At 47.9% G+C, this 115343-nt stretch carries 97 protein-coding genes and 1 riboswitch (1 of these 98 running past the window's edge); of the genes, 47 read left to right on the top strand and 50 right to left on the bottom strand.

The genetic code is table 11. From position 1 onward, the window contains the following. On the top strand, positions 1-63 hold the final stretch of the coding sequence (locus KBW69_RS05600; RefSeq protein ID WP_257280244.1) for an F-box/WD40 repeat-containing protein. It extends 1740 nt beyond the left edge of the window; the window shows 63 of its 1803 coding nt (coding positions 1741-1803); its start codon lies off the left edge, out of view; it ends in the stop codon at positions 61-63. 176 nt (positions 64-239) lie between these two features. On the opposite strand, the gene KBW69_RS05595 is transcribed toward KBW69_RS05600, so the two are convergent. After that, the gene (locus KBW69_RS05595; protein WP_257280243.1) at positions 240-1493 is read right to left on the bottom strand and encodes an RING finger protein; all 1254 of its coding nucleotides are present in this window, start codon (positions 1491-1493) and stop codon (positions 240-242) included. A 346-nt stretch (positions 1494-1839) separates the two neighbouring features. Then, the gene (locus KBW69_RS05590) at positions 1840-3006 is read right to left on the bottom strand and encodes a cupin domain-containing protein (RefSeq protein ID WP_257280242.1); all 1167 of its coding nucleotides are present in this window, start codon (positions 3004-3006) and stop codon (positions 1840-1842) included. Between the two features lie 159 nt (positions 3007-3165). On the opposite strand from KBW69_RS05590, the gene KBW69_RS05585 reads away from it, so the two are divergent. Both KBW69_RS05585 and KBW69_RS05580 read left to right on the top strand, forming a co-directional pair. Further along, on the top strand, positions 3166-3801 hold the full coding sequence (locus tag KBW69_RS05585) for a glutathione S-transferase family protein (RefSeq protein ID WP_257280240.1): 636 nt from the start codon (positions 3166-3168) through the stop codon (positions 3799-3801). A gap of 382 nt (positions 3802-4183) precedes the next feature. Continuing rightward, complete coding sequence (locus KBW69_RS05580; protein WP_257280239.1) at positions 4184-5992, top strand: F-box/WD40 repeat-containing protein; 1809 nt, start codon at positions 4184-4186, stop codon at positions 5990-5992. A 64-nt stretch (positions 5993-6056) separates the two neighbouring features. On the opposite strand, the gene KBW69_RS05575 is transcribed toward KBW69_RS05580, so the two are convergent. Then, positions 6057-6284, bottom strand: coding sequence for a JmjC domain-containing protein (locus tag KBW69_RS05575; protein WP_306670852.1), 228 nt, complete (start codon positions 6282-6284; stop codon positions 6057-6059). A gap of 99 nt (positions 6285-6383) precedes the next feature. On the opposite strand from KBW69_RS05575, the gene KBW69_RS05570 reads away from it, so the two are divergent. The 3 genes from KBW69_RS05570 to KBW69_RS05560 all read left to right on the top strand — a co-directional run bounded on the left by KBW69_RS05570 (position 6384) and on the right by KBW69_RS05560 (position 10639). Further along, positions 6384-6599, top strand: coding sequence for a hypothetical protein (locus KBW69_RS05570; protein ID WP_257253390.1), 216 nt, complete (start codon positions 6384-6386; stop codon positions 6597-6599). A gap of 230 nt (positions 6600-6829) precedes the next feature. After that, positions 6830-8623, top strand: coding sequence for an F-box/WD repeat-containing protein (locus tag KBW69_RS05565; RefSeq protein ID WP_257280238.1), 1794 nt, complete (start codon positions 6830-6832; stop codon positions 8621-8623). A gap of 213 nt (positions 8624-8836) precedes the next feature. Continuing rightward, positions 8837-10639: an F-box/WD repeat-containing protein gene (locus KBW69_RS05560; RefSeq protein ID WP_373690673.1), complete on the top strand. Its 1803-nt coding sequence runs from the start codon at positions 8837-8839 to the stop codon at positions 10637-10639. A gap of 44 nt (positions 10640-10683) precedes the next feature. Here KBW69_RS05560 and KBW69_RS05555 read toward each other — a convergent pair whose 3' ends face one another. The 8 genes from KBW69_RS05555 to KBW69_RS05520 form a co-directional block, all read right to left on the bottom strand. Beyond that, positions 10684-11241 carry a DUF4136 domain-containing protein gene (locus KBW69_RS05555; RefSeq protein ID WP_257280236.1) on the bottom strand — a complete coding sequence of 186 codons (558 nt, stop codon included), beginning with the start codon at positions 11239-11241 and terminating at the stop codon, positions 10684-10686. Positions 11242-11307: 66 nt separating this feature from the next. Then, positions 11308-12669 carry an N-succinylarginine dihydrolase gene (gene astB / locus KBW69_RS05550; RefSeq protein WP_257280235.1) on the bottom strand — a complete coding sequence of 454 codons (1362 nt, stop codon included), beginning with the start codon at positions 12667-12669 and terminating at the stop codon, positions 11308-11310. Positions 12670-12720: 51 nt separating this feature from the next. After that, entirely contained in the window at positions 12721-14187 is a 1467-nt protein-coding gene (gene astD, locus KBW69_RS05545) for a succinylglutamate-semialdehyde dehydrogenase (protein ID WP_257280234.1), read from the bottom strand. A gap of 35 nt (positions 14188-14222) precedes the next feature. Then, positions 14223-15263 carry an arginine N-succinyltransferase gene (gene astA / locus KBW69_RS05540; RefSeq protein WP_257254756.1) on the bottom strand — a complete coding sequence of 347 codons (1041 nt, stop codon included), beginning with the start codon at positions 15261-15263 and terminating at the stop codon, positions 14223-14225. A gap of 115 nt (positions 15264-15378) precedes the next feature. Further along, on the bottom strand, positions 15379-16203 hold the full coding sequence (locus KBW69_RS05535) for a DUF1338 domain-containing protein (protein ID WP_257280233.1): 825 nt from the start codon (positions 16201-16203) through the stop codon (positions 15379-15381). Between the two features lie 35 nt (positions 16204-16238). Continuing rightward, positions 16239-17270, bottom strand: coding sequence for an arginine N-succinyltransferase (locus tag KBW69_RS05530; protein WP_257280232.1), 1032 nt, complete (start codon positions 17268-17270; stop codon positions 16239-16241). Then, a complete protein-coding gene (locus KBW69_RS05525; protein ID WP_257280231.1) occupies positions 17267-18529 on the bottom strand; it encodes a hydrolase in 1263 nt (420 codons plus the stop codon). The genes KBW69_RS05530 and KBW69_RS05525 overlap by 4 nt, the downstream gene beginning before the upstream one ends. Before the next feature lie 241 nt (positions 18530-18770). Then, positions 18771-19985: an aspartate aminotransferase family protein gene (locus tag KBW69_RS05520; protein ID WP_257254578.1), complete on the bottom strand. Its 1215-nt coding sequence runs from the start codon at positions 19983-19985 to the stop codon at positions 18771-18773. 333 nt (positions 19986-20318) lie between these two features. Here KBW69_RS05520 and KBW69_RS05515 point away from each other — a divergent pair, with 333 nt between their 5' ends. Continuing rightward, positions 20319-20924 carry a class I SAM-dependent methyltransferase gene (locus KBW69_RS05515; protein WP_257280230.1) on the top strand — a complete coding sequence of 202 codons (606 nt, stop codon included), beginning with the start codon at positions 20319-20321 and terminating at the stop codon, positions 20922-20924. A 194-nt stretch (positions 20925-21118) separates the two neighbouring features. Beyond that, on the top strand, positions 21119-22018 hold the full coding sequence (locus KBW69_RS05510; RefSeq protein WP_257280229.1) for a helix-turn-helix domain-containing protein: 900 nt from the start codon (positions 21119-21121) through the stop codon (positions 22016-22018). 34 nt (positions 22019-22052) lie between these two features. Here the strand turns inward: KBW69_RS05510 and nagA are convergent, their stop codons facing one another. From nagA to KBW69_RS05495, 3 genes are all read right to left on the bottom strand, one after another. Beyond that, entirely contained in the window at positions 22053-23207 is a 1155-nt protein-coding gene (nagA, locus tag KBW69_RS05505) for an N-acetylglucosamine-6-phosphate deacetylase (protein ID WP_257280228.1), read from the bottom strand. A 125-nt stretch (positions 23208-23332) separates the two neighbouring features. Then, the gene (locus tag KBW69_RS05500) at positions 23333-23989 is read right to left on the bottom strand and encodes a hypothetical protein (RefSeq protein WP_257280227.1); all 657 of its coding nucleotides are present in this window, start codon (positions 23987-23989) and stop codon (positions 23333-23335) included. Positions 23990-24096: 107 nt separating this feature from the next. After that, positions 24097-24951, bottom strand: coding sequence for a 6-carboxytetrahydropterin synthase (locus KBW69_RS05495; protein WP_257280226.1), 855 nt, complete (start codon positions 24949-24951; stop codon positions 24097-24099). A 206-nt stretch (positions 24952-25157) separates the two neighbouring features. Between KBW69_RS05495 and bioA the strand changes: the two genes are divergently transcribed. The 4 genes from bioA (at position 25158) to KBW69_RS05475 (ending at position 28359) form a co-directional block, all read left to right on the top strand. Next, a complete protein-coding gene (gene bioA / locus KBW69_RS05490; protein WP_257280225.1) occupies positions 25158-26444 on the top strand; it encodes an adenosylmethionine--8-amino-7-oxononanoate transaminase in 1287 nt (428 codons plus the stop codon). A gap of 231 nt (positions 26445-26675) precedes the next feature. Next, positions 26676-26924 carry a hypothetical protein gene (locus tag KBW69_RS05485; RefSeq protein WP_257280224.1) on the top strand — a complete coding sequence of 83 codons (249 nt, stop codon included), beginning with the start codon at positions 26676-26678 and terminating at the stop codon, positions 26922-26924. Between the two features lie 116 nt (positions 26925-27040). After that, positions 27041-27685 carry an MBL fold metallo-hydrolase gene (locus KBW69_RS05480; protein WP_257280223.1) on the top strand — a complete coding sequence of 215 codons (645 nt, stop codon included), beginning with the start codon at positions 27041-27043 and terminating at the stop codon, positions 27683-27685. Positions 27686-27696: 11 nt separating this feature from the next. Beyond that, positions 27697-28359 carry an OmpA family protein gene (locus KBW69_RS05475; RefSeq protein ID WP_306674496.1) on the top strand — a complete coding sequence of 221 codons (663 nt, stop codon included), beginning with the start codon at positions 27697-27699 and terminating at the stop codon, positions 28357-28359. Between the two features lie 80 nt (positions 28360-28439). On the opposite strand, the gene KBW69_RS05470 is transcribed toward KBW69_RS05475, so the two are convergent. From KBW69_RS05470 to hemJ, 5 genes are all read right to left on the bottom strand, one after another. Further along, positions 28440-28781 carry a GDCCVxC domain-containing (seleno)protein gene (locus KBW69_RS05470; protein ID WP_257280222.1) on the bottom strand — a complete coding sequence of 114 codons (342 nt, stop codon included), beginning with the start codon at positions 28779-28781 and terminating at the stop codon, positions 28440-28442. A gap of 205 nt (positions 28782-28986) precedes the next feature. Then, on the bottom strand, positions 28987-31083 hold the full coding sequence (gene pta / locus KBW69_RS05465; protein WP_257280221.1) for a phosphate acetyltransferase: 2097 nt from the start codon (positions 31081-31083) through the stop codon (positions 28987-28989). Positions 31084-31149: 66 nt separating this feature from the next. Then, positions 31150-32337: an acetate kinase gene (locus tag KBW69_RS05460; RefSeq protein ID WP_257253474.1), complete on the bottom strand. Its 1188-nt coding sequence runs from the start codon at positions 32335-32337 to the stop codon at positions 31150-31152. 408 nt (positions 32338-32745) lie between these two features. Next, a complete protein-coding gene (locus KBW69_RS05455) occupies positions 32746-33573 on the bottom strand; it encodes a DUF805 domain-containing protein (protein WP_257253475.1) in 828 nt (275 codons plus the stop codon). 96 nt (positions 33574-33669) lie between these two features. Then, positions 33670-34092: a protoporphyrinogen oxidase HemJ gene (hemJ, locus tag KBW69_RS05450; RefSeq protein WP_257253476.1), complete on the bottom strand. Its 423-nt coding sequence runs from the start codon at positions 34090-34092 to the stop codon at positions 33670-33672. Between the two features lie 352 nt (positions 34093-34444). On the opposite strand from hemJ, the gene argC reads away from it, so the two are divergent. Next, on the top strand, positions 34445-35488 hold the full coding sequence (gene argC / locus KBW69_RS05445; RefSeq protein ID WP_257280291.1) for an N-acetyl-gamma-glutamyl-phosphate reductase: 1044 nt from the start codon (positions 34445-34447) through the stop codon (positions 35486-35488). Here argC and KBW69_RS23655 read toward each other — a convergent pair. Together KBW69_RS23655 and KBW69_RS05440 are read right to left on the bottom strand one after the other, a co-directional pair. Beyond that, positions 35433-35672 (bottom strand): cysteine-rich CWC family protein, encoded by a 240-nt coding sequence (locus KBW69_RS23655; RefSeq protein WP_368736489.1) that lies wholly within the window; start codon positions 35670-35672, stop codon positions 35433-35435. The genes argC and KBW69_RS23655 overlap by 56 nt on opposite strands. 28 nt (positions 35673-35700) lie before the next feature. Next, positions 35701-36213 carry a GNAT family N-acetyltransferase gene (locus KBW69_RS05440; protein ID WP_257253477.1) on the bottom strand — a complete coding sequence of 171 codons (513 nt, stop codon included), beginning with the start codon at positions 36211-36213 and terminating at the stop codon, positions 35701-35703. 434 nt (positions 36214-36647) lie between these two features. Here KBW69_RS05440 and KBW69_RS05435 point away from each other — a divergent pair, with 434 nt between their 5' ends. Then, positions 36648-36857, top strand: coding sequence for a cold-shock protein (locus KBW69_RS05435; protein ID WP_034832746.1), 210 nt, complete (start codon positions 36648-36650; stop codon positions 36855-36857). A gap of 65 nt (positions 36858-36922) precedes the next feature. On the opposite strand, the gene KBW69_RS05430 is transcribed toward KBW69_RS05435, so the two are convergent. Both KBW69_RS05430 and KBW69_RS05425 read right to left on the bottom strand, forming a co-directional pair. Continuing rightward, on the bottom strand, positions 36923-37096 hold the full coding sequence (locus KBW69_RS05430) for a hypothetical protein (RefSeq protein WP_257253479.1): 174 nt from the start codon (positions 37094-37096) through the stop codon (positions 36923-36925). Beyond that, complete coding sequence (locus tag KBW69_RS05425) at positions 37084-37776, bottom strand: CDP-alcohol phosphatidyltransferase family protein (protein WP_306670857.1); 693 nt, start codon at positions 37774-37776, stop codon at positions 37084-37086. Before KBW69_RS05425 ends, KBW69_RS05430 begins: the two co-directional genes overlap by 13 nt. 196 nt (positions 37777-37972) lie before the next feature. On the opposite strand from KBW69_RS05425, the gene KBW69_RS05420 reads away from it, so the two are divergent. From KBW69_RS05420 to KBW69_RS05410, 3 genes are all read left to right on the top strand, one after another. Beyond that, positions 37973-38770 (top strand): DUF6776 family protein, encoded by a 798-nt coding sequence (locus tag KBW69_RS05420; RefSeq protein ID WP_257280220.1) that lies wholly within the window; start codon positions 37973-37975, stop codon positions 38768-38770. A 155-nt stretch (positions 38771-38925) separates the two neighbouring features. After that, positions 38926-39282 carry an iron-sulfur cluster insertion protein ErpA gene (gene erpA / locus KBW69_RS05415; protein WP_257253483.1) on the top strand — a complete coding sequence of 119 codons (357 nt, stop codon included), beginning with the start codon at positions 38926-38928 and terminating at the stop codon, positions 39280-39282. A gap of 189 nt (positions 39283-39471) precedes the next feature. Further along, on the top strand, positions 39472-40827 hold the full coding sequence (locus KBW69_RS05410; protein WP_257280219.1) for a hypothetical protein: 1356 nt from the start codon (positions 39472-39474) through the stop codon (positions 40825-40827). Positions 40828-40892: 65 nt separating this feature from the next. Here KBW69_RS05410 and KBW69_RS05405 read toward each other — a convergent pair whose 3' ends face one another. Together KBW69_RS05405 and KBW69_RS05400 are read right to left on the bottom strand one after the other, a co-directional pair. Beyond that, on the bottom strand, positions 40893-42023 hold the full coding sequence (locus tag KBW69_RS05405) for an anhydro-N-acetylmuramic acid kinase (RefSeq protein ID WP_257280218.1): 1131 nt from the start codon (positions 42021-42023) through the stop codon (positions 40893-40895). Between the two features lie 36 nt (positions 42024-42059). Next, positions 42060-43493, bottom strand: a complete 1434-nt coding sequence (locus tag KBW69_RS05400; RefSeq protein WP_257280217.1) for an OapA family protein — start codon at positions 43491-43493, stop codon at positions 42060-42062. Positions 43494-43997: 504 nt separating this feature from the next. Between KBW69_RS05400 and tyrS the strand changes: the two genes are divergently transcribed. The 3 genes from tyrS to KBW69_RS05385 all read left to right on the top strand — a co-directional run bounded on the left by tyrS (position 43998) and on the right by KBW69_RS05385 (position 49330). Beyond that, a complete protein-coding gene (gene tyrS, locus KBW69_RS05395; RefSeq protein WP_257280216.1) occupies positions 43998-45305 on the top strand; it encodes a tyrosine--tRNA ligase in 1308 nt (435 codons plus the stop codon). Between the two features lie 223 nt (positions 45306-45528). Further along, positions 45529-47166, top strand: coding sequence for a phosphoglucomutase (alpha-D-glucose-1,6-bisphosphate-dependent) (pgm, locus tag KBW69_RS05390; RefSeq protein WP_257280215.1), 1638 nt, complete (start codon positions 45529-45531; stop codon positions 47164-47166). Between the two features lie 511 nt (positions 47167-47677). Continuing rightward, complete coding sequence (locus tag KBW69_RS05385) at positions 47678-49330, top strand: GMC family oxidoreductase (protein WP_257280214.1); 1653 nt, start codon at positions 47678-47680, stop codon at positions 49328-49330. A 295-nt stretch (positions 49331-49625) separates the two neighbouring features. Here KBW69_RS05385 and KBW69_RS05380 read toward each other — a convergent pair whose 3' ends face one another. The 7 genes from KBW69_RS05380 to KBW69_RS05350 form a co-directional block, all read right to left on the bottom strand. Then, positions 49626-49922 (bottom strand): cold shock domain-containing protein, encoded by a 297-nt coding sequence (locus tag KBW69_RS05380; RefSeq protein WP_306671300.1) that lies wholly within the window; start codon positions 49920-49922, stop codon positions 49626-49628. A 293-nt stretch (positions 49923-50215) separates the two neighbouring features. After that, the gene (locus KBW69_RS05375) at positions 50216-51133 is read right to left on the bottom strand and encodes a sulfurtransferase (protein ID WP_257280213.1); all 918 of its coding nucleotides are present in this window, start codon (positions 51131-51133) and stop codon (positions 50216-50218) included. Between the two features lie 17 nt (positions 51134-51150). Then, positions 51151-52302, bottom strand: coding sequence for an FAD-dependent oxidoreductase (locus KBW69_RS05370; protein ID WP_257280212.1), 1152 nt, complete (start codon positions 52300-52302; stop codon positions 51151-51153). A gap of 130 nt (positions 52303-52432) precedes the next feature. Further along, positions 52433-54043 carry a SpoVR family protein gene (locus KBW69_RS05365; RefSeq protein WP_257280211.1) on the bottom strand — a complete coding sequence of 537 codons (1611 nt, stop codon included), beginning with the start codon at positions 54041-54043 and terminating at the stop codon, positions 52433-52435. After that, positions 54036-55319: a YeaH/YhbH family protein gene (locus KBW69_RS05360; RefSeq protein WP_257280210.1), complete on the bottom strand. Its 1284-nt coding sequence runs from the start codon at positions 55317-55319 to the stop codon at positions 54036-54038. Before KBW69_RS05360 ends, KBW69_RS05365 begins: the two co-directional genes overlap by 8 nt. Positions 55320-55553: 234 nt before the next feature. Continuing rightward, on the bottom strand, positions 55554-57476 hold the full coding sequence (locus tag KBW69_RS05355) for a PrkA family serine protein kinase (RefSeq protein WP_257280209.1): 1923 nt from the start codon (positions 57474-57476) through the stop codon (positions 55554-55556). Positions 57477-57924: 448 nt separating this feature from the next. Then, positions 57925-58752: a hypothetical protein gene (locus tag KBW69_RS05350; protein ID WP_257280208.1), complete on the bottom strand. Its 828-nt coding sequence runs from the start codon at positions 58750-58752 to the stop codon at positions 57925-57927. 395 nt (positions 58753-59147) lie between these two features. Here KBW69_RS05350 and KBW69_RS05345 point away from each other — a divergent pair, with 395 nt between their 5' ends. The 3 genes from KBW69_RS05345 (at position 59148) to KBW69_RS05335 (ending at position 61834) form a co-directional block, all read left to right on the top strand. Then, a complete protein-coding gene (locus KBW69_RS05345; RefSeq protein ID WP_306671302.1) occupies positions 59148-59951 on the top strand; it encodes a sulfite exporter TauE/SafE family protein in 804 nt (267 codons plus the stop codon). Positions 59952-60076: 125 nt separating this feature from the next. Continuing rightward, positions 60077-60967 (top strand): prolipoprotein diacylglyceryl transferase, encoded by an 891-nt coding sequence (gene lgt / locus KBW69_RS05340; RefSeq protein ID WP_257254349.1) that lies wholly within the window; start codon positions 60077-60079, stop codon positions 60965-60967. Between the two features lie 33 nt (positions 60968-61000). Beyond that, complete coding sequence (locus KBW69_RS05335) at positions 61001-61834, top strand: thymidylate synthase (protein ID WP_257254350.1); 834 nt, start codon at positions 61001-61003, stop codon at positions 61832-61834. 69 nt (positions 61835-61903) lie between these two features. On the opposite strand, the gene KBW69_RS05330 is transcribed toward KBW69_RS05335, so the two are convergent. Continuing rightward, positions 61904-62782: a hypothetical protein gene (locus KBW69_RS05330; protein WP_257280207.1), complete on the bottom strand. Its 879-nt coding sequence runs from the start codon at positions 62780-62782 to the stop codon at positions 61904-61906. Between the two features lie 217 nt (positions 62783-62999). Here KBW69_RS05330 and KBW69_RS05325 point away from each other — a divergent pair, with 217 nt between their 5' ends. Continuing rightward, the gene (locus tag KBW69_RS05325; RefSeq protein WP_257280206.1) at positions 63000-63767 is read left to right on the top strand and encodes an alpha/beta fold hydrolase; all 768 of its coding nucleotides are present in this window, start codon (positions 63000-63002) and stop codon (positions 63765-63767) included. Between the two features lie 47 nt (positions 63768-63814). On the opposite strand, the gene KBW69_RS05320 is transcribed toward KBW69_RS05325, so the two are convergent. From KBW69_RS05320 to KBW69_RS05310, 3 genes are all read right to left on the bottom strand, one after another. Continuing rightward, positions 63815-64069, bottom strand: a complete 255-nt coding sequence (locus KBW69_RS05320; protein ID WP_257280205.1) for a hypothetical protein — start codon at positions 64067-64069, stop codon at positions 63815-63817. Positions 64070-64160: 91 nt separating this feature from the next. Then, positions 64161-64943, bottom strand: coding sequence for a 3',5'-cyclic-AMP phosphodiesterase (gene cpdA / locus KBW69_RS05315; RefSeq protein WP_257280204.1), 783 nt, complete (start codon positions 64941-64943; stop codon positions 64161-64163). Positions 64944-65046: 103 nt separating this feature from the next. Continuing rightward, a complete protein-coding gene (locus KBW69_RS05310; RefSeq protein WP_257280203.1) occupies positions 65047-65487 on the bottom strand; it encodes a DUF1249 domain-containing protein in 441 nt (146 codons plus the stop codon). 289 nt (positions 65488-65776) lie between these two features. Here KBW69_RS05310 and KBW69_RS05305 point away from each other — a divergent pair, with 289 nt between their 5' ends. Continuing rightward, the gene (locus KBW69_RS05305; RefSeq protein WP_257280202.1) at positions 65777-67177 is read left to right on the top strand and encodes a TolC family outer membrane protein; all 1401 of its coding nucleotides are present in this window, start codon (positions 65777-65779) and stop codon (positions 67175-67177) included. Between the two features lie 165 nt (positions 67178-67342). Continuing rightward, a complete protein-coding gene (locus tag KBW69_RS05300; RefSeq protein ID WP_257280201.1) occupies positions 67343-67975 on the top strand; it encodes a hypothetical protein in 633 nt (210 codons plus the stop codon). Between the two features lie 160 nt (positions 67976-68135). Here the strand turns inward: KBW69_RS05300 and waaA are convergent, their stop codons facing one another. Continuing rightward, positions 68136-69425 carry a lipid IV(A) 3-deoxy-D-manno-octulosonic acid transferase gene (gene waaA, locus KBW69_RS05295; RefSeq protein WP_257280200.1) on the bottom strand — a complete coding sequence of 430 codons (1290 nt, stop codon included), beginning with the start codon at positions 69423-69425 and terminating at the stop codon, positions 68136-68138. Positions 69426-69691: 266 nt separating this feature from the next. Between waaA and KBW69_RS05290 the strand changes: the two genes are divergently transcribed. The 12 genes from KBW69_RS05290 (at position 69692) to KBW69_RS05235 (ending at position 81938) form a co-directional block, all read left to right on the top strand. Next, positions 69692-71137: a cobyric acid synthase gene (locus tag KBW69_RS05290; protein ID WP_306674493.1), complete on the top strand. Its 1446-nt coding sequence runs from the start codon at positions 69692-69694 to the stop codon at positions 71135-71137. Positions 71138-71184: 47 nt separating this feature from the next. After that, positions 71185-71778 (top strand): cob(I)yrinic acid a,c-diamide adenosyltransferase, encoded by a 594-nt coding sequence (locus KBW69_RS05285; protein WP_257280198.1) that lies wholly within the window; start codon positions 71185-71187, stop codon positions 71776-71778. Between the two features lie 119 nt (positions 71779-71897). Next, a riboswitch (cobalamin riboswitch) is annotated at positions 71898-72107 on the top strand. 181 nt (positions 72108-72288) lie between these two features. Continuing rightward, positions 72289-73305 carry a cobalamin-binding protein gene (locus KBW69_RS05280; protein WP_257280197.1) on the top strand — a complete coding sequence of 339 codons (1017 nt, stop codon included), beginning with the start codon at positions 72289-72291 and terminating at the stop codon, positions 73303-73305. Positions 73306-73311: 6 nt separating this feature from the next. Next, on the top strand, positions 73312-75141 hold the full coding sequence (locus tag KBW69_RS05275; RefSeq protein ID WP_257280196.1) for a TonB-dependent receptor domain-containing protein: 1830 nt from the start codon (positions 73312-73314) through the stop codon (positions 75139-75141). Between the two features lie 91 nt (positions 75142-75232). Next, complete coding sequence (locus KBW69_RS05270) at positions 75233-75817, top strand: cobalamin adenosyltransferase (RefSeq protein WP_257280195.1); 585 nt, start codon at positions 75233-75235, stop codon at positions 75815-75817. A gap of 266 nt (positions 75818-76083) precedes the next feature. Continuing rightward, on the top strand, positions 76084-77028 hold the full coding sequence (locus tag KBW69_RS05265) for a CNNM domain-containing protein (RefSeq protein WP_257280194.1): 945 nt from the start codon (positions 76084-76086) through the stop codon (positions 77026-77028). A 182-nt stretch (positions 77029-77210) separates the two neighbouring features. Beyond that, positions 77211-77684, top strand: a complete 474-nt coding sequence (locus tag KBW69_RS05260) for a YHS domain-containing (seleno)protein (protein WP_257280193.1) — start codon at positions 77211-77213, stop codon at positions 77682-77684. A gap of 147 nt (positions 77685-77831) precedes the next feature. Beyond that, complete coding sequence (locus tag KBW69_RS05255; protein WP_257280192.1) at positions 77832-78350, top strand: hypothetical protein; 519 nt, start codon at positions 77832-77834, stop codon at positions 78348-78350. Positions 78351-78384: 34 nt separating this feature from the next. Further along, the gene (locus KBW69_RS05250; protein WP_257280191.1) at positions 78385-79239 is read left to right on the top strand and encodes a hypothetical protein; all 855 of its coding nucleotides are present in this window, start codon (positions 78385-78387) and stop codon (positions 79237-79239) included. Beyond that, entirely contained in the window at positions 79236-80144 is a 909-nt protein-coding gene (locus KBW69_RS05245) for a cyanophycin synthetase (RefSeq protein WP_257280190.1), read from the top strand. Before KBW69_RS05250 ends, KBW69_RS05245 begins: the two co-directional genes overlap by 4 nt. A gap of 16 nt (positions 80145-80160) precedes the next feature. Further along, positions 80161-81366: a hypothetical protein gene (locus tag KBW69_RS05240; protein ID WP_257280189.1), complete on the top strand. Its 1206-nt coding sequence runs from the start codon at positions 80161-80163 to the stop codon at positions 81364-81366. A 41-nt stretch (positions 81367-81407) separates the two neighbouring features. Continuing rightward, complete coding sequence (locus KBW69_RS05235) at positions 81408-81938, top strand: DinB family protein (RefSeq protein WP_257280188.1); 531 nt, start codon at positions 81408-81410, stop codon at positions 81936-81938. Here KBW69_RS05235 and rsuA read toward each other — a convergent pair. After that, positions 81920-82636, bottom strand: coding sequence for a 16S rRNA pseudouridine(516) synthase RsuA (rsuA, locus tag KBW69_RS05230; protein ID WP_257280187.1), 717 nt, complete (start codon positions 82634-82636; stop codon positions 81920-81922). The genes KBW69_RS05235 and rsuA overlap by 19 nt on opposite strands. Continuing rightward, a complete protein-coding gene (locus KBW69_RS05225) occupies positions 82633-83310 on the bottom strand; it encodes a DUF2057 domain-containing protein (RefSeq protein WP_257280186.1) in 678 nt (225 codons plus the stop codon). The genes rsuA and KBW69_RS05225 overlap by 4 nt, the downstream gene beginning before the upstream one ends. A gap of 430 nt (positions 83311-83740) precedes the next feature. Here KBW69_RS05225 and KBW69_RS05220 point away from each other — a divergent pair, with 430 nt between their 5' ends. Next, complete coding sequence (locus KBW69_RS05220) at positions 83741-87163, top strand: hypothetical protein (RefSeq protein ID WP_257280185.1); 3423 nt, start codon at positions 83741-83743, stop codon at positions 87161-87163. Positions 87164-87518: 355 nt separating this feature from the next. Continuing rightward, positions 87519-89288, top strand: coding sequence for a hypothetical protein (locus KBW69_RS05215; RefSeq protein WP_257280184.1), 1770 nt, complete (start codon positions 87519-87521; stop codon positions 89286-89288). Positions 89289-89729: 441 nt separating this feature from the next. Here KBW69_RS05215 and KBW69_RS05210 read toward each other — a convergent pair whose 3' ends face one another. The 3 genes from KBW69_RS05210 to pxpB are packed head-to-tail and all read right to left on the bottom strand — an operon-like array spanning position 89730 to position 92183. Then, the gene (locus tag KBW69_RS05210; protein ID WP_257280182.1) at positions 89730-90509 is read right to left on the bottom strand and encodes a LamB/YcsF family protein; all 780 of its coding nucleotides are present in this window, start codon (positions 90507-90509) and stop codon (positions 89730-89732) included. Next, entirely contained in the window at positions 90499-91485 is a 987-nt protein-coding gene (locus KBW69_RS05205) for a biotin-dependent carboxyltransferase family protein (protein WP_257280181.1), read from the bottom strand. The genes KBW69_RS05210 and KBW69_RS05205 overlap by 11 nt, the downstream gene beginning before the upstream one ends. Next, positions 91482-92183 carry a 5-oxoprolinase subunit PxpB gene (pxpB, locus tag KBW69_RS05200; protein ID WP_257280180.1) on the bottom strand — a complete coding sequence of 234 codons (702 nt, stop codon included), beginning with the start codon at positions 92181-92183 and terminating at the stop codon, positions 91482-91484. The genes KBW69_RS05205 and pxpB overlap by 4 nt, the downstream gene beginning before the upstream one ends. A gap of 218 nt (positions 92184-92401) precedes the next feature. On the opposite strand from pxpB, the gene KBW69_RS05195 reads away from it, so the two are divergent. Both KBW69_RS05195 and KBW69_RS05190 read left to right on the top strand, forming a co-directional pair. Continuing rightward, positions 92402-93616, top strand: a complete 1215-nt coding sequence (locus KBW69_RS05195; RefSeq protein WP_257280179.1) for an FAD-dependent oxidoreductase — start codon at positions 92402-92404, stop codon at positions 93614-93616. Beyond that, entirely contained in the window at positions 93609-94427 is an 819-nt protein-coding gene (locus KBW69_RS05190) for an aldo/keto reductase (RefSeq protein WP_257280289.1), read from the top strand. Before KBW69_RS05195 ends, KBW69_RS05190 begins: the two co-directional genes overlap by 8 nt. Positions 94428-94455: 28 nt before the next feature. Here the strand turns inward: KBW69_RS05190 and KBW69_RS05185 are convergent, their stop codons facing one another. From KBW69_RS05185 to msbA, 3 genes are all read right to left on the bottom strand, one after another. Beyond that, positions 94456-95787, bottom strand: a complete 1332-nt coding sequence (locus tag KBW69_RS05185) for a hypothetical protein (protein ID WP_257280178.1) — start codon at positions 95785-95787, stop codon at positions 94456-94458. A 155-nt stretch (positions 95788-95942) separates the two neighbouring features. Next, a complete protein-coding gene (hldE, locus tag KBW69_RS05180) occupies positions 95943-97388 on the bottom strand; it encodes a bifunctional D-glycero-beta-D-manno-heptose-7-phosphate kinase/D-glycero-beta-D-manno-heptose 1-phosphate adenylyltransferase HldE (RefSeq protein WP_257280177.1) in 1446 nt (481 codons plus the stop codon). Positions 97389-97516: 128 nt separating this feature from the next. Further along, positions 97517-99352 (bottom strand): lipid A export permease/ATP-binding protein MsbA, encoded by a 1836-nt coding sequence (gene msbA / locus KBW69_RS05175; protein WP_257280176.1) that lies wholly within the window; start codon positions 99350-99352, stop codon positions 97517-97519. A 386-nt stretch (positions 99353-99738) separates the two neighbouring features. On the opposite strand from msbA, the gene KBW69_RS05170 reads away from it, so the two are divergent. Continuing rightward, complete coding sequence (locus tag KBW69_RS05170) at positions 99739-100389, top strand: hypothetical protein (protein WP_257280175.1); 651 nt, start codon at positions 99739-99741, stop codon at positions 100387-100389. Positions 100390-100411: 22 nt separating this feature from the next. Further along, positions 100412-102226 carry a translational GTPase TypA gene (gene typA / locus KBW69_RS05165; protein WP_257280174.1) on the top strand — a complete coding sequence of 605 codons (1815 nt, stop codon included), beginning with the start codon at positions 100412-100414 and terminating at the stop codon, positions 102224-102226. A gap of 42 nt (positions 102227-102268) precedes the next feature. Here the strand turns inward: typA and KBW69_RS05160 are convergent, their stop codons facing one another. Continuing rightward, entirely contained in the window at positions 102269-103996 is a 1728-nt protein-coding gene (locus KBW69_RS05160) for a CAP domain-containing protein (protein ID WP_257280173.1), read from the bottom strand. 232 nt (positions 103997-104228) lie between these two features. On the opposite strand from KBW69_RS05160, the gene pip reads away from it, so the two are divergent. Further along, on the top strand, positions 104229-105182 hold the full coding sequence (gene pip, locus KBW69_RS05155) for a prolyl aminopeptidase (protein WP_257254673.1): 954 nt from the start codon (positions 104229-104231) through the stop codon (positions 105180-105182). Positions 105183-105265: 83 nt separating this feature from the next. Further along, positions 105266-105703 carry a D-aminoacyl-tRNA deacylase gene (gene dtd, locus KBW69_RS05150; protein WP_257280172.1) on the top strand — a complete coding sequence of 146 codons (438 nt, stop codon included), beginning with the start codon at positions 105266-105268 and terminating at the stop codon, positions 105701-105703. A gap of 29 nt (positions 105704-105732) precedes the next feature. Here dtd and KBW69_RS05145 read toward each other — a convergent pair whose 3' ends face one another. Next, the gene (locus KBW69_RS05145) at positions 105733-106266 is read right to left on the bottom strand and encodes a hypothetical protein (RefSeq protein WP_257280171.1); all 534 of its coding nucleotides are present in this window, start codon (positions 106264-106266) and stop codon (positions 105733-105735) included. Positions 106267-106718: 452 nt separating this feature from the next. Here KBW69_RS05145 and KBW69_RS05140 point away from each other — a divergent pair, with 452 nt between their 5' ends. Continuing rightward, positions 106719-108311: an FMN-binding glutamate synthase family protein gene (locus KBW69_RS05140; protein ID WP_257280170.1), complete on the top strand. Its 1593-nt coding sequence runs from the start codon at positions 106719-106721 to the stop codon at positions 108309-108311. A 43-nt stretch (positions 108312-108354) separates the two neighbouring features. Here the strand turns inward: KBW69_RS05140 and argS are convergent, their stop codons facing one another. The 3 genes from argS to KBW69_RS05125 all read right to left on the bottom strand — a co-directional run bounded on the left by argS (position 108355) and on the right by KBW69_RS05125 (position 114801). Continuing rightward, complete coding sequence (gene argS / locus KBW69_RS05135; protein ID WP_257280169.1) at positions 108355-110097, bottom strand: arginine--tRNA ligase; 1743 nt, start codon at positions 110095-110097, stop codon at positions 108355-108357. Positions 110098-110482: 385 nt separating this feature from the next. Next, a complete protein-coding gene (locus KBW69_RS05130) occupies positions 110483-112294 on the bottom strand; it encodes an F-box/WD repeat-containing protein (RefSeq protein ID WP_257280168.1) in 1812 nt (603 codons plus the stop codon). Positions 112295-112311: 17 nt separating this feature from the next. Further along, the gene (locus KBW69_RS05125; RefSeq protein WP_257280167.1) at positions 112312-114801 is read right to left on the bottom strand and encodes an ATP-binding cassette domain-containing protein; all 2490 of its coding nucleotides are present in this window, start codon (positions 114799-114801) and stop codon (positions 112312-112314) included. Positions 114802-115343 lie beyond the last annotated feature (542 nt).

Genomic DNA, 115343 nt, shown 5'->3' with positions numbered 1-115343 from the left:
CATCTGGTTACCACCGGTTCTGATCGCAGGGTGAACATCATTAAACTGTTGATGAATGATTGATTGTTTGCTTTCACTCTTGTTCATCAACAAACCTTTCGTGAGACTTTTTGGTCAGTAAAGCTTTAAGGCAATAAAATGGCGGGTCAATTTGTCAAAGAAGCACAATATCAGTATCTGGCTGGGAAGGATCTCAGAACCGCTGGAAGTATAAAGGAGAAGCAGAGCTTCCCTTCTATCTATTCCTTTAAAATGTTCTCAATACAGACCTCACAATAACCAAGGTGCCTGCAGTTTATGAATATAGTTTTATCTTCCAATGGTCCTGAACAAATCAAACATTCCTGACTCTCTCTGGTGGCACCTCCAACTGCTCCTGATTTCTGTGCTATTTCCTCGTCGGAATCTTCACTGTCTAAACTCCAGTCAGAAGCGGTAACCCGGGGAGAACTGGAATTCTGTGGAGAATGGTCCGATAGATTGCGGCAGACTCCTGACTGTGAACATGCTTCTTCATCTAATTCAGCCGGGGGTGTGGGATCAATACCCAGAATATTGTATGTAAAATCTCGCATACCTTCGTAGCTAAACATGACCTCAGGCCTGGAACGTGATTCTCTCTGGCAAAGGCTATTCATATTTTCGTAGCTACTGCACAGAAGCTCATAGGGCAAAAATCTTTGTAACAGTTCTTCCAGTGTCTCTGGCCACGCCATTCCTGTAGCCATGTGGTGGTGAGAAGCGCTTGCCATTGCATGTAAACCGATGAGAAGAGCTGTTTCAGTGTCCAGGTTTGCTTCTTTGAGCCGATTGGCAAATCTTTTCGGAGATTGATAATCGCTGGTATTGCCAGACAGCAGTGAATTGGATAATGCTTCATGGTAGCTTTTTCGGGTAAAGCGATTGAGCAGCACAGAAAAGTGATCATAAAAGGCATTGGTGGAAAGAACATGAGGACCAAGAAAAGCAAAAAACATCAGGACTAAACCGTTATGAACAGTGGCATAATCAGGCAGATTTTTCTCTGAATGTGAATTGAAAATAGTGTAATAAGGGTTAATTTCAGCATCGATGGCTGGAGAAAAAAACAACTTATCAAAGAGGCTTCTGGCCATTGCGTTTATTTTCTGTTTACCTGCCGGGCTATTTTCCATGGTCACATTCATAGTGAATATACGAAATATCAGTCTCAGTATTTTCTGAATGCGCGCATGCCGATATTGAGGGCTCCCTATGTTCACGTAGTAAAAGTAAAAGTTTGAAAGATATTCAAAATTTTGCTCATCAAGCAAGAAGTTATTGTAGATTTCCAGTCGGTCATCTCCGGATACATCATCAGCCGCTAAATTCAGCCCGAAAAAGCCAATACGAATAATTTTAAACGGGTTCATGATGGAATCACCCGAGCCCTTTTGCCTTCTTTTTGGGGAAGGGTCCCAGATTTTTTTATAATACTGGCGAAATTCTTCAAGATCATAGGTGTCGTTTGCCATCCCCTGCTGACAAAACAAAAAAAAGACTGAAAATAAAAGCACCTTAAAGTCACATTGTAAGGCCATAGCTTTACCTGTATTTGTTAAAAACAACTTCACCAGAATAGTTATAATCAAGCCTTACGTGCGGCCGTTTGGTCAGTAAAGCTTTAAAGCCAAAAATGACGGGTTAATCTGTAAAAGAAGCAGAACTACAGCACCCGAAGAGATGTTCTTACCAGAGATATCAGTTTTAACTTTTCTGAAGGTGAAAAGTGGCAAATGAAAGCGCTAAGGCTATCATTTGCCACGCTGGTTGGTTGTTATTTTTGGTTTAAGCGTTCGACCAATAACAGAATATTATTCATCAGTCCTCTGTCTCTGCCTCAAAGAGCGGGTAGATACAGCCCGCGTTAATCAAGCGGAGTAGCAACTCACGAGCTTCATTGTCCACGACAAAGTGCCATTGATCGGATGCCAGTTGCGAGTGCTGACACATCTGTTGAGCCAGATTCGCTGCGTCTGCAGACTGGCATTCGTAGGCCTCACCATCAGCAAACAGTGTCAGGTGATTTTTCTCTTGCCTGAAAGCGAGCCTTGAGCCCTCATTGAGCACCAGATCAATCCCTTCAGCCTCTTCCTTAAGCGCTTCCCAACTTTGCCAGTGTTCTTCCAATGGCTGCTCATGTTTGGGTTGGGTCATCATCTCTCCAAACCATTCTGCCAGCATTGAGCGATCTTCAATATGCGTTTTCAGAATTTTCTGTAGACGATCCAGGGCTTTTTCATCAATCTCGCCTTTTTGCTCGGGCAAAGTCTGGTCGGGGTCTGAATAGCGAAGGCTCTCTGGTAACCGGTCGGCGATAAAGTCAGTAAATTGCATCAGAATCTCGCGATGGCTGGGAGCCCGAAAGCCTACTGAAATAGTCATGCATTCACCTTCGGCTGCGCCATGATGACCGATACCAGGTGGCAGGTAGAGCATGTCGCCGGGTTCAAGGACATAATCTTGCAGAACTTCAAACTCTGACAAGATGTGAAGGTCAGTGTCTTCCAGTTTCGGTGAGGTAGCATCATAGACCGGGCCGACTTGCCAGCGTCTTTGACCTTCGGCCTGAATCAGGAAAACATCAAAATGATCATAGTGAGGGCCCACTGAACCACCGTCGGTTGCATAGCTGATCATGATGTCTTCAAGCCGCCAGGAGGGAAGAAAGTCAAAGTAATCCAGCAATGAGTGAACACCGGGTACCCAGTGGTCCACAGCCTGAACCAGAAGTGTCCAGTGACTGGGCGGCAGACAGGCAAAGTCAGCTTCACTGAACGGTCCCCGTCTCAGCTCCCACGGAGTTTCCCCTTTCTCAAGCACAATACGGGACTCAACGTCCTCTTCCAACGCCAGACCTGCCAGCTCATCGGCCGAGAGAGGTGACAGAAAATCCGGGATGGCCTGACGAATCAGCAGAGGTTTCTTTTGCCAATAGCTTTGCAGGAAAGCCTCTGGAGGAAGGGAACCCAGAATAAATTGTTTCATTGAATTTCATCGGAATGTAAATAAACGACGCAAGGTTAGCATAAAGTGGCCTTATTAATAGGCTTGGCTGTAGGATAGATAGTTCTGAGCCGCCATAGCGATAGAATAATTTTCTTGCCCCTAAGGAATGAAAATTATTCATTGAACAGGAGAATTAGAATGAAAGTTTTTGGAGCAACCCTTTCCCCCATGGTTCGAAAGGTTTTAGTGGCCCTGGAAATGAAAGGGCTGAATTTTGAGTTGGACCCCGTTATTCCTTTTAATACCCCTGAAGGTTTTGAAAAAATCAGTCCCCTGAAAAAAGTTCCTGCCTTGCAGGATGGTGAAGTGACCCTGGCAGACTCCTCCATCATCTGTGAGTATCTGGAAGATCGCTACCCGGAAATTGCGTTGTATCCCGCCGATCTGGTCCTGAAGGCCAAAGCCCGCTGGTTCGAGGAGTACGCTGATACGGTTTTAATGAAAGTGACTGCTGAAAGTTTGTTCTTCGAACGGGTAGTGAAGCCGATGATGGGGATGGAAACGGACGAAGACAAAGTACAGCAAAACCTTAAAGACAACATGCCCAAGACATTGGCTTATCTGGAAAGTGTAGTTCCGGAACAAGGTTTTCTCTTGGGTGAATCATTGATGATGGCTGATATTGGCATCGGTTCCTGTTTTATCAATGCCGGTTATGCCGAATTTGAACCTGACCCGTCAGAATATCCGGTTTTTGCCGCCTATCTCCATAGGGTCAAGGCGCATCCGGCTTTGCAGAAAAGAATTAAGGAAGATGCCAGATTCTTGAATTAATTAATCAAAAAAACGGGAAATAATTTTGGATACTGGAAAACAGTTGTCATCAATTTTTGTTTAGAGAATCCAAACTCAGTAGGCTAGTGGCGAAAATTGTTGCTGCCGGTGGTAAAAAAGTAAGGCTGAGCTGCGTTATTATTAACCGGGTGAAAAGCCTTACTCTAATCACCCCGAAGATGAGCGCGCGATCCGGGTTTATCAATTCAAGGGGTTTCCTCTAATTGACGCTATTCTTCTTGTGCTGAAAGACAGAAACTATTGTCAGTTTCACTTGACAACCCGTAATGAACTTTTATTTCAACTCCGAGTCTAACCCGTGGCATCAATTTTGAATGTCTTTTTTAATTGAGAGTAAATAGTAACCATTGAGTAACAGAGCATGAATGGAATGAATAACGATTCCAATATTGTCGGTTCACTTTCACCAACACCAGATCAATCTCTATCGAGGTCAGAGGTTGTGGGTGATAGTGCAGGCAGGAAAATTACTGTATGTGACAAGGGTGAACTTTCACTACTCAATTTGCCCAGCCTGACACAATTGAAAATTATTGGCTGTTTGAGGCTTAAAGATATTGCTCGTTTAAAGCAGGTTTGTACCTACTTTCGAGAGGTTATTAAAGAAGAAGATATCCTGGCAAAGGCTTGGTATCGCCGCTTTTCTTCTGCACACCAGTCTCTACTAAAGACAGTCATTACTGCAAAAAGTGATGAGCAACTCAGCCGTTGGGTTGGGCAGTTTACAAATAACCAAGTGTTAACCAAGTCACTTACAGAGCGTCGAAACAATGTTGATTTTCCTGCTCTGGTTTTTTTCAACAACACAGATTTAATGTCGCAACGTAAAACATTTAATTTAGAGGCTAAAGTTACTATTTCCCATAGAGGCGACGTCAGATCAGCCACTTTCAGCACCGATGGCCTCCACGTGGTAACTGCCAGTAATGATGGCACGGCGAGAATCTATGACCAGGAGGACAATGGATCATGGAAAGAAAAAGCCATCATTTCCCATGATGACAGGGTCAGATCAGCCACCTTCAGCGACGATGGCCGCCAAGTGGTGACCATCTGTGACAATGAAACCGCAAAAATCATCGTTTGCGAGGCTAATGGAAGATGGGAAGAAAAAGCCATCCTTGATCATAATGACGACATCAACTCGGCTAACTTCAGCCCTGATGGCCGCCATCTGATGACCACCAGTAGCGACTACATAGCAAAAATCTATGGTCATGATGACGATGGATTATGGGAAGAGAAAGTCATCATTGCCCATGGTGACGATATCAATTCAGCCTCCTTCAGCGCCGATGGACACCATGTGGTGACTGCCAGCCACGATAACACAGCGAAGATCTATAGTCTGGAGTCCGATGGATTATGGATAGAAAAAGTCAGAATTACTCATGATGACTGTGTCATCTCAGCTAATTTAAGCGCCGATTGTCGCCATGTTCTGACCGCCAGTTGGGATGGCACTGCGAAAATATACGGCCAGGAGGCGGGTGGAACATGGCAAGAACAAGCCACCATTTACCATGAAGTCGGTGTCGATTTAGCTGCCATTAGTGCCGATGGATACCATGTGGCTACCGTCAGTGGTGATTACAGTGTGAAAATCCATGGCTATGAGGACGATGGAACATGGAAAGAAAAAATCACTATTTTCCATAGTAACGTGGTCAAAACAGCGTCTTTCAGCCCCGATGGCTGCCATCTGGTGACCACCGGTGAAGATGGCGTGGCAATAATCTGTGGCCAGAAGGCCGGTAAGGGTGGATTATGGGAAGAAAAAGCCACCATCGACCATGGTGGTTATGACCACGTCAATTCAGCCACCTTCAGTGCCGATAGCCGTCATATGGTTTCTGCCAGTCACGATGGCAGAGTGATAATTTATGGCCATGACGACGATGGATTGTGGAAAATAAAATCCGAAATTGAACATGGTGGTCCGGTCAGCTCAGCCACCTTCAGTGCCGATGGCCGCCATGTGGTGACTGCCAGTGAAGATTATACGGCGATAATTATTGGCCAGGAAACTGATGAATCATGGGTAGAAAAAGCCTCTGTTTACCATTGGGAACCGGTCATATCAGCCGCCTTCAGCAACGACGTCAGCCATGTGGTTACCGTCGGCTTCGATGACAGGGTGAAAATCAATGAACTATTCATGGGCGATTGATTGTTTGCTTGCTTTCACTTTTCCGGAAGCCTACTGAAATAGTCATTCCGACAGGATATGAAGGTCAGTGTTTTTCAGTTTTGGTGAGCTGGCATCGTAGACCGGGCCGACTTGCCAATGCCTTTTGCCTTCGGCCTTCGGCCTGAATCAGGAAAACATCAAAATGATCGTAGTGAGGACCCACTGAACCCCCATCGATTGCATAGCTGATCATAATGTCTTCAAGTTGCCAGGAGGGCAGAAAGTCAAAGTAATCCAGCAGCGAGTGAACATCGGGAACCCAGTGATCCATAGCCTGAACCAGAAGTGTCCACTGACCGGGAGGCAGACAGGAAAAGTCAGACTCTCTAAAAGGTCCTCGTCTCAGCTCCCATGGAGTTTCTCCCTTTTCTTGGCGCTGTACCCCAGAGATCCGGCTTTAAAAGCCAAAGCCCGCTGGTTGGAGGAGTACGCTGATACCGTTTTGATGAAAGTGACCAATGCCGGTTGTGCCGGATTCGAACCTGACCCGTCAGAATATTCGGGCTTTGCCGCCTATCTCCAGAGGGTCAAGGCGCACCCGGCTTTTCAGAAAAGAATGGAGGGAGATGCCAGGTTTTTGAATTAATTAATCACAAAACCCCGAAAAACAATATTGAATACAGGTGTCATCCATTTCTGTGTAGAAGATCGAAACTCAGAAGGTTAGTGGAGAAAATGGTTGCTGTCGGTGGTAAATGTTAGTTTCACTTAACAATTTGTCAGGAACTTTTATGTTAAAACCGAATCCTATTATTAACATCAATTTTGAATATACCTTCTAATTGAGGATAAGCGCTAACCATGGAGTGACCAGATATGCGACAAATAAATAACCATTCAAACGTTTTGTCATTTTCTGCTCAACCTATATCAAAGCGAGCACGTACAGGTGTCAATGCAAATAGAGAAATCACTGTTTTTGAGGGTACTAAGCCTCCATTACTGAGTTTGTCTCGCCCAACACACTTAAATATTATTGAACGTTTGGGGCTTAAAGATATTACCCGTTTGAAACAGGTATGTACCTACTTTCGAAAGCTTATTAAAGAAGAAGGTTCTCTGGCAAAGGAATGGTATCGCCGTTTTTCCTCTGCGCACCAGTTTCTACTAAAGACAGTCGTCACCGCAAAAAGTGATCAGCAACTCAGTGCTTGGTTGGGGCAATTTACGAATAATCAGGCATTGATCGATTCAGTTTTAAAACGCCGGGACGATAATGGTCTATCTCCTGCTCTGCTCTTTTTCAACAACACCAATCTAATGTCGCAGTGCGAAACATTTAATGTCGATAAAAAAGTCACTATTTCCCATAAAGGCTTCATCAATTCGGCGACTTTCAGTAAAGATGGTCTCCACGTGGTGACTGCCAGTGACGATGGCACGGCGAAAATCTATGACAAGGAGCTCGACGGATCATGGACAAAAAAAGCCACCATTGCTCATGATAAATCGGTGGCATCAGCCACTTTTAGCGCCGATGGCCGCCATGCGGTGACCATCGGTGAAGATCACAAAGTGAAACTCTATGGCCGGAATGACGATGGATCATGGCAAGCAAAGGCCACAATATCCCATGATTCCTTTGTCAAGTCAGCCACCTTCAGTGCCGATGGCCGCTATTTGGTCACTGCCAGTGACGATGGCACGGCGAGAATTTACGGCTATGAGGACGATGGAACATGGAAAGCAAAAGCTACCATTTTCCACAATGGATATATCAGTTCAGCCACTTTCAGTGCCGATGGCCGCTATGTGTTGACTGCCAGCGGCGATCACACAGTGAAAATCCATAGTAAGGAGCACGATGGATCATGGCTGGAATCAGGCATCATTTATCACAATGATTTGATCAGCTCAGCGACCTTCAACGCCGATGCTAGCCGTGTAATGACCACGAGTTATGATGGCGGGGCGAAAATTTACGGTCAGGAGGAAGGTGGAACATGGGAAGAAAATTCCGCGTACTATGCTACCCATGCCGATTCAGTTGCCTTCAGCGCAAATGGCAACTATTTGGTGACCGTCAGTGACGATTACACGGTGAGAATCTATGGTCATGAGGGCGACGGATTATTGGGATTAAAAACCACTATTTTCCATAAAAATAAGGTCAACTCAGCCGCCTTCAGTCCCGATGGCAGCCATGTGGTGACCGCCAGTAATGATGGTAAGGCGAAAATCTATGGCCAGAATAAAGATGGATCATGGGAAGAAAAAGCCACCATTCACCATGCCGGTGATGTTAATTCAGCCACTTTCAGCGCCGATGGCCGCTACGTGGTGACCGCCGGTGACGATGGCAAGGTGAAAATTTACGGCCGTGAGAGCGATGGATCATGGAAGAAAAAAACCACTATTTATCATAATGGTCGAGTCTATTCAGCCACCTTCAGTACCGATGGCCGCCATATAGTGACCGCCAGTAAAGATAAAACGTCGAAAATTATTGGCCTGACGGCTGAAGAATCATGGGTAGAAAAAGCCACTATCTCCCATCGGGGGCTGGTCTCATCAGCCACCTTCAGTGGCGACTGCAGCCATGTGCTTACCACTGCCGCAGACAATGGCTATCACAAGGCGAAAATCACTGAGCTGCGAATGAATGAATAATTGATTGTTTGCCTTCACTTTTATTCAATTTAAGAGGTTTCTTCTGAGTGACGCTATTTAGCGTGTGCTGAAAGACAGAAACTTTTGTTAGTTTCACTTAACAACATGTCATGAACTTTTACTTTAAGACAGAATCCAACCCTTAGTTTCAATTTTGGATGTTCTTCCTGATTGAAGATAAATAAAAACTATCAAACAAAGGATTGACAAAACATGGAATCGATAAATAACAACTCAAAAGCTGCTTTCTCATATTTACCAAAACCGCCTCAATCTATATCAGAGCATGCACCAACGGGTGTCAGTGGGGGTAGGGAAATCAGTGTATCTGAGAGCAGTGAGTCTCCGCTACTCAATTTGCCCCGCCTCACACAATTAAATATTATTGGCCATTTGGGGCTTAAAGATGTTGCCTGTTTGAAACAGGTATCTAGCCACTTTCAAGAGCTTATTAAACAAGAAGATATTCCGGCAAAGGCATGGTATCGCCGTTTTTCTTCAGCACACCAGTCTCTACTGAAGACAGCCATCACTGCAAGAAGTGATGAGCAACTTAGTGCCTGGCTGGGGCAATTTACGAATAATCAGGCGCTAATCAAGTCACTTGTTAAAAGTCGAGAAGAGGTTCGTCCTGCTCTGCTCTTTTTCAACAATGCCGATCTAATGTCGCAGTGCGAAACATTCAATGTCGATAAAAAAGTCACTATTTCCCATGGAGACTTAATCAATTCAGCGACTTTCAGTAAAGACGGTCTCCACGTCGTGACTGCCAGTAACGATGGTAAGGTGAAAATCTATGACAAGGAGGACGACGGATCATGGAAGAAAAAAGCCACCATTTCCCATGATGAAGAAGTTAATTCAGCTTCCTTCAGCGCCGATGGTCACCACGTGGTGACCATCGGTGAAGATAACAAGGTGAAAATCTGTAGCCGCAATGACGATGGTTTATGGGAAGAAAAGACCACCATTACCCATGATCGCTTCGTTGAGTCAGCCACCTTCAGTGCCGATAGCCGCTATTTGGTAACTGCCAGTGACGACGGCACAGCGAAAATCTATGGCTATGAAGACGATGGATCATGGAAAGCAAAAGGGACCATTTTTCATGATGAAGGCGTTAATACAGCCACCTTCAGCGCCGATAGCTCTCATTTAGTGACCGCAAGTGACGATCACACAGTGAAGATCTATAGCAAGGTGGGCGATGGGCTATGGGTGGAAAAAGCCACAATTGAACATGATGACACTGTCAGCTCAGCTACCTTCAGTGCCGATAGCCGCTATTTGGTCACTGCCAGTGAAGATTGCACGGCGAAAATCTATGGCCAGGAAGAGGGTGGGACATGGGAAGAAAAAGCCAAAATTTATCATGTTGATTATGTCGATTCAGCTACCTTCAGCGCTGACAGCAGCCATCTGGTGACCGTTAACAATTGCACGGTGAAAATCTATGGTCATGAAGATGATGGGCCATGGAAAGAAAAAACCATTATTTTACATAAGGAAGAGGTCAACTCAGCCACCTTCAGCGATGATGGCAGTCATTTGGTGACCGCCAGTATTGATGGCAAGGCGAAAATCTACGCCCAGGAGTACGGAGAATGGAAAAAACAGACCACCATTCATCATGAGGACGAAGTTTATTCAGCCAACTTCAGCGCCGATGGCCGTTACATGGTGACCGCCAGTGGCGATGGAAAGGTGAAAATTTATGGCCATGACGACGATGGATTATGGAGAGAAATAGCCATCTTTTCCCATAATGGAGAGGTCTTCTCGGCCACCTTCGGTCCCGATGGCCGCCATGTGGTCACCGCCAGTGGAGATTTAACGTCGAAAATTATTGGTCTGGTGGCTGATGGATCATGGGTAGAAAAAGCCACAATTTCCCATGGGAGGAAGGTCAAATCAGCCACCTTCAGTGCCGACTGCGGCCATGTGCTTACCATCTCCGACGGCTATGACAGTGGCTATCACAAGGTGAAAATCACGGAGCTACGAATGAATAATTGATTGTTTGCTTTAACTCTCCAACATCTTTGATAAGGCAGGGAGCGTCATTTCAAACTGCTCAACATTCTGGCAATCGCCGCTTCGGCTCTGGCCAGTCGCGTCTCATTGCTTAGTCCGGGAACTATTGTGCCCTGGGCAACCCCTTTCCATAGGGCATCTCCGGTATTGGCTCTAATCAGGGCAATGGCTATGGTCAGTTTTTCCTGGCCCGGCTCAGTGACCAGTCCCGGCGTTGTGCCAAAAAAGTGAACCAGTTCTGCGTCGGAGACGATGGAATCAGAAGCAATGCCGTAGCGGACAATCAATGAATTCTGGGGTATTTGGTCAGGATCAATCTTCATTTTCGCTGACAGCTGTTTGGCTATCTCGAATTCTATTGTTTGATAAGCATTCTCCCGGTTAGGGAACATCGGGTCCTTTTCTTCAGGGGTGATGGATTCGAACATCAAGCCATCAAAATCGGCTAAAGAGAATCGATGCAGGGGAGAAGCGGTAATCGATAATGGGGCGACCTTAGGGTTTTCCTGAGGAACGGTAACGCTTACGCAGCCTGCAAGTACTATGGAAACAAGCGCCAGCATAGCAATGGATATTATTCTCATTCTTTTCTCCCATGAAGTGGATGAGCTGATTCTATCATTCGCAGAGATAAAATCAGCTCAAGCCCTTCACACCTGTTGGAACTGATAGACTGAGCCCAGTTGCAGAATGTCGGTTAACTCATCCAGTGCTGTACGGGATTCAATCAGAAGTTCAGGATCAGCAAGATCGGCTTCAGTCAGCCTGTCACGGTAATGTTTTTCTACCCATTGGCAGAGTGTTGTATACAAAGTGTCGTTCATCAGGCAGGCCTGATTGGTGGCAGCCAGTTCTTCTGGAGTCAGGACTACTCTCAGACGCAAACAGGCAGGTCCGCCGCCATTATTCATGCTCTGACGCAAGTCGAACACTTTGATGTCATTAATGGGGTTCTCGCGCGCAACCAGACCTTCGAGGTAAGAAGAAACCTGTCGATCACTCTGGCACTCAGAGGGCACAACAATAGTCATATCATGATCGGAAGTGCTGAGCAGCTGACTGTTGAACAGGTAACTTTTCACCGCAGTTTCCACTCTTATCTGACTTTCAGGCACCTCAATAATGCAGAAGTCATTCCGGCTGTTTTTTAGCTCAAGGCTATAAGCACTTCTCAGGTCGTTGTAAACCTGCGCCTGATTCAGGAAGGCTTTCTCGTGACAGAACAGTACATTGCGGTTACCCACAGCAATGACATCGTTATGAAAAACTCCCTGATCAATGACTTCCGGATTTTGCTGTGCAAAGACAGTTCGATGGCTATTCAGTTGATGGTTACGGGCAATGGCCTGGGAGGCCTCCAGGGTTTGGCGAGCCGGAAATTTTGTCGGCGCTGGCTGAGCATCATCAAAGCTGTAACGGCCATAAACAAAAAACTCAACACCTTCGTCTCCATAGTTCTGACAGAAACGGGTGTGATTGGCCGCGCCCTCATCGCCGAAGTGAGAGGTGCTAATCAGGGCTGGATGATGAGTGAAATGCTCCTCGCTGGAGAAAACGGCTTTCAGGATTTTGCCTGTTATTTCATGCTCAATGGATCGGTGAAACTTACTGCACAGGTTTGCCGGTGTGAAATGTACGGTGCCAGACGTTGTGTCGGCGCTGGGTGATACTGTAGCGGCATTAGCGGTCCACATGGTGGATGCAGAACTGCATGCTGCAAGAATTTTGGGTGCCTGTCTTGAGGCCCCGGCAAGAACCTGTCTATCACTGCCGCTAAAACCTAGCTTGCGCAGGGTATAAACGTCGGGTCTTTCATGGGGTGCCAGCACTCCTTGTACTAAACCCATGTCGTGCAGTGCCTTCATTTTAGCCAGACCTTGCAGAGCAGCCTGTTTCGGGTTGGAAGACGCCGACTGGCTTCGGGTTGAGGCTATATTGCCCAGAGAAAGGCCTGCATAATTATGGGTTGGGCCTACCAGGCCGTCAAAATTGGCTTCAACAGTACTATTCATATTTTTTCTGTTCCGATCTCGGTCAGCTTCCTGATGGCATGCATCTGTTCATTAAAGCTTTAAACCCGGCGCCAGTTTTTCCGGTAGTGACAGGCTCTCAGCTTCTACACTGGCAACGGGGTAAGCGCAGTAGTCAGCAGCAAAGTAGGCACTGGGGCGGTGGTTACCGCTGTCACCAATACCACCAAATGGCGCAGCGCTGCTGGCTCCGGTGATGGGCTTGTTCCAGTTGACGATTCCGGCTCGACTCAGGTGCAGGAACTGTTCATAGTCTTCTCGGTTGTCAGCGAAAATACCGGCGGACAGTCCATAACGAGTGTTATTGGCTTGTTCGATGGCTTCGTTGAGTTGGTTGTAACGAAGCACCTGTAGCAAGGGGCCGAAGTACTCTTCATCGGGTAGTTCTTTAATGGAGGTAACATCAATAATGCCGGGAGACAGTAAACCGGTACCTTCCTTCAATTTTCTGCTCGTCAGTAATGATTGACCGCCCAGCTGTTGCAGGCGTGCCTGTGCCTGCAAAATACTGTTCGCAGCCGCTTCTGAGATAACGGCTCCCATGAAGGGCTGGTCTTCATCATTCCATTGGCCTATTTTGATGTTGCCTGTGGCTTCAACCAGTTGATCAATGAAAGTATCACCCCATTCTGAGGCAGGCACGAACAAGCGTCTGGAGCAGGTACACCGCTGACCCGCAGTAATAAACGCTGACTGTATAGTGTCGTGTATCGCCGCTTTTCGATCTTTGACTTCAGTAATGATCAGCGGGTTATTGCCACCCATCTCCAGAGCCAGAATCTTGCCTGGCTGACCCCCAAACTGCTGGTGGATGAGCCTTCCTGTATTCGAGCTGCCGGTGAAGAACAGGCCGTCAATGCCTTTGTGCCCAGCCAGAGCCATACCGGTCTCTCTCTCGCCCTGAACCATGTTCAATACGCCTTCCGGTAGTCCGGCCTGCTCCCAGAGTTTGATGGTTTCTTCAGCTGTAGCCGGGGTCAGTTCACTGGGTTTGAAGACAACCGTATTGCCCGCCAGCAGGGCCGGAACAATGTGTCCATTGGGCAGGTGTCCCGGAAAATTGTAGGGGCCAAAAACAGCGACGACACCGTGAGGTTTATGTCGTATAAAAGCACGGCCTCCCGGCATGATGTTTTCTGTCGTTCCGGTGCGCTCACTGTAGGCTTTGATAGAAATTTCAATCTTGCCTTTCATGGCCGCAGCTTCGGTTTTGGATTCCCACAAGGGTTTACCCGTCTCTAAGGCAATGATCTCGGCCAGCAGGTGAGCGTTTTGTTCAACCTGCCCGGCAAACTTACGCACCAGACTAATGCGGTCTTCCAGAGAGCGTGCAGCCCATCCCGGCTGGGCTTTCCGGGCTGATGAAATGGCCTGGTCAACCTGTGAAGGCTGGGCGGCAGATCCACTCCAGACGGTTTCACCACTGGCCGGATTCAGAGAATGGAATGTCTGACCTTCACCCTGAAGCCATTGTCCCTTAATAAATAGAGAACCTTTCATAATGTCACTCCTAATGTATTAGTGTTCAGGGCTGTTTATTGATAATTGTTCCGTTGTGGATTAAAGAGTGGCACGACTCTGAGTTCGTCTCCGTCTCGCACCTTCAAGGCTTCAGCCTGTTTCTGACTGATGTTGACGGATTCCAGTCCTTCAAACGACAGTTGTCCTGCCATGCAACGAAAGTTGCGGAAATGGCTGTTGGCCATTAGCCAGACCGTTTCATCCGTATCCACAAAGTCATGAACCCTGACCCGGTAGCGGCGGGAATCCCTGATTGCCCGGATATCTCTAAGCCGGGTTTCCAGCACCGGACCGCCATCAAAAATGTCGATATAGCCGGTGTATCGGAACCCTTCGCTCTCCAGTAGTTTTCTTGCGGGCACAGTATCCTGATGAGTCTGACCGATGACACTTTGGGCTTTTGCGGGTAACAGGTTGCTGTAGATGGGGTTGCGTGGCATCAACTCGGCGATAAAAGACTTACCCCGGGAGACCTGCTGGTCAGCTTCGACAAAGTCCACGGCAAAGAAATGTCTGCCCAAAGCTTCCCAGAAGGGAGATTCGCCATCTTCATCAGAGAAGCCACGAAGCTCGGCAATGATGTTATCGTCAAAGCGAGGCTCATGAGCAGCCATGAAAAGAAAACGACACTTGGACAACAGGTGTCCATTGCTGGATTTACGGTATTCCGGTGTCAGGAACAGAGTGCAGAGTTCTGAATGACCGGTGTAATCACTGCAAAGCGTCAGGGTCTTGATGCGGGTATAGACATCCAGTTCTCTGGAGGCATGTACCTGAGTGTTCACCTTGTAGTTGTACCAGGGGTCTTTCAGGCCTAGTGCGGACTCAATGCCGCAGACACCAACTACTTTTTCCGTTTTCGTGTCTTCCATGACGAACAGGTAGTAAGCTTCTTCCAGAGGCTTTTCAGCCCTGAAGGAGTTGACTGCCCAGTCGAGTTTTTTTTGCACCATGTCGGGATCAGGTTGCAGGGAAGAGAAACCCACGCCGGTCATCCGGGCAATCTGCCAGAGTGCGTCGTGGTCCTGTTCGGTAATGGGTCTGATTAACATCATAAGAAAATGTCAGGCCTCAGTGGTCGTTTTTTATGATTATCGTGATAGAAAAGAGCAGCTTGTGAAAAAACTGTTCTGTCACTTTTGCCTTCCTCAATGACTGAACAAAGTCAGATCATTGGGTTGACCTGGTATCGGTACTTTCAAAAATCTTGTCAGCAGAAACCGCTACGAACCCCTGGTAGAGCTTACCATTGGGCAGTGAGTAGCGCTTGGCAAACTCATAGAAACAGCCGGGGATCGCCCGGTCACCATCGGAGAAGCTGACGCTGACTTTGCCGGCCATGGTGGATGACTGTTCCAGAAGGACTTCGGGAGAACCTTTCACCAGACCTCCGCTTTCATTCAGTATGAAACCATTATCCTGCAGCATACGGTTCAGGACATGGATGTCATCATGAGATTGCAGGTGATTGATGGAGACAGTGAAGTGGTTGGGGCGGTAACCGAGGGCTGCCACCCAGGCAGCGTACTCACTTTCCTGTAATAGCAGGTCATAGTCTTGCAGGCTGACTGTCCAGGGACGCCCTGAAAAGCAGAAGTTATCCAGAAGAACAGATCCTTCAGTCACCTGGTCGACGAGGCTGTGGATAATTTTCTGAGCTTTACCTGATAGTGCCTCAACCAGCAGCTCACTAATAAATACTTTAGGCAGAGTGTCGTCTGGATGCTGGAAATGTTTAGCCACCAGTTTTCTGCCTGGAAATGCATAGTCGCCGCCGACAACATAGCCTGCATCGAGAAAGGGGCGGGCTACTGTTTCGAGATTGACCTTGTCCAGATTATAGGTGCGCAGGGCAATGTGGTCGTTGATCACCATGCCATTATTCTGACTGGCAAAGAGGTCATGGATTGTCCGGGCATCGGGGGTCAGTTCCAGATAATTCTGCCACATGGCTTCCAGAAGGGTTTTGATTTTGTTTGTTTTGGCTTCTGTCATTGCCGTTTCCTCTGGCTTTATGAGCCCATAGTCTTTTAATAGCTGGCTGCCACTCTGACGGGGTCTCCGCCACCCAGTTGCAGCAGATCCGTTTCTTTCTGTGTCAGAGCCGGGGCTTGCGGGTTGAAAGCTGTGCTGATGCATCGAAAAGATCGGGTCGATGTATTGGCTACAAGATAATCGTTGTTTTGTGTATAAGCTGTTTCAGGCTCTGGAGAGTTTATGTGTAGATCAGGTTGATAGATCTGACTGTCACGCAGAGTGGTTAGCCGGTCGGTTCCAGCTTCAAGAGTGGGGCCGGCATCAAAAATATCTACATACCCCTGATAGTTGAATCCCTCCCGTTCAAGGATGTGGAACACTGGTTCCCGGTCAGGTCTGGGTTCACCTATCACCGCTCTTGCCTGTTTGGCGAGCAGGCGTGTGTAAATCGGATATCGGGGCATCAGGTCAGCAATAAAGTTCTTTTCCTGAAGACCGGTCAGATAATTGGCTTTGGACATGGCCATTGGCAGAAAGTGACTGCCCAGACTGTCCCAGAATGCCGAGCGATTGTTTTCATCAACAACGCCCTGAATCTCTGCCAGAATACGGTCAGCAAACCGATCACGATGTTCCGCCATGAACAGCAGTCTCGCCCGGCTCAGCAACTGAAGGTTAGACCAGCTGTCGTGTTTTTGAGAGATGAAGAGAGTGCAGAGGCTGGAGTAGCCTGTGTAATCCTGACAGAGCTTTAAGACGGTCATCCGGTTAATGGTATTTAAGGTTTCGGATGCATGAACGTCTTCATCAACACGAAAGTTATAGAAAGGAACAGAAAGGCCCACTGTGGCAATAATGCCGGATATGCCAAGAATCTCACCACTGTCCAGATCTTCCAGTACAAAGTGGTAGCTCTCTTCTCGGGCACTCTCGACGTTTTGACTGAGTGAGTCGTGGGTTTTGCAAATCAGTTCTGCCAGATGATCACGGTTTGCAGGCAGGGTCGTCATTGAGTCTCGGGCACTGCTGGCGAGTGCTTCCAGGGCACTAAGGTCTCGATATTCTATAGGTCTGACGACTTTCATTGCCGCGCCTCTTTGCTCTTCAGCCAGGCGTTTCCGCTACCCAGAGCTTCATTGCGGGCCAGTGTAAGCAGTAGGGCCGCACTCAATTTGGCCCTGGGCACCAGACTGCTGATTTTCAGGTACTCCTGTTCACTGTGAATATGTCCACCCTGAACGCCCAGAGTATCGATATTGGGAATGCCTGCTGAGGCCAGGTTATTGCCATCACAGCAGCCGCCGGTGGGTTTTACATCAATGGTCAGTCCCAGTGCATGACCACACTGTCTGGCCAGCTCTAACAGTTGCTGGTTGGCAGGGGAGAGTAGTTTGGGTTTTCTGCTGAAGCCGCCGTGGAGCTCCAGACGGATGCCATTGCGACTGCTGATCTCATTCACGATCATTTGCAGTTCCCGCAGGCACCAGTCTTCATCTTCCGGTTTCTCAAGGCGAATATTGAAACGGCTTATGCATTTGTCCGGAACAATATTGGTTGGGCCGCCACCGTGAATATAGCCGGGATTAAACGTGACACCTTCACGTTTGCCATTCAGGTCGTCCATGGCAGAGACAAAGTCGCACAGAGCACGTATAGCATTTCTTCCCAGATGATGTTCCCTGCCAGCATGAGCCGCTTTGCCATAACAGACGGCGGTAAAGTTTCCGCTGCCCTTGCGTTGACCAGCGAAGCTGCCATCAGGGAAGCAAGGCTCGTAAATCATGCCAAGGTCTACACGGCTGGCGGCGTCTTTTATCAAGGCGGCAGAACCCGGTGAGCCAATTTCTTCATCGGGGTTGAACAGGATTTCCCAGCCGATTTGATCTGCCCAGGGGCTTGCTTCCAGTATTTTAAGCGCATTCAGCATCACAATGATGCCGCCTTTCAAGTCGGTGACACCCGGACCATTGATGGTATCTTCATCAAGTTGGACAACCTTTTGGAAAGAGCTGTCTTTGGGGAATACAGTGTCCATATGGCCGCACAGGAAAACCTTAAGCGGAGCCTCGGGGCGTTTGCAGACTCTCAGAGCCTTGCCTAACTCGTGTTGAACCACTTCCCCCTGATCGTTAATTACTTCATAAGGTGCCAGATCAATGACTTCTTGCTCTCCACCCAGGGATGCGGTCATCCGTCTGAGCCGCTCCATGACCTGGTTAACCCCTGTGGCATTGAGACTACCGGAGTTGATTTCAGCCAGTTCAATGGTGTGCTCAAGCATTTCGGCCTGAAGGTTGTCCAGACGGGTTAACTGGGATTGGAGCGGGGCAAGAAGGTCGGACATGAAACACCATTTTTTCAAAGATGGTTTTTGTTGGAACGCACTATAAACCGGCATTCCCTTCTGATATTTGTTTTGGTTTGGCTATTTTTTCTGAGCTCAAGGCTGTTTCTGAGCCTGCAGCTATTTCAGTATACGAACTGACGAGCATGATCGCTCTTGATTTTGCGACAGGAAGTATTCTGATACGGACAGTTTGGGGTTGTGACACCGGCCAGTAACACGAGGCCGGTGCAGTCATTCATTATGGATTGACTACCTTGGCCACTGCCCGTTCCAGAGCTGCCATACCCTCACGGATATCTTCGTCCGGAATGATCAGTGACGGTGCCATTCTGAGAACATTGGGGCCAGCTACCAGCATCATCAGACCTTCTTCTGCAGCGGCCGCGAGAAAATCCTTGCCTTTACCGTGCCAGTCTTCGATCAGCTCGGCACCAATCAGCATGCCTTTGCCACGAACTTCCTTAAAGATGCCAAAAGTTTGGTTAATGCGTTCCAGCTCACTTCGGAACAGTTCATGCTTACTGCTGACATTGGCCAGAACCTGATCGTTGTGGATCAGGTTGATGGCTTCGAGAGCCACTGCGCAGGCCAGTGGGTTCCCCCCATAGGTGCTGCCGTGGCTGCCAAAGCCAAAGCTTTTGGCGACTTCGTCGGTGGTTAGCATGGCGCCCACCGGGAAGCCGCCGCCGAGGGATTTGGCTGTGGTCAGAATGTCTGGGATGACGCCGGTGGACATGTAGGCATAAAACTCACCGGTACGGCCTACACCGGTTTGCACTTCATCCAAAACCATCAGGGCTTTGTATTCATCACACAGTGCCCTAACGCCCTTCAGGAACTCAGGATCTGCCGGAATCACGCCACCTTCACCCTGGATGGGTTCCAGAACGACTGCACAGGTCTTCCCGGAAATTGCCGCTTTCAGGGCATCCAGGTCATTGTAAGGCAGGTGAGTCACACCGCCCGGAACTGGTGCGTAACCTTCACAGTAACTCGGCTGACCACCCACTGTTACGGCAAACAGACTGCGACCGTGGAAGGAGCTTTTGAAGGATATGATCTCATGTTTTTCGGGGCCAACATGATCAAAAGAATACTTCCTGGCCAGTTTGAAAGCAGCTTCGTTGGCTTCTGTACCTGAGTTACAGAAGAAGACTTTATCGGCAAAGGAGATCTCGGTCAGGCGTTGGGCCAGAGCCAGAGCAGGCTCGTTGGTATAGACATTACTCAGATGCCAGAGTTTGTCACTCTGTGCCTTGAGGGCCCTGACCAGTTGAGGGTGGCAGTGGCCGAGGGCATTAACAGCAATACCTCCTGCGAAATCGACGTATTCACGGCCTTCCTGATCCCAGACTCGAGAACCTTTTCCGCGAACGGGGATGATCGCCTGTGGTGCATAGTTAGGCACCATGACGTCGTCGAAGGTCGCTCTGTTAACGGAGTATTCGGTCATTTTTTGTCCTCGGGGCACATGGTTTTTTTATAGTGAGCGCTCTTCAACACAGTATCGAGTGACAAGCGCTGCTTTCGATCATGGCTGATTTAGCTGTTTGACTCCCAACTATAGATCAAAGCCGGAGCAAAGAGTTTACACCAGGCGACCCGGAGTTTTCTCTGAGAACCGTTTTACTGAGAAAATTTTTTCTGAAGCGTTCTGCTATTTTTCATCCTTAAGTTCGCTTCACAGTGATATCAGCTTATGGAATACACAGAAGAAAAAGCTTGGGGGTATGCCAAGGAAAAAAATCACCTGGGATTTATGATTCAGAGAGACCTGCCCGGACTGTTGGCTAAATACGTCAAACCGGGAGCTCGGACACTGGACTACGGCTGCGGTGCAGGATCGATGATTCCGCTATTAAAACGTGCCGGGTTGAATGTAGAGGGTATGGACATTTCAGCCAATATGCTCTGCGTGGCTTTGCACGACCATAAGAACACCGCATTTACCCGCATTAATTCTGCTGCTATCCCCCGTCCTGATGCGTCTTATGATCTGGTGATGCTGTCTTATGTCCTGGTTGAAATAGCTTCTTTATCTGAGATGAAGGCGGTTATCCGCGAAGTGAAAAGGGTGTTAAAACCAGATGGTGTAGTGGTGGTTACTGTGAGTTCAGAACGAAAGTTCCATGGAAATTGGTTGATGGTCAATAATAATTTCCCCGAAAACAGGACGCTTACCAGTGGCTGTCGCGTTAAATGCTCTGTGGCAGACTCTGAGGTGGTCTTTGAAGATTTCTTCTGGACTGATGAGGACTACCGTTTAGTATTTTCTCAATCGGGTTTAAGCGTGCTGGGGTTTCATCAGCCTTTGGGGAAACCGGAAGATGGAATGCCCTGGAAAGATGAGCTTCATTCACCCTTGTTCAGTATTTACGTTTTGGGACGTTGACTGGCACAGCCCTGAGCAGGGCAACAACGTTCATTGGGTATTAAAAGAAGGAGCCTTTAGTTGTTATCATGCGTTTTAAGAGTCTTGATTTTGTCTTTAAACGTATGATCAAGCGTGCTTTTCGAGTATTTTTTCACTATGAATAATCATTGTTTTTTCGGTTCCGGAGATGGCAGCGCAGAGAGGGGGGGTGGGTGAGCAAGCCTTGCAAGGTAGGTTTTCTTTTATATCCTGGCTTCTCATTGCTGGGTTTATCTTCAGCTCTGGAAGTGCTGAGAGCCGTCAATCTGGTGACCGGGCAGAGGGTTTATGAAACTACTGTCATTGCGGAATCATCTGTCAGGAGTAACGTGGGTCTTTCACTTGAGCCCTCTCAGTCGGCGCCGGAGTTTATGGATGTGGTGATTCTGGTCGCTTCAGAAACAGGCGTCGATATTCCTTATGCCTCATTGTCCGGAATTTCTGTTTTGGGAGGGATTGGTAAAGGTGCCAACCTGCTGGCGAGTGCGGGCCTTCTCAGTGGTTATCGGGCTCGACTGGAAGGGGCTGCCGACGCTCTTCAGGCACTCTATCCCCAAGTGGAGTTGAGCCAGACAGCTTTTGAATTGGACCGAAACAGGATGACCTGTGGTGCAGGCACAGCCGCTATGGATATGATGCTCTCTCTGGTTGCTCGAGAGCGGGGAGTTGATCTTGCGGCCAGTGTCTCGGAATTGTTGGTCAGGGATCGTCTCGGTGAGCCGGTGACTTCTTCTTTTGCAACAACTCCCGTCAGAAGGCAACAGCCACAGATTGAGGAAGCAACACAGTTGATGGCTTCTAACATAGAAGAGCCTCTGGGCACCGACGAACTGGCTTCTCTGGTGGGTATTTCTCGCAGACAGCTAGAACGTTTGTTTCGCAAATATCTGGGTACGGTGCCTTCCAGATACTATCTGAAGCTCAGGCTTGAGCATGCCAGAAAGCTGCTCAGGGAGAGTGACAGGTCGGTTCTGGAGGTGGGCATCGCCTGTGGTTTCTGCAATGCTTCACACTTTAGTACGGCGTATAAAAACCATTTTGACCTGACACCCAGAGAAGAGCGTCAATCGTGAGGTTGCCTTATACGGCGGCTTACTGAACAGGACGTCAATACAGGCTGAAAACCTGTTTGCCATCGACAAACGTCATCAGGACTTCGTGGCTTCTGTTTAAAACCGCTACGGATGCACGCTTACCGACTTTGATGCTCCCCAGTTCTTCATGCAGGCCAAGCAGGGTCGCTGGTGTCAGAGACGCCATGTGCACTGCGCTCAGGGGTTCTACATCCACCTTTTCGATCATATTGGCAACGGCGCGGTTGAGTGTCAGGGTGCTTCCTGCCAAAGCACCCGATTCGGTTCTGGCAACGCCATCCTTGACATGAACTGTCAATTGTCCCAGCTGGTATTCACCGTCGCTGAGACCACCTGCGCACATGCAGTCTGTGATCAAAGCGGTTTTATCAACCCCTTTGAGGCGATAGACCAGATCCATGACAACGGGGTCAACATGGACACCGTCAGCAATCAATTCTGCATAGATATCCCGGTGGTGCAAAACGGCACCGGCAGTTCCGGGTTGACGATGATGCAAGCCGAGCATCTGGTTAAAAATATGAACGCCACCAACGGCACCGGCTGCGAAGGCTTTCTTGCAGACATCGTAAGTAGCGCCTGTGTGTCCAATCATGACGCGGACATTCTTGCTGGTCAGGTATTCAACAGCTTCAATGCCGCCCTCAACTTCAGGGGCCAGCGCCAGTGAGCGGAGGGTGCCACCTGATGCTTCCAGCATCTCGTTTAGTCTCTCTTTGGTGGGGGTCAGGAAGTAGCTGCTTTCATGGGCGCCTTTGAAACGTTCGGAAAAGAATATGGCTTCGCTGTAGGAACCCAGTACTTCTGCACCATCAACACCCTGCCTGATGCAATGCTCAACGTTGCCAAGGGCTGCAAGGTTTCTTTCCCAGGTATCGGTTACCGTGGTGGCAAGGAAGCCGACGACGCCCTTGGCCGCAATGGTTTTTGAGATGGAGTTAATGGCTTCGTAGCTGGCGTCCATGACGTCAAATCCGCCACAGCCATGAATATGGAGATCAATGAACCCCGGAACAATACGACTGTCTCCCAGATCCAAAATGTCCGCGTTTTTTTCAGGCACACAGTCGATAGCCGCGATAAGACCGTCTGCAATTTTCAGAAAACTGTCCTGAAGAATGCCTTCTTCAGTGAAGATCTCTTTTGCCTTCAGATAAAACGTCGTCATGTCTCAGACCTATCAGCAGGAAAATGAGTATGATTGTACCATGGGGCTAAACAGGCTCCGTAGGGTTATGATTACCTACGCTCGGGGGTTATCTGTCCAGAGCCCGGTGAGGTTGTCATCGGTTGTTACTGATGTGAGCTGACCCTGAGAATTTCTTCACGCACTTTAGTGAGCGCTTCCCGAAAGCTGCCATCGTATTGTTGCAGTTTTTCGATGACCTCTGGCAGCATGTCCTTCAACACAAGGCCCGGGTGTTCAGGCAGGGTTTCTGGCATCTGGCTCAATATTTGATTCATTCTGCCTTCTGCCTGAATGATAATGGATTTCAGGCGCTCAAACTCCAACCCCTGATTCTCCAGGTCGGTTTTTCTGCCAGAGCGCGACAGAGCCAGCTTGTCCAGCATTGCCTGAAGCTTGATATCGTGGTTTCCCATCATGCCTTCAATGTGTTGAAGGCCAGCCAGATAGGCAGCAGCGCTGGCTTCTCCCACGGGTGCAACGGGGGTTGCTCTGACGGCGTCAGAAGCTTCTATCAACGCTACTTCTGGTTGCTTACCCTGAGTCATGTCAGCCCGATAGGGGCTGATAGCCGCAATCTGCCCCAGTAGTTCATGGATGATGGTGTAATTGAATTGCAGCATCTCTTCCATGTGGCTTTTCAGGTCTTTAAAAGTGAGTTTTACTTCTTCTTCGACCTGTTGCTGAGCTGAAAGGCCCAACTCTGGATCTTGTCGGGGGGCAGAAGGGGGAGTGGGGCGGTTATTGATGTCTTCGATGGCCATAAGAAATCCGTTTCTGTATGTCGACAGACTTAATTCTAGCCGGAACTAAGGAAATTAAGGCTCAAAGCCTGAATCAGCCCCGTCAAAGACTGACAGGGCAGAGGGGTTCACTTCTCTGCTACAGCCCCTTTGTTAAATCCTTCAAAGGCTACCACCCGGACTGAGTGGTCCGGGTGACGGGTTTTTAGTGTGGAGGCGATATGCTCTGCCAGAAGCTCCACGGTGCTGTCAGTATCAATCAGGTAGCAGTGATCTTCTGTCAGTGTCAGCTCGAAGTAACCCTGGTCGGAGGTGTAGCCAAAGCGAAGGTGATCCCGCTTGCCTATGGTCACTTTCTCCAGCAGATCTTCACGGGTGGCAATGTAGATATCTTTCCAGGTTTCGGCCCAGTCTGCTTCCAGAGTCGGGTCGCGCTTGCCGTCCAGATAGATATGGATAGGAGAGCGATGTCCGTGTGCAATTCGCTGGCAATCACCGAGATGCTTTTTCAGACCGTGGCTGTAGTGGTAGAAAGCACCGGAAAACTGTTCCGGATAAATGTGCAGTTCAACATCACTGACGTTGTCCGGCAGTTCATCCAGCAGGGTTTTTTCCAGATAGGGGATCAAGGCTTCGGGTGTTATTTCCTGAGTATCGACCAGTAAAATGGCAGGGGCGGGAGCCTTGCATTCGATGACGTCACCGGTACTGGTCTGCATTTTGACAGAAAGGTGTTCCTTATTTTCTGTTTTGACGGCTATTGCCTCGTTAGAAGCCGGTATCAGTAGACGGTGGTCGGCAAGAATGTCCAGAGAGGCCTTGATCTGCTTTTTGACGTGACCAAAGTCAAAGACCATACCTTGTTCATCCAGATCGCCCCGGAGCACGACATCGACCAGCCAGGTTTCCCCTACAACCCCGCGCTCCGGAGAAAGGTAACTGAAATCAAGAGTGGTAAGTTGATTGACGAACAGTGCGGTCATTGGGTTCTGGTTCTACTTTGGTTTGAGAAAAGTGGATGAAGAAAAATAATGAGTTAGTTGGGAATTGTAACTCATTTCTCGAGGCGATTCAGTGTTCAGTCAAATTCTGTGAAATGGTTTGTGTTGGGCCGTTATCGGTGAATTGTTGTGTTGAATTGGCATATTATTCGTAGTTTTCTGAATATTTGAAGACGTTGGAGCCCATTGTGGATCGTACCATCACACAGTCTGATCTTGAGTTTGATGCCCGGCATATCTGGCACCCTTACGGGACAACGCCCAGCCAGTATGAACTGTTTGCTGTTGAAAGTGCCTCAGGGGTCAGGCTTCTCTTGAGTGATGGCCGGGAAGTGATTGATGGAATGTCGTCCTGGTGGAGTATGGTCCATGGCTATAACCATCCGGTTATGAATCAAGCCATTAAGGATCAGGTCGATTCAATGTCCCATGTCATGTTCGGTGGACTGACCCACAAACCCGCCATTGAACTGTCTCGCAGACTGGTTGCCCTTACGCCCGAACCGATCAAAACTGTGTTTTTTGCAGATTCAGGATCTGTCGCCATAGAAGTAGCCATCAAGATGGCTATGCAGTATTGGCAGTGCAAAGGCGAGATTCACAAGAACAAGCTGCTGACATTCAAAGGCGGTTACTTTGGCGATACGACCGGCGGTATGGCTGTGTGTGATCCTGACAATGGTATGCATCATTTGTTTACCGGTATTCTTCCTGAACATCATTTTGTACCCCGGCCCGGCTGTGGCTTTTATGAGATATTGGAAGACCACCACATTGAGACGTTTCGCTCTGAACTGGAGTCCCTGAGTCTTCAGGTGGCTGCGGTTATCATAGAGCCTATCGTTCAGGGGGCTGGCGGTATGCACTTCTACTCCCCCGATTTTCTGAAAAAAGTCAGAGCGCTTTGCGACGAGCATGAAGTCTTGCTGATTCATGATGAGATTGCCACGGGTTTTGGTCGAACCGGGAAAATGTTTGCCTGCGAACACGCTGGTGTGATCCCGGACATCATGTGTGTAGGTAAGGCCCTGACCGGTGGCTATATGACGCTATCCGCTGTGATGTGCACTGAAGAAGTCAGTAAGACTATCTGTGCCTCTGGCCCGATCATGCACGGTCCCACTTTCATGGCTAATCCTCTGGCTTGTGCAGCCGGTGTGGCTAGCATGGATATTTTATCCACAGGTGAGTGGGTCAGTCAGGTGGCCAATATAGAGAAAAAATTATGGGACGGACTTTCTCCCTGTAATGATCTGGAGACGGTGGATAACGTCCGGGTTTTGGGGGCCATCGGTGTGGTTGAGTTGAAAGAGCCGGTAATCATGTCTGAAATTCAACCCCGTTTTCCTGAACAAGGAGTATGGGTCAGGCCTTTCGGTAAGCTGGTTTATGTGATGCCACCTTATATCATTTCAGATAAAGACCTGGATACCTTGTGCAAAGCGATTGGTAAGGTTGTGGAATCCATCCGTTAGAGGGCGAAGCCCAAATCACAATCAGTGTTTGAGGACTGGGCAGGGCTGTAAAATTTGGTAATTGGTTATTTTGTTCCAGTCGGCTCTAAAAAGATTCATGCCATCTCTGGAGTTTGTCTACAATTTCACGTGCTATCCGGTCAGGATGGTCAGTATTAAAGTGCGGGGGAATCTTCGTTCAAGCTCCTGGCCTGGCACTTTCCAATGATGGCTGCCTCTGGAGGTTTAATCATGGCTCTCCGTTTTGATTTGCCCGATTTACTGGAAGACTTTGAGGAAGATCAGGATTCTTATGACAGAGAACCCTGCTTTCCCTACCCGATTGTTGGCGGGTTTCCAGATGATGTCGCCATGAGGCGGCTGATAATTGGCAGTTCATTGACCAGACTGAATGTGCGAGGTGCTCACGCCAGCCTGCGGCTGAGTGTTTCTGTGAATCAAGGTCGTGGACGAATGAAAGTATTATTGAAGCTTCCCTGAGAGTGAATGAGTGCGACAGGGGCATTATTGTGTCTCTGTCAAAGGATTAAACAGATAATGCACAGTACCCACACTCTGTTTTAGAATGTTCGGTCATGAGTTTTGGGGCGATTAGCATGACCGAGCGGAATCCATCACTGATAAAAGAGACATTTCCTGTGGGGCCTTTGCAGTGTAACTGCACCATCATTGGTGACCCCATCACCAAAAAAGCCATCGTGATCGACCCTGGTGGTGATCCTGATCTCATCCTTGCCAAGTTGGAGACTCACGGACTAAAATCAGTAGCGTTGATTCATACTCATGCTCATTTGGATCATTTCCTGGCCAGTGGCGAAATCAAGAAAAAGACCGGTGCCCCTATTCATCTTCACAAAGAAGATAAATTCCTCTGGGATAATCTCGAAACACAGTGTCGTATGTTTGGTGTGCCTTATAATCCTGTTCCAGATCCTGATTACTGGCTGAATGATGATCAAGAGCTGCCTTGTTGTGGGGGAGTGGCGATGCATACGCCCGGACATACTCCGGGTTCCATGTGTTTTCACTTTGATAAAGAGAATCTATTGATCGCCGGAGACACACTGTTCCGTCGTTCAATCGGTAGAACTGATCTCTGGGGTGGAGACTTCAAGGCAATAGAGAAGTCCATTCGTGATCGTCTGTACACTTTGGATGAGGTGACCACTGTGGTTACAGGTCATGGTCCGGATACCTGTATTGGCGAAGAAATCCGGGAAAACAGCATTATTCGCGGCTAGGAGAAGTGAACATGATGATGCAGCTAAAAAGAATGTCTTTGGTCGTTGCCGTCGCTGCAATCGTGGCGGGTTGTCATACGACTAACCCTTACACCGGTGAGAAGGAAGTCAACAAAACCACCGCGTACGGTGGCATTGGTGCTGTTACCGGTGCTGTTATTGGTGGTTTGATCGGTGGTGGCGAAGGGGCTCTGGAGGGCGCTGCAATTGGTGGTGCGGCCGGAGCCGGTTACGGTTATTACACGGACAGGCAGGAAGCAGCGCTCAGAAAAGAGCTGGAAGGAACCGGTGTTCAGGTGCGCCGGGATGGAGATAACCTCAAGTTAATCATGCCCTCTAACATCACGTTTGATACCAATAAGTCAGCGATCAAGTCCAGTTTCTACCCTGTTCTGGGTTCTGTTGCCAAGGTCGTCAAGGAGTTCGATAAGAACCTGGTCGAAGTCGTTGGCTATACCGACAGCACCGGTGGAGACAAAATTAATCGACCTCTCTCTGAGGATCGGGCCAGAAGTGTGGCAGACTATCTGATGTACCAGGGGGTTGCCGGATCCCGCATTACATACTCTGGTGCGGGTGCCTCAAATCCTATTGGTGATAACAGCACCATGCAGGGGCGTGCGCTGAACAGACGGGTAGAGATAAATCTGATACCGGATCCCAAACACCAATGAATATTTAAAAGCCAGTGTACCGACGCTGTTCTGAAATGAGTTGTCGGTTTCACTGGCTCGTTCTTGGGTCGGCAGACAGGTCATCCTGCCATTGATTGGTTTTTCTCATAGTGTGAGGATTCCAGAGCTGCTTGCTCTTGCTTGCGGATCACTCGATAGCTTCTGCTTTCTTTCTGGCTGGTCGGGCAGGGGTGAGTGCCGCGAGAACAGAAGATACAGCAGTCACCTCTTTGTGGAGTCATCAGGTTTTTACAGCTTCTGCATTCATAGAGGTAGACGCAGGCGTCCAGTGGCATGGTTTCAGTTTCGGAATGTCCGCAGCTGCTGCAAGTGACGGTTGACTCTGTATTAAGATGAAGTTTCATTGTTAATTTCTCTACTTTCGTTATTTTCTCCAGGGCGTAATGATCCAATGTCGACATTTTGTCTCCTTACTTGAATGAATATTCATCTAAATGGTATGCAAGAAGTGTGACAGTTATGTGTTACTTCGCGTTGCCGGGAGTCAAAAGGTTTTGACCAGAGTAATAATGACGAAGGCTGAATGAAAATACGACGATGAGATGAAATGTTGGATCTGAACATAAGATGGGAGAGACATTTTGACTCTCCCGATCAATGGCAGAATCAGGCTTTTTTGGCGGCAGCCTGAATGGCGGTGAGAGCAATTGTGTAGACAATATCGTCCACCAGAGCGCCGCGGGACAGGTCATTCACCGGCTTGTTCAGGCCCTGTAGCATTGGGCCCACGCTGATGACGTTGGCGCTGCGCTGCACAGCCTTGTACGTGGTATTACCTGTATTGAGATCAGGAAACACGAAGACAGTTGCACGACCAGCAACGTCTGAATCGGGCGCCTTGCTCTTGGCAACAGATTCTACAGACGCTGCGTCATATTGTAACGGGCCATCAACGACCAGATCCGGGCGCTTCTCGCGTACCAGCTGGGTGGCATTGCGAACACGTTCAACGTCTGCGCCGATACCTGAAGAGCCTGTGGAGTAGCTGATCATCGCGATGCGTGGCTCAATACCAAAGGCCTTGGCAGAGTCGGCACTCTGAATGGCAATGTTAGCCAGAGCTTCTGCGTCAGGGTTTGGATTAACGGCACAGTCGCCGTATACCAGAACCTGGTCGGGCAGCAGCATGAAGAAGACGGAAGATACAAGTCCTCCGGCGTCTTTTTTCGGTTTAATCAGCTGAAAAGCCGGGCGGATGGTATTGGCAGTAGTGTGGACGGCGCCGGAAACCAGTCCATCCACCTCGTCCATAGCCAGCATCATGGTGCCCAGAACCACCGTATCTTCCAGCTGAGCTTCTGCCATAGGGGCATTCAGACCTTTATGCTTGCGCAGTTCGACCATGGGCTCAATGTAACGTTGGCTGATACTCCTGGGGTCCATAATAATCAGCCCTTCCGGCAGATCAAAACCGTTATCACGAGCAACCTGTTCAATGACTTCACGGTTACCCAGCAGGATACACTCGGCAATGCCACGCTCCTGACAGATGATGGCAGCCTGGATGGTTCTTGGTTCATCGCCCTCTGGCAGAACGATGCGTTTACGTGCGGCTTTTGCCTGTTGCACCAGACTGTAGCGGAATGCTGGAGGTGACAGGCGACGCTCTGTCAGGCTTCCGCAGTGCTGCTTGAACCAACTGTTATTAAGATTCTCGGCAATGGTGTTCATCACCTTTTCAATACGTTCCATGTCGTCCAAAGGTAACTCATCACTCATGCGATCCAGACGGGTAGCAGTCGTATAGGAATCATCCTCAGTCATCAGGACCGGCAAGCCTGTAGAAAAGGCTTTGGTGCAGAGTTCCCGGACAGCGCTGGACATTCTGATACCACTGGTGAGTAACAGTCCGGGCAAGGGAACACCGTTGGAGGCTGCCATTGAGGTCGCCAGAACGATGTCATCACGGTCGCCGGCAGTAATGATCAAATTACCGGGCTTCAGGTGATGAATCATGTTGCTGGGAGTTCTGGCACTTAGCGTGTAGGAATTGACACGACGCTGGGCAATGTCACCTTCGTTAATGACTTCACAACCCAGGTGGCGGGCAATATCCAGAGTACGATGTGAGCTCAGTTGAGGGTTATAGCTGATGTAGCCCAGAGGCAGGAAATTCTTGCGAGAGAACTCGGGCAAGGGTCTGAATTGATGATCTTCAGTCAGTTGTTCAACCAGCTCTTTGTCCAGCTTGTTCAGGATATAACCGATGACATTGGGGTTTTTGATGCCACCGAAGCTGTCGGCGGCAATTTCCAGTTTGTCTGCAACATCTTCCAGAGAATCCTTGCCGGGTTCTGAAACCAAAATTATGTCGGCGTTCAGTGTTCTGGCCATATCGCTGTTAAGGCGGTTGGCATAAGGCATGTCACGGGTAGGAACCAGGCCTTCAACCACGACGACTTCAGCGCCTTCGGAAGCATCGTCGAACAGAGCGACAATCTCTTCCATAATCTCATCACCCTTATTGTCTCCCAGCAAGTTTTCAACCTTTTGGGTGGTAATCGGTGTTGGTGGCTCATGGTCCATAATACGCTGAGCCAGTCGTGTAGAACGCTCAGGTCCTTTGTCCGTCGTGTGCAGCTGGGCAATAGGTTTGAAGAATTTTACCCTCAGGCCAAGGGTGTCCAGTGCCCGCACCAGACCCAGAGAGACTGAAGTCAGGCCGACTCCATAGCGGGTGGGGGCCAGAAAAAACGTACGCATAATGCAGCTCCGGAAATGTTTGCAAACAAGTCAAACATGGGGCCTTAAAACAGACCCCAGGCTGAATCAGGCGATCAGGGCCTGAGTGTCACGGGAAATCATCAGCTCTTCGTTGGTGGTAACTACCATTGCAACCGTAGATCCCTCCTGAGTAATTACACCGCTCTTGCCCCGGAAAGTTTCATCATTGAGCTTTTCATCTACCTCGAAGCCGAAAATGCTCAGACGTTCAATGACGTTCTTGCGAATGACACTGGAGTTCTCTCCGATACCGCCGGTGAATACCAGGGCATCAATCTTACCCATGGCCGCAGCAAAACCAGCTACTTTCTCAGCCAGAACGTGGCAGAAAACATCCAGAGTCAGTTGGGCACGCTCATTACCTTCAGCTGCAGCGTCTTCAATAACACGACAGTCGCTGTCCATTTCAGACAGACCCAACAGGCCGCTCTTCTTATTCAGGAGGTCGGTGGCTTCCTCAAGGGTATAGCCCAGAGTTTTATTGAGGAAGTTGAACAGGTTAGGATCAACATCACCTGAACGAGTGCCCATAACCAAACCTTCCAGAGGTGTCAGGCCCATGGTGGTATCAATTGACTTACCATTCTTGATCGCGCAGGCAGAAGCGCCGTTACCCAGATGAGCCACTACCAGATTGCTGTCGTTGATGTCCAGACCCAGCATATCGGCAGCAGCCTGACCGACATAGCGGTAGCTGGTCCCGTGGAAACCGTAGCGACGAACACCGTGTTCTTTGTAAAGATTGTATGGGATCGGGTAGAGGTAAGCCTCTGCTGGCATGGTTTGGTGGAATGCAGTATCAAAAACAACAACATTGGGCATGCCCGGGAAAATTTTCTGAGCAGCACGAATACCCGCCAGATTGGCCGGGCTATGCAGAGGGGCCAGCTTTATGCCGTCTTCAATGGCTTGCAGAACTTCATCGGTCACCAGGCAGGACTGAGAGAACTTCTCACCACCGTGAACAACACGGTGACCAATGGCGGAGATGCCTTCAATCAGACCTTCTTCACGCAGAAGGCCAATAAGGGCTTCCAGAGCTGCTTCGTGTGCAGCCAATCCCAGCGCCTGAGAGCCTTTTACTCCGTTGATTTTCCAGCGCAGAACCGCTTCGCTGCTGTCCAGGCGTTCAGCGATGCCGTTGATTTTCTCTTCTTCCGTTGTCGGGTTGATCACTGCGAATTTGAGGGATGAGCTGCCGCAGTTGATGACTAGAATGCTATCTTTGCTCATTGAAAAAGTACCTAACAGGATACGGGCAATGAGAGGTCGACCGATTGACTCCGGTCACCTCCTGAAGGGGTATTTACCAACAGTATTGCACTCTGCGCACTGAAGCACGCTGAGTGCAATACTGAAGTGTTTGCGTCATGGTGGCCCGTTGGTTTGATGTTCGAAAACCGGGAGTGAATAGAGATAACTTGCAATTCACCAGACGAACATCCGGTCAGAATACGGACGACATTATAAAAGTTAGGATTATAACCACTGAAGCAAGTCAGTGGACTGCGTAAAGATGCGTATTCAGATGCTGTTTTTCAATGCTTCTATTGAATTTTTACAGTCTCGACGGGCGGTTGTCCGCAGAGAGGCAAACCCTATCGTAAAAACCTGCTCGGGATACAAAGGTAATTTAGCCTTTTATCCGCGATACTCAAGGCCTGTCCATTCCGAGGTGACTTCGGGCAACATCTGAATCCACGCTACCAGTTGTTCCTGATAGAGATAAGCGCCCGCGACACCAATAAGTATCAAAGACATGGGAACATAAATGCCCAGTGCACGTGTCAGGTTGGTGGGGGGTAGAGGAGGCTCTCCGTAGTTGTTTTTTTCTTTTGTGCCTGCGCCAATACTGAGCCAGAAGAGGAAAAGGATGTTGACGACGGGAATGACAAGAAATAGCGACAGCCAGCCGCTCCGATCCATATCATGAAGTCGGGTGATGACCAGATAAAGTGTGAGCATGATGGCCAGAATGTGAATGCCCAGGGCCATTGACACAGTCTGTTGAATGGTCAGGGCTGCGCCGATCAGCATCGGTAAATAATCAGGCAGCAGAATGGCAATCGCTTCTATAGCCACCACCAGCCAGCTCATTGCCAGATAACGGCTTCGTCCGATGCGTCTTAACAGCCGCAATGGCTCATTGCTATTTTGTCTGGGGCTTCCTGATAACGGCGTTTCAGTAAAGATAGATGAGTGGTTCTCTTCAGTGGGAGGCAATTTTTTCGAGCCATCCAGGGACATAATCTGACATTGTCCGCCGGCCTTTTTAATGGCTTCTTCGTATTTGCGGGCTTCCTTCTTGGTGACAGGTTTTCGAACCGCATAGGGTTTGCCTGAAAATAGACGGTCAATGCGCTGGGCATCGGCATTGAAGAGTCGAGCCAGATTATTTCTGACTTCAGCTTCGGAAAAGTCAGGCAGAATCTGTCCTTCAAAAATAATTTTATAATCTTTGCGCTTCATCACACGATCCCCTGAGCTCTGGGAAACACCTGTTCAGGGTGTCTCCACTCAGGGCGTCTTATCGGCAGGTATTCAGGAAACGCAAGTCGTTTACCTTCAGAAAGGGCGGACAACAACCAGAATGACAATTCCTATCAGGAACAGAACCGGCACTTCATTAAAAATACGGTAGAACTTGTCTGATTTAGTGTTGGCATTATTGGCAAATTTTTTTAGGAACGCGCCACACATGTGGTGATAGCCAATGAGCAGAACCACCAGTGCCAGTTTGGCGTGCATCCAGCCACTGCTCATATAATAGGACGGGTTGTAACGGAGTAACCAGATACCCAGCACCAGAGTGGCGACCATGGATGGCAGGGCAATGCCTCGATACAGCTTACGCTCCATGATCTTGAATCGTTCATTGCTGACCTGATCTTCGCTCATGGCATGATAAACAAAGAGTCTTGGCAGGTAGAAAAGGGCCGCAAACCAGCAGACCATCGCAATAATATGAAAGGCTTTAACCCAGAGCATTCACAGGATCCTTGAGTGTTGAGTACTAATGACGAACGGAGAGTTACGAACAGAGAGTAGCGGAAAAGAGTCCAGGTTTCGATATCAAGTTGCACAGCTGAGCGGGCTCATGGTCATTGTAGACATTGCTTGCCGTGTGCTGAGCGTTGTTTTGCTGAAACCCGGCTGCTAAAGTGATTTGCCGTTCTGAAGGGGCATAAGATGTCTGAGAGGATTCTCAGATATTTTTTGAAGTTCCGGGTGAATGGCACCACGTTTGAGAGAGAATATTTCCGAAGCGAGTCTTGAAAGACTTTGTATAAATAATTATTCTTATTTTTTAAATAAGTATTCTATTTGGGGCATCGTATCCATGATCAAGGCAGGCATTGTTGGTGGTACCGGTTATACCGGGGCAGAATTGCTGCGTCTTCTCGCGGTTCATCCCGACGTCGAAGTTACGGTGATTACTTCAAGAAAAGAGGCAGGTAACTCTGTCAGTGGGCTGTATCCAGGGCTGCGAGGCAAGATGGAATTGGCCTATTCACAGCCTGATGATGATGTCCTGGCTGCTTGCGATCTGGTTTTCTTTGCAACACCCAACGGAATTGCCATGAACTCCGTGCCTAAGCTGATGGACAAAGGTGTGAAGGTAGTGGATTTGGCCGCTGATTTTCGTCTGGCCAGTGCCAGTGACTGGAAGCAATGGTACGGTATTGATCATGCCTGTCCTGATTTGCTGGCAGAGGCGGTTTATGGTTTGCCAGAAATGAACCGGGAGTCCATTAAATCTGCACAGCTGGTGGCCAATCCGGGTTGTTATCCGACTGCTGCGCAACTGGGTCTGTTGCCGCTGATGGAAAACGGCCTGGTAGAAGGCAATGTCATTATAGATGCCAAGTCCGGAGTCAGTGGCGCTGGTCGCGAAGCCAAAGTGGCCAGTTTGTTGTGCGAAGTTTCTGAGTCATTCAAGGCATACGGTGTGCCAGGTCACAGACATCTGCCGGAAATCAGGCAGGGCTTAGGGAGAATGCCTCTGGAGGGAGTTCAATGCTTCAAAGGCGAGCTGGTTTTTGTGCCTCACCTTGTTCCAATGATAAGGGGGATTCATGCAACGTCGTATGTTTCGGTAAATGATCATTCCATTGATCTTCAGGGGATGTATGAAAACAGGTTCAGTCATGAACCTTTTGTTGATGTTTTGCCTGCTGGCAGTCATCCGGAGACCCGTTCAGTCAAATCCTGCAATCAGTGCCGTATTTCCGTTCATCGTCCACGGGGTGGTGATACCGTAGTGATTCTGTCGGTTATAGATAATCTGGTGAAAGGAGCAGCAGGTCAGGCGATCCAGAATATGAATATCATGTGCGGGCTGAAGGAAACAGCGGGCCTTGATGCGCCTGCTCTGATGCCTTGACTTTTTCAAGACAGGGTTCGCAGTAGCAGGAGGTGTCAGCTTCAGGGATCAGCATTAAAACAGCTGGTGTATTGACTGAGGGTTTCTTCAAGTCTTTCATACACCAGCACTGTTTGGCAGGTTTTCCTGCACTGATGGCGCAATGATTTTCCTTTTGGCAAAGGGGGCAGCGTTTTGGATTCACGGATTATTCCTGTTTTGAAAGCATGATACTACGGCAGCTTTTCCAGTAGGTCCGGTCTGATTCTGGCCATTTGGTAGGTGCTGCTGTACTGGCCTCTGCGGAAGCAGTCAAAGCGGGAGGTCCCTTCAATTTCAAAGCCGTACTTTTTATACAGGGCAATAGCTTGTTTGTTCTCTGTGAACACGCCCAGTTCAATACGAACAACATTCAGCCAGTTATCACAGAGCTGAATCATTTCATCAACCAGCCTTGATCCTACTCCTTGTCCCTGAAAATCAGGATGTACACTGATGCCGAAAGTCACAACGTGTTTTTTACGTGGCTTACTGAACATACGAATACCGAGATGACCTGCAACCTTGCCGTTGACTTCTGCAACCAGTTGAATAGATTCATTGCTTCGGGACTGGAACAGTTCTTTCCAGTGGTCGCAGTGGTTATAGGGGATCTGGGAGGTGTTTTCTGCCAGGTCTTCATATTCAAACATTTCTGCAATATGAGGAAAGTCCCGGTCTTCCTGGTGTCGTATTTTTATTTCCATGATCTCTACTTCTATGTGGTACCCTGAAAACCTCAGTATTCTCTACCAGAATGTTCGATGCAAGTTGTATGACAGAGTGTTAACGGAGGCCGGATAATTGACGATGGCTGTCTTCCAGTCGCAGGTTCTGACGGGAAATAATGAAGAAAGGTAGTGGTTATGAGAAATAATCATGCAGATTGTCTCTATATCAATGTTGCAGGGGTTGTATCTGCTGATTTTCACGATATCTTTAATCGTGTTGTACTCATTGCTTCTGGAGTTAATTGAGATACAATTAGCTTAGCTTTAAGTTATGCCTTATATTTATGTCTTGCGTTTCGAAGTTCCATAGTTGTAGATCTTCCTGATAAATCATAAGTAGTAGCGACGCTTTCAGCTAAGCGGTCATGTTGTGTGACCACCCTATTTTTGTTCAATTTCAGGAATTGATTATGTCTGCTTCCACAGGAACAGTTAAGTGGTTCAACGAATCCAAAGGTTACGGCTTCATCAGCCAGGACTCTGGCCCGGACGTGTTTGCTCACTTCAGAGCGATCGTTGGTACAGGCTTCAAAACTCTGGTTGAAGGCCAGCGTGTTAAGTTTGAAGTGACCCAGGGCGCTAAAGGTCCTCAGGCTGAAAACATCGAAGTAATCGACTGATTACTCTTCACGCTCCCTCTGGGCAGTGAATAATAAAGGCAGCGCTTAGCGCTGCCTTTCTGCGTTTAGACGATCTCTTTGATGATTCTGGCCACCAGCATGACCAGAATCAGGATGATGGCTATTTTCGACAGTCTTGACTGTTTCTCCCGGCTCATGGGTTTGCCAAACCGTTCTGTTGCCATGACCACCACGGCCAGCGCAATAAAGAGGAGAAACAGTATCTTCAATAATTCCATGGTTGTCTTTCACTGTGGACGTCGAGCTCGTCTGCCTGCCTGATGGTCTGGTAACCCCCCCAGACTCTTGTCGTGGTCGTCAGGATACAGATTGCAGCAAAAATTGCAGCTAGAATCGGGAAATACTGAGGGAGCAAACAGAAGAGCACAAAAATAGCGATGGTTTCTGTGCCTTCCGCCAGTCCATTCAGGTAATAGAAGGACTTGTTGCTGAAGTTAGGATCTGAGAGACCTTTCTTTTGAGCCATAATCGCGTAGGCCAGAAAGCTGGAGCCCGTTCCCATAAAAGTGCAAATCAGTAGACTGGCCATCAGGGCGTTTTTTTCAGGATCAGCAAAGGCAAAACCAAGCACAACGGCTGAATAAAAGATGAAATCCAGGGTAATATCCAGATAGCCACCGGCATCCGAGGTGTGTGTTATCCTTGCCAGGGCGCCATCCAGCCCATCCATCAGACGATTACAAAGAATGACCGCAAGAGCCGGCAAGTAGAACTCAAATGCCAGCAAGGGTACGGCCGTTAATCCGATCAGGAAACCGGTCAGAGTGATCTGATCAGCCCGAACACCCATTTTTTTTAGTGGACGGGCGAGAAGGTTCAGAGGCGATCTGATCCAGAGGGAAGTCCATCGATCAAGCATCATTGTCTCAGGCAGTGAGTAGTCACGGTGGGCTATCATACCTTGATCGTGCTATAAGAGTCGAAGTGTTACTATTCTGAGCCGCCGGAGTGGCGGTTTGTGATGGTGAGTAGGCTTGTGTATAGTCTTGCGAATTTGAATGCATTGGGTTGTCAGGAGCTTCTTGGGATTATTTCTGAAAGCATAAGTTTACCCGAAAAATTCATTATGCCGCTTTTTTATCAGGATAAGTGAGATGCCAGATCCTCTTTCTGTTTTTCAGGGCGTCAAGCCGCCGGGTAGTATGAAGGTGGTGCGTCATGACCCCGGCAGGGAGCTTAAAATCAGGCTTTTTGTCCTACTGGCCTTTGTTCTGGCTTCGGCTCTTTCCTATTATCTTGGGGGACGGTTTTCCGATACCGAGGCAGCCATACTCAGGCAGGAAAACTCAGAACTCAGGAATCAATTGCAAAGCCTGGCGGGTGTCGAGGAGTCGCTCAGGCAGAAACTGGTCATCCTGGAAAGAACCAGTAAGGTGGATCGCGAAGCTGCAAACAGTGTTCGCACTGTTATTCGGGATCTGGAAGATGAGAAAGCTCTGCTGAGTAAGGATCTGGCATTTTACAAGAGGATTCTTGCTCCGGAAGATACTGCTGAAGGTATAAAGCTCTACGCATTTGATCTGCTAAAGGGTGAAGAGAAGAACCAGTATCGCTTCAGAATGGTGGTCTCCCAGGTGGCCAGAGACAACCCGTTTCTCAAAGGGACTCTGAATGTCTCTGTCAGGGGGGTGAAAGATAACAAGAAAGCGTCTTTGTCCCTGATGGAGCTGGCCGGGCTGGAAAAATCCCAGGCACTTGAGTTCCGTTATTTTCAGGCTTTCCCTGAAAATCGTGACTATATCGATTTGACTCTTCCCGATGGGTTTAAGCCCGAGAAAGTGACAGTCAGCATCAAGGTCAAAAGCGGTGCAGTGCGGAGCCTTACCAGCGTTCTGGACTGGCAGGAAGAGCTAGACGCCGATATAAAAAATGAGTTGACCGACAGCGGTTGAGTCCTTGAGTAGTTGACTGCTTTACTGGGTTACTTGGATAATGGGCTCAGCCTATTATTACAGCTATACATATCAGAGGTGCTATAGAGCAGGGCTCTGAAAGTAGATAGAGACAGCGTGGCTGCCTGTGGCGATCAGGTAGCACGGGAGGATAAATGAGCGCAGCAGTTGAAACGGTAATGCCGGACCCGATCTTACTGACGGATGATGCCGCAAATAAAGTCAATCGGCTCATGGAAGATGAAGATAACAAGTGCCTGAGGCTTCGTGTTTACGTGACTGGTGGTGGATGTTCAGGTTTTCAATACGGCTTCAAATTTGACGATCAGCTGGCAGACGATGATACCCTGGTTAAAAAGAAGGGAGCTGAAATGGTCGTGGATTCACTGAGTTATCAGTATCTTGTGGGTGCCGAGGTAGATTACGAAGAAGGATTGGAAGGTTCCAGATTTCTGGTGAAAAATCCCAATGCAACCGCCACTTGTGGATGTGGCTCTTCTTTTTCCATTTGAATGCTCTTCCTATCGGGCGGGCCCCTCCGCCCGGATATTCCTTCTCTCTCCCGCCATTTTTTTGACCAGAGCAATGCTACAGGAAATATACTCTTTCAGGAGTCTATGACTCGAAAGTCGTCGCAATGCGTTGAACTTGAAGGACTATTATACTGATAGGAATATCAATGCATGCATGGATGGTGTGTGATGGCAAATGTCTCAGGTTCTCAGGGAAGTAATGGATCCTTATATACTCCACTGCCCGTTGAGGGGGGCTGGAAGAGTGCTGTCAAAGCACTGCTGGGAGGCATGCTGAGAAAAATCAGAAAAGCAGACCCCCATGGTCTTCCTTCTCTGAAGTCTGAACAGTCGAAAGGCAAGCAACGACTATCGAACCCTCCAATAGAGCTTAAGTCAAGAGCGGCAATGAAGACTGAATGTAGGATTTTTATTCAGGTGCTCCCTCAGGAAGGTCGATCTGTTTCTGCTTTCACTCCAGAGCCAGGGTCGCGAAAGTCCGGCCAACAGGAGAGGAGTGGAAATGAAGTTGAGTCAAATCAACGCATTAAGAAGCAGCCGCCGACAGTGGCTTCCAGAAGAGGTAAATCAGTGCCCAAGCAACCTCTTCAGCCAATGGTTCAGGTCGATGAGCTTGTTCAAAACAGGCAGCAAGAACAACCGGGCAATAAAGAAAAGCCAATTCCTGCCCCTCGAACGAGAAGAAAAAACAGGGATGACCTCAACCGCTCCCCGGATCGAGGCATGACCCCTCAAGCAAAGCCACGTAACATTGTCAAACGACCAATTGCTGAACATGTAAAACCTGAGCGGGTCAATATTTATGATGTACCCAATAATCTAAAAAAAGAACCACTATATGATGTACCCAGGAATCTGAAAAAAGAGTCACAGTATGATGTACCCGGGAATCTGAAAAAAGAGCCACAATATGATGTACCCAGTCATCTGAAACAAAAACCAGAAGATAGTTTGCGCGGTAACCCAGAGAACACTGCTGTATATGTTGTCCCCAAAAGTTTGAACGTTAGTACATTACCCCTGTCTTCGAGCCAATCAGTGACGGATCGTTCTGATTCTATCGACCCATCTACCGGCGAACATGTGTACGAATCGATAGATGATAAGGACTTTGAGCTGGAGATGCTTGAAATAATGCTTGAGTTGGAGAATGACTCTCAGAATCTTGATGATGCTTTCAGCCTTCACTCATTGTTCAATGATGTTATTCGGCTTGAGCAAGAAATGAACCCCCTGGTTAAATTCTTCAAGCGTCAGAGACCCCCAAAGTCAAATCCACGCGAGAGGGCTGCGCACATGAAACAGGAGCAATTACTGATGAAGCAGCAATCAGATAACAAGGGTTTTGCTAAATTGAGAGAGTCTATTGAGTCTTTAACGGCTAAAGGTTTCAGCTCTATTCAGGAAGGGGACAAGGTGAGAAGTCGTGTCGATAAAATTAATAAAGCTCTTGCTCCGGCACTTATCGCCAAGTACGGTGCTGATGAAGCCAAAAAACGACTGTTGAAAATTCCGAAAAGTTAACAAATACCCCGATATTTCTTTGGACTTTTTGCTGATCAAGCGTTTTCACAAATTTTCAGGGTCAGTTACCCAGCCGGGAATATAGCCCCAAGAATCCGCTCATCAGAAGCCCCTGTCACAGCAGGAAGGTTGCCAGGCTTTCCTGAGAGTGTCTGTCTGGCGAGCCAGGCAAAGGCTACTGCTTCTACCCAGTCAGGTGCTATGCCAAGCGAGCCTGTGGTTGCAATGGACAGTGGGGTCAGCTCATTTTCAATGAGTTTCATCAGCAGCGTATTATTGGCCCCGCCACCACAAACCAGTACTTCTTTGGCCGATGGGGCGTATTGGCAGATATCCAGGGCAATGGTTTTTGCTGTCAGTAAAGTGAGTGTGGCGGCAACGTTTTCAGGTTGCAGTCCAGAAAAACCTCTCAGGTGAGAGTCCAGCCAACCTGAGTTGAAGAGTTCCCGGCCAGTGCTTTTGGGCGGTATTTCAGAAAAGTAACTGTCATTCAGCATGGCATTCAGCAGTTGGTCATCCACGGTCCCTGATGCGGCCCATTGACCATTGGCATCAAAGCGTTGGTTGAGATGCTGCTGGCACCAATAATCGATCAGCACGTTACCGGGGCCTGTATCAAAGCCTGTGACAGGCTTCCCAGAGTCTGCGGGTAACAAACTGATATTGGACATCCCGCCAATATTCAATATGACTCTGTCCAATGTGGGGTGGCTGAAAACAGCATGGTGGAAGGCAGGAACAAGAGGGGCTCCCTGACCGCCTGCCGCGACATCCCGACGTCTGAAGTCAGCAACAACGGTTATGTTTGATAGCTCAGCAATCAGGCTGGGGTCACCAATCTGCAAGGTGAAACCTTTTTCCGGGCGGTGGCGGATGGTTTGTCCATGACTGCCGATGGCAGAAATCTGGTCCGAATTAAAATTGGCCTGCTCTAACAGTCGCCTGACTGCAGCAGCCGATTCCCGGGCAAAGGCAGGCTCTGCTACTGCCATTCGTTCAATTTCATCAGGACCTGGTAGTGTCAGGGAAAGAAGCTGTTTTCTGAGATTTTCGGGGAGAGGATGGGAAATAGCTTCTAGTTGTCGACAGTTTCCTGATGGTGAGTGTTTGGAGGTCTCGCCCTCAAATTCAACCAGAACTGCGTCTATAGCATCAAGGCTGGTGCCTGACATCAGGCCAATAAAGTATTCAAGCATATCTCTGGTATTCCTTCATGCCTCCTTCCCTGGGAGCTATGGTCGTTGTTTCGACTCTTTCTCGTTCTTGGCCAGCATCGTTGTTCCGTGCTTTTCCAGCTGGGCCATGGTTTTGTTGGCAAATGCCATAAAACGTGCCCTCTCCGATTTGGGTATCGGTGAGGCATCAGGCAGTTTGACGGTGACCGGGTTTCTGTGAACACCATTGACCCGGAACTCGTAATGCAAGTGCGGACCCGTTGCCCAGCCAGTCTGGCCTACATAGCCAATAGTTTGTCCCTGCTTAACCTGGCTGCCTGTCTTGAATCTTTTGTTGACACGGCTCTGGTGGGCGTAAACGGTAACAATATTATGGGGGTGCTGGATAAAGACAACGTTGCCAAAGCCATTTTGCCAACCTATAAACTGGATTTTGCCGTCTCCTGCCGCTTTGATGGGAGTTCCGGTAGGAGCAGCGTAGTCTGTCCCGTTATGGGGGCGTTTGGTTTTGAAAATTGGATGAAGACGGTTAGGGTTAAAGCTTGAACTGATTCGGGTGAAGTTGACAGGCGTTCGCAGGAAAGCCTTTTTCATGCTTTTGCCATCCGGCGAGTAATAGTTGCTATTACCGTGGCTGTCGGTGTAGCGAATGGCGGTAAAGGCCTCACTCTGGTTAACAAAGGTCGCTGCGATAATATTGCCGTCACTCAGCTTTTCATTATCCAGATATTTCTCTTCGTACATCACGTTGAAACTGTCGCCACTGCGAATATCCAGAGCGAAGTCGATGTCCCAGCCAAATATGCCCGCCAGCTCCATGGTCATTTTCTCACTCAGACCGGCATTCTGGCTGGCAAGAAAAAGAGAGTTTTTAATGGAAGCTTCTGCGAAGGCAATACGAACTTCGGGCTCAAGAGTTATTTTTTTACCAACGTAGCCATCTCCCTCTCTTTCATAGAGGATGCTTTCAAGTTTGTTCTGAACATAGTGCAGCTGAGTCAATATACCTTCACTGTTTACACGATATTCAAACGTTTGCCCTGGGCGGATATCGGTCAGGTTTTTGCCCAGTTGCGGGGTTTTGGCGACTTCATAGACAACCCTCGCACTTAAACCCATATCGTCAAACAGGGTTGAGAGATTATCGCCGGACTCAATGGTAATCCTTTTCCGGGAGCCCAGAGTGGCTTCTTCTGTAGCCAGGCGCTCGGCCTCATCTCTGGCAAGGCGTTGAGCTTGTGTTTCCAGAGGAGCAGCCTTTTCTTCAAAAGCCAGTTCTTTCAGTGTTTCTTTGGGGGATTCGGGTTGAAACTCATCAATGAGCAGCTCGGTTTCGGAGCGTTTGGCTTCAACTTGTGGAGAGGGTAGCAGGCCAACTACGGTCATCACCGCAGCGGCCACACCCGTTACCAGCAACAGGTGTCTTTTGGGAAAACGCTTGATGCCACCGGCTCGCTTGCGCGTGGCACCTCTGGGAGAAAAATTGGTCATTGCACTTTTTTGCTTTTGAAATACCTTTACGGGTGCCTGCCACTTTCATGGTTCGGATTAGAAGATATTTCTTGTAGCTCGTTGCTGTTTGGTTAAAGTTTTGTGACGAATATATAAATTATATCTCTAAAAGCTACATAATGAATTGACTTATAGCTATAAACGAATTGTAAATGTTTTGTCGGTGGGTGACAGAAAATCGACGTCGGCTCGCAATTTCGAACATCAACAATGGCAATAACGGCTGGTGGCTCTATACATTAATAGTTGAAAGCTTCCAATCTGCCCGATTCTGTTTGTGGCTTTTTCTGAAATTCGGTAACCAAACCGCTCTAAAGGTTAATTAATGTAAGTAAACCCTTTTTTCCGGCTTTGTTCTGAAGTCGTTTTATTGTACTTTTACCCGCTAAATTGAGTCCAAGGCTGCTTCGGCAGTGTTCAAATCAAGAGACTGGCCTTTTGCGATTTCTCCCGGTCTCTTTGACTTCATAGCAGGATAGGTAAATGTCTGAGAGTCAAAATCCGCTTCTGAAAGATCTGCAGGCCCGCCAGCTTATCGCGCAGACCACTGCCGTGGAAGAGCTGGACGCTCATCTGAGCGAACAGCCAAGAGTTCTTTATTGCGGCTTCGATCCGACTGCAGACAGTCTGCACCTGGGGCATCTGGTTCCTCTGCTGGTCCTGAAACGTTTCCAGATGGCTGGGCACAGGCCCATTGCATTGGTGGGTGGTGCGACCGGCCTAATCGGGGACCCCAGTTTCAAAGCGGCTGAGCGACAGTTGAATACACCTGACGTTGTGGCCGGTTGGGTTGACAAAATCAAGGGGCAGGTCAGCCAGTTTATCGAATTTGACTGCGGTGAGAATGCAGCATTGGTCGTCAATAATCTGGAGTGGACCGGTGAGATGACGGCTCTGGATTTTCTGCGTGACATCGGCAAACATTTTTCCGTCAATGCCATGATCAACAAGGAATCCGTTCAGCAGCGACTGAATCGGGAAGGTTCCGGCATATCTTTTACCGAGTTCTCCTACGCCCTGCTTCAGGGAATGGATTTCGCTGAACTTAACCGCCGTTACGACTGTACTGTCCAGGTAGGTGGCAGTGACCAGTGGGGTAATATCGTGGGTGGTATCGATCTGTCCCGTCGTCAGAATCAGGCCAGAACCTTTGGCCTGACCGTGCCTCTGATCACCAAGTCCGATGGGACCAAGTTTGGTAAAACCGAAGGTGGTGCGGTCTGGCTGGACCCTTCCAAGACTTCCCAGTACGCTTTCTACCAGTTCTGGATGAATACTGCGGATGCTGATGTATACCGCTTTATGAATTTCTTCACTTTCCTGCCACAAGAAGAGATTGAAGCGATCAGGCAAGAAGACGAAGCCCGCGAAGGTCGTCCACAGGCACAGAAGATTCTTGCCAAAGAAGTCACCCGCCTTGTACATGGTGAACAAGGCCTGAAAGCTGCCGAACGTATCACGGAAGCCTTGTTCTCAGGAGAGATTAAGAGCTTGTCCGAAACGGATCTTGAGCAGCTGAAGCTGGATGGGCTGCCCAGTGCCACCATCAAGCGTGATGAATTGGAAGGCAACCCCATGACCCAGCTGTTTACAGAAGTGGGTTTGGTTAAGAGCGGTAAGCAGGTAAAAGATGCTCTGGGTCGCAATGCGGTATTCTTCAATGGAGCCGCCCGTGGCGCAGTTGACAACATGAACCTGCCAGAGTGTTTTGCTGAAGAAAATGCCATGTATGGACGCTTCTTCCTGGTAAAGCTGGGCAAGAAAAATCACTTCCTGTTTGAAGTGATCTAATGGCTGGAAGCTCTGTCGACTTCAGAGCCTTCTGTAAAGCTTTTCATGAGCAAATCGTTTATGGAATGGTTTGCAAGGTGTTTCTGGGTAATGTCGACAGGGTATAGTTGTGGTTTCCGATACTGCCTTCGAACGGTCTGGGTGGGTAAGGTAAGCCATATTGCGTTCTGATTTGGAGCGGTTTTTGCTTTATGCTTCAGTGTCACTCACTCAGGAATTCTTCATGCATCCTCAAGCCGGTAAAGTTGCCAAAGACGATATGCTGACCAATATTCCCCGTCTGGTCAGCGATTATTTTGCTATTCAGCCCAATCCATTAGATCCCTCTCAACGAGTCCGGTTTGGCACTTCAGGACACCGGGGGACTTCTTTCAGGGCCTCTTTTAACGAAGCTCATATTGTTGCTATCACACAGGCTATCTGTGAATACCGTCGCGAACATAATATTACAGGACCCATGTTTGTTGGCATGGATACCCATGCCCTGTCAGAGCCAGCATTGATCAGTGCTATTCAGGTATTGGCAGCCAATGGTGTAAAGGCTCGGATTCAGGAAGGCAGAGGCTATACACCGACTCCGGTCATTTCCCATGCCATTGTTTCCTATAACCGGAATCAACAGGACAGGGCGGACGGTGTTGTTATAACACCTTCCCATAACCCGCCTGAAGACGGTGGTTTCAAATACAACCCTCCCCATGGAGGTCCAGCCGGTGGAAATGTCACCAACTGGGTTCAGGATCGAGCCAATCAACTGCTTGCAGAGGGTCTTGAAGGCGTTGAACAGATGTCGTTGAATGACGCTCTGGCTTCCGGGTTTATCACTGAGTACGATTACGTCACACCTTATGTTGATGATCTGGAAAATGTCATTGATATGGAGGCCATTCGCAAGGCAGGTATCAAAATGGGTGTCGATCCTCTGGGGGGGGCCGGCCTTCATTATTGGGAGCCCATTGCCAAGCGTTACGGGCTTGATATTGAGCTGGTCAGCAAAAAGGTTGATCCTACTTTTTCTTTTATGCATGTCGATAAAGACGGCAAGATTCGTATGGATTGCTCTTCAGCCTATGCCATGGCAGGTCTGATCGAATTGAAAGATCGGTTTGATATTGCTTTTGGTAACGATCCTGATTTTGACCGACACGGTATCGTGACTCGTGAACATGGTCTGCTGAACCCCAATCATTATCTGGCGGTGGCGATCAATTACCTATACAGCCATCGTGTGCACTGGTCGGTCAATGCCAAAATTGGTAAGACGCTTGTGTCCAGCGCCATGATTGATCGTGTAGCGAAAGGATTAGGCAGAGAAGTGGCTGAAGTGCCGGTCGGATTCAAATGGTTTGTCGACGGTTTGGCTTCTGGCGAGCTGGCCTTTGGTGGTGAGGAAAGTGCGGGGGCGGCTTTCCTGCGCCGTGATGGGGCCGTCTGGTGCACAGACAAGGATGGTTTCATCCTGGCGCTTCTTGCTGCTGAGATCATTGCTGTTACTGGCAAGGATCCGGGTGAGCATTATCAGGAAATGACTAAAAAGTATGGCTCTCCGGTTTATGAACGACTACAAGCTACTGCTTCTGATGAGCAGAAGAAAGTTCTGTCAGCCATGACCCCTGATATGGTTAAAGCAAGTACTCTGGCGGGTGATCCCATTACTGCCAAATTGACCCATGCCCCGGCAAACGGTGCTGCTATTGGTGGCCTGAAGGTCGTTACTGAAAAAGGCTGGTTTGCTGCCAGACCCTCTGGTACTGAGGCGGTTTATAAAATCTATACCGAAAGTTTTGTCGGCCCTGATCACCTCAAGCAAATTCAGGAAGAAGCTAAAGCTGTGGTTTCTGAGCTATTTGCTGCCAGTTAAACGTTTTTCTTCACTGTCTCCAAACACCTTTCCGGCAGTGTTTGCTGGAAAGGGAGGTGTCTCGGCAATCTGAAGTCTAATAGTTATGACCATATATCCATCGTCTTTTATGTCTGGGTTTATGTTTGATCCTCAGCGGGAACTGATGCATATTGATGCTCCGACCAGCTTAGCGCCTTTGCAGTTGGGATAGTTGATGCAGATTCAGCAATTTATGCCAACATACCTATCTTTGTAATTATCAGTAAACTTTATTTCAGACTGGTGCTAAGGGCGGCTATCAGTTGCAAACACTCTCGACTGGGTCTGTTGAGATTTTGTTTTTTGTGCTCAGGCAGGCTATCAAAATGGATAAATCTCTGGTATCAAGAGGGCTGCAAAACTCTTTGATGATTAACTGCCAGAACAGAAGAAGCAATTTGGAGCGATAGCAGGCTAGTCAAGAAGCTTTTGCGAAAACGTATTCAGCAGCTATCAGCTGAAAAACACCTATAATAATAAAGTGATTTATATGACAGAGTTCGACTACATCATTGTAGGGGGTGGCTCTGCAGGCTGTGTTCTGGCCAACCGCCTGTCTGAGAATAATGACCATCAGGTCTGCCTGGTAGAAGCAGGAGGCAGTGACAAGTCTCCATTGATATATATACCTGCCGGCGCAGCAATCACTGTGCCTCACGGTTTGCATAACTGGCAGCTGAATGCCCAGGCTCAGTCCACCATGAATAACCGGGATATATACTGTCCCCGGGGAAAGACTCTGGGTGGTAGTAGTTCGATCAATGCCATGCTCTATATCAGAGGGCAAAAAGAAGATTACGATCAGTGGGCTGCTATGGGGAATGACGGTTGGTCTTTCGATGATGTCTTGCCCTATTTTCTAAAATCCCAAAACCAGGAACGAGGTGCTTCTGGATTTCACGGCACCGGTGGTCCACTGAATGTTGCTGACCCCAGAAGTAAGCACTGCTTGAGTGAAGCTTTTATCAATGGTGCAATAGAAATCGGAGAAAAAGACAATCCTGATTTTAATGGTGCTGAGCAGGAAGGTGTAGGCTGGTATCAGGTAACACAGAAAGACGGCCAAAGATGCAGTTCAGCGGCTGCCTATTTGCATCCTGTCAATGATAGAACCAATTTGACAGTCATGACCAACAGTCATACTGCCAGAGTTATCCTTGAGGGAAAAAAGGCTATAGGAATTGAAGTCGTTCGAGGTGTTACCAGAAGGAAACTCTTTGCCCGAAAAGAGGTGATTCTTTCCGCGGGAGCTTTCGGTTCTCCCCAGATTATGCTGCTTTCAGGTATCGGTGCCAGAGACAGACTCGAGCCCCACGGCGTTGATTGTTTACATGAACTGCCAGGCGTTGGCGAAAACCTTCAGGAGCACCCTGATGTTCTGGTTGTCGCCAGTGACAAGACTGCCTCATCAATGGCTTTCGCCAGACCATTGGGAATGGCCAGAGGTATTAAGGAGGCAGTGAAATATTTCCACAAGAAAGAAGGCTTTCTGACAAGCAGTCTTGCAGAGTCGGGGGGATTTATAAAATCCTCACCGGAAGTCGAGAGGCCTGATCTGCAACTGCATTTCATCCCTGCGGCTATGGAAGATCATGGTCGTAAACTCTCAAGATACTTCCAATACGGGTTTTCGGTTCATGTCTGTATCCTGAGGCCGGAAAGCCGTGGTCGTGTATCCCTTAAAAGTGCATCCCCCATGGATCACCCTGCGATCGAACTGAATCTTCTGGAAAAACAGGCTGATATGGATCTTATGGTACGTGGTATCAAAAGAGTTAGGCAGATTATCCAGTCACCAGAGATGTCCCGGTATGCTGGGGAGGAGTATCTGCCAGGGTCGGGTATACAGGATGATGATGAGCTTGAGTCTTATATAAGAAATAATGGCAATCACATCTACCACCCGGTGGGAACCTGCAAAATGGGAAATGATGACATGGCAGTAGTCGACACCAGTCTGAAAGTCCGGGGGCTGGAAGGTTTACGTGTGATTGACGCCTCAATTATGCCAACCCTGATCAGCGGGAATACCAATGCGCCTGTGATGATGATTGCTGAAAAAGCTGCAGATCTGATTCTTCGTGAAAACCAGCCAGAAACTCACACTGATAAAGTGACGGAAAAAGAAGAGTTAGCGGTCTAAGATCGCTATTAATGCCTCTTGTGCCGGGCAGTAATGGGCACAAAAGAAAAAGCAGTGTGTTTTGATAAGTGTTAGCTATGGCATTCATCAAAACACAACACTTCCCTGCCCTCATCAATGTGATATTCAGATCGTCAATCGTGCAGTTTTTCATACGCACGTAATCTGATACCCGATTGACAGGTGCATTCCATTCCAGGCCCTTGTGAGGCTGATGCCACCCGTACATCTTCGACAAGGCGAAGTTCCGGGTGACATTGCCTTATGGACTCTGGGGACAGACTGACAATAACTGTCAGGCTGGCAGGGATTCTTCCCGGGAAGTCTGTGTGCTCTGGCTTGTGCCTTCTCCACCGCCAGGAATGACACGAGTAGCTATCAGCCCCTTGGGTCCCTGGCCAATTTCAAATTGCACGAGTTGTCCGGCTTTCAAAGTTTTAAAACCGTCCATTTCAATAACGGAGTAATGTATGAGTACGTCTTGATTTTCAGTGGCTTCCTGAGCCTGGATGAATCCATAACCCTTGGGGTTGTTAAACCACTTTACTGTACCTTCCAGCATAGCTTCCATTTCCTTCTTGGTCGCTTCCATACAGCACGATTCCTACATTATTAACATTGAAGGAACTGCCGGGAAACAGCAACCCTTTGTTGTTTTATTTTTAGTCACATGTCTATTCTGCGTCGTCCATATCACAGAGCTCTTTCTTGGTGATGTCTTCTTGGCTAGAAAGTTTTCATGCCGAGAATACAGCCTACATTTCCATATAGAGCTAAACCTATTATAAGACCATATTGACGCGAGATAACAGCCTATTTTGATATTCAGGAATAGATACGACAGTATTTTTGAGAATTAATTTTGCTGTTCAGGATTCGTGAGGTTTATCTGTTTTTTTTGGGTGGTCCCTGAACGGCTGGTAACTCTCTCATCCAGGACCATTCAATCCAGGAACCGTCATAGTTTTTTATCCTGTTGTATCCCAGCAGCTCGGAAAGAACAAAAAGCGTATGGGCGGAACGCACTCCGGACTGACAGTAAACGATGATTTCTTTATCCGGTGTGATACCCGCTGATTGAAACAAACGTCTTAATCGTTCTTTGTCGAGGAATCCATTTTCATTGACTGTCTGCTTGTACTCAAACCAGATACTGCCAGGAATCCTGCCATGGCGATAGGCTCCTGACTTTCTGGTTTTTCCGGTGAATTCATCCAGGCTTCTGACGTCCACTAGTAGGGCGTTCTCTTTTTTTGTTTGAATGGACTTTACCTGCTCAATCTCAGCAAGCCATTGAGGATGGGGTGTACCCGTAAATTGGTATTGGGATTGTTTGGGTGTTTCAGGTGATTTGAAATTGAGCTTCTTCTTGTGGTTTTCCCAGGCTGACAGGCCACCATTAAGGATAGAGGCCCGATCATGACCGTAGAGTTTCAGTAACCACCAAAGACGGGCTGCATTCATGCCTTGCTGGTCATCGTAGAGGATAATCTCCGTTTCCGGAGTAACGCCCAGTTGGCTCAATAGCTGAGAGAGTTTCTGTCTGCTGGCTCTCATTCCCGAGAAGGGGTAATCATGTTCATCAGCCTGAAAAGCAGGGCGCCAGATATTGTGAGCACCGGGAATGTGGCCTAGCAGCTGGTAGCGTACCCTGGGGCGTACGTCCAGAATCAGCAGATTAGTGCTCAACCGGATCTTTTGCTCCAGATCATCAAGACTGATGAGCGCATTTGAATGGACTCGCACTGTCATTACAATAGATAACAGTATGATCAGATGAGCCAGAGTCTTCTTGCAAGGCAATAAAATCGCTATAAGGCTTAGCTTTGAATGGAAGCACTGAGTTCCATGGAGCCAGGAGCTGGCAGGGGAAATTGAGCCATAAATCGCCGATCGATCCAGTCTTTCCAAAGCCATATTAAACGTCCTCTGGCAGTAAAACAGCCTCTTGATGCAATGGCCCGACCATCGGCACAGCTTAGTAAGGAAAGAAATTGATTCTGTGGACGGTAAGGTTCCAGCGTTTTTTTCTCTAACAAATTACTTATATTTTGAAACAGGACCGGAGCCTGCCGAACCGCATAAACCCCGGACTTGACCAACTTTGAGTGAATGAATTCAGCGATATCACCGCAAGCGAAGACATTGTCATGGCTGATGGATCTCAATGTGGAGTTAACCTGGATAAACCCCTGTGAGCTGGTAGCAAGCGTGCTTTCAGATGGCCAGCGAGCAGGAGCAGCGGGTGTGGCCAGTATCAGAGCGTCATATCGCAGATGCTCATTTTGATCACTGGTCAGCGTTTTGTCTTTGACATTGGTTACCCGAAAGTTAGTATGAATTTTAATGGGCTTTCGTTCAATTTCCTCTATAACCATTTTCTGAACTTTTATAGGATGACCCGGCATGATGCCGCGAGTTGTGACAATATGTATTTTGAGGGAGTGAAGATGTTCGAAGCGTTGGTGGAGGGCCAGAGCTACCTCAATACCTGCTGCACCGGCGCCCATAATGACCAGAGTAAAGCTATCGTTCTGCTTAATATGTTCAGGCAAAAGTTGATTCAACCAGAACAGAAAGGATCCGATAGGTTTTATGCTGATAATGTCTTTTGCATCAATGACACGGGCTTGTGTCGAGCCTGTATTGATGGAGAGTATGTCATACTGAAGGCGGTTGCCATTCTCAAGAATCAATTCATTCGCTTCAGTATCCACCCCAGAGAGAGTCGCTCTCACAAATGTGCACTTTGATTCATTGGCCAGCAACTCAAGATCAATGTGGGATTGTTCAGCAGTATAATGCCCTGAGATGACACCGGGAAGCATCCCTGAATAAGCGGTGTAGCGGGAGGCAGAAACCAGAACAAAATGGGCTGGAGGTTTTTGCCCCTTCTGAAGTCTTTTCAGTATTAGTGCATGTGTATGGCCCCCACCAGCCAGAACAACGGTAGGCCGGGTGGTATCGGTCATGCTGTTTTCTCAGTTGTAGGGTTAACCATTTTATTTGAACTCAGACGGCATTATTCTGACTTTACAGGTATCGGCATCAGAGCCATAAAAAACCGGATCCTCTCTGGAAGATCCGGCTAATGGTTAAAAGTCAGGCTGCTTCGGTCTCTTCATTTTCTTCCTGCTTGGGCAGGCCATAAATGGTTTTTACGCCACCCCACTCATCAACAGACTCCATATGCACATCAAAGCCCCACAGTCTGTGGATATGTTTGATGATTTCACGAGTACTGTCGGAATCTACCGGACGACCCTGGTGCATGAAATGACGTAAGGTAATGGAGCGGTCACCACGTGTGTTTACGTTGTAAACCTGAATGTTAGGTTCACGGTTGCCCAGATTGTATTGAGCGGCAAGAGACTCTCTTACCCTGCGGTAACCGGAGTCGTCATGAATGGCTCTGACTTCAAGGTATGGGTTGATTTCATTATCGTCGATGCAGAACAGCTTCAGATCTCTCATTACCTTGGGTGAGAGATACTGCATGATGAAACTTTCATCCTTAAAGTTCTTCATGGCAAAGTGCACAGCTTCCAGCCAATCTGAACCTGCCAGGTCAGGGAACCAGCGACGATCTTCTTCCGTCGGGTTTTCACAGATCCGGCGGATGTCCTGAAACATGGCAAAACCGAGAGCGTATGGGTTAATGCCACTGTAACGGGGATCATCAAAATCAGGCTGAAACACCACGCTGGAGTGCGAATGCAGGAACTCCATGATGAAGCCTTCAGTAATGTGCCCCTCGTTGTACATTTCATGCATCAGGTGATAGTGCCAGAAAGTTGCCCAACCTTCGTTCATCACTTGGGTCTGGCGCTGTGGATAGAAGTATTGAGCTACCTTGCGGACGATCCGAATCAGTTCTCGCTGCCAGATATCCAGAAGAGGGGCATTTTTCTCAATGAAATAGAGAATATTTTCTTCCGGGTCCCTTGGATAACGCTCAGTCTGCTTAACTTCATGGTCTTCACGAAGAGGAATGGTTCGCCACAAGTCATTAAGGTTGCGCTGAATGTATTCTTCACGCTCTTTGACCCGTGCTTTTTCTTCTTCTGGTGAAATAGGGCGAGGACGCTCATAGCGATTTACCCCCTGATTCATAAGAGCATGACAGGCATCGAGAAGCTCCTCTACCGCATCAACACCGTGTTTTTCTTCGCACTCGGCAATGTAGTTTTTAGCGAACAACAGATAGTCAATGATGGAGTCTGCATCCGTCCATTGCTTGAACAGATAGTTACCTTTGAAGAAAGAGTTGTGTCCATAACATGCGTGCGCAATAACCAGTGCCTGCATGGGCATGGTGTTTTCTTCCATAAGGTAGGCAATACACGGATTGGAATTGATTACAATCTCATAAGCCAGACCCATTTGTCCGCGCTGGTAGCTTTGCTGGTTGCTCAGAAACTGTTTACCGAAGCTCCAGTGGTTATACATCAGTGGCATACCCACAGAAGCATAGGCATCCAGCATCTGCTCGGAACTGATGACTTCTATCTGGTTAGGGTAAGTTTCCAGCTGGTAGCGTTTTGCCAGCTTTGCCAGTTCTCTGTCGTATTCTTCCAGCAGTTCAAAGGTCCATTCTGAGCCTCTGGAAATAGGCTCTGCACGGCGAGATGACTTCTGACAATCGGCTGTTTTGGAGGAAGGCTCTGCTTTATGCGGATCAATGTCCTGCTCAAAGCGTTTCTTATCAGGCATTTTGGCCCTCCTTCTTTTCGAACAGTTTACGGAAGACCGGATAGATCTCTGCAGGATGTCGTATTTGTTGCATGGCAAAATGACCTGCGTGATTCTTTTCGATCATTTTGTATTCATGCCACAGGTTTTGGTGGTGACGATCAGTAATTTCTACGTAGGAGTAATACTGAGTCAGTGGCAAAAGTTTGTCGACAATAATATTGCGGCACTTGGCAGAGTCTGCTTCCCAGTTATCGCCGTCAGATGCCTGAGCTACATAGATGTTCCACTCATTGGGGGAATATCTTTCAGTAATAATGTCGTCTGTCAGTGTCAGTGCTGACGATACAACAGTGCCACCGGTTTCCCGGGCATAAAAGAAGTCGTGCTCATTACATTCACGGGCTTCACTATGGTGACGGATGAACACAACTTCAATTTTTTCATAGTTGCGCTCCAGGAACAGATAGAGCAGCAGAAAAAAACGCTTGGCAATGTCCTTTATTTCCCGGGTCATGGAGCCTGACACGTCCATGACACAGAACATGACTGCCTTACTGGAAGGTTGAGGCACTTTCACCAGATTGTTGAATTTAAGGTCAAACTCGTCGATAAAGGGTAGACGTTTAAGCTTTTTGTTCAGCGCATTAATCTGATCTTTCAGCTCTTTTCTCAGAGTTTCATCGTTGCTTTCAGGGCTCACTTCCATTTCACGGAGTCGACGTTTCAGGGCGCGAATCTCTTTTCTTTCTTTACCGGAAAGCGCTATTCGGCGGGCGTGAGCTGCCCTCAGGGAGCGTACTACGTTTAACCTGTCAGGAGAACCCGCCGTCGTGTAACCCGCTCTTTTCAGTTTAAAGTCGGTAGAGTCCTTGAGTTCTTTGCGAACCAGATTAGGCAGCTCAAGATCTTCAAACAGATATTCAAGGAACTCTTCGCGATTAATGGAAAAAATGAAGTCGTCTTCACCGGAACCGCTGTTGCTGGCTTCGCCTTCCCCGCTGCCCTGTCCACCACCGCCTTGAGGGCGCTGGAAACGATCACCGGTGGTGAACTCTTTGTTGCCAGGATGAACCTGTTCCACCCGGCCACCCTGACCGTGATGAAAAACCGGTTCTGACACGTCTTTTTTGGGAATGCTGATGTCACTGCCGCTATCAACGTCGGTAATAGAGCGCTGATCAACAGCCTCCTGTACTGCCTCTTTTACCAGACCTTTGTAGCGCCTCAGGAAACGCTGACGGTTGACCGTACTTTTCTTTTTCGCATTGAGGCGTCGGTCAATTATTATGCTCATAGGACGCTCTCCTTGGGTACTCAGACCTGGCTATTTGTTCTATCCAGGACTATTTTGCTACTGTCATGGCAATGTCGTTTTTTCCTGAAAAATGACCATTTTTCTTGATAAACGACATACTTCTACACTGATGTCTTGTCTGATAAAACATGATGTAGAAGCGCCCGCGAAGGCGCCGTGGTGACTCATCATGAACGCTGCCGGGTATTGAACGGCAGCGCAGGGGCTCATGAGTTACTGAGACTTGCGAACCCGGATGTACCACTCGGACAGCAGGCGAACCTGTTTTTCTGTGTATCCATACTCAACCATACGCTTAACAAAGTCTGCATGTTTGCGTTGGTCTTCGTTGGAGCCCTTGGCATTGAAGGAAATTACTGGCAGCAGATCTTCTGTGTTAGAGAACATCTTCTTCTCGATCACTGCACGCATTTTCTCGTAGCTCAACCAGCTTGGGTTCTTGCCTTCGTGATTGGCCCGGGCACGCAGGACAAAGTTAACCACTTCGTTACGGAAGTCTTTCGGATTAGCGATGCCGGCAGGCTTCTCAATTTTTTCCAGTTCATCATTCAGGGCACTGCGATCCAGAATGTGACCGGTGTCGGGATCACGGAATTCTTGATCCTGAATCCAGAAATCAGCATAAGTGATGTAGCGGTCAAAAATGTTCTGACCGTAATCTGAATAGGACTCCAGATAAGCGGTCTGAATTTCCTTACCCAGAAATTCAACATATTTGGGTGTCAGATATTCCTTGATGAAGCGCATGTAGCGATCAGTCACTTCATCCGGGAACTGCTGCTGTTCAATCTGCTGTTCCAGAACGTACATCAGGTGCACAGGGTTGGCTGCGACTTCGGTGGAGTCGAAGTTAAAGACCTTGGACAAAATCTTGAATGCGAAACGGGTAGAGAGTCCGTCCATGCCTTCATCAACACCTGCGGAATCTTTATATTCTTGCAGTGGTTTCGCATTAGGGTCGGTGTCCTTCAGGTTCTCACCGTTATAGACACGCATTTTGGAATAAACTGAAGAGTTTTCGGGCTCTTTGATGCGGGACAGAACGGAGAACTGGGCCAGCATTTTCAGAGTATCAGGTGCGCATGGTGCGTTCTTCAAAGAGCTGTGTTCCAGCAGTTTTTCGTAGATACCCACCTCTTCTTTGATGCGTGTGCAGTAAGGAACCTTAACAATGTTTACACGATCAATAAACGCTTCGTTGGTCTTGTTGTTGCGGAAGGTCTGCCATTCGGATTCGTTGGAGTGCGCCAGCAAGATACCTTCAAAAGGAATAGCACCCATGCCTTCTGTGGAGTTGTAGTTACCCTCCTGAGTAGCAGTCAGTAGAGGATGTAGTACTTTCACAGGGGCTTTGAACATCTCTACGAATTCCATCACACCCTGATTGGCACGGCAAAGTGCTCCTGAGAAACTGTAAGCATCCGGGTCATCCTGGGAGAATTCTTCCAGCTGACGGATGTCTACTTTACCGACCAGACTGGAGATGTCCTGGTTGTTCTCATCGCCTGGTTCAGTCTTGGCAATAGCCACCTGGTTCAAACGACTTGGGTAAACTTTTACAACACGGAACTTGGAAATATCACCTCCAAACTCGTGTAGGCGCTTAACCGCCCATGGAGACATGATGTATTTCAGGTAACGACCGGGAATACCGTATTCTTCGGTCAGAATCTTGCCATCTTCCTCGGGATTAAAGAGACCCAGTGGTGATTCAAACACCGGAGAGCCCTTGATAGCATAGAAAGGTTTCAGTTCCATCAGAGCTTTGAGGCGCTCTGCCAGAGATGACTTACCGCCACCTACAGGACCCAGCAAATAAAGGATCTGTTTCTTTTCTTCGAGACCCTGTGCGGCATGTTTGAAGTAAGAAACAATCTGTTCGATCGCTTCTTCCATGCCATAAAACTCCTCAAAAGCGGGATAACACTTAATCAACTTGTTGGAAAATATACGACTCAGACGCGGATCACGAGACGTATCAACAATCTCTGGTTCGCCAATGGCTGAAAGCATTCTCTCTGCCGCATTTGCGTAAGCACCAGGGTCGGTTTTGCAAAGATCCAGATACTCCTGAAGACTCATCTCCTCTTGCCGAGTCGATTCGTACCTCTCCTGGTAATGAGAAAAAATTGACATATCAGGCTCCCCCTCGCCATGACCTCCATGATCACCGGCGTACTAATATTATTGTTGGTCTGGGCACTGTATTGTTAATGCAAATGGTTATTGTGAACCACACGACACTCCGGTTTTTAAGAATTCATGTTGCAGGAACTCTACTTATGCAGGTGTCTGTATGTTGATATCACAGTAAATGTTATAGAGGCTATCTGTATAAATGTCTACTTATTTTCGGACTTTTTCTTGCGTGGGTCGAGAAGGGTAACTTATTGATATAAAAGGAAAAAAACAAATCTTTGGGAGGGGCAATCCTCCTATCCTAAAGGGGTTTTCAGGCAGTCGCCAGTGAAATTTTTTGAACGTTGGAGTCGTTGAGGGTGTCTGTCGCTTAATAGCCTGATCTTGAGCCATCTTTACTCTCGTCAGGAGTTTTTGTTATGCATACGGCTCAGGTTGAAAATAATTAGAAGACTGTGTTGCGCTGAATCTTGTTTTTCAACTTGAAGCGGTCGTAATGCCATATCCAGAGCTGAGGGTTCTCCCTGATCACCTGCTCCATTCTGTGCATCAGTCGTTGGAGGTCATGCTGAGTGTTCAGCTTTCTGTTACCGGTTTGGGTTAGTGGCAGAGGCTCAAAATGCAACTGCCACTGATTATTTTCAAAAGTGCAGTGATGAAAAAGAACGGGCGCTTTCAGAAGATGAGCCGTCATGATGCCGCTCGCAGGGGCTCGGGTTTTCTGTCCAAAAAATGTCACAGGCATCTCTTCTGAGCGGAGGTCACTGTATAAAAAAACGGCTTTTTTCTGTTTCAGAGCCTGAAATACCGCTGTGGGGTCTCCTTTTGTAGTAGGTTCAATACCGGCCTTCAGAAGAAATGCCTTGCCGAGCTTATGGGTTAATGGCGACTGTTTTCCTGAACCAATCAGGGTAGTTGCTGGTAAACCCTGTTGTGAGAGTGCCAATGTTCCCAGATCGGGTGGACCCATATGGAGAGAGAGTATGACCACGCCCTTGTTTTCTGAAAGGGCCTGGGCAATGACGTCCTGATTATGCAGCAGGTAAACCACTTTATTAAGTGAAGGAAGAGCAAGAACATAATCAACGGTATAACGAGCAGACTGGCGAATGATTTGTTTCTGCCTCTTCTCAGAAACAGACAACAGAGCCATTTGCACTGACGCCCTGGCAATATGGCTCTTTTTAGCTTGTAGGGCACAGGAAAATATCAGGCCCATGACAGAATAGAAAACCCGAGGTGTCCGGGATAAGAACCCGATTAAAAGATCCACCGCTGAATCCTTCCAGCTTGATTTTATGAGTATCGACATTTTTATTTTTGTTGTGCAAAAAAATTGTAACAATGAGATTAGGATACGGAAGACTTTCTTGCTAGTTGATAGGCAAAATTTGTACGTTATTGTTTCTGTCCTACAACGTCCCGGTTTCAGGGAAGATGCTTCGATGCTGTATTCCATGATGCTATTGTAGTGAGGTTAAATGAGCTTCCTGGCGGGTTATGTTCTTAAAAGAGATGAGCTAAATAGTGATTTTCTAGTCAATTAACGTGTTAATTTTGTTTAGAATAAGGATCGATCTTCATCCTTTAGGGGATGCTGCGCTGATAATGTTTGATGGCCTCAGCCACGGAGAATCATGACAGGATTCCTGATTTGAGGCTGCTTAGTTGGATTGCTGTTTAATGATTTTTCTTTCTTACCTTCTGCTTGGTGCTCTGGCCGGGACTCTGGCTGGCCTGTTCGGGATCGGTGGCGGGCTGATAATTGTTCCGGTACTGGTTTTCAGCTTCAAGCTGCAGGGGTTATCTCCTGATATTTTCACCCATCTCGCTGTGGGTACCTCTCTTGCCACTATTGTTGTCACTTCGCTCAGTTCGATTCGTGCTCATCATGTCAAGGGGGCTGTGCAGTGGCCTGTTTTCAGTGTTTTGACTATCGGAATTCTGATGGGGTCATGGCTGGGGGTTCATACTGCCATCCAGATGTCAGGTCCGATGCTTCAGAAAGTCATTGGGATTTTTGCCTTGGCAGTGGCCGCAAAAATGTGGTTTGGCTTCAAGCCTTCTGAAAGCAGTAGGGTGCTGGCAAGACCTGTGTTGGTGGCAGCCGGAGGCGTCATAGGCTGGGCTTCCAGCATCTTTGGAATCGGTGGTGGAACCCTGTCGGTACCACTTTTGCGCAAGTACAACCTCTCTATGACCCAGGCAGTAGCGACTTCTGCTGCGTGTGGGTTGCCGATTGCTTTAATGGGAACCGCGGCTAACATGTTTCTGGGTCATGAAAACGAGCTGTTGCCGACGATGAGTACCGGTTACGTCTACTGGCCGGCATTTCTTGGCATTGTCCTGACCAGTGTACTGTTTGCTCGCTTTGGAGCTGAGTTAGCCCACAAGCTGTCTTCTGAAAAGCTGCAAAAACTGTTCGTTGTCCTGTTATTGATAGTAGGGTGTAAGTTTCTTTTCTCAATGTAAAAGGGCCTGGTCAGCTGGCTCAATCCTCTATCCAGCTGATACACTGGTCCGCCAAATGTACTTCTCTCTGACTGAAACAGAAGAGTACGTAACAGTTAACCTTGAGAACTATCCGGAATCCTCCTGTGATCCCATATCCTCAAATTGATCCCGTTGCGATCAGCCTTGGACCTCTCAAAGTCCACTGGTACGGTCTAATGTACCTGGTGGGTTTTGCCGGAGGCTGGTGGCTGGCTGTTCAGAGAGCCAAAAAATCAAACGGTTTATGGAATTCCGAACAAATTGGGGATTTATTATTCTATGTCGCCGTTGGGGTCATAGTGGGCGGGCGCATGGGCTATGTGCTGTTTTATAACTTTGATTATTTTCTGCAAAACCCACTCTGGCTGTTTAGTATCTGGGAAGGTGGCATGTCTTTCCATGGTGGTTTATTGGGGGTTTTGCTGGCCGTATTCCTCTTTGGCCGCAAGATCGATAAGAACTTCTTTCAGATGACAGACTTCGTTGCCCCTTTCGTTCCTCTGGGACTGGGCATGGGTCGTGTGGGTAACTTTATTGGCGGTGAGCTATGGGGAAGGATAACAGATGTTCCATGGGCCATGGTATTTCCGACGGATCCCTCCCGGATGCCAAGACACCCATCACAGCTTTACCAGTTCGTTATTGAGGGGGTCATCCTGTTTGGAGTGCTCTGGTGGTTCTCGGCCAAACCTCGTCCCCGTATGGCCGTGTCCGGTCTATTCCTGTTGATCTATGGTGTTGGGCGCTTCTGCGTAGAATTTGTTCGGGAACCTGACCAGCAGCTGGGCTTCATTGCTTTTGACTGGTTGACGATGGGACAGTTGCTGACGGTGCCCATGATCCTTCTGGGTGCGGGACTTATGGTGGTAGCCTATAAAAAGTTTCCACTGGTAGATGGTCAAAATCAGGATGATCGGGTCTGGTTGAAAAAACATGCGGTCAAATCTGGTAGGAAAGCAGCCATGAGTGGAAAGAGCAGCCGTGAGCGGAATTAAAAGCCATGAGCAAATAAATAAAGGATCAATGCCATGAAACAGTATCTCGATCTCCTGCGTCATGTGAAAGAGCAAGGTACTTTCAAATCGGATCGAACCGGCACTGGAACATACAGTGTTTTTGGCTATCAAATGCGCTTTGATCTGTCGAAAGGTTTCCCACTGGTCACCACCAAGAAGTGTCATCTGCGCTCCATTATTCATGAATTGCTCTGGTTCCTGAAGGGTGACACTAATATTGCCTATCTGAAGGAAAACGGTGTCAGAATCTGGGATGAGTGGGCGACGGATGAAGGAGAACTGGGCCCTGTTTACGGCAAGCAGTGGCGAAGCTGGGAAAATGCAAACGGCGAAACGTTTGATCAGATTCAATGGCTGTTGGATGAAATAAAAACCAATCCAGACTCCAGAAGGTTGGTCATCAGTGCCTGGAATCCCAGTGTGCTGCCCGATGTAAAGTTCAGCCCTAAAGACAATGCCGCTATGGGTAAACAGGCTTTGCCTCCCTGTCACTGTCTGTTTCAGTTCTATGTTCTGGATGGCAAGCTTTCCTGCCAGCTCTATCAGCGCAGTGCTGATATTTTCCTGGGTGTGCCTTTTAACATCGCATCTTATGCGTTACTCACGATGATGATTGCCCAGGTATGTGATCTGAAGCTGGGGGATTTTGTTCATACCTTTGGTGATGCCCATCTTTACTCCAACCATCTGGAGCAGGCAGAAGAACAGCTGACCCGTAAGCCTTTTCATTCACCAACAATGAAGCTGAACCCTGCCATCAGGAATCTTTTCGAATTTACCATTGATGACTTTGAACTGGTTGATTATAAGGCTCACCCTCACATTAAGGCGGCTGTTTCTGTTTAAGCGGTTTTCGTGCTTTTCAGGTGCTCTGACGTATCAAACCAAGGATTGTTGTTGCGTCAGCTTGAATCATTACTTTTCTTCATTACCATAAGGCGCTTCAACTTGGATAGAGTGGAGAACATGAAACATCTCGGTATCAGGCCGGGCTTTTACTCCAGTGTATTCGACATAGACTTCTGACTGCGATATAGCGGCATCTTCTGCATAGCGACAAATGGCTTCGTCGCTCGTGCTCAGTTTTACAACATTGGGTACTTCAACCTCATAAGTTTCATAAGTTGAAACCGTTGTGAATTCATATTCACGATTATCAGGATTGTATTCAAGAGAGGGTGTGTAAACCGGTCTGCTTTTCATAATCCTGGCGGTGCCACCCAAATGAAGGTATACCAAACAGTTGTGGCTCACTGACCAACGGGCTACATGAAGCACCAGCCCGAATGTTTGCCATTGACTGAAGACCCTTGAATTTTGTACCACCGGATCTAAATCAATGCCATTGGGGTGTTGAGTAAATGAAGGTGTTTTGGAAAAGCTGCTCTCAACCGGTTGAACATCAATCACTCGATAACGACTGTGAGTAGCGAAAGTGTTATACCAGAATGGATATTTGTATTTGATCACCAGAGGCCTGTTGGAAACTTTCAGTTTGTCCCAGAGGTAATAATACTCAGGCTGTACTGATATCTCGTAGGTTTTGGCAGGGTAGTTTTTTCCAGTCAAGGCGCCTTCCCCTGCCAGAAATTCCAGCTCTCCGGATTCCCAGATAAAGCCCATCTGCCAACCTTTTGAGGAAACGGTGCCAACCAGGAAGCCGGTTCTCCACCATCCTTCCTCGTCTGCCTGCACCTGCTCGGAAAGCAGCTCGGGTTTTAAGGGGGGCGTCGACCAGGCAGACAGACAAAATACTGAGATCAACAGGCTGATGATCCATTGAGATCCCTTCATGATGGAGTCCTTATTGAAAAATGAAGCTATACAATTCAGAGTAGCAGCATCAATGAAGGGGTTTTTATGCCTCCGGGTCATAGGCTTTTTCCGTATCCCGGTGGCAAGAGCATTCTGATACAGTATCTTTCGGAATTAAGGTGTCCATCTTGCTAACCGGCATGATGCCGTATTCTACGAAAACCGTTGTAAGGCGAGAGAAGAGATTGAACAACCCATGAAATTGTATGCCAGACAGCAGGGAAAGGGTGAGCACCTGATCAGTGTGCACGGACTATTTGGATCGCAGGAAAATCTGGGGGCTATCAACCGTCAGTTGGCGCAGAAGTTCAGAGTGCACGGTCTGGATGCGCGCAACCATGGTCGCTCTCCTCATGATGACGCCATGAACTATTCCGTCATGGCAGCAGATATCATTGAATATCTGGATGATCAACAAATTGAGAAGGCACACCTGCTCGGACACTCCATGGGCGGCAAAGTCGTGATGGAAGTGGCTCTGACTTATTCCGAACGAGTAAACAATCTGGCTGTCATGGATATAGCTCCGGTGCAATACAAGGTACGTCGGCATGACGATGTTTTTGCAGGTTTGTTTGCTGTTGATCTGGAGGCTATCCGGAAGCGGGCTGATGCTGATCATGCGCTGCGCCAGCACATAGAAGAGCCGGCTGTTCGATCGTTTCTGCTGAAGAACCTTTATCGCAATGGCGAGGGACGTTACCGTTGGAGAATGAATCTGGAAGCCATTCATCATCACTATTTAGAGATACTGGCAGGTCATTCCGGGGAGGAGGCTTTTGAAGGTGATGTATTATTCCTGAAGGGCGGTAACTCGGATTACATTCTCGCAAAACACCGGGAAGAAGTTCTGAAACGTTTCCCGAAAGCGACTATGAGAGAGATTGCCGGAACGGGACATTGGCTGCATGCTGAAAAACCAGAATTGGTAGCTCGTACTTTGCAGCGCTTTCTGGAGTCTTGAGGCTATAAGAAAAGCCACCTGTATTGTGTGGCTTTTCTGCATCAAATCTAATTTCTGGGCTGTTGACCTTGGATGTCATCTAATTGACTGAGATCATCGTCGTCATCAAAATCGTCGTAGGAATCGGCGAGATTTTGTCGGAGGGACTTCTTATCCCAGTAGTCATCAATGCCCTGTCGAATGGATTTTTGCTTTCTCTTCTTGCAGCGTTCTTTAGCAGTTTGTCTTTTTCTGTATTCCTGACCTGAATCCCAAAAGATCTTATCCTGGTCATCGTACTGCATTGCCCTTACCCTGGACATAACCTTACTTCCTTTTTTACTACTCCTATTTTCCAATCTAGAAAAAAACAGTCAGGGTATTAATAAGAAATGCTGATATCGAAGAGGGTTATCAATAGCCATTAGCAGTCAGATCCAGTTTCAGGGAGTCGCTTTCCAGTCGGACCACCAGGGTATCAACGGTGCCATCAGGCATTAGCTCAAGCTCTCGATAACCCGGCCAGCGGTCATCCAGCATAAAATGATCGGATTCAGGCTTGAACTGGACACAGGTAGAAGGAGTAGAAAGAAAGCGGACATTCTGGATGAACTGATCCCGCTCCTGATGGATATGACCGTTGATGACCACCCGGACACTGGAGTGGGACTGGATCAGGTTCATAAACTGATCGGCGTTCTTCAGGCTGATCTTGTCCAGCCATTGACTCTCAATGGTGTATGCAGGATGGTGAAAAGCCACCAGCGTATGTTTATCGGGGGTCTCAGAGAGGTATTTCTCCAGAAGCCGGAGCTCTTTGTTGGATAAAAAGCCCGGAACCTGACCTGGAATCTGGGAGTTCAGCATAATGATCTGCCAGGGCCCTAAATCCAGATAAGGGTTCATGGCTTCCGGGCTGACCTGATGCATCAGGTGGGCATTGTCATGATTTCCACAGGTCCAGAGATAAGGTTTATCACTGGTATCCAGAACTGCTTTCAGCGATTGGTAGGATTCTAGACTTTCGTCCTGGGAGAGGTCACCGGTGACAAGGAAAACGTCTGGATTAAAGGGTGTGGACTGAATCTTTTCCCAGACGTTCAGTAAAGTTCGATGGGTGTCTGCTCCCATTAGCCTGCCATCAGGAGAGCCGAATAGATGGGGGTCTGTTAACTGGATGATGCGTATTCCGGTCATAGGCTGTTCCGCAATTCATTATTGAAGCCAGGCAGTATTCGTCATAATTTTATCAGGGAGATCATAATACAACAGTGATTCTTCGCACGTTTTCAGGTTCATTTCAGATTTGGCCTAAACCATGACTGAGGCAAAAGTTCAGCCATTCAGAAAAAAACTGATTCAACTGTCCCTTTTCATCAGGCATGAGCATCTTCTCATTGGGATAAGGGTAAATAGCCTTGAAGTGCCGGTCTTTATTGAAACTGATGATCTCGGCCATTCTGACATCGAGATAAATCCGGACTCGGAACTCGGGCAGCTTCAGCCACTCACCCCAGGCTGCATCCAGATCAACTTGCAGAACAGTGGTAAAAGGAGCTCGCTCCAACACCTGAAACCATACCCGTCCCTCCCGGCCAGCGAAATAAAATGAGAGAACAACGTCATCTTTGTGCTCCAGATCGGGCAGTAGAAGCATGAGTTTGTGGAAATTCCTCTCACACAGGTTTTGCTGTTTGATCAGGTCGGCCTTGTAGCGAGCCTTGTCTGTTTTAGTGTTCATAAGCCAATCGTAGTGCATGATCCTATGATAGAGGAAGCTGATCAGATCCGGAATGATCACTATCTAACTATAAGACAGTGGTTGATGTTTCGATGCTGGTTTACTGATTAAAGGATGACTTAAAGTCTGTCGCTCGTATGAAGAAGTCAGTTAAAATTTTTTCAGATTCGGTTTATTGCTTTTGACGACAGGTAAACTAGTGTAAATTCGGCGAGTTGCGCTTGAGTTACAACGGGTGAACCGACATCATCGTTCGGCTTTCGGGCCCATTTTTCAAGGAACTGGAGATATGCCACAAACTTATCGTAAAGGCTTTTTACTGGCAGCCCTGGTCGGCTCAATTATGTCAGCCCAAGCGGCCGAGACAGAATATAATTTATTGGAAGTATACAATCTGGCGCTGAAAAATGATGCCCAGCTGGCCGCTGCACGTGCCGATATGATGGCGACTCAGGAAGGTAGCAGCCAGGCAAGGGCCCTCTTGCTGCCCAATTTATCTTTGTCAGCTGGAACACAGTACAACAAAACATCCTCTGAAGCAGCAGCCCGTGATATCAAAGATGACTATAACTCTCATACTTGGGGAGCCACTCTAAGCCAGCCATTGTTCAATATGGCCAGCTGGTTTGGTTATGATTCTGCCAAGTTTCAGAGTGCTCAGGCGGAAGCTACTTTTGGTTACGAGCAACAGAATTTGATTCTCAGGGTTTCAGAAGCCTACTTCAATGTGCTCAGAGCTGAAGACAGTCTGATCACTGCTACAGCCGAAGAGAAAGCGGTTAAACAACAGCTGGACCAGGCTCGTGAACGCTATAATGTAGGCCTTATTGCGGAGACTGATGTTCTCGAAGCCAGGGCACGTTATGACGATGCTCGAGTGGCCCGGATTGATGGTGAAAATAACCTTTCAGTGGCTTATGAGGCTCTGCGCACAATCACTGATCAGGATATTCAGGACGTTGGCAAGCTGAATAAAACCATGCCCGTCAGTGCTCCTGCGCCTGCTATCTCTGATGAGTGGGTCAACAACGCGATCAAGAGCAACCTTCAGCTTGAGGCAGCACGTGAAGGCCTGAAGGCAGCAGAGAGCAATATCAAGGCCAAGAAGTCAGGTCATGCACCGACTGTTGATGCTTTTGCCAGCTATAACTATAACTCCAGTGATTCAGACTCTGCCAGAACGATCACTGATCCTGATAACGGGAGATTGACCGGTGATGGTGACCAGACAGTAGTGGGTGTTAAATTCACACTGCCTCTGTTTGCCGGTGGTGCAACCAGCTCCCAGGTGCGTCAGGCTACTTATCAGATGGAATCGGTTCAGCAGAATTACGACAAAGCATTGCGTGAGATAAACTCCGGTACCCGTAACCTGTTCCGTAGCGTCAATTCGGATGTCTCTCGTGTAGAAGCCCGTTGTCAGGGAATCGTCTCTTCTGAAAGTGCGTTGAAAGCGACTGAAAGCGGTTATGAAGTCGGTACCCGCAACATTACCGATGTTCTGGATGCCCAGAAAACATTGTTTGCTGCCCAGCGTGATTACCTGAATGCCCGCTATGACTTCATTGTGAACACATTGAAGCTGAAGCAGACCGCAGGTACCCTGAGCCCGGAAGATCTCTCTCAGCTGAATAGCTGGATTGTTTCATCAGAAGAGATGTCCATTCCAGCCCAATGTCGTGCAAACTGATAGATACTTTTTGATGTAAGCAGCTTTGAGTGACAGAGGAATAGCGCTGGCTTCAGCGCCATTCTTTTATGGTCCAAGGCAGTGCCATAGCTTTATCATCCTGACAAATAATAAAAAAGTGCTAAGCTCTTACGTTACTTTTCAATGTAAGTAAACCTAAAGCGCATGAAAAATCATAGAGCAATTGTAATAACTCGGATTATTTTTATTATTTCTGTTTTGTATTTATATAATGCTAGTGCATCACCACATGATGCTAGTGCATCACCACTCTATAATGCGATCAATAGTTTAATCTCCCTTTTTGATGAGATAATTATAAAACAATATCAATTTGATCAACGGGGAGAACCTTTTTTTTCTGATTCAGCGTTAAAAGACAGTGTCCGGTTGCTAAGGTTATATCACGCATCATTGCTTGCCAGACAGCAGCCGGGTGTAGTTTCTTCAAAACGTACCTATACGACAAGAATTAAAAAACGAAACTTACGCTGTATGCCAGGAGGTTCTGCCAATCCTAATGCGCAAATGCTGGCTACGCTGTTGTCCGCCAGTGATGGGGTGGCTTACTATTCATCCGATGGCAGTGGAGGATTATTGAGTGATGCGGTATGTGTGGATTTTTCTGACACGGACGAATTAGAAGACGAAGAAATTAACAAAAAGGCAAAAGAACATTTATCAGAAATGTTCGGGTCATTGGAAAATGATAAAGTATTTTTAACAACCTGTACTAATTTTAACCTGAAAAGTGATTACGAAATAACCATTGATTTAATTCGTACAGCATTGCATTAACATTGCAGAATCAACAAAAGATAACAAATATGAGCCGTAATCCGGTTAAGGGGAAATAACTCCCCCTTGGCAACGGGAGTCAACAAAAAATCTTGCAATAGAGTCTACTGCATCTGTCATGAAGCTCTTTGTTGAAATTGCACAGACTAAGCTGGGTAGCTTAGCCAAGATGATCAATGGTTTCTGACACTTGTTTCAAAAGCTTTTGCAGAGATCCTTTATTACCTTCTACAAAGGTTTGAGCCTGGCTCCCCATCTTTTTTCTGGCAGCATCGTCAGTCAGCAGATCGGATACGACTTCTGCCAATTGATCTGAGTTTTGAATTGTTTTCATACCGCCAGCGTCTTCTAGCTGCTGACTGATGTCCATGAAGTTGTAAATGCTGGGGCCAGATAAAACCGGTATTCCCAGGGCTGCGGGTTCCAGCATGTTATGGCCCCCATTCTCAATCAGACTGCCTCCGACGAAGGCTATGTCGGAGGTTGCGTACAGCTTCATCAGCTCACCCATAGTGTCGCCAATGATCACCTCGGTATCTCTGGAAGTTTCGGTCGCCTGACTGTGTCTGATGGTGTTGAATCCCAGGCTTTCTGACAGTTCAAAAACACGGTCAAACCGCTCGGGATGTCGGGGAACAATCAGCAATAGCGTATCGGTGAGTTGCTCCTGTATTTTGCGAAAAGCATCCAGAACCGGTTTATCTTCGCCATCGTGGGTACTGGCAGCGATCAGTATTTTAGTGGTACGGCCTAATCCTGATTCCCATGTGGATTTGAGCAAGGCAGCACTTTTGTGGATTTCATCATCCACAGACAGATCAAACTTGACGCTGCCTGTTACTGTCAGACGTTCAGCAGGTAAACCCAATTGTTTGAATCTTTCACCGTCATTTTCAGTCTGACAGGCTACCCGATGGATATTCTGCATCATGTTTCGAGTCAGTGAGCCCAGCTTTGCATAACCACGGGCCGACTTCTCTGATAACCGGGCATTTATGATCACCACAGGAATGTTTCTGGCTTTACAGGCGGCAATGGTATTGGGCCAGAGTTCTGTTTCCATGATTAAAGCCATTTTGATGTGAGTCCGATTTAGAAACCGGCTTTGGACGTCTGGCAAATCGTAGGGGCAATAAACATGAGAAACACGGTCACCGTATATCTTTTTAACACGCTCAGAGCCAGTGGGAGTCATGGTGGTGATGAGAAAGTGATGATTTCGGTATTGATTCATCAAAGCATGAACCATGGGCGCACTGGCTATGGTCTCACCGACGGAAACAGAGTGAATCCAGATGATGGGCTTGTCATTGGGTAATTTTTTGATAAAACCAAAGCGTTCACACCAGCGATGAGCATAAGCTGGGGATTTTCTAGCGCGCAGAACCAGCTTGATCAGAACAGCGGGTACCGCCAGGTACAATAAAAATGAATATAAGAATCGACTCATGTCAGGGCTGGATTCGTTTGGAATTGGACTACCAGCTATGTTAACAGATAGAGCCTGACCCGAAATAGGTTTATTAATGGAATCTCTATGGCTCTCAATGCCAGAGGGCTTCCGAGCAGTGGAACATTCCGGGAAGAAATGATATCGGACAGCAAAAAAGCGCTTGCATCCATCCACTGAACACAATCAAACTGCTTCATCTTATTTTCAGGACTGCCATTCTTAAATTTATGAATCACTCAATACCGCCAGGGCAACGAACTCTCATGGTCCAGGGAACTACCAGCGATGCGGGTAAAAGTGCGTTGGTTACCGGACTCTGCCGGGCGCTCAGCAGACGGGGTATTTCAGTAGCACCTTTCAAACCACAGAATATGGCTCTGAACAGTGCAGTGACTGAGGATGGAGGTGAGATTGGCAGAGCACAGGCGTTGCAAGCATTAGCGGCGGGTCTTGAGCCCCATACGGATATGAATCCTGTTTTGTTGAAGCCTAACTCCGATATTGGTGCGCAGGTGATCGTCAATGGACGTTCTATCGGGGAAATGAATGCCCAAACCTATCACGACTTGAAACCAAGTTTGCTAAAGTCGGTTCTGGAGTCCTGGCGCAGGTTAGTAGCTCAATACGATTTTGTGCTGGTTGAGGGGGCTGGAAGTCCGGCAGAAATCAACCTGCGAGACAGAGACATTGCCAATATGGGTTTTGCAGAAGCAGCCGACTGTCCGGTCATCATTGTTGCTGATATTGATAAAGGTGGAGTCTTTGCCCACCTTTACGGGACATTGGCCCTGTTATCGGAATCAGAGCAAAAGCGTGTGGCCGGTTTTGTGATCAATCGCTTTAGAGGTGATATCAAACTGCTGGAACCGGGACTGGAATGGCTTGAGCAAAAAACCGGTAAACCGGTGCTGGGGGTTCTTCCTTATCTCCATGGCCTGCATCTGGAAGCTGAAGATGCGATTCAGTCACAACAGGTCTGCCATGATAACGATGTGGTTTTAAAAATAGCGATTCCTATATTGACCCGTACCAGTAATCATACCGATTTTGATCCCCTCAGGCTGAGACCTGATGTTCAGATTTACTTTGTTGGCAAAAGTGAACCTATTCCTCCAGTGGATCTGATTATCATTCCCGGTTCCAAAAATACCCGAACTGACCTCGCCTATCTGAGAGAGAATCAGTGGGACAGGGATATTCTCAGACACCTCCGCTACGGCGGTAAACTGATGGGCATCTGTGGAGGCTATCAAATGCTTGGCAATGCCGTGCATGACCCTCAGGGTATTGAGGGGGAGCCGGGTAGTACTGAGGGGTTGGGTTTACTGAATCTGGAAACCACAATAGCCCCCCAAAAACAGCTGAAACAGGTGGTGGGCAGCCTCTCACTTCCTGATATGGAAAAAGTTTCGGTGACAGGTTACGAGATTCATGCAGGCATTACCCATGGGCCGGCTCTGGACAATCCTCTTATTCATCTGAAACAGGGTGTGGACGGTGTCATGTCTGAAGATGGTCAGATTTTTGGTACCTATCTGCATGGCGTCTTCGAAACAACGGAAGCTTGCAATGCTCTTTTAACCTGGTCGGGTCTCAGGCAATTAGCGACACTGGACTACGAAACACTCAGAGAAGAAGGTATCAATAGAATGGCAGATGCCGTCGAGCAGAATATTGATTTGAATACATTGGTAGCTGTTGATCAGTGAAAAATATTTGACTGTTCCAAAGAGTGATGAGTGAGGGGATATTTAAAATGACAGAAGAACGCAAAGGTTATCGCCTGACCAAAATTTATACCCGTACCGGTGACAAGGGAACCACCCGGATTGGCAGTGGTGACGTATTATCGAAAGCCGATGATCGAATTGAAGCTATTGGCTCTGTTGATGAGACGAACAGCTGGATGGGGATGTTGCTCAATGTGCTCAGGCAATCCAATGATTTGACCGAGATGCAGCTGAGTCGGGTGAGCGAGATTCAGCACAGACTGTTTGATGTTGGCGGGGAGTTGGCCATGCCAGGATATCAATTGATTCAGAAAGAACATACGACAGTAATGGAAGTATTGATTGACGAATTGAATGAACACTTACCACCATTGAAAAATTTCACACTGCCTGGTGGTGGCACGGCCGCCTGTCATTGTCATATGGTAAGAACCGTTTCCCGCAGGGCCGAACGTGCAGTGATTCGACTGCGTGAATCCGGTGCGGACATTAATGCCCCTCTCATTACTTTCCTCAACAGGCTGTCCGATGTGATGTATGTGCTCTCAAGGCATTGTGCCAGAAAGAACGAAGGCGAAGTGCTCTGGCTGGCCTCTCCCAAATCAAAGATCGAAGAGTAATTTCGCTTTTCGAAAGAGGGGTGAATTAAAACGAAAGTTCGGGTAATATGCCCGACCTTTACGAAGGTTCCACGGTGACAATGGCCTGCGCTTAGAAAGTGCTGACCCTTTAAGACGCTGTGGATTGTTTGCAAAACGGTCTGTTTATCCGATTGCAAACGATAGGGAACGGGGTTTTAAACCCGGCTGTGCCCGCAACTGTGACGGAGTAATGCGTTCTCAAGAAAGCCTCTACGGGCTTTCCAAACCACTGGATTCAAGATCCGGGAAGGTGAGAAAAGCATGTTGATCCCGGAGCCAGGAGACCTGCCTTCAGTAAAGCAACCATGGAAGCTCGATGCTATCGAGCTTTCTAACCGGGCGGGTCACCTGGCGGTTGGGAATATTCATATCTTCCCCGGATACTGACAAGTCTCTGACAGGAGAGATCGGTCATCACTGTCCTGCGGCTGGAGCTTTGCGTCCGGCTAACTGTCTGCCGCCCTGAGAAACATCGATCTCAGGGATTCCATGAGGCATCTGCATCAAACAAGTCGGGAACGAATTCGTTCACCTCTCAAGAAGACTGTCGCAAAAGTGCTGCGCTTTTTTGAGAGGTATCGTCAGCCTGCAATCTGGCTGACTGTTTTCATATTGTCTGGCTATACGACGTTGTTAAAGGCTTCAGAGGTTTGCGTAGAAGACGACCTCAAAAGAGAAGTCTGTGTTCCCGAATCCGTCAAAAAAATAATTAGTCTTTCTCCGGGCTCAACTGAGTTGATCTATGCTGCAGGGGCGGGCAAACAGGTTGTTGCGGTTGACGATCACAGTGACTACCCACCCGCCGTTACTAAAGTTCCCCGAATAGGCGGCTTTCCCAATGTCAGCGTTGAAGCCATCGCTGCCATGAAACCGGACATAGTGGTGGCCTGGGCAGGCGGCAACAGTCCAAAAGTGACGTCAAGGCTGGAATCATTGGGCGTCAGTGTTTTCTATATTGACCCACTGAGTTTTTCTGAGATTGCATCGGTTATCAGGCGATTGGGGAAACTGTTTGGTACCTCTGTGGTAGCAGATAAAGAAGCAAAAAGGTTTCTGGCGCGCTACCAATCTATCAAGAAAAAATACCAGCTCAACAAGCCTGTCACTGTCTTTTATGAAATCTGGAACAAACCGCTGATGAGCATCAGCAGGAAGCAGATTATCGGGCAGATGATAGAACTCTGCGGCGGACAGAATATTTATGCTGACTCAAAAATACGGGTGCCCAAAGTCAGCATGGAATCCCTTCTGGTCAAGAATCCTGAGGTCATTGTCAGCTCCAACAATCTCAAAGACGGCAAAACCATCGAAGAGCGCTGGTCGAAATGGAGCGATCTACAGGCGGTGAAAAAGCACCATCTGTTGACTGTTCAAGGCCATTTGATATCCAGACCGACACCCCGGGCGCTGGATGCTGCCGAGTCCCTTTGTCAACAACTTGAGAGCGTCAGAAAAGAAAGTCTTGCCAAGGCTTCAAAGACGCCAGAAAACACACACAAGGAATAACCCCCCATGCCTAATACATTGCGCATTGCAGTCGCACTGGCGACAGCAGGACTGGCTGGCTCGCTTCAGGCCAGTGAAGAAGTCATCGAGCTCGAGGAAGTGGTTGTGACAGCTTCCAGAACCGCTCAGTCGGTGGATGAGGCTTTGGCTCCGGTGACCGTGATTACGCGGGAAGATATTGAGCGAAGTCAGGCGACCAGTGTGCCGGAGTTGCTCAGCAAAACACCGGGTATGCAAGTCGAACAGTCAGGTGGGCCAGGAAGCAAGGTCGGCATTTTTTTGAGAGGAACCAGAACTGCACAAACGCTAGTTTTGATTGACGGTGTAAAAGCTAGCTCAATGGATTTTGGTGAAGCACCAATACAGCACCTGGATCCAGATCAAATTCAGAGAATCGAAATTGTAAGAGGGCCAAAGTCCAGTTTGTATGGTGCAAATGCGGTAGGTGGTGTTATACAAATTTTTACTCGAAAAGGCACCGGAAATCCAAAGTTAACTGTAAAGGCAGGGGTTGGTAGCCGAGGGACCGGTGAGTATGGATTAAATTATGGCGGAGAAGTTGATGGGACTCGGTTTAACTTGGGTGCTCGTCTATTTGAAACACAAGGTTACAACAGGACGTTCGCCACATCTGGACTGGATGCAGATGATGATGCATATAGGGATAAATCATTTTCTGGTAGTATTTCACAACGTTATTCCTCCGGGCTTGAGGCTGGCCTGAGCTTTACACATGTCGAAGGGAAGTCTGAATACGACAGTGTTTATAATACTGAAAACACATATACACTTTTTAATTCGACAGAGTTTAATGGTTTTGTATTTGCTCCAGTAACTGAACAATGGGGAACCAGGCTGGATGTTGGGTATGGTGTCAATAAAAGGGATGATAAAGGTAGCACTACATATCCAAGCTATGCCACAACTAAACGAAACACTATTAGTTGGCAGAATGATTTAAGTTGGGCTGAAAATCAGTTTTTAGTGACTGGTATTGACTACTCTGATGAGCATTTGACGGAGTCTAGTACTGATTATGGTATAGAAGATCAATACAATGTTGGTGTTTTTGCTCAAAATACATCTACGTTTTCTTGGAGTGAACTCCAGATCGGCCTCAGAAGAGATAAACATGAAGTTTATGGCTACAACAATACAGGGAATATAGCGTGGGGCATAGATTTACCAAAGGGTATGAAGATTATTGCATCTTATGGAACCGCTTACAGAGCACCAACTCTTGGGGATTACTATACTCCAGCGGGGCCTAATCTTGCTCTAAAGCCAGAAACAGCCAAGAATAAAGAGTTAGAGCTAAGTGGCTTGGTAGGTGACAGTAGGTGGTCTGTAAATGTATTTCAAAATGATATGAACGATATGTTGGAGTACAATTCTGACGCCCAGAAAACGGAGAATATAGAGAAGGCTCGCATTAGAGGTATCGAGTTTGTATTGTCAACAGAGCTCTTTGGTTGGCGTACCAGAAGTAATATGACATTCCTTGATCCAGAATTTCGAGGTGACTTATATGATGGTAATGTTCTTTATAGAAGAGCTAAGCAACTATTTGTTCTTGATACTAATCGAGTATTTGGAAAGTGGTCTGTTGGAGGTACTTTCAGAGCTCAAGGTAAAACATACAACGACCAAGCAAACACCGAAGAGGTTGCTGGGTTTGGAACAGTTGATTTGAGAATGGCTTACCAGTTGACATCAGAGCTTAAAACAGGAGTTAAAGTTGTCAACTTGATGGACAAAGAGTATTCATCAAATTTAGGGTACAGAGATGAACCAAGAGGTGTGTTTTTTACTCTGACCTGGACTCCCGAATTGTAAGTCTTCTCTCGTACGACTAACGTCTGTCATGTGTTAAGTAAGCTCTCACTCTCTTATCCCGGAGTGAGAGCTTTTCTACAAGGTAGTCAATATGACACTCAAAAAATCCAAAGACATCCGCGAGCTCTGCTACCCCTTTATCTACGAGCGTTCACCTCTGTGTGACCACGAAATTATTACCGATGAGCTTTGTACGACATTGGGTGGGGCCATCTATGAGCTTGAAGGCGATGAACGATTTAAGGATATCTACGATTTTCTCTGCGAGCTGCAACCGAAAATTTTTCATCTCAATGCTTCTATCCGGGGAAAACAAGCCATATTTGAAGAGCAAATAGAATGGCTTGCGGGGTATTTTGATCGTTATCAGCAAGAGATCGCCGGGCGAATAAAGGGTTTTGTCTTGCCCCGCGGACCACGACCCGTTCAGTTACTTCACTCCTGTCGTTCTCTCAGTAAAAAAGCGATCAGAGCTATGGTCTTGGTGGATGCTGAAGGCATAGAAGTTCCAGATGTTCTGCATCGCTTTGCCAACATGCTTTGCAATCTGTTTTTCAGATTAACGGTGGTGATCAATGGACGACTGGGGATCATGGAGCCTGAGTATGTGAGCAAGAGTTATAAGTCCAAGTCACCTTCAAAGTTAAAGCAAGAGTCTGCGAAAAAGGTTGTGTAATCAGGAAAGTTCGATTTAGGATAGAAATAAGGCTCAATATAATAATAAAAATAGGAGGCCATGATGAGAAAGGGACCTTTTTTTCACTGTTTTTTTCGCTCACAGTTGTCTTTTCACTCATGGCCATTCAGACGTTCATTTTCAGAGTAAGGCAGGTTTTTTCAAGTCGTGAAATCAACCTGCCATCGTGAAATTTTAATATAAACTTATCACTGAGGTGACCGATAAAGGTTTATTCCCACAAATAAAAAGATGGAGGAGCAAGGATGCTTCTTGTTGTTGCTGTTGCCTGCCTGATTGTTGCTGTTACTGCTATTCTTTCGATCATTGAATCTGCCATCATTTACGTTGATGACCTCAGGCTAGCCACTATTCTCAGAAAAAAACCGGTGAACAAGGCTGATATTAAATACGTTATCAAGAACAAGGAGGCCCACTTATCCTCCATGGTCATGTTGATCACGCTAATCAGCATTGCCGGAAGCTCGATGATAGGAGCCATTGCTGCCAAACATTTTAATGACACCGGTTTGGCCATCTTTACTGCTCTTCTGACTTATTGCATGTTGGTATTTGCCAAAATTTTGCCGAAACTCTTTGCGGTTCAGATGGCAGAGCCTGTACTCAATCATTCTGCCCGCTTCGTAAGAATTATTTGTTTCCTGCTTCGACCAATGCTCAAGATGACGTTGGTCTGGGCCAGGCTGTTCAGGTTCGAGAACACACAGGAGCCCAGCCGGGACGAGTTGAAAGGCATCATCCGTCACTTTAATAAGTCCGGTGTGATAGAGCGTGAAGAGCGTAAAATGGCAGAACTGGCTCTGAAAATGAACCAGAAGACTCTGGCAGCCTTGACTACGGAGAATGGTCCTATGGTTTGGTTGGCCTCCGACTCAAAGGTGCAGGATATTCAAGCCTTTATCTGCGAACATTCCTACAAACGTTATCTGGTTGTATGTGATGGTGCGGTAGTGGGGATCGTACACTACCGTCATATAACCAGTTGTCTGGTTAATGGCCGTGCCGATAAAACGGTCGGAGAATTGGCCAGGCAGGTTGTTTTCCTGGAGGAGCAGAGTACTTTGCTGGATGCCGTAAAGGCTTTTGGAAAAGCCAGAGCTTCTGTCGCACTTCTTGCCGGACGGAATCCGGAACAGACCCGAATGATCACTGCCAAGCAAGTTTATCAGGCCATTCTACAGGCTTCCTGAGCCTGTAGAACCCCGCAACCTCTTCCTTGCCACATCCCCTGAAACCCTCGCCAAGTGAAAACTAACTGAAAGTTTTAATGCATTAAATATTTATTTCCTCGCTCTGAAACTATTTAATTTGCCTGCCGTATATAGAGTCAAAAGGACAATGATTTTTTTCGAAGCTCAGAGAGGAAAAGTGCATGACCAAGGCAAATCGCTTATCTTTAGCTACAGGCATATGGGGCAGTTTAATCGTAGCACTGACATTGATGTTTTCGGTGCAGGTTATGGCCAAAGACGAGATCTATACCGGGCTTTTCAGCGATAAGGCTGTCAGCGGCTATGACCCCGTGGCTTACTTTACTGAAGGCCAGCCGGTAAAAGGTTCGGATAAATTTACTACTCGTTATAAGGGTGCTAACTGGTACTTCAAGAGTGAAGAGCATAAAAAGCTGTTTTTGGATAACCCGGAAAAGTATGCCCCACAGTACGGCGGCTATTGCGCTTGGGCTGTAGCTCATGGTAATACTGCCAGTGCTGATCCCAGTCAGTGGACCATCGAAGATGGCAAGCTTTACCTGAATTACAATGGGTCTGTTCAGAAGAAATGGCTCAAGGATAAGAAAAACCTGATCATTGAAGCTGATGATAACTGGCCGAAAGTGATCAATTAAACCCACTGGTTTCTTATCAAACCCTGAGTAAAGTCCGGTTCACTGGTGCTCTGTGACTTTGCTCATCTACCTCATAGATACGTTGAGTTAAATCACTTTCAACCCGGTGACCTGATTTCTTGCTCTTTGAGAAATGGAATTGATCTCATGAAAAAGCGCGTTATACACATTTTTAGCTGGTTAACTGTCCTCTGGATAGCCAAGGTTTTTCTGTTCTCCCTGCCTTACAAGTTCAGTGGGCACCCGGATACTCAGCATATCTTTGGAACCATCGGTCAATGGATGCAGGGAGTTTTTGGTGCCTCCGTGGGTGAATGGTTCAGCAGTTATGGTGCCATTGCCGTAGGACTTGCAGAATTATCCGTCAGTTTACTGCTGTTCCTGCCTGTCATACTGTTTATTAACAATAAGTTGAGTACTCATGAAAGCAAGATCAGCCAGAGTCTGATTCACAGTTTGGGTGGACTGGCAGCCTCCGGTATCATGGCGGGAGCTGTCTTCTTCCACCTTGCTACACCCCTGGGAATTGAGGTATTACATCAGGGAAAAAGTGATGGAGGTTCCTTGTTCTATGCCGCTGTATCCATTCTGGTGTTGGGGTTGATTATGGCGATAGCCAACTTCTCTTTGGTACAAGAAGAACAACTGGCAAGATCTAACGCTTAACTCCCCGGGGACACTATAACTGGAAGTGGTCATTATGATAATTCGTACGTTGTTGGTCTTGGGATTTATCTGGCAAGCCTTGAGACTAAGAGTAAAGCCCTGGTTGTTTTTTCAGTTGAATGCGGATTACTTCAATGATGCCAAAGGGCTGTATTCGAAGCTTGATATGGATCAGTTCATTCCCAGACGGTGGCGTTTGAAGCAGAGCCTGGATACTGACGGCATAAAACCGGAACACTACCCGGTTTTTCTGAAACCTGAATGGGGACAGAACTCTGCCGGGGTTATCAGGATCGATAATGAGATTCAGTTGGAGGCTGCAAGAGCGAATCGTGATCAGGACAGTGTGCCCTACCTGATTCAGGAGAGTGCTCAGGGGAAAAGAGAGTTTGAAGTGTTTGTGATTTGTTCTCTGGAATCTGGAAAGTGTCTCAAAACACTTTCCGTGACTCAGGTTCTGAACACCAGTAACGACTCACATCCTGTCAACGGTATTTACAACAGTGAAACCTTTTATCTGGACAAAACCAGAGAGCTGAACAGAGAGCAGGTCGATCAGCTGGCTTTGCATTTGAGCCAGACCGGGCCATTCAGAGTGGCTCGCTATGGTCTCCGGGCTGACAGCATCGAAGCTTTGGTCCAGGGGGAGTTCAAGATTTTTGAAATCAATCTCTTCCTGCCTATGCCTCTGGTGCTGTTGAGCAAGAATCTGGGGGCTTTCGAGAAGTTGCGACTTACAGGTCAGTTGACCCGTCAACTGGCCTTGGTGACCGGTGAAATTCCGGAAGCCCGAAAACGAAAATCCATTTTCTTCAGGAAGCTGTTTTTCCTGAACCGACTGAATTTTAAAAAGCTGCCAGCCAAGGCCGAAGAGGAGATGGTGCTGTGAAGTTTATCAAGAAAACGGTATACAGCTACATCAGCCAGAAATTCATGAATGGCTGCACTCAGTATAACTCTCTGGAAGTACGCAAGAGCTGTCGCTCAAAAGCCCAGGCAAGAACGGCGTTCAGTAAAAATGACATTCCCCATGCCCGTGGTGAGATCTTCATCAATCCATGGAATGCCGTTCGTTTTGCCAGGCAGCATGGCTTTCCGCTGGTGGTTAAACCCAATGTGGGCGGTTTCTCAAGAGGCAGCTATTTTCCCATTCGAAATTATCGGGAGTTGTGGAAAGCGGCTTTGCTGGCCAAAATCTGGTGGCCTGCCACTGTTGTAGAAGAGTATCTGGAAGGAAAAAACTATCGGGTGCTGGTGGCGAAAGGTGAAGTGGTGTCTGTGATTCAGCGTTATGCCCCTTTTGTGATCGGAAATGGTCAGGATTCGATCAACACACTGATCGATCAGGAGAATGCTATTCGAAAGGAGATGGGGCTTTTGGACTGCATGTACCCGCTTCAGAAAAGCGAACAAACCAGAACCTATTTAGCCAATCAGGGCTATGATCTGAATTCGGTTCCGGCTGATCAGCAGCAAGTAAAGCTTTTCCATAGAATTGCTCTGGCACCCGGCGGTGTCATTGAAACCATTCCGGTCAACAGTGTGGCCAAAGAGAATATACGACTGATGGAAAAAGTGCTGAATACCTTTGATGCCAATATTCTTGGTATCGATATCATCATGGAAAAAGGCATAGAGCACAGTCATGAAGATCAGAAATGTATTCTTCTGGAGGTGAACTCCCGTCCTTACGTGAAAATGCACGACTACCCCAGATATGGGGAAAAAGAAGATATTTCCGGGGTGTTTGAGGAGCTCGATAAGCTCCACGTGGCCCAGGCTGATATTTTCTGAGACAGCAGAGATGGGAGTGCATTACTTTTTTCAGTTCTCAGGTATCCACGCGTTTCTGGTTGGCGTGTTGCCGTTCTTCATGCCTACTCTATTGTGGCAACAGGGTTATCGGCTGACTGAAATAGCCTTGTTTATTGCCCTGTCAGGTTTAGCTTATCTTTTTACCCTCCGGGTTTGGGAAAACCTGAGATCTGGCAAAGGGAGTGTCTGGGCTGTCAGGGCCTCGTTTTTGACTGAGCTTCTGCTGGTAGCAGGATTACTTTTCTTTCAGCAGCAAGCAGGGAGCGGAGTCACAGGGCTCATTCTGCTGGCCATTCTGAATGGTATTTATGGCTGTTTCTACTGGATGGCTCAACGACTGTTGTTCAAATCCATCAGCCATAGCTGGAATTCCGGTCAACACTTTGGCAACTTCCAGATATTGGTCGCTGTGATGCTTAAAATAGGCATTGTGGCGGGTGCAGTTTTGCTGGAACAGTCAAGTTTCTCAATTCTGTTTATGCTCAGCGCGCTGATTTCATCAGTCGGTGTTGCCCGCACCCTGAAAAAGAAGGTGGTGGTTGAAATCGACCGAGCGTTTTCTGCTCCGCTAACCCGATTCACAGAAGTGTTTCGATTTCGTGACAGTTTTGGCTCCCGTGGGGTGTTTTTTGCGGATGGTCTGTTTCTTTTTCTGGAAAGTTATTTCTGGACCCTGTCACTCTATTTCATCAACAGGGAAAGTCTGCTTGAGCTGGGTGGGATGATGGTGGTTCTGGCGATTGCAGTGGCTGTCCTGTTCAAGCTGGTACAAACTTTTATTGACCGGATGGCGGCTATCCGACTTTTCCGGTTAGCCATTATTCTCTACGCTTTTAGCTGGCTGCTGAGGGGGGTGGTCGATGAGGCATTGTCAACACAGCAGCAATATGCAGTCATTCTTGTGATTGCTTTTCTGACCAGTCTGTTCCGGTTGTCATTCAACAAAGTGTTCTTTGATCGTTCGGATAAAACGAATACCCATGCCTACCTTTTACTGAAAAGTTACTGCTCTCAATTGGGCGTGGCTCTGTTGTTTATGGTCACAGCTCTGTTTCTGCATCAGGTAAAGCCACCTCTGGAAGCGCTTCAGGCTGTGTACTTTATTGCCTCCATTTTAGCTTTGGTTTATTTCCGCTACAGCTGGCAGAGCGCGACTGTCAGGGCGGATAGAGCCGCCATGAATGAAAAAATATTGTCTTGAAAAAAACGCAATAGATATTGAGAAAAAAGGGGATTCTTACCATGCGTAGTGATTTTGAGCAGGTACTGCTGGGCAATCAGGAAGCGGTTGAGCAGATGATCGGTTTTGTTTCTGGTATGAGTGCTAATGATTACCGTTTCAGTGATTCAGGCCTTTTTCAAAGCACAATCGGCCAGCACTTGCGTCATGTTCTGGATCTGTATGAAGCTGTCCGTTCTTCTTCTGACGAATTGGTGGATTATGATATTAGACGCAGGGGGCTTTTGCTGGAGCATGAAAAAAATGCGGGACTGGCAGAGTTGAAAGATTTGCTGCAATGGTTGCAAGCATTGAAAGCCGAAGATCTGGCATTAGAGGTTGTAATGAAAACTGAAGTACTTTTGTCAGCAAGCAGCAGCGTGCGATTGAAATCCACACTGGGAAGGGAGTTGATCTTTGCCAGCAGCCATCTGATCCATCACCTGGCAATGATGGCAACGATCGCAAAAGTGGCAGGCAACAGAATTGACCCTTCCGTGGGTATGGCCCCAGCTACTTCCACCTTTAACAGAGGTCAGCTGGTGACTTCCTGAACGGAATTGATTTCATCTTCAGTCAGATAGCGCCACTCACCCGCTTCCAGATCAGGGTCGAGAGTGATAGAGCCTATCTGTTCCCTATGCAGGGCCGTTACACGATTGCCCAGAGCTGCAAACATGCGTTTGACTTGATGGTACTTGCCTTCATGAATCGTCAACAGTACTTCCTGATGAGAAATAAATTCAAGCTGCGCCGGTCGGGTCCGTTTTTTCTCCCCTTGCAACTGAATACCTTGTGCAAACTGTTCGATGGCAGACTGATCCGGGGGCATGGCTAGTTCTACCCGATAACGTTTTCCACACTTTTTAACCGGTGATGTGATTTTATGAGACCACTGGCCGTCGTCTGTAATCAGCACCAGCCCTGTGGTATCCACATCCAGCCGACCGGCTATCCTGAGACGATCTGATTTGATGACATTCAGCAGATCAATAACGGATGGATACAGTTCGGCTCTTGTTCCTGAGTGTGTCGAACAAATGGTATCCACCGGTTTGTTGAGCATGATGTAACGAGATCCCACCAGCGTCAGCGGTGCGCCATCCAGAAGAATCTCAGCATCGTCAGTAACCTTACAGGCCGGATTTTTGACGATAACACCCTCCACACTCACCGACCCGGTTTTCAGAAGTCTTTTGCTTTCTGAGCGGGTCAGTTCGGTGCTTTCACAAAGAAATTTGTCGAGTCTCACTGGCTGACTTGTTCCCGGGCCCAGTTGACGAACGCCTTCCGCGTTTTCGGATCGGCTTTTTCAAACCAGTAGCGCAACATGCTGGCGCTCATATTGGCATCGTCATTTTTATTGGCAGCAGAGCCATAGATCTCCTCATTCTGAGTTGCATTGGCAAAGCCCGTGGTTTGCTCTGCAAAGACACCCAAACCTGAAAATTCACTGGCCGCTGCCGGGCTGTCAGAACGATTAAACTTTTGGACGTCTGCCGCATAGTTGCGACCGAGCTGGATACCCTTGCTGGGCAGAATGGCAAATTTAAAAGGAACGGCTTCGCCTTTTGCATCCTTCAATGAAATCTTGCTGGTGGGGTCATCGTTGATCGCTTCTGCCTGACGCATGTTTCTCAGTTCGGGTGTATCAATAGTGTATTGCTTGCCAACTGCTGGATGGAAGGTCAGAACAAAAGGTTTGGAGGTGAAGCGCGTCCGGTCCCCGCCATTAGTGACGACATCAGATAATTGAAAAACAATCTGATGGCGTTCATCGGTCAGAGGAATGGGCTTGTTAGCTTCCACCTTGAAGTCGAGGTCTCTGGCATTGGTACCGTCAAGAACCAGTAACTCAGATTTGGCTGGTAACTGAAGGGTGGCCTGTTCAGCTTTGGATCCAGCAGCTGAGACCGATGCGACCATGAAAAAGCTGAGGGTCGACGCCAGGAATCTGTTTAACCATGGGCGATGATACATTGAGCGCTCATAGAGGCTGAAAAAATCGTTTAAAAGAGAGCGCATAGATATCCCCTTATGCAACTTATACTGATGAGGGTGAGAAAAGCCTGCACAACATGCCGGACTCAGGGGCTAAAAGCAAGTGGCTTTTGGGAGGCTGCATTCTGGTCAGCCGGTTTGCTGCAGTGATGTGACCACTTTTATTATCTTAAGTTTCGAAACTATCATAACCCGTGTAAGGTCTTGAATATGTTAAAAAAGATAGAACTCACTCCCAAATTTTTACTCCTTGAGGAGCGAGTGTAATTAATTTCGGGGAACTAAGTCAGCGTAATTATGTCTCAATAGAACATGCCGTTCTTTAAATAATGATTACTCGAATCAGGCAACAATTATGCAAAATATCAAGAACACTTATGCTCCGCCTTCTTACCAGCAGCCTGACCCTGAAGGATGCACCGCCACTCAGGACTGCTCAGAAAGACTGGCGGACGCAGACTCAACTACTGCCAGGGCTTCTGCAATAAATCCAGAGTCTCATTTAGCGTGCATTGATAAAACCAATGACCCGGCATACTCCGAACCCAGCGATTTTTCTCTAACAGAAAGACAGGCTGCGACCAGTTCAGTAGAAAAAACCTATCATACACCTGATTTGACATCAGCTTCTGACCAGAGCTTGCCGGAGGACTCAGCAGCCTGCAGTCCTGCCTTAAACATTCTCCTGAAGCCTCTGCGTGATGAAATCATTTTGGATACTCTGCCTTGTTTCCACGGAGCACCGTCCCCACCTTCTCAAGAAATTACGATAGCGGCTGTCCAAAGCTTCAAGCGTGAATTACTCGAATTTACAACGAAACTTGATCAAGAGTTTTTTGATAGAACGTTTCTTGATACAGATGGTCCTCAGTTCCATAGCTTAATCTACAACAGACTGGCTTTGCTCAAGCGTCTTGCTAATAAATATCAGGTATTCAAAGACAGTTCATACAAACTGGTCGATTGGTATAACGCAAGAAAATTGGCTAACAGAAGTCAATATGCCGTATTGTCCAAACGGCTTTTTTTGAGCGATGATATGTGTAACGTAGCAGTGTGGCTCGCCAGGCACTATCGTGTTCTCGATAGAATGTTATGTCGATGGGCCTCCATGGCTGATTCCCCGGGCCAGCAATCAAACAGTTTTCTGAGCGAATCTATTGTTTGCCATTTGTCATATGTCCGCTCTGTTGTAGAGAGCATGATAAGATACGCTGATTTCAACAGCCATATCGCCCTTCGGGCACCGGTAGAACCAAGGAAGTACCATTCAATTTTGCATGCACCCCCTCGGGAATGCCCCGAACTTAAGCTACGTGAGTCTAACATCCTGAGTGAAGGGGTCAGCAATCTGCTCACTGTCATTGCCACGGGTTCATTGGAAGTCCTGAACAGGGAAGATTCTCAAGATATCTTGAATATCGCTTCTGGAAGCCTTTTCAGCTCAATAGATCGATACAGGGAAGAAGGGGATGATCACACATTCCAACCAGTGTGCGTTGACCAACAGGCGATTGGGCAACATCTATTTTGTGCAGAGTTATTCCATGCAGCTGTATTATCAGGACGGTGGGATGAAGCCGATAAGGCTTTTGAAGCAACCACTCGAATAGTTTTCCATAACGAGTATTCACTGGAGCCAGTTATTCAAGCTCTTAAAGATAATAATACAGCAGGAATCAACATCGAAAGCTGGCATAAAGATGTTAAAGAATATACACAATCCCGACCCAACCCACTTAGTATGTATTTCATCCTTGGGCTTGAAGCTGCTTCTACTTACCTGAGTACCCTTCTTGCTCACAAGGAGAGTGCCACTGAGAACCAGTCACCGTTAATAAAGGTAATGAAGACGGAGGAGCTGAAACAAATACTGGATGTTCTGGATCCATGGGCAGATCAGTTGCAGGAGCTTGGCTTATTGACCAGTGATGGAATGAAAACCTTTAAATACCGTCGTCGTTTATCTCTCGCCTGGCATAGGTTACAGATTCTGACCAATAATCAAGCGATCGCCATCAGGAATAGCATTCATGAGGCCAGAAAAGTCATCATGCAACATGCCACCTCGGATGGGATAACAAATGACAATCCGCAGCAGCTTCCTGAATACCTGAAATCCCAGCTGACACAAATACTTATCCAGAATAATGATATTTTAAAACTCATTAATAAAGAGTGCGATGCATACAATTCAGACATTAACATCTCAGAACTGGGCAGAGAGTCCTGTGAACGGCTCATTAATATTTTTGAAAACAATGTAAAATCGCGGCACACCGAATTATTGCTGACGTTCTTCCACTGCAGTTATTACTGTGCAATGCTCGTTGAGCATGTTTCTCAATGCGCTTCAATATTCAATGATCTCGAGGCCTGCCTTACATGCATTCATACCAGTGATTCATCGCGCTCGCTTAAGATGAGCAAAGAGAAATGGAAAGAAAAAATCAAAGCGAATGATTCCGGGATTAAAGAGAAAATTGATCAATTTGATAAGATCAACCAAAACATCAAAACCTGTTTCAAAGACGCTTTCAGGCAATTGAACAACATCAGAGAACACGTCATTAATGAACAAGATATTTGCCTGAAAATTGCGCTGTTCGAGTCAATTCATGCTACTTTATACTACAGTTTGCAACAGCTTCAGCGTTTGAATTCTGCTCTTGTCCTCGTTAGCGGTAAACGGATCGATATTCTCAAAAATGAATTTCCAACCATTCTCAAGCTTGAACAGGCTACCGTCAGTTGTGGGAAGAAATTGAAAAAAAATATTGCTTTCATAGCAGGCTACTTAAAAGATCTAAATAACTCTAAAAAACTATCATTAGTCAAAACCGGTGGTAGTCATAAACCGAATCCAGTCCAAATTAAAAATGGCCGATCTAAAGAACAATCCAGTAATAACCGTTATACTCTGGCAGATTTTGCCGCAAAGACATCTGTTACTGGAGATACTCCGGATATTCTCAATACAAGAGCTTATTTTCATGAGCAAATCGCCAGCGAAGTACAGGCGTTGAATCGTGAAAATAAGCCTGTGGTATATTTGGGAAGCCGTGCTTATCAGACGCAGGTCCAGTCACTTTGGGGAAGCGAGGCATTAAATGGGGTATCCGGCAATGATCTGTTACCGGGCGAAATATCCCGGGGAGTTGTTGAGCGCTCAGTCATGCCAAGGGATACAGATCTTTTGGTACTTAATAAAGAGCAATTCAGTGAGATCAAAGAACGGTTCTATCATCGTCTGGAGGAAGCTGCCCTTTCACGCGGTGACTTGCCTGAGAAATGTAAGCTGCTTATGACTAACATTGGTGAGGCGTTTTATTACGGCACAAAATGTTATTTCTGCAACCTCATTCTTTGTTCAAAAGAAGGGTATACAACGAAAGACTGGGTTTATGTGGTTGACTTGATCAGCCCTATGGACACTGCCCCGTCAACCCTGCTGTCTTACGATTCTCCCATACTGGCTTCAGGTGAGCCGGTGCACAGCAGGCAACTTACTACCATGATGATTGACGAACTCAACCTGGCAGTTGGTCAGGCTGCTGGCCCTGATCGTGCATTGATGGCAATGATGCGCATTAATGTATTGGCGGCCCTTGAATCTTCAGAGCCAAAGCTCGATTCCGTATCAGGCATTGTACTTACGCATGTTCTGGAGCGTCTTCAGGACAGTTACCCCAATCCAGCCCTGGGCAAAATGGCCAGCATACTGCGCTCCAGGGCATTTAACAGGGTTGCTTATGAGGGAACCAATGAAACGGGTTAAAAAGCTGGTGTCATATATGATCCACCCCAACTCTCCTGACCCTGAGACCCTCAGTCCTCTGATTTCATTATCAATATGACTTTCAGTAACAGTCCGGTTTCCAGTTCATCAGCGGGTACAACCGCAGTGAACAATGGTTTGGGGGTCATAGCCACTCTGGCCATATTGTTGCAACTATAACCTGAGCTGATTCATCGCCTCGGTTTAAAGAGTCTGTTGCACCCTGAGCAACAGCACTAAAGAGAGATTAGACAGAAAGATCCATCTATTTTCTTGCAACACCTTAATCATATTAATGGATAATTATAAACACAGCGTCTAGGCTTCCAATCGACTTTTCCGGGGAGTCCTGAAAATGATTAAGTTGCAGCACCATCCGTCCCTGTTCATCGTTCCTGTATTTCTGTTACTTGCCCTGAACCTTCAGGCTCAAAACACGACTCAATCTACAATCACTGTTCAACCGACAGCCGCAGCTCAATCGTCAACTGCAGCTCCTACTACTGCAACTCCTGCTACTGCACCTCCCATTCCAACAGAATTATGCAGCTCTCTCAGAGATCAAACGACGGGGGTTGAACAACGGCTTAACCAATACCGTGATCTTGTTAGCGGACGACAGTGCGTTGTTCTCACTGCCAACCCTGCAGATGATTTAAGTGAGTTGATAAAACAGATTCCTGATAACACTGTTATCTTGCTTTCCTCCAAAACAACTGCTCCAACCGTTACCCCTGTGACAGGTAAGCCCACTATTGAATATCTTATTGCCAGTGCAATAGCTTTGAAGAGCGGCCAGGACATCATCGGGGCTGCTGATGAAGGTTTTGAAATTGTTATCAAGCTTCATGATAAATTTACAAATAGATATATGATCGGGGTTGGAGTTGGATACAGTCGCAAATTCAATTCTGGAGAAACAGGAGACAATCATATAAAACATATTACTTTCCGGCCAACTGGAGTTAATCCCGACACTCTAACTGACGCTATTATTCACACAAACTGCTATAACCGGACATTATCTATAGAGAACAACGTTTTTTATCTCCCTGTCTGGGCCGCAGTTAACATTAATTGCTCTGCGAATCTGGATGCATCCACCAATGATTCGCACACGGGCCCGGGCTTACGTTTCGCTAATAACAAGGTCATTGGTGAAACCATCCGCACGACAAAACTCAGTATGATTCCCGAGGAAGCAATATTCATTAATTTTCGAAACATCAATAACCTGTCAAATAAGCTCGAAATAATTGAGAACACATTCCGGGGCAAAATCTCGGAATTGGCCCAGATTGCCATTGGATCCGGAAGCAATATTAATATCTTCAGAAACACTGTTGATATTGACAATAAAGGCAAGACACGTAGCGAAATTCGTACAGGAATTGAAACCCGAAGGGGAGGGCTCGCTTTAAAAGGTCTTTTCGTTTTTGCCTATAGAAAAGCTCCTCTCATTAATCTGGCTGGTAACAATATCTACGTCACAACGACAGCTTTAACTATCTATGACAAGCTTGATCTGGCCTTGGCCTGTAACGACTTCCTGGGAATGACTTTGTGGAAAGTAGACAACGAATATTTCTCCCTGAAAGCCGTTGATCCATTGCCACTGGCAGGTGAGTGTCAGAGATCTGAGAGTTCAACCGTCGGCATGGCAACGACCAGTGCACCGACACTTTGCCAGATCGTGAATAGCTGGACTCCTATCAATGATTCCAAAGCCACTGCTTTGACTGGACTGACCAACGTCGAGGGTCAGTTCTACTTTGACTCAGCTGTTTGCATGACAGACCCTCAGTCCTCTGCTTCTATTACCAATGCGACTACCAATGCGACTACCAATGCGACTTTCAGTATCAACCTGGTTTCTAGGAGCCTGACCGAGAATGGCGCCCGTAGCGAGGACGGCATAAAATTGAGGATGAAAATTCGGTTTTGTGAGGAGAATAGCGAGCTATTTGACGAACAAAAGCGGATTTTCAGACCAATTTGCTGCCGCCGCAGTAGGGCAGCTATTCTCGGTCAGGCTCCTAGTTCATCAGCGGATACAACCCCAGTGACTAATGCTTTGGGGGTCATAGCCTCTCTGGCCATATTGTTGAATCTATGGCCTGAGTGATTCATCCCCTCGTTTAAAAGAGGCTGTTGCAACGCCCTCGCCCTGTATATGAGCGGCTCAGGAGTCATGGCTATTACCCTGAGTAGCAGCACTAAAGAGAGGATTGACAAAAAGATCCGCCTGTTTTCTTGCAACACCTTAACCCTATTAATGGATAAGTATAAACACAGCGTCCAGGCATCCTGGTTCTTAGTGCCAACCCTGCAGATGATTTAAATAATGGGCGTTCCCAGGCAATCGGCCTGGGCCTTAAGAACCTTTTGTCGCAGTCCGTGAGCACTGGTTCTCTGTTCACCTTCCTTGAGTATGGTCAGCAGACAGGCCGGTAGGGCGCTACTTTGGCTGGAAAGCCATCGAGCAAAGCAATCGTCCTTGCTACCACTCCGGGAAGTGGCGAAAAGAGACCCTGAAAGGGCAACGAGGCTTGGGAAGAAATATTCACTACTGCACCTGAATCGTTTGAATTGTGATGCCCTGTGCCCGCAGAAATCGTTCACAGCCCCGGACAAAGTCGAGAGCCCGGGGACCATCGCCATGAATGCACAAAGTTTCGGCCTTGATAGCCACTGTCTGACCATCCACTGAAGTTACTTGTTTGTGCAACACCATCTCTCTGATTTGGTCGAGGGACTTTTGCTCGTCCTCAATCATTGCTCCGGCCTGACCTCTGGGGGTTAGCTGACCATTAATCTGATAGCTGCGATCGGCAAAAACTTCGCTGGCGGTCATCAGGCCAATGGCTTCAGCCTGAGATATAAGGCAGCTGCCGGCTAAGCCATAAAGAATCAGTTCCGCATTAAATTGATAAACTGCTTCGGCTATCGCTTTGGCAAGGCCAGAGTCCCGTGAGGCCATATTGTACAGAGCGCCGTGAGGTTTTACATGGTGAAGCCGACCGCCTTGTGCTGTTACAAAGGCACTCAATGCGCCTGTTTGGTAAAGCGTCAGGGCGTAGGCGTCCTCAGGGCTGATGTCCATGTTTCTGCGACCAAAGCCCTGAAGATCCGGTAATCCGGGGTGAGCGCCGACAGCGACATTGTGTTCCAAAGCCAGCTTTACTGTGTTGGCCATGATATTCGGATCACCTCCATGAAAGCCGCAGGCAATGTTAGCAGAACTGATATACGGCATGATTCCGGCATCGTTTCCCAGCGAATAATGGCCAAAGCTTTCACCCATGTCGCAGTTCAGATCCAGTGTCGGAGTGTTATCAGTATTCATCTTGATTGTGATTCCAGTAATGTTCAGCAGCAATGGCCAGACGATTCAGGTTGATTCTCTGTTCTATCAGTTCCCGTTGAGCTTCTCTAACAGAGACTTCCTGAAAAGTCACTGTGTCCGAGGGCTTTAGTTGTGCAACTCTGGGTAAGTCTGCGGAGATAATATTCCCGATTTTGGGATAACCGCCAGTGGGCTGACAATCACTCATCAGAATAATGGGTTGGCCATCTGGAGGGACCTGTATGGAGCCAGTGGTTGTCCCCTCTGTGATCAGATTTTCAGAATAGCTGCTTTCGATCTTTTGACCACACAGACGATAGCCCATCCGGTCAGAATCCGGGTGGACAGAGTAACTTTGGCTATAAAAGTGATGCAGACTTTGTCTGGAGAACCAAGACGCTTGTGGACCCCGGATAAAACGAACAGGCTGACTGTCTGCCTGATTCTCAAGATACTGCGTAAACTCACGGCCCACAGCGATATCAGGCCGGAAACCTTTCTTTGCTGAACAGCTGTTAAAGCCAAGCCGGTCATTCTCTTTGAGTGCACGGCCGCTAAGGCCACCGATGCCAGCTGCCAGATGGGTACTGCAACTTCCCAGAACTTCAAGGGCCTGAAAGCCATTTTTAACCCCCAGGTAGCCTCGGCAGCCTGTCTTGAGACCAGAAATCTTCAGCGTTTGCCCTGCTTTAATGGGGGTTACGCAGTTGGGGGCGACGAAATGATTACCTACAGTGGCTTCAGCGCTTCCTCCACTGAGACAGATTATCGTGGGTTTATGAAATTCCAGAGTGGGTCCGGTCAGGGTGAATTCCAGCACCGGAGCATTCTCCGGGTTACCCAGTATCAGGTTAGTGACTCTGGCTGCGAGAGTGTCCATGGCTCCAGCGGTTGAGAAGCCCAAATTTCGAAGGCCGTATCTACCCAGGTCCTGAAGAGTGGTCAGCATTCCGGGTTGTTTGATGATCAGGCTCACCTTTGCGCCTCCATTTCCTGATGTTCCTTGAAGGAAATGGCGGTGAACTTTATTCTGTCGCCTGGTTTGAGCAGCGTGGGCGAGTCGTTACTGAAGTCCACCAGAGGAATAGGGGTATGGCCTATCAGCTGCCAGCCTCCGGGAGTAGAAAGAGGGTAGATACCTGTTTGCTCACCGGCAATGCCAACGGAGCCAGCCGGTATCGTCAGGCGTGGATGATCAAGTCTGGGAGTCGTTAGCTTTTTGTCCATTCCACCCAGATAAGGAAAACCCGGAGTAAAGCCAAGAAAGTAAACGTCATAGGTAGCTGAAGTGTGGCGATCAATCACTTCCTCAGGACTCAAACGACAATGTTTAGCCACCCGCTCCAGATCCGGAGCAAAGTCACTTTCATAGCAGACCGGTATTTCGACATGATTCCCGGCACTGGTGTCATCCACCTTGAGTATTTTCAGGGTGTTGAGCATTTTTTCTTTTAAAGCTTCATAAGGTGTCGCTGATTGAATCCGGCACGGGTCATAATAGATGGTCAGAGTTGTGTAAGCTGGTACCATCTCAATGATTTCAGGATAGGCCAATTCGAGAAGTTGTTTTGCTGCTGTATGGACGATCAAGTTTATTTTGGGACTGATCCGGTCACCAAAACATAGCAGCAGAGCCGAGTCACCCAGAGGGAAGCACTCACAGGGATGGTTCATATTATTGTCATATTCATAAAGTTTGCACTCGATTCTAACATAGGGTTGAGTTAGAAAACGTCATCCATTAGCCAGTTGCCAGGGCCTCTTTTTCTATATAGCTGTCTGCATAATCATGAACTTTTTCAGAGGCTTCAGGCGATGTTGGTGTCTGAAGGAGATGAGGCGTATACTGCTGGCTCTCTATTTTTCCTGTCTTACTCTCTGATCCACTCTATATGACTCAGACCATAGAAACAGATGTTGTCGTAATTGGCGGAGGCATTGCCGGTCTCTGGCTGTTCAATACCCTCAATCAGCAAGGCTATAAAGTACTTCTTCTGGAAAATGCCACTCTCGGTGGAGGTCAGACTATCAAGTCTCAGGGGATCGTTCATGGCGGAACCAAGTACACTCTGACCGGCACCCTGACCAAGTCGGCCGAGTGTATTGCTGGCATGCCAGATCGCTGGCGCCGGGCGCTCAGGGGAGAAGGCGAGGTCGACCTGTCGGGAGCGGCTATACTCTCTCAGTCCCAGTATCTCTGGTCTCCCGGCGATGTAGGCTCCAGGCTTACTACGTTTTTTGCCAGCAAAGCACTGCGGGGCCGGGTGGAGCAGCTGAAGAAAATGGCAGATTTTCCGGATATTTTTCGCCATGAAGGGTTTCGGGGCAAAGTCTACCAGCTCAATGAGATCGTGCTGGATATCCGTACGGTTATCAAGGCGCTGGTAAACGGTCTTAAGGAGCGGATTCTCAAGGTGGACTGGTCAGAAAACACCCGCATTGTCACTGAAGGTAAAAAAATAGCTTTCATTGAACATATAGTTGGAGGCAAAACCTTTCACATCAAGGCGCGCAAGTTTGTTACCGCAGCGGGTGAAGGCACCGAGGATCTGATGACGCTCTGGGGGCTTTCTCAGCCAGAAATGCAGAGAAGGCCGCTCCATATGGTGATGGTTCGGCATCGTCATCCTGAGCCGCTCTTTGCACACTGTCTGGGTACCAAACCTGTTCCAAGAATGACGGTAACCAGCCATCCGGATGGAAAAGGTCACTGGGTTTGGTATCTGGGTGGTGAAATTGCAGAAGACGGGATGAAGCGCACACCAGAAGAACAGATCCGGGTGGCCCGAAGTGAGCTGGAAGCATTATTGCCATGGGTTAATCTGGATGATGCTCAATGGGCGACCTTGTTTGTAAACCGGGCTGAACCCAGGCAGACCAAACTACTGAGACCGGATGCCGCTTTCATTCATGATGTGGAAAACGGCATTGTCTCCTGGCCGACCAAGCTGGCGTTGGCCCCTAACCTTTCTGATGAGGTCATTAAAGTGTTGAACAGGCAGCAACTCTCTCCCTCTGGCAATGAAGGTTTTGCTTTGCCAGAAGGCGTTCAGCATCCCGAAATCTGCCAACCCTTCTGGAGTGAGGCCTTTGCCGATCATGACTGATGACAGGCTTGAGACAAGAACGATTGCCGGTACCGATATTCAGGTTTCTCCCATCGGTTTCGGAACCGTGAAGCTGGGTAGAGATCAGGGGGTGAAATACCCATCCGGATTCAAGATTCCAGATGATCGCGAGGCTAGAGAATTACTGAAACTGGCTCAATCTTTGGGTGTTAATCTGCTGGACACAGCGCCTGCGTACGGGAACAGCGAAGAGCGATTGGGGGCATTGCTAAAAGGTCAGAGAGACAACTGGGTTATTTGCAGTAAGGTCGGCGAGGAGTTTGAGAACGGTGAGTCTCATTTTGATTTCACACCGGAGCACATTCGTTTCAGCATCGAGAGAAGTCTGAAACGGCTGAATACCGATCGGATTGAAATGGTACTGGTCCACTCCAATGGTGATGACGTCAATATTATTCAGCAGTATGGCTGTCTGGAAGTGTTGGAAGCATTGAAAAAAGAAGGCAAGATTCTGGCGTCAGGCATGTCCACCAAAACCGTTGAAGGCGGCATTATGGCTCTGGAAAGGTCGGATATGGCCATGGTGACTTATAACCTGAAGGAGCAGGCTGAGAAACCGGTTCTTGATTACGCTCTGGAGAACCGTAAGGGCATTTTGATCAAGAAGGCGCTGGCCAGTGGTCATGCCTGTCTGGAAGGTGAAGATCCGGTGAAAAAAAGTATGGAGCTGGTTTTTTCACATCCTGCTACTTCGGCGGCAGTGATTGGCACCATTAATTCCGGGCATTTAAAGTGTAATGCCGAGATGTGCGCCAGAGTCATCAGGCATCTCAACAATCAGGCATCTTAAAAGCTGAGTTTTCGCCGGTTCAGTTAAGTTAGCGAGGGGTTCCCAGCTTTCCATACGCCACATCCATCGCTTTAACAGGGGTGAGCGATGGGGTGTCGGCAATGGCTTCAGCAGCGTACTGACACAGAGAGGCATATTCGTCAAAACTCCATTCTGCGTCGATGTGAGTGGAGAACTCTTTACCTAACAGGTTGACTAAATCGGGTGAATTACTGAAAGCCAGCAGTTCGTTCAGGTAGTTCTGTAATAAATCGGCTTCGTTCGTCCGTTCTGGCTTTTCTTTTTTCAGGGCCGCTAGGGAAGCCTGGAAAGGAATGGCGGGTGCGACTCTTTTTTTACGTTTCTCTGGAGCTGCTTTGGCTTCCGTTTGAGGTCGGATCGTGTTTCCCTGACTTCTTTCCTCTATAGACTGTTGGTATTTTGTATTAAGGAAAGAGCCCTCTCCCTTCATAACGTGATTTTTCTCCAATTTCTCGAGTTCTTTTGGCGTCGCTTTTAAAATCCCCTGAATCTCATTTAATGAGTTCTCGATTTTGTCTTTTGTCTCAGCTGGAAGTTGTTGCGGGTACTTTAAAGCCCTTTCCAGATCTTGCTTAATTTTATGAGCTTGCTCAAAGCATTGGCAGGTAAGAATGATCTGAGCCTGATTGATAGGGTGTGGACTGCCAGAAGGCGCATATCCCCTAGTGTTCGGGAGTTCATCCACCAAACATGAGGCCAGCGCAGGCTGAGTGTTTAGCTGCTGTTTGATAGAGTCAGGATAAGTGCTGTCGGCAAGTTGTTCTCGCTGAGACCTGAGCTTTTCCATGCTTTTATCCAGCCCCTCTCTGAAAGACTGACCGAGGTCTGGTGCCTGATTTAAGGGCTGATGAGCGTCATCTCGTGCATTCCGAACCATCATGGTAAAGCCAACTTTTTTGAAAGCCTCTTTAACGTGTGGTTTCAAGGGTTCCTGTCCGGATTTGCTGGTAAGATTTGCCAGCAGGTCTTCCAGTTCGCTCTGGTTTTTAACGTGTTTAGCAATGACTCTCAATACTGAGTCATGACTGCTTTCTTTGCTGTTTACCGCTTTTTTGAGATCATTCAGGGCTAATTTAAACGCTTTGATGGCTTTTTTCTCTGTGGCTTTTCTCTCTTTAGCCGCGGCTTTGTCAGGGTTGCTTATGCGGCGGGAGAAGAGGCTTTTTTTTGGAAGCTTTTTGCCTTTCCCGTTTTGAGGAACCGTGTTTTCCATGGAGGAGACTGAGACGCCCTTGTGGCGTCCCTCAGGTTTATTAACAGGTTTATTAACGTTCTGTTGACCATGTTCAGACCACGTCGGGCTGATAGAAACCTTTTCACCGCCGCTGATAATACCCATTACTCTATCCCTGAATCTTTGAGTGCTTTCAACTTATTATAGAGGGCAAAGTTCGGGTAAATGATTGTCCTCGGATTTTAGGGAAGATGGCCGCCAACTGTCGAAAAGTTGACGGCAATGCCATTATATTACGGTGAAAGTTGAGCGTGAAAGCATCAGGCGGTTTCTTCAGAAGTCTTGTCCTTCCTGATTTTTTCAACAATAGCCGTCGTTGAACAGTTATCCAGGAACGCCAGAACCTTCACATCACCACCGTATTCGTAGACGATTGGGGCACCGACCACTTCATCGATGCTGTAGTCACCGCCTTTGACCAGAACGTCCGGTTTCACCATTTTGAGCAGCTTTTCAGGGGTATCTTCTTCAAAGCATACCACCCAGTCCACTGCTTCAAGGCCTGCGAGTACGGCCATTCTGCGATCTTCTGAGTTGATGGGGCGGCCTTCACCTTTCAACCTTTTTACCGAAGCATCGCTGTTGATCGCCAGTACCAGCCTGTCACCCTGCTTTCTGGCCTGCTCCAGATAGCCCACGTGGCCAGCATGAATAATGTCGAAGCAACCATTGGTGAAGACGATCTTTTCGCCATGGGCCCGGGCATCTTCGAGGGCAATCTTAAGCTGATCAGGGGTTATAACGCCGCGCTCTGCTCCCAGTTCTCTGTTCACCTCACGGCGTAACTCGGGCATGCTGACCGTTGCTGTACCCAGCTTGGCGACCACAAGGCCTGCGGCAATATTAGCCAGAGCGGCTGCTTTGGGTAGTTCAGCCCCGGCTGCAAGTGCGGTAGCCAAGGTGGAAATAACGGTATCTCCGGCACCGGTCACATCAAAGACTTCACGGGCTCTGGCTGGCAGGTGCAGTTCCTGTTCGTCTCTGCGAATCAGGGTCATGCCATGCTCACTGCGGGTGATCAACATGGCCTCAAGCTCCAACTCGTCCAATAACTGATGACCTTTGGTGATCAGCTCATGCTCGTCTTTGCAGTGGCCGACAACGGTTTCAAACTCATGCAGGTTAGGGGTAATGAGCGTAGCACCACGATAACGCTTAAAGTCGGTACCTTTGGGGTCAACAACTACCGGAATGCCTTTTGTACGTGCCATTTTGATTAGCTGCTGGTGGTTCTGGAGAGTGCCCTTGTTGTAATCGGAAAGAATGACTGCTCCCATGTTTTTTAACAGGTTCGCTACTTTTTCTTCCAGAATATCACTGCTCAGACTGGAGAAAGCTTGCTCTTGATCCAGACGAATCAGCTGCTGATGTTGACTGATGACCCTGAGCTTAGTGATGGTAGGAATGTTTTTCAGCCGGGCAAAATCGCAGTAGACTCCGGCCGCTTCCAGACGGGTCTGCAGGGAGTCGGCTGCTTCATCGTCTCCGGTAGCGGCTACCAGCCAGGCTGGAGCGCCCAGAGAGGCAATGTTCAGGGCTACGTTGCCAGCACCACCGGGTCGATCTTCTATCTGGTTGACGCGGACGACAGGTACTGGCGCTTCAGGAGAGATTCGGGTGGTGCCGCCATGCCAGTAGCGATCCAGCATGACATCGCCGATCACCAGTACCCTGGCTTGATTGAATCGTGGCAGAGTCAGTTTCATTCAGTCTTTTCCACTCGGGTATCATAGAATCCTGCCAAGCGAGATGGCCGGGCTTCCGATAGGTTTACCACGAAATTATCCTTAGGGGTAATCATGGCAAGACCTCCGCTTTTTCAAAGAGTTCAGTTTTATACTGGCTTTGAAGAAGCCAGAGGTGTTACCTCTACGGCTTCTTCCTGTTCTTCCTGAAACTGCATCTGGTGCAGTTTGGCATAATGACCTTTTTTGGCCAGCAGTTCGGCATGGGTGCCGCTCTCTACAATTTCGCCTTTATCCATCACAACGATACGGTCTGCATTCTCAATGGTGGAGAGCCGATGTGCAATGACCAGTGTTGTTCGATTCTTCATGACTTCATCCAGCGCCGCCTGAATATGACGCTCGGATTCGGTATCCAGGGCAGAAGTCGCCTCGTCGAGAATCAGAACAGGAGCGTCTTTCAGAATAGCCCTGGCTATCGCCAAACGTTGACGCTGACCACCCGAGAGCAGCACGCCATCTTCACCGACCAGCGTATTCATGCCCTGAGCCATATTTTTGATGAATTCGTTGGCATGGGCGGCTTCGGCAGCCAGATGGATGTCAGCATCATCTTTTTCCCGCAGGTCACCATAGGCAATATTGCGAGCTACGGTATCATTAAACAGAGTGACATTCTGGTCCACCAAAGCGATATGACTACGGAGGTTTTTCAGACCGTATTCATCAATAGGTGTGTCATCCAGCAGGATTTGACCCTGCTCATGGGAATAGAAACGGGGAATCAGGTTGGCCAGGGTGGTTTTTCCTGATCCGGAGCGGCCCACCAGGGCAATTGTCTCACCCGGATTAACGACGAGATTAATGTTGTTCAGAGCGGGTTTGTCGGCATTTTGATAGTTGAAAACCAGATTTCGAAACTCCAGCTTGCCTTCAACTCTTTTCTTCTCAAAGGTGCCATTATCGGGTTCACATGGCTGGTCAGCCATGTCAAAAATGCTTTCTGCCGCGGCAATACCTTTCTGGATATTGGCATTGACTTCGCTCAGCTGACGAATAGGTTTTGGCAGCAGCGCAGCGGCAGTGACAAAGCTCACCAGAGAAGCTGTGGTTGCATCTCCTTTTAACCACAACACCAGGAAGAACAGGATGGCGAGGGCGCTGTTTACCAGAAACTGAAGGGTAGGTGTATGGACAGCGGAAGCCTTGACCATTTTCAGACCCTGGCGAGTATTGCGATCACTGGCAGTAAAGAAACGGTGGCTTTCATAGCTCTCACCACCAAAGCCTCTGACTACCCGGTAGCCATTGATCGACTCGGAGCTGACGTGGGTCAGATCGCCCATGGAGGTTTGGATCCTGGAGCTCAGCTTACGGAAGCGTTTGCTGGCCGTGCTGACCACTAAGGCAATGATGGGTGCAACACCGATGAATACCAGAGTGAGCTTCCAGTTAGTCAGGATCAGATATCCGAACAGGAAAACAACAGTCAGGCCCTCCCGCACAACCACCTTGACGGCATCGGTGGCTGCGGTGGTCACCATACCCACGTTGTAAGTGATTCTGGCAATCAGGTGACCGGAGTTATTGTTGTCAAAATAGTTGTTGGGCAGCTGAATCATTCGGTTAAACATCAGGCAGCGCAGATCGTGCACAACTGATAAAGACACCTTAGCCAGAAAGTAATTACCCAAAAAGGAACCAATCCCTCTGAATATGGCAATAGATAACATGACGACGGGAATCAGGACCGCCGAAGTCATGATAGAAGCAGGGAGAACACTGCCAAGGTCCTTGTTTATGGTGTTAAAGCTGCCTTCAAGTGCTTCAACAAAATATTCCAGCAAACGGGCAAAGGCAGGCTGGCTGAGTGCAAACATGACATAGCCCAGTAAACTGAGGGCAAAAAAGCCCGAGTAGGGCTTCACATAGCTAAGAAGGCGCAGGTAGATCTGCAGACTCCCCGCCTTGGCTTGTTCTGACATGGCCACTGTAATCAGTTAAAAAATGAGGGGCTATTCTGGATGAATCCGGCTGCAGGCTCAATGGAAAGTGCCTCTAAAACCATGGTTTTTACCGTAAAATGACGTTTTTAGCAAAGCTCTACCTTGCGTTGCCCTCCTTAATTGTACCCGGTTCGATCATTTTCGTGACGTCACGAAAATGATCTGAAGTGTTGTTACCCTGTAAGGTCGGCCTTACTGCCGAGTACACACTCCGATTGAGTTTCTTACATAGCAGAGAGAGTGTGAATACTGAGCATGAGTAGCAATATAGCCTGCACCCGGATCAAAGCAGCTTTATGAATTTTCCGGGCTAAGGTATCATTGGCCGCCTTTTTTATAGTGGAAATAATGAGTATTCGACACACATGAGTGGTATACAGCGGTTATCTTCCACGGCCTATCAAGCTCTGATCGAAGGTGCTGAGGTGATAGAGCAGGACCATTTCGGCGACAAGGTTCTGAAGCTGAAAGATAAAACTTTTCTGAAACTGTTTCGGGTTAAAAGTACTATCAGCTCGGCGTGGCTGAGGCCATATTCTGTACGGTTTGTCAGAAATGCCTCCGAACTCATGGCGCGCGGTATTCAAACGGTGGACATCATAAGCTGCTACCGTCTTGAAAGTTATAAAAACACGGCTGTCCATTATCGGCCATTGCCGGGTCGGACCCTCAGGCAGGTTTTTCCTGCTCTGGATGAAGATGGAACCATAGTTCTGGCAGAGCAGGTCGCTCAATATATTGCGCACCTGCATGAACAGGGTATCTATTTTCGCTCCCTGCACATGGGCAATATTCTTAAGTTGCCCGACGGTGCTCTTGGACTGATAGACATTGCCGATATGCGCTTTAGCCGGAGTCCTCTGAAAGAAGCGCTAAGGCTCAGGAATTTACACCATCTGGCTCGATATGAGCAGGATGTTCAGTATCTGATTAAGGATCAGGCATTTTGTTCCACCTACGCCAGCCTGGCGGGTGTTGATGTGGACAAGATCGAGGCTGTGATGCAGCGCCTCTGAAAGATTTCAAGAGAGAAAGACAGTGATAGAAAAGTTACGCAATATTGCCATCATCGCACACGTTGACCACGGGAAAACAACGCTGGTTGACAAACTGCTTCAGCAGTCCGGAACATTGGGCCGCAAGGATCAGGGTGCCGAGCGGATCATGGACTCCAATGACCAGGAGAAGGAACGGGGCATTACCATCCTGGCCAAGAACACCGCCATCAACTGGCAGGACTACCACATTAATATTGTGGACACGCCAGGGCACGCCGACTTCGGTGGTGAGGTCGAACGTGTTATGTCCATGGTGGATTCAGTTCTACTGCTGGTGGATGCGGTGGACGGCCCCATGCCTCAGACCCGCTTTGTCACTCAGAAAGCGTTTGAGCAGGGTCTGCGCCCCATCGTGGTTATCAACAAGATTGACCGTCCCGGAGCCCGGCCTGACTGGGTTATGGATGAAGTCTTTGACCTGTTTGATCGTCTGGGTGCGACTGAAGAACAGCTGGATTTTCCGGTTATCTATGCTTCTGCACTGAACGGTATTGCCGGTGATGACCCTGAAAACATGGCGCAGGATATGACGCCACTGTTTGAAATGATCGTCAACAATGTACCTTCTCCCAAGGTGGATGTGGATGCGCCTTTCCAGATGCAAATCTCTGCTCTGGATTACAGCAGCTTTCTTGGCGTTATCGGTATTGGCCGTATCACCCGCGGTGTCCTCAAACCTTCTACTCCGATTCGTCTGATTGGTGCCGATGGCAGTGAGCGCAATGCCAAAATTCTCAAGGTAATGGGTCATCTGGGTCTGGAGCGTGTTGATGTTGAAGAGGCTCGTGCAGGTGACATCGTCTGCGTAACGGGCATCGACAAGCTGAACATATCGGACACCCTCTGCGATCCAAACCATGTTGAAGCTCTGACAGCACTGACAGTTGATGAGCCCACCGTCAGCATGACCTTCCAGGTCAATGACTCTCCCTTTGCCGGTCAGGATGGTAAGTATGTCACCTCCCGTAACATCAAGGAGCGTCTCGATCGCGAACTTCTGCATAACGTAGCGCTGCGTGTTGAGCAGGGTGATGATGCCGACAAGTTTAAAGTCTCCGGTCGCGGTGAGCTGCACCTGTCCGTTCTGATTGAGACCATGCGTCGCGAAGGTTTTGAGCTGGGCGTTTCTCGTCCGGAGGTGGTCATCAAGGAAATTGACGGTGTTCTGCAGGAGCCTTATGAGCAGGTGGTTGTGGATGTTGAGGAAGAGCATCAGGGCTCTCTGATGGAAGAGATGGGTTACCGTAAGGCAGAACTGACCAACATGGTACCCGACGGCAAAGGTCGTGTTCGTCTGGAGTTCATGATGCCTGCCCGTGGTCTGATCGGTTTCCGTTCCCAGTTCCTGACCATGACCTCCGGCAGCGGTATTCTGACCAATGTCTTTGATCATTACGGGGTAGTGAAAGACGGCGAAGTGTCTCACCGCAAGAACGGTGTACTGGTTTCTATGGTGAATGGCAAGGTTCTGGGCTACGCGCTCTGGAACTTACAGGACCGTGGTCGTCTGTTCCTGAACCCGAACGTTGACGTTTATGAAGGTCAGATCATTGGTCTGCACAATCGTGACAATGATCTGGTAGTTAACCCGACCAAGGGTAAACAGCTGACTAACGTTCGTGCTTCCGGCTCCGACGAAAACATTCAGCTCACCCCACCTATCCAGCACACCCTGGAACAGGCCCTGGAATTTATCGACGATGACGAGTTGGTGGAGGTTACGCCTAACCACATCCGTCTGCGCAAGAAGTTCCTGAAAGAGCATGAGCGCAAGCGTGCCAGTCGCAGCAAGTAATTTGGATGGCCTTCTAACCGGGTGTCAGCCTCCTGGCCCCGTTTAGTGTAAGTGTCTCGGTGAAGCAAAAACCTGGGCCCAGAATATTCCGTATTTGCCGGAGGCTTTCTCTACAAAACTGACTCCCATCTCGGTGACAGCAGGGCTCATGATGTTTTTGCAATGACCTTCACTGCTCATCCAGGCTTTGAGTACAGCATCGACACTGCGTTGGCCTGCTGCAACGTTTTCGGCAGTGGTTGACCAGAGATAACCTTGTGCTTCAACTCGTTGAGTGGGTTGACTTCCATCGGAACCGCTATGGCTCATAAAATCTCCATTTGCCATATCGGTTGCATGTCTGAAAGCAGCGGCTTCAAGAGAATAGTTCCAGCGCAAACGTCCGACTGCAGACATGACGGTATTGCCACAGACCTGCGGCTTGGAACGTATAGCATTGACAGCCATCAGCATTTGATCTGAAAAGCTTTTGACAGGTTGTTTTATACCCTTCTCAGGCGGGTGGAAGTTGGGTCCATGGGGGTTGAACCAGTGACCGTTGGACCAACGGGATCTTAAGCCGTTATCGACTTTTGAACGGATGTATTTCAAGGCCTCATGTCCTTTCTTCGGAAGCGTGTCTATAAAACTGGCCCATTCCGGAGGCATATCTTCAGACTTTCCCATTCCCATGCCATCGAGTCGGGCCATCAACGGCAAGTTGGGAGCAATAATTTCTTTTTGAAAGTCTTGTAAATAAGCTTTAACCGTTTCCCAGTTCTGATAGATGGCACCGGACACGAAACCGACAGGAATGCTCTTGAGAGCGCTGACTGCAAAGCTTTTTAAAGAACGGATCGTGGCACTCTTGCGGTACTCCCTGGCGGCTTCGCTTCTTAACTGTTTGACTTCTTCATTCAGTCTTTTTTTAGCAGCTGCTCTTTCTCTGGCCGCTTTCTTTTCAAGCTCTTTGCTTCCCCAACTGAGTTGGGTGTGCGGATTCTGGTCATTTTTGACTCCAAATTGGAGCGCTGAGAAAAAGTAAGGTGGTATATCACCGCTGCTGACAGCGAAGAGATCAAGTGCCCTGGCAGGTCGGTTTATCATTGAATTCAGCGAGTCTTCAGGAAGAGCTTCCCCGGATGTCTGATGGGCTTGCAGATTGAAGACAATGGGCTGCACGTGACCGGGAGCAGCATTCACTCCCGGTGTCAGGAAAAGGCTTATATCCGCTGTGATTAAGGCTGTGAACAGAGTTTCAGGCTCTTCTGACAGTGAAATAATGTTTTCTTCAACTTCATAGCTGCCATCTTCGAACCCTGTGAAGATCTGAGTTGCAATCGACCCACCCGCTAACGGTGTTATTGTCAGTATTTTTTTCTTCAGAAGAATGGCCAGTTGGGTGTTCAGGTTATTGATAGGAACACCCGGTGTAGCACCTTCAGGTGTTTCTGCGCTATGACTTTCAAGATAAATGTGCAAAGCAGCTGCATTGATTGGCTGACCCTCAGGATATTCCAGGCGTTCTGCCTGTTGTCTGAAGATTTGGCTGAGCTCCTGTTCACTGAGAACGCTCATGATGGAACGAGCCCAGCAACTTCCCTTATCTGCGCTTTTGCTGCAGCTTTCAGGCGTTCGATAATTGTGGCTGGAGAGATAACGCTTCAGCTCATCAGAATCATTCTGTGGGAAGGAGTTCACCCCGGCAGCGTGGGATAAACCTATTGCTACAGAGAACACCAGAGCAATGATTAATGGATCAATGGATCTTTGAGTTAATTGAGTGTTCATCGGCTACTGCCCGCTATTACATCGTTATACATAAGCACTCCTTGCCTTTTTTATCAGTCATGAAAACTCAGATAGTTTAAAAGCACAAAAGTTCCCTGAACTTCAAACCCACTACAAGGCTTGGAAAACCATGGTTTTTAAGAGTATTGTAGAGTGTTCATGAGGTAGCTCAGACGCTCTGTTTTTCAGCTGACTGACTACGCTTGATTCAGTGACTTCTGAAGGAAGGAACATGCGCACGCTTTACCCGGCTATAAAGCCATACTCTGTTTTCAAACTGGCTGTGGATGATGTTCATCATGTTTATGTGGAAGAGTGCGGGAGCCCTGATGGTATTCCTGTGCTGTTTGTCCATGGCGGGCCTGGGGTCGGCACTTCGGAAAAAGCGCGGCGATTCTTTGATCCTGAGAAATATAGAATCATCCTTTTTGACCAGCGTGGCTGTGGCCGGTCGCTTCCCCATGCTGAGCTGGAAGGGAATACGACCCAGAATCTGATCACTGATATGGAGCAGATTCGGGAGCATCTGAATATTGAAAAGTGGATTTTGTTTGGTGGTTCCTGGGGCTCTACCCTTTCTCTACTCTATGCCCAAGCTCACCCCAAAAGGGTTATGGCTATGGTACTAAGAGGGATTTTCCTGTCCCGACAGAAGGACTTTGACTGGCTTTACACTGAGAACGGGGCCGGCAGAGTGTTTCCGGATCACTGGCAGCATTTTGCAGAAATCATTCCGGAAAGTGAGCGAGGTAATATGCTGGAAGCTTATTACCGTCGCTTGACCGGTGATGATGAGCTGGCACAAATGAATGCTGCCAAACACTGGGCATTGTGGGAAGGACGTATCAGCACATTGAAACCCTGTCCCGATGTTGAAGAGTTTTGCAGTGAGCCTCACAACGCAAAGGCCATTTCCCGGCTTGAAGCCCATTATTTTATAAATGATAGCTTTATTGAAGCCCACCAGATTATCCGGGACATGAAATACATCGACCAGATTCCAGGTATTATTGTGCACGGTCGATACGATATGATCTGTCCTCTGGACAATGCACAGGTATTGGCTGAACACTGGACAGAAGCCGAGCTTCAGGTGATCAGAGAGGCGGGTCATTCATCCTCCGAACCAGGGATTGTGGACGCACTGGTGATTGCAACGGACAAGTTGGCTGTTAAGTTCGGATAATCCTGAATTCGATCAATTGATGTTCTTCTTAGCCCTGGCTGTGAGAGCTGGGGCGACTCTTCACTTCCAGAGTAGGATAACCCATGCGCGGATTAATCCAGCGAGTTCAGTTTGCTCATGTCAAGGTGAACGGTGAAACCGTAGGCGAGATCGAAGCAGGTCTTTTGCTCTTTCTGGGCGTAGAAAAAGACGATGATCAGGCAAAAGCGGATAAGTTGCTGGACAAAGTACTCAAATATCGGGTTTTCAGCGATCACGGCGGAAAAATGAATCTGGGTTTGAAAGACACCGCTGGTGGGTTGCTGGTGGTCTCTCAGTTCACGCTTGTCGCCGACACACGCAAAGGACTCCGTCCCGGCTTCAGTTCCGGGGCTTCTCCTGAGCATGGTGAGAAATTGTATGACTATTTTGTGGAGCGTGCCCGCTCCCTTCATCACGATGTGGCAACGGGTCGTTTTGGTGCCGACATGAAAGTCTCCCTGTTGAATGACGGACCTGTTACTTTCAATCTCGAAGTCTGATGTTTGTCATTCACTGCATTTCCAGATAGTCAGTGATATCCTCCATCAGATGGAATAATTACTCTTTGGCGAAGGCTCTCCAAATGCTGAGATTCATCATATGAGGGTGGAGCATTCGTTCTGTCTTCATCCCAGGGGATCCTTGAACTCAGTTCAGCGGCTCGCTGTGGCTGAATAGTAACTGCTTTTTCAAGATCTCGTAATCGCTGACATTCTCTAATAAAGGCTGCCTCGGCCAGATAACCTGCCTGACCGCCGAGAATGCACCCGGCTGTCGCACCACCCACAAGCCCTACAGGGCCAAGTGCTATTTGTTGCCCGGCAGCCAAACCGCAAGCGATACCGCCACACATACCGATATTCCTCATTAGTAAGCCCGGACCACGCTTTATTTCTACAGGAAGATGACGTCTCCAATTACGGGCATCCCAGAGGAAGTTTTCGTAGAGTGATTTTTTTACGGTCAGCCCCAGAAACTTGCCAAGATTTGAATCCGTGCTGGATTCTGTTTGTGTGCCCCGATCAATTGTTTGATGACTGGGCGCTTGAGTGTTTACATTCATACTAAAGTACCTCTTGTTTCTAAATTATGAATCGTTCAAATCAATTTACCCTCACAGAGAATAAGTTTTACCGACACTTGCGATGATATATTTCACAAAGTATTCAGCGAATATTGGTAGTGTCACGTAACCTGACAGTGGAATTAAGCTGATTTATCTGATCCCTGTGACTTTGGACAGTGCCACTACGAACTAGTTCCAGTAGTAGTATTTTCAGACTCTAATCATTTATCATTTCTAAACAGTCCGCTTTACAACCCGCCTGCAAGGTATCTGGTTTGCTGCGATTTTGCCTCGCCTCTGTGTTTTAAGGGCAGGCTGTGGGGCCCTCCGTCTCTGTCAGGATAACTGTCACTGCCAATGAAGGAGCGTTGCCAAAGCCCGTTTTATCATCAAGACTCAAGTGCATCAGGTCCAGCTATCTGGACTTTTTCACTGAAAAAGGTGGAGAAATGGCACGTAAATTGTTTTTCTGGATTGCCATTGGCGGAACGCTGATCACATTGATTCTGTCGTTTTTCTGGCCCGGTATATTGTGGCTGTTTGTTTTTCTGGTACCTTACATTCTGGTTGGGGTTTTCGATCTGACCTGTACCCATCATAACGTTTTGAAAAATTATCCTGTGATTGGCCATATGCGCTACGCGCTGGAATTTATCAGTCCCGAGATCCATCAGTACTTTATCGAGTCAAATCAGAGCGGCAAACCTTTTAATCGTGAAATTCGAAACATGGTGTACTCAAGGGCCAAGGGAGTGTCTGATACCCAACCTTTTGGCACCCAGTTTGAGCTGACCGACTGCGGCTATCATCGAGCCAATCACTCCCTGAAACCCAAAGAGGTGGATGCCATCCATGGAAAAATACTGGTTGGTGAATATTCCTGTTCGCAGCCTTATCTGGCGTCAAGGCTGAATATTTCTGGCATGAGTTTTGGTGCCTTGAGTGCCAATGCTATCAGGGCGATGAATGCCGGGGCTTGCAGGGGAGGCTTTGCTCACAACACCGGGGAAGGAGGGTTAAGTCGACATCATCTGGCAGAAGGTGGAGATCTGATCTGGCAGATCGGTACAGGCTACTTTGGTTGTCGCACAAAAGAAGGTGGTTTCGACAAAAAAATATTTACTGAAAAAGTGAAGCATGGAGCCGTGAAGATGGTTGAAATAAAATTATCCCAGGGAGCCAAACCTTCTCATGGGGGCGTTCTGCCCGCCGTCAAAGTGTCGAAAGAAATTGCTGAAGCCAGGGGCGTCCCTGAAGGCGTGACGGTCATCTCTCCTCCTGCTCATTCGGCTTTTTCAACGCCCAGAGAGCTGATTTTGTTTATTGACCATCTCAGAGAGATTGCGAATAAGCCTGTGGGCTTTAAGCTCTGTCTGGGCAACAGAGTGGAATTTATGGGCATCTGTAAAGCCATGCTGGAAACCGGTTTGGCTCCGGACTTTATTACGGTCGATGGATCAGAAGGAGGGACAGGGGCCGCTCCGGTGGAGTATACGGATCGTTTGGGAATGCCAGTGAATGAAGCTCTGGTGTTTGTGAACAACTGTCTCGTAGGCGCAGGCCTGAGAAAGAAAGTAAAAATCATTGCCAGCGGCAAGGTCGCGTCGGGTTTTGACATGGTGACAAAGATCGCTCTGGGTGCCGATCTGTGTAATTCGGCCAGAGCCATGATGTTTGCTGTGGGATGTATTCAGGCATTGAAGTGCAACACTAATCAATGTCCAACGGGGGTGACCACTCAGGACCCGATCAGAGGCAAAGCCATCAATATCGCTGACAAACAGGTCAGGGTGGCCAATTATCACCGTGTGACGGTGGCCAGTTTTCTGGATATTGTTGGTGCGATGGGGCTGGAAAGCCCTGATCAGCTGAATGCGAGTCATATCTTCCGCCGTCTGGCAGATCAGACAGAGGCTTCTTACGCAACCATCTACCCTGTTTTGGAAACAGGTTTTTTGTTGAAATGTGATGATATTCCCGGGTACAGCGACCACTGGGCTCAGGCCTCGGCTGATGAGTTTTTGCCAGAGCAGCAGATATGAATGCCGACATTAACGTCGGCATTTTTTTCCGGGTTAAACAGGGTTACATCTGCTCAACGGTCTCAATGCCGAGCAGGTCAAGGCCTGTCTTGAGGATATGGGCAGTCAGGGCACAGAGTTGCAAGCGACTGTTTTTAACGGGTTCGTTGACCCCTTCTTTGTTAACCGGGCAGTTTTCATAAAAGCTCATGAATGCACCAGACAGATCATAAAGGTAGCTGCACAGTACGTGAGGGGTTCCTTCACGAGCCGCTTGCTCAATGGTTTCACTGAAGCGGTTAAGCTTCAGAGCCAGATCTCTCTCAGAAGGCTCTTCAACCAGAATATCACCGGTGAGGTTCGATTCAGCTACTCCGGCCCTGCGGAAAATGCTCTTAATACGGGTGTAAGCGTAGAGCAGGTAAGGCGCGGTGTTGCCCTCGAAAGCCAGCATGGTGTCCCAGTCGAAAACATAATCGCTGGTGCGGTTTTTGGACAGGTCAGCGTATTTTACCGAGCCCATGGCAACGGCTTTGATGACTTTAAACTTTTGTTCTTCGCTGAGATCAGAGGCTTTGCTGGCAATCAGTCTGGCTGCACGCTCTTCCGCTTCGTCCAGCAGATCCACCAGTTTGATGGTAGTACCGGCACGAGTTTTGAACGGTTTGCCATCCTTACCCAGCATCATACCGAAGGCATGATGTTCGGTGCGGGTGTCTTCATTAACGAAGCCTGCTTTGCGGGCAATGGTGAAGATCTGCTCAAAGTGCTGTCCCTGGCGAGCATCAACATAGTAAAGAACACGGTCAGCATTTAAGGTGTGGGTTCGATGACGCAGTGCTGCCAGATCGGTTGTGGAATAGAGGAAGCCGCCGCCAGACTTTTCGACGATGACACCCATTGGGTCACCGTCTTTATTCTTGAATTCATCCAGAAAGACCACTTTGGCACCCTGGTCTTCACTTAACAGATCTTTGCTGGCCAGTTCATTAATAATGGCAGGCAGGCTGTCATTGTACGCGCTTTCACCCATGACGTCAGACGGTGTCAGGGAAACATTCAGTCGTTCATAGACTTCCTGGTTGTGAGACAGCGTGATATCAACCAGTTTTTTCCAGAGTTTCAAACAGTGTTCATTGCCAGACTGTAATGCGACTACGTACTCACGGGCTTTTGTGGCAAACGCTTCGTCATCATCAAAACGTTTTTTGGCTGCCTTGTAGAAGGCTTCCAAATTTGAGAGCTCCATAGCCTGAGCTTCCTGGCTATCGTGCTCCAGCTCTTCGAGGTGAGCAATCAGCATACCGAACTGAGTACCCCAGTCTCCCAGGTGATTCTGGCGAATGACTTTGTGGCCCAGAAATTCCAGAGTACGAGCGGTGGCATCACCAATGATGGTAGAGCGAATGTGGCCAATGTGCATTTCTTTGGCAACATTAGGCGCAGAGTAGTCGACAATTACGGTTTCCGGACTGTCGACAGTGTTTACTCCGGAACGATCGTCTTTTACTGATTCTTCCAGTCCGGCAGCGAGCCACTGTGGATCGAGGTAGATATTGATGAAGCCGGGTCCGGCAATTTCAGTTTTTTCAGCAATACCTTTCAGGTCCAGATTGTCTTCCACTTTCTGAGCCAGGTCTCGAGGCTTGAGTCCCATTTTCTTTGCTGCTGACATCACTGCATTGCACTGATAGTCACCGAAGTTGGCCCGTGCGCTTTGGCGAACCATGGGAGGAGTATCTTCCGGGGCTCCGGCGGCGATCAATGCTTTGATGACTCTGTCTTCAAGCAGTTTAAGAATATTCATGGAAAAAAAGTCCTTGGTCTGAAACTTGTTTGCGATGATTTTTTTCGCTCAAGGCTGCTCATCGGGAAAAATACTTTGCACTGTCTGTGTTTCATTGTTGATTCTGGCCAGTGGCAGCCCTGTTCTGCAAAAAAGCAGGGTGTCGAAAGTGATGGTGACTGAAAAGCAACCTTTCAGCCTTGGCATCGTCGCAAGGTGAGTGTCAGGCAGCTTATGGGCTTGCCGCGGTCAGGTGCTGACTGAAGCCGTTCATGACTCACCGTGTGAGAGGAAGATGGAGTGGCTGATGAGAGTGATTTCATAGCCGGAAATGATAGCGAATAAAGTCGCTTTGAGACAATAGCCAGTCTCCGGCAATCGTGATAACAGGGCAAGTCGAGTGCTGTCACTCAGTGTTAGCAATCAATGGATTATGCCCCCGTAATTCATAAACGAACATTTTCTTATCACGACATGCGACTATCGCATAGTGGCCACTGTAGCTGATGAACTGGATTGGGGCACCGTGGGAAATGATCGCTTTTTGGACCCATTCTCCATCCGTTTGCTGACCATGGATTATTAACGTCTCTACAGCGATGGTCAATACGTGGCGGCTATCAGGGCTGAATATGGCTGTGACAACATTTTTACCATGGAAAATGACAGCCGTTTTGTGCCACAACCCAAGCTTCAGACCATGGATCATCGCAGTGCCATCTGAACTGGTGGTTACCACATGGCGGCCATCGTGGCTAAAGTTGGCCGACGTGACCTTGCCCTTATGGCGAATGGTGGCTTCAATCACCCATGATCCATTATCGTCCTGGTACAGGATTTTTACCTTGCCATCTTCACTGGCGGTTAACACATAACGTTCATCGGGGCTGAAGGCAGCTGATATGATTTGGTCGTCATGGGAAATGGTAATTTCATGCTCCCACGATCCATCGTCTTCCTCACCATAGATGGTTACCGCGCGCCCGCTGGTGATTAGCAGACGGTGACTAGTGCGACTGATGATGGCTGATTTGACCCGATTATCATTGAACGCAAGCTCTTTTTCTTGCCACAGCCCATTATCCAACAGACCGTGAAGTCTTAATTTTTGATCTTCGCTGATGGTCACCACATGACGGTTATCGAAGCTGAAGAAGGCTTTCAGAACCGGACTATCAACAGTAATGATCGTTTCTGGTTCCCATGAGCCATTCTTCAGACCATAGATTTTCGCTGTGTTATCGTAACAGGCAATGACCAGATGTTGGCCATCGTAGCTAAATTGCGCTGATTCGATGCAATTATCCAAAGATATAAGCTCTTTTTCTTCCCATAATCCATCGTCCTTCAGAGTCAGGATTTTCGCCGTTCCATCCCAACTGGCCGTCACCAGATATTGGTTATTGGGGCTGAAGGCGATTGATTTGATCGGATTTAAGTGGCTAATGGTGACTTCTTCTTGCCAGGATCCGTCGTCCTTCTCACGACAGATTTTCCCCGTAAAGTCGTAGGAAATGGTCACCAGACGGTGTTCATCTTTACTGAAGCGGACTTCTTCGACCCAACGATTATGGGAAATTATGGTTTTTTCTACCCAGCTGAATTCAGACTGTGATTCATCGAAATGGCGGGCATAAATTCTTGCCTTTTTATCCATACCGGCAACCGCTATATAGAGACCATTGAGGATGGTTCTGACAGACATGATATCGTGATCATAGACAATGGTGGCTTTTGTACCGACTTCAAATTGTTCACATTTAGACATCAATCTGGTTTGGGTGAAGTAGAATAAAGCAGGAAAATAAGTTTTCTCCCGGTGTTCCATGAGTGACTTAATTAGCTGTTTATCATTCGTAAATAGCTGCAACCATTGAGTGAGTTGTTTCACTTCTTCTGTAGGAAGAGCCCTCTTAAGTCGATCTTGGTGTGGTGAAGTAAATCGGCGATACCACACCTTTGCAAGCGCATGGTTATCTTCAATGGTCTGGTGAAAGTGAGTACATACCTGCTGTAAACGGGCAACATCCCTAAGCGTTAAAAAGCCAATAATTTGCTCTTGTATTTCGATGGGCAAACAGATTAACAAGGATTCTTGGCTGTCAGGTACCGAGACAGTTCTACCCCAACCACTACCGGTTGGTGTTTCTAATTGAACTTGATTGGCAGTTACTGAGAGTAAGCCTTCATTGTTGGAGATGCTCGCTATTTTAGGCATATCAGGCTTCACCTGAGTTATTCATTGTCTATTTCCCTGAGACTGACCTGGCTGTTTTCCAGATGAATCCTGCCGGTAAAAAATCCATCGTAGTTATTCTGGGCGGCATTGTGGTCGACGATCAGCAGCAGACTGTCGGGCAAGTATTTTTTAAGCATCCTCTGTGCCTGTTGCACTGAAATCTGGTCCATCCCGGCGAAAATTTCATCCAGTATGGCCACTTCAGGACGCCGGTTAATCACCGAGAGGAGTGCCAGTTTTTTAATCTGGCCGCCACTGAGCTGATCTTTCCAGTTACGTTCGTCGTGAAGCTGTTCTTTCAGAAGGTGCCACTGATCTTCGGAGTAGAAATCGATCTCCTTTAACAGGTTGATCAGTTCCTGATCGGTGAGGTCGGTTCTGTGCTTTGGGTTTCGCAGAGCAGGATGCGGGTCGTCCGGGTCACCTTCCAATCGTAACGTGACCAGTTCTCTCAGGGTTATGTTGGGTGGAATGTAGGTCAGCTGTTCGGCGTGGAAGACTTCAGGCAACTCGCCATTGGCAGTGGTGTAAGTGACATTGCCCGTCGCCCATACACCATTGCCGACTTCTCTTCTGATCTTTGAAAGCAGGCTGCTCTTGCCACTGCCGGAAACACCGGAAACCGCAAAATAGCCCTTGGGAAGGGTTAATGCCTGGTCGGTCATCAGTACACCTTCAGGATGCCCCATGGAGAAAGCTTCCAGACGGATGGCTACCTCATCCCCTTTTTGAGCCCGATAGTCAGGCTGTTGCCACAGTTCCCTGGGGGAGCGTTTTATTTCCGCTCCCAGTGAGTGAATACTGTCTACCGCTTTATTGAAGCTAAGCAGGGTATCGACGTTGTCAGCGTGCCATGATAAGGCACTGGAAACACTGTCAGTAGCGAAAAGAAGTGCCTGATAATCCCCGTATACCACTTCTCGAGTACTCATCTTCCGGGCAATGAGAAGGCTTTTGGCAACGAAGTCGATAAGGCTTTTTACAGTGCCCCAGCTACCTGAAATCAGTCCTGCTTTAGACTGGCTGGCTTCTGTCTCCCGAAGTGCCTGCAGCAGCTCGGAATACTTTTCAACCATAAAATCTTTTTTGGCACCGCTGCCGATGGTTCGGGCATTGGTGGTGAAGTCTTTTTTCAACACGTCGAGTTCAGTGCTCAGAAAATCCCTGTTGATCTCCAGATCCAGGGCTCCCCTGTTAAGCGTCATGGTTATGGATTCAGTCGTTTTGCTGTAGATATCCATGAACACCAGCATATCGGCAGCGCCACTTTTGACAATAAAGGAGAGGTCGTAAAAACCACCAATATAAGCGCGGGCCAGCGAACGCTCCAGTATGCTGCCGGCAGTCACGACGTTGTGGATACTGGTATCCATTGTGGCAATCAGGGTATCGAGCGTTTTATTCAGATTCATTCTGATAAAGTTCTGGTCATCGAAAAAGAGACGCTCCAGTTCATCCTGTGCAGATTGCTTCATTAGAAGTCTGTAGTAGCTTTCTATGACCGAATCCATCAACCAGTGTCCCAGGTAAGGCAGGCAGAAGTAGACCATTGACCGCCCGGCCCCAATATGAGCGGATAGAGCCTCCTCAGGTTTTATGCCGAGCCTTGGATTAAAGTTTGCCAGACCTGCGTGAAGAGACTGGGCCCGGGAGGCGCGCATCTTGGCCAGTCTGGAACTCATCAGCTGAGAGCCGACTATGGCAAGAGCCTGCATGTGTGAGAGTCTCTGGATCGTCCGGCTATCCATAATCTCATTCAGGGTCTGATCCATTTCAGAAATGGTTTCCAGGTTGGTTTTGTCATGACTCCGACTTGAGGGTTTCAGAGTGATACACAAATAAGACAAGGAGTGATCGTCTTCTGAAAGTGAGGTAAACAGGCAGGTTCCACTCCAGACAGTGCCCACAGTTTCAATCAAATAGGGAACATTGAGTTGAGACACCGCAGAACGGTATGAGCTGCCAATCAGTGGCAGACGGCTCAGACCCGATGAAAAAAATGGTGTCATTATTTTTAGCTGGGTGACAGCGGACAATGTTGTAGACAGGGGTTCGGTGTCGGTGAGATTACAAGCAGCCATCACTTCATCGGCTACACCGATAACAGCCCCCGCAGCGGCTCCCGGCATTCCTATCAGAATGGCGGCGTTAAAGGCCCCTTTTGCAGGTGCGCTGATGTACTTTTCCAGGAAGTTCAACTGGCCCGTAGCAACCATTGCGCCACCAACAAAACCACACAGGTAATTGAGAGAGCCGGGCATGGGAGTATTGCTCATGGTAGCCGCTCCCATGACACCGGCACTCATATAATAAGGGGCAGATGTTTTGAAGTGATTGTAGAGTACGTCCAGACTGGATAGGGCGACACCGGAAATAACACCTGCACTCACGGTGTAAGGCGTTTGATCAGGCGAATTGCTCGCAGCGATACCGCCTGCAACACCGCTTATGAGAGGCATCACCAGCCACTGAGAGTGATGCAACATCTGATGAGGCTGGTGAGACACCAGATCAGGGTAAGAGGGTTGTACTGATTCTGAAGAGAAAGCTACTTCATTCATCAATAATAGAATGAATATCAGGTTAAAAAATCGCACTCTAAACTCCATTTACTTCTTTGTTCTGCTTTATGAGTCACTTCAATATGCTTTATGAGTCACATCTGAGGACTGGATCTGAAAGTATTGGAGTAAAGGGAGCCAGAAAAGTTCCTGCCTTTTACAATATGAAATGAGTGTTATGAGGTTGGAGATTTAGTGCATTTTTGTTGGATGAGAATCATCAGGCAGGTGTGCATGATCTTATTGATTGAGCCTGAAGAATATCTTCAGGTTCGACTATTAGGTGAGAATAACTCAAATCACTTGCTGTACCTACCTTACCAAATTGAGCGGAAAGCCCCGTACTTCTAGTTCGGGGATGGATAGCTCGCAGTCTGAAAGACTGCCTATGCAAAATACTTGTTGTATTTACAGCTTTCATTGTAAAATGTAAGCATGACTAAGCGAGCCTATAAATACCGATTCTA

The sequence above is a fragment of the Endozoicomonas sp. ISHI1 genome (assembly GCF_024606225.1).
In the GTDB taxonomy this organism is placed as follows: Bacteria; Pseudomonadota; Gammaproteobacteria; order Pseudomonadales; family Endozoicomonadaceae; genus Endozoicomonas_A.
The sequence above is the reverse complement of the archived record's forward strand: the minus strand, read 5'-3'. Positions and strand labels throughout refer to the sequence as shown.

Coding starts and splice junctions, on each gene's coding strand:
- KBW69_RS05595 (WP_257280243.1), bottom strand. CDS start 1,493: ATGGCAAACGACACCTATGATCTTGAAGAATTTCGCCAGTATTATAAA.
- KBW69_RS05590 (WP_257280242.1), bottom strand. CDS start 3,006: ATGAAACAATTTATTCTGGGTTCCCTTCCTCCAGAGGCTTTCCTGCAA.
- KBW69_RS05585 (WP_257280240.1), top strand. CDS start 3,166: ATGAAAGTTTTTGGAGCAACCCTTTCCCCCATGGTTCGAAAGGTTTTA.
- KBW69_RS05580 (WP_257280239.1), top strand. CDS start 4,184: ATGAATGGAATGAATAACGATTCCAATATTGTCGGTTCACTTTCACCA.
- KBW69_RS05575 (WP_306670852.1), bottom strand. CDS start 6,284: ATGGATCACTGGGTTCCCGATGTTCACTCGCTGCTGGATTACTTTGAC.
- KBW69_RS05565 (WP_257280238.1), top strand. CDS start 6,830: ATGCGACAAATAAATAACCATTCAAACGTTTTGTCATTTTCTGCTCAA.
- KBW69_RS05560 (WP_373690673.1), top strand. CDS start 8,837: ATGGAATCGATAAATAACAACTCAAAAGCTGCTTTCTCATATTTACCA.
- KBW69_RS05555 (WP_257280236.1), bottom strand. CDS start 11,241: ATGAGAATAATATCCATTGCTATGCTGGCGCTTGTTTCCATAGTACTT.
- astB (WP_257280235.1), bottom strand. CDS start 12,669: ATGAATAGTACTGTTGAAGCCAATTTTGACGGCCTGGTAGGCCCAACC.
- astD (WP_257280234.1), bottom strand. CDS start 14,187: ATGAAAGGTTCTCTATTTATTAAGGGACAATGGCTTCAGGGTGAAGGT.
- astA (WP_257254756.1), bottom strand. CDS start 15,263: ATGATGTTAATCAGACCCATTACCGAACAGGACCACGACGCACTCTGG.
- KBW69_RS05535 (WP_257280233.1), bottom strand. CDS start 16,203: ATGACAGAAGCCAAAACAAACAAAATCAAAACCCTTCTGGAAGCCATG.
- KBW69_RS05530 (WP_257280232.1), bottom strand. CDS start 17,270: ATGAAAGTCGTCAGACCTATAGAATATCGAGACCTTAGTGCCCTGGAA.
- KBW69_RS05525 (WP_257280231.1), bottom strand. CDS start 18,529: ATGTCCGACCTTCTTGCCCCGCTCCAATCCCAGTTAACCCGTCTGGAC.
- KBW69_RS05520 (WP_257254578.1), bottom strand. CDS start 19,985: ATGACCGAATACTCCGTTAACAGAGCGACCTTCGACGACGTCATGGTG.
- nagA (WP_257280228.1), bottom strand. CDS start 23,207: ATGACGACGTTTTATCTGAAGGCAAAAGAGATCTTCACTGAAGAAGGC.
- KBW69_RS05500 (WP_257280227.1), bottom strand. CDS start 23,989: ATGGCCATCGAAGACATCAATAACCGCCCCACTCCCCCTTCTGCCCCC.
- KBW69_RS05495 (WP_257280226.1), bottom strand. CDS start 24,951: ATGACCGCACTGTTCGTCAATCAACTTACCACTCTTGATTTCAGTTAC.
- KBW69_RS05485 (WP_257280224.1), top strand. CDS start 26,676: ATGGCTCTCCGTTTTGATTTGCCCGATTTACTGGAAGACTTTGAGGAA.
- KBW69_RS05480 (WP_257280223.1), top strand. CDS start 27,041: ATGACCGAGCGGAATCCATCACTGATAAAAGAGACATTTCCTGTGGGG.
- KBW69_RS05475 (WP_306674496.1), top strand. CDS start 27,697: ATGATGATGCAGCTAAAAAGAATGTCTTTGGTCGTTGCCGTCGCTGCA.
- KBW69_RS05470 (WP_257280222.1), bottom strand. CDS start 28,781: ATGTCGACATTGGATCATTACGCCCTGGAGAAAATAACGAAAGTAGAG.
- pta (WP_257280221.1), bottom strand. CDS start 31,083: ATGCGTACGTTTTTTCTGGCCCCCACCCGCTATGGAGTCGGCCTGACT.
- KBW69_RS05460 (WP_257253474.1), bottom strand. CDS start 32,337: ATGAGCAAAGATAGCATTCTAGTCATCAACTGCGGCAGCTCATCCCTC.
- KBW69_RS05455 (WP_257253475.1), bottom strand. CDS start 33,573: ATGAAGCGCAAAGATTATAAAATTATTTTTGAAGGACAGATTCTGCCT.
- hemJ (WP_257253476.1), bottom strand. CDS start 34,092: ATGCTCTGGGTTAAAGCCTTTCATATTATTGCGATGGTCTGCTGGTTT.
- argC (WP_257280291.1), top strand. CDS start 34,445: ATGATCAAGGCAGGCATTGTTGGTGGTACCGGTTATACCGGGGCAGAA.
- KBW69_RS05440 (WP_257253477.1), bottom strand. CDS start 36,213: ATGGAAATAAAAATACGACACCAGGAAGACCGGGACTTTCCTCATATT.
- KBW69_RS05435 (WP_034832746.1), top strand. CDS start 36,648: ATGTCTGCTTCCACAGGAACAGTTAAGTGGTTCAACGAATCCAAAGGT.
- KBW69_RS05430 (WP_257253479.1), bottom strand. CDS start 37,096: ATGGAATTATTGAAGATACTGTTTCTCCTCTTTATTGCGCTGGCCGTG.
- KBW69_RS05425 (WP_306670857.1), bottom strand. CDS start 37,776: ATGATAGCCCACCGTGACTACTCACTGCCTGAGACAATGATGCTTGAT.
- KBW69_RS05420 (WP_257280220.1), top strand. CDS start 37,973: ATGCCAGATCCTCTTTCTGTTTTTCAGGGCGTCAAGCCGCCGGGTAGT.
- erpA (WP_257253483.1), top strand. CDS start 38,926: ATGAGCGCAGCAGTTGAAACGGTAATGCCGGACCCGATCTTACTGACG.
- KBW69_RS05410 (WP_257280219.1), top strand. CDS start 39,472: ATGGCAAATGTCTCAGGTTCTCAGGGAAGTAATGGATCCTTATATACT.
- KBW69_RS05405 (WP_257280218.1), bottom strand. CDS start 42,023: ATGCTTGAATACTTTATTGGCCTGATGTCAGGCACCAGCCTTGATGCT.
- KBW69_RS05400 (WP_257280217.1), bottom strand. CDS start 43,493: ATGACCAATTTTTCTCCCAGAGGTGCCACGCGCAAGCGAGCCGGTGGC.
- tyrS (WP_257280216.1), top strand. CDS start 43,998: ATGTCTGAGAGTCAAAATCCGCTTCTGAAAGATCTGCAGGCCCGCCAG.
- pgm (WP_257280215.1), top strand. CDS start 45,529: ATGCATCCTCAAGCCGGTAAAGTTGCCAAAGACGATATGCTGACCAAT.
- KBW69_RS05385 (WP_257280214.1), top strand. CDS start 47,678: ATGACAGAGTTCGACTACATCATTGTAGGGGGTGGCTCTGCAGGCTGT.
- KBW69_RS05380 (WP_306671300.1), bottom strand. CDS start 49,922: ATGGAAGCGACCAAGAAGGAAATGGAAGCTATGCTGGAAGGTACAGTA.
- KBW69_RS05370 (WP_257280212.1), bottom strand. CDS start 52,302: ATGACCGATACCACCCGGCCTACCGTTGTTCTGGCTGGTGGGGGCCAT.
- KBW69_RS05365 (WP_257280211.1), bottom strand. CDS start 54,043: ATGCCTGATAAGAAACGCTTTGAGCAGGACATTGATCCGCATAAAGCA.
- KBW69_RS05360 (WP_257280210.1), bottom strand. CDS start 55,319: ATGAGCATAATAATTGACCGACGCCTCAATGCGAAAAAGAAAAGTACG.
- KBW69_RS05355 (WP_257280209.1), bottom strand. CDS start 57,476: ATGTCAATTTTTTCTCATTACCAGGAGAGGTACGAATCGACTCGGCAA.
- KBW69_RS05335 (WP_257254350.1), top strand. CDS start 61,001: ATGAAACAGTATCTCGATCTCCTGCGTCATGTGAAAGAGCAAGGTACT.
- KBW69_RS05330 (WP_257280207.1), bottom strand. CDS start 62,782: ATGAAGGGATCTCAATGGATCATCAGCCTGTTGATCTCAGTATTTTGT.
- KBW69_RS05325 (WP_257280206.1), top strand. CDS start 63,000: ATGAAATTGTATGCCAGACAGCAGGGAAAGGGTGAGCACCTGATCAGT.
- KBW69_RS05320 (WP_257280205.1), bottom strand. CDS start 64,069: ATGTCCAGGGTAAGGGCAATGCAGTACGATGACCAGGATAAGATCTTT.
- cpdA (WP_257280204.1), bottom strand. CDS start 64,943: ATGACCGGAATACGCATCATCCAGTTAACAGACCCCCATCTATTCGGC.
- KBW69_RS05310 (WP_257280203.1), bottom strand. CDS start 65,487: ATGAACACTAAAACAGACAAGGCTCGCTACAAGGCCGACCTGATCAAA.
- KBW69_RS05305 (WP_257280202.1), top strand. CDS start 65,777: ATGCCACAAACTTATCGTAAAGGCTTTTTACTGGCAGCCCTGGTCGGC.
- KBW69_RS05300 (WP_257280201.1), top strand. CDS start 67,343: ATGAAAAATCATAGAGCAATTGTAATAACTCGGATTATTTTTATTATT.
- waaA (WP_257280200.1), bottom strand. CDS start 69,425: ATGAGTCGATTCTTATATTCATTTTTATTGTACCTGGCGGTACCCGCT.
- KBW69_RS05290 (WP_306674493.1), top strand. CDS start 69,692: ATGGTCCAGGGAACTACCAGCGATGCGGGTAAAAGTGCGTTGGTTACC.
- KBW69_RS05285 (WP_257280198.1), top strand. CDS start 71,185: ATGACAGAAGAACGCAAAGGTTATCGCCTGACCAAAATTTATACCCGT.
- KBW69_RS05280 (WP_257280197.1), top strand. CDS start 72,289: ATGAGGCATCTGCATCAAACAAGTCGGGAACGAATTCGTTCACCTCTC.
- KBW69_RS05275 (WP_257280196.1), top strand. CDS start 73,312: ATGCCTAATACATTGCGCATTGCAGTCGCACTGGCGACAGCAGGACTG.
- KBW69_RS05270 (WP_257280195.1), top strand. CDS start 75,233: ATGACACTCAAAAAATCCAAAGACATCCGCGAGCTCTGCTACCCCTTT.
- KBW69_RS05265 (WP_257280194.1), top strand. CDS start 76,084: ATGCTTCTTGTTGTTGCTGTTGCCTGCCTGATTGTTGCTGTTACTGCT.
- KBW69_RS05260 (WP_257280193.1), top strand. CDS start 77,211: ATGACCAAGGCAAATCGCTTATCTTTAGCTACAGGCATATGGGGCAGT.
- KBW69_RS05255 (WP_257280192.1), top strand. CDS start 77,832: ATGAAAAAGCGCGTTATACACATTTTTAGCTGGTTAACTGTCCTCTGG.
- KBW69_RS05250 (WP_257280191.1), top strand. CDS start 78,385: ATGATAATTCGTACGTTGTTGGTCTTGGGATTTATCTGGCAAGCCTTG.
- KBW69_RS05235 (WP_257280188.1), top strand. CDS start 81,408: ATGCGTAGTGATTTTGAGCAGGTACTGCTGGGCAATCAGGAAGCGGTT.
- KBW69_RS05225 (WP_257280186.1), bottom strand. CDS start 83,310: ATGGTCGCATCGGTCTCAGCTGCTGGATCCAAAGCTGAACAGGCCACC.
- KBW69_RS05220 (WP_257280185.1), top strand. CDS start 83,741: ATGCAAAATATCAAGAACACTTATGCTCCGCCTTCTTACCAGCAGCCT.
- KBW69_RS05215 (WP_257280184.1), top strand. CDS start 87,519: ATGATTAAGTTGCAGCACCATCCGTCCCTGTTCATCGTTCCTGTATTT.
- KBW69_RS05210 (WP_257280182.1), bottom strand. CDS start 90,509: ATGAATACTGATAACACTCCGACACTGGATCTGAACTGCGACATGGGT.
- pxpB (WP_257280180.1), bottom strand. CDS start 92,183: ATGAACCATCCCTGTGAGTGCTTCCCTCTGGGTGACTCGGCTCTGCTG.
- KBW69_RS05195 (WP_257280179.1), top strand. CDS start 92,402: ATGACTCAGACCATAGAAACAGATGTTGTCGTAATTGGCGGAGGCATT.
- KBW69_RS05190 (WP_257280289.1), top strand. CDS start 93,609: ATGACTGATGACAGGCTTGAGACAAGAACGATTGCCGGTACCGATATT.
- KBW69_RS05185 (WP_257280178.1), bottom strand. CDS start 95,787: ATGGGTATTATCAGCGGCGGTGAAAAGGTTTCTATCAGCCCGACGTGG.
- hldE (WP_257280177.1), bottom strand. CDS start 97,388: ATGAAACTGACTCTGCCACGATTCAATCAAGCCAGGGTACTGGTGATC.
- msbA (WP_257280176.1), bottom strand. CDS start 99,352: ATGTCAGAACAAGCCAAGGCGGGGAGTCTGCAGATCTACCTGCGCCTT.
- KBW69_RS05170 (WP_257280175.1), top strand. CDS start 99,739: ATGAGTGGTATACAGCGGTTATCTTCCACGGCCTATCAAGCTCTGATC.
- KBW69_RS05160 (WP_257280173.1), bottom strand. CDS start 103,996: ATGAACACTCAATTAACTCAAAGATCCATTGATCCATTAATCATTGCT.
- pip (WP_257254673.1), top strand. CDS start 104,229: ATGCGCACGCTTTACCCGGCTATAAAGCCATACTCTGTTTTCAAACTG.
- dtd (WP_257280172.1), top strand. CDS start 105,266: ATGCGCGGATTAATCCAGCGAGTTCAGTTTGCTCATGTCAAGGTGAAC.
- KBW69_RS05145 (WP_257280171.1), bottom strand. CDS start 106,266: ATGAATGTAAACACTCAAGCGCCCAGTCATCAAACAATTGATCGGGGC.
- KBW69_RS05140 (WP_257280170.1), top strand. CDS start 106,719: ATGGCACGTAAATTGTTTTTCTGGATTGCCATTGGCGGAACGCTGATC.
- argS (WP_257280169.1), bottom strand. CDS start 110,097: ATGAATATTCTTAAACTGCTTGAAGACAGAGTCATCAAAGCATTGATC.
- KBW69_RS05130 (WP_257280168.1), bottom strand. CDS start 112,294: ATGCCTAAAATAGCGAGCATCTCCAACAATGAAGGCTTACTCTCAGTA.
- KBW69_RS05125 (WP_257280167.1), bottom strand. CDS start 114,801: ATGTTGCATCACTCTCAGTGGCTGGTGATGCCTCTCATAAGCGGTGTT.